Source organism: Flagellimonas lutimaris (assembly GCF_003581615.1).
Taxonomy (GTDB): domain Bacteria; phylum Bacteroidota; class Bacteroidia; order Flavobacteriales; family Flavobacteriaceae; genus Flagellimonas; species Flagellimonas lutimaris.
Genome location: NZ_QXFH01000074.1, coordinates 1256 through 115869 on the forward strand (window position 1 = coordinate 1256; position 114614 = coordinate 115869).

The 114614-nt window shown below is 39.9% G+C and carries 112 protein-coding genes, 1 other RNA gene and 1 pseudogene (1 of these 114 cut by a window edge); 43 read left to right on the forward strand and 71 right to left on the reverse strand.

The features are described 5' to 3' along the window. Positions 1-170: 170 nt before the first annotated feature. The 3 genes from D2V08_RS11995 to D2V08_RS12005 all read left to right on the forward strand — a co-directional run bounded on the left by D2V08_RS11995 (position 171) and on the right by D2V08_RS12005 (position 2404). Positions 171-1004: a tyrosine-type recombinase/integrase gene (locus D2V08_RS11995; protein ID WP_119608410.1), complete on the forward strand. Its 834-nt coding sequence runs from the start codon at positions 171-173 to the stop codon at positions 1002-1004. A gap of 118 nt (positions 1005-1122) precedes the next feature. Then, positions 1123-2055 (forward strand): peptidylprolyl isomerase, encoded by a 933-nt coding sequence (locus D2V08_RS12000; RefSeq protein ID WP_119608411.1) that lies wholly within the window; start codon positions 1123-1125, stop codon positions 2053-2055. A gap of 130 nt (positions 2056-2185) precedes the next feature. After that, complete coding sequence (locus tag D2V08_RS12005; protein ID WP_147374109.1) at positions 2186-2404, forward strand: hypothetical protein; 219 nt, start codon at positions 2186-2188, stop codon at positions 2402-2404. Positions 2405-2493: 89 nt separating this feature from the next. On the opposite strand, the gene D2V08_RS12010 is transcribed toward D2V08_RS12005, so the two are convergent. Continuing rightward, a complete protein-coding gene (locus tag D2V08_RS12010) occupies positions 2494-2688 on the reverse strand; it encodes a cold-shock protein (protein ID WP_100815987.1) in 195 nt (64 codons plus the stop codon). An 85-nt stretch (positions 2689-2773) separates the two neighbouring features. Then, entirely contained in the window at positions 2774-3412 is a 639-nt protein-coding gene (locus tag D2V08_RS12015) for a peroxiredoxin (RefSeq protein ID WP_119608413.1), read from the reverse strand. Positions 3413-3559: 147 nt separating this feature from the next. Between D2V08_RS12015 and D2V08_RS12020 the strand changes: the two genes are divergently transcribed. Continuing rightward, positions 3560-4102, forward strand: coding sequence for a YfiT family bacillithiol transferase (locus D2V08_RS12020; RefSeq protein WP_119608414.1), 543 nt, complete (start codon positions 3560-3562; stop codon positions 4100-4102). Between the two features lies 1 nt (position 4103). Here D2V08_RS12020 and D2V08_RS12025 read toward each other — a convergent pair whose 3' ends face one another. From D2V08_RS12025 to D2V08_RS12040, 4 genes are all read right to left on the reverse strand, one after another. Next, positions 4104-4673, reverse strand: a complete 570-nt coding sequence (locus D2V08_RS12025) for a GNAT family N-acetyltransferase (protein ID WP_119608415.1) — start codon at positions 4671-4673, stop codon at positions 4104-4106. Next, positions 4658-5218, reverse strand: coding sequence for a thioredoxin family protein (locus D2V08_RS12030; protein WP_119608416.1), 561 nt, complete (start codon positions 5216-5218; stop codon positions 4658-4660). The genes D2V08_RS12025 and D2V08_RS12030 overlap by 16 nt, the downstream gene beginning before the upstream one ends. Before the next feature lie 101 nt (positions 5219-5319). Beyond that, positions 5320-5694: a PUR family DNA/RNA-binding protein gene (locus D2V08_RS12035; RefSeq protein ID WP_100815983.1), complete on the reverse strand. Its 375-nt coding sequence runs from the start codon at positions 5692-5694 to the stop codon at positions 5320-5322. A 75-nt stretch (positions 5695-5769) separates the two neighbouring features. After that, positions 5770-7524, reverse strand: coding sequence for an ABC transporter ATP-binding protein (locus tag D2V08_RS12040; RefSeq protein ID WP_119608552.1), 1755 nt, complete (start codon positions 7522-7524; stop codon positions 5770-5772). Positions 7525-7703: 179 nt separating this feature from the next. On the opposite strand from D2V08_RS12040, the gene nusB reads away from it, so the two are divergent. The 4 genes from nusB to D2V08_RS12060 all read left to right on the forward strand — a co-directional run bounded on the left by nusB (position 7704) and on the right by D2V08_RS12060 (position 10910). Beyond that, positions 7704-8651 (forward strand): transcription antitermination factor NusB, encoded by a 948-nt coding sequence (gene nusB, locus D2V08_RS12045; RefSeq protein ID WP_119608417.1) that lies wholly within the window; start codon positions 7704-7706, stop codon positions 8649-8651. Positions 8652-8689: 38 nt separating this feature from the next. Continuing rightward, complete coding sequence (locus D2V08_RS12050; protein WP_119608418.1) at positions 8690-9166, forward strand: DUF1573 domain-containing protein; 477 nt, start codon at positions 8690-8692, stop codon at positions 9164-9166. Between the two features lie 13 nt (positions 9167-9179). Further along, positions 9180-9470, forward strand: coding sequence for a preprotein translocase subunit YajC (gene yajC / locus D2V08_RS12055; protein ID WP_119608419.1), 291 nt, complete (start codon positions 9180-9182; stop codon positions 9468-9470). Between the two features lie 90 nt (positions 9471-9560). After that, the gene (locus D2V08_RS12060) at positions 9561-10910 is read left to right on the forward strand and encodes a Gfo/Idh/MocA family protein (RefSeq protein WP_119608553.1); all 1350 of its coding nucleotides are present in this window, start codon (positions 9561-9563) and stop codon (positions 10908-10910) included. Between the two features lie 90 nt (positions 10911-11000). Here the strand turns inward: D2V08_RS12060 and D2V08_RS12065 are convergent, their stop codons facing one another. From D2V08_RS12065 to pepT, 4 genes are all read right to left on the reverse strand, one after another. Beyond that, positions 11001-11480 carry a hypothetical protein gene (locus D2V08_RS12065; protein WP_119608420.1) on the reverse strand — a complete coding sequence of 160 codons (480 nt, stop codon included), beginning with the start codon at positions 11478-11480 and terminating at the stop codon, positions 11001-11003. 241 nt (positions 11481-11721) lie between these two features. Beyond that, complete coding sequence (locus D2V08_RS12070) at positions 11722-13203, reverse strand: pyridoxal phosphate-dependent decarboxylase family protein (protein ID WP_119608421.1); 1482 nt, start codon at positions 13201-13203, stop codon at positions 11722-11724. Positions 13204-13353: 150 nt separating this feature from the next. Then, the gene (locus D2V08_RS12075) at positions 13354-13944 is read right to left on the reverse strand and encodes a YdeI/OmpD-associated family protein (RefSeq protein WP_119608422.1); all 591 of its coding nucleotides are present in this window, start codon (positions 13942-13944) and stop codon (positions 13354-13356) included. 2 nt (positions 13945-13946) lie between these two features. Beyond that, complete coding sequence (gene pepT / locus D2V08_RS12080; RefSeq protein WP_119608423.1) at positions 13947-15176, reverse strand: peptidase T; 1230 nt, start codon at positions 15174-15176, stop codon at positions 13947-13949. Between the two features lie 160 nt (positions 15177-15336). Here pepT and D2V08_RS12085 point away from each other — a divergent pair, with 160 nt between their 5' ends. The 4 genes from D2V08_RS12085 to D2V08_RS12100 are packed head-to-tail and all read left to right on the forward strand — an operon-like array spanning position 15337 to position 18344. Further along, the gene (locus D2V08_RS12085; protein ID WP_182835535.1) at positions 15337-15699 is read left to right on the forward strand and encodes a hypothetical protein; all 363 of its coding nucleotides are present in this window, start codon (positions 15337-15339) and stop codon (positions 15697-15699) included. Between the two features lie 56 nt (positions 15700-15755). Further along, the gene (locus D2V08_RS12090; RefSeq protein ID WP_119608425.1) at positions 15756-16796 is read left to right on the forward strand and encodes a quinone-dependent dihydroorotate dehydrogenase; all 1041 of its coding nucleotides are present in this window, start codon (positions 15756-15758) and stop codon (positions 16794-16796) included. 6 nt (positions 16797-16802) lie between these two features. Then, positions 16803-17459, forward strand: coding sequence for a LysE family translocator (locus tag D2V08_RS12095; protein ID WP_119608426.1), 657 nt, complete (start codon positions 16803-16805; stop codon positions 17457-17459). A gap of 21 nt (positions 17460-17480) precedes the next feature. Continuing rightward, positions 17481-18344, forward strand: coding sequence for a hydroxymethylglutaryl-CoA lyase (locus D2V08_RS12100; RefSeq protein ID WP_119608427.1), 864 nt, complete (start codon positions 17481-17483; stop codon positions 18342-18344). 50 nt (positions 18345-18394) lie between these two features. Here the strand turns inward: D2V08_RS12100 and D2V08_RS12105 are convergent, their stop codons facing one another. Further along, positions 18395-20617, reverse strand: a complete 2223-nt coding sequence (locus tag D2V08_RS12105) for a TonB-dependent receptor family protein (RefSeq protein ID WP_119608428.1) — start codon at positions 20615-20617, stop codon at positions 18395-18397. A gap of 243 nt (positions 20618-20860) precedes the next feature. On the opposite strand from D2V08_RS12105, the gene guaB reads away from it, so the two are divergent. Beyond that, on the forward strand, positions 20861-22333 hold the full coding sequence (gene guaB / locus D2V08_RS12110) for an IMP dehydrogenase (RefSeq protein ID WP_119608429.1): 1473 nt from the start codon (positions 20861-20863) through the stop codon (positions 22331-22333). 29 nt (positions 22334-22362) lie between these two features. On the opposite strand, the gene D2V08_RS12115 is transcribed toward guaB, so the two are convergent. Continuing rightward, positions 22363-22878, reverse strand: coding sequence for a thioredoxin family protein (locus D2V08_RS12115; RefSeq protein ID WP_119608430.1), 516 nt, complete (start codon positions 22876-22878; stop codon positions 22363-22365). Positions 22879-22976: 98 nt separating this feature from the next. Continuing rightward, entirely contained in the window at positions 22977-24215 is a 1239-nt protein-coding gene (lysA, locus tag D2V08_RS12120; protein ID WP_119608431.1) for a diaminopimelate decarboxylase, read from the reverse strand. 163 nt (positions 24216-24378) lie between these two features. On the opposite strand from lysA, the gene D2V08_RS12125 reads away from it, so the two are divergent. The 5 genes from D2V08_RS12125 to D2V08_RS12145 all read left to right on the forward strand — a co-directional run bounded on the left by D2V08_RS12125 (position 24379) and on the right by D2V08_RS12145 (position 28079). Further along, positions 24379-25017 carry an LON peptidase substrate-binding domain-containing protein gene (locus tag D2V08_RS12125; protein ID WP_119608432.1) on the forward strand — a complete coding sequence of 213 codons (639 nt, stop codon included), beginning with the start codon at positions 24379-24381 and terminating at the stop codon, positions 25015-25017. 120 nt (positions 25018-25137) lie between these two features. Further along, a complete protein-coding gene (gene sucC, locus D2V08_RS12130; protein WP_119608433.1) occupies positions 25138-26331 on the forward strand; it encodes an ADP-forming succinate--CoA ligase subunit beta in 1194 nt (397 codons plus the stop codon). Positions 26332-26683: 352 nt separating this feature from the next. Beyond that, on the forward strand, positions 26684-27019 hold the full coding sequence (locus D2V08_RS12135) for a hypothetical protein (RefSeq protein ID WP_119608434.1): 336 nt from the start codon (positions 26684-26686) through the stop codon (positions 27017-27019). 117 nt (positions 27020-27136) lie between these two features. Continuing rightward, a complete protein-coding gene (locus tag D2V08_RS12140; RefSeq protein ID WP_119608435.1) occupies positions 27137-27538 on the forward strand; it encodes a TerB family tellurite resistance protein in 402 nt (133 codons plus the stop codon). Positions 27539-27653: 115 nt separating this feature from the next. After that, positions 27654-28079: an Hsp20/alpha crystallin family protein gene (locus D2V08_RS12145; protein WP_119608436.1), complete on the forward strand. Its 426-nt coding sequence runs from the start codon at positions 27654-27656 to the stop codon at positions 28077-28079. A gap of 90 nt (positions 28080-28169) precedes the next feature. Here the strand turns inward: D2V08_RS12145 and uvrB are convergent, their stop codons facing one another. From uvrB to D2V08_RS12165, 4 genes are read right to left on the reverse strand one after another with little or no spacing between them, the layout of a single operon-like run. Beyond that, positions 28170-30158, reverse strand: a complete 1989-nt coding sequence (gene uvrB / locus D2V08_RS12150) for an excinuclease ABC subunit UvrB (protein WP_119608437.1) — start codon at positions 30156-30158, stop codon at positions 28170-28172. Between the two features lie 49 nt (positions 30159-30207). After that, positions 30208-31938, reverse strand: coding sequence for a T9SS type B sorting domain-containing protein (locus tag D2V08_RS12155; RefSeq protein WP_119608438.1), 1731 nt, complete (start codon positions 31936-31938; stop codon positions 30208-30210). Positions 31939-31967: 29 nt separating this feature from the next. Further along, positions 31968-32801 (reverse strand): ABC transporter permease, encoded by an 834-nt coding sequence (locus tag D2V08_RS12160; RefSeq protein ID WP_119608439.1) that lies wholly within the window; start codon positions 32799-32801, stop codon positions 31968-31970. Positions 32802-32812: 11 nt separating this feature from the next. Continuing rightward, on the reverse strand, positions 32813-33709 hold the full coding sequence (locus tag D2V08_RS12165; protein ID WP_119608440.1) for an ABC transporter ATP-binding protein: 897 nt from the start codon (positions 33707-33709) through the stop codon (positions 32813-32815). Between the two features lie 78 nt (positions 33710-33787). Here D2V08_RS12165 and D2V08_RS12170 point away from each other — a divergent pair, with 78 nt between their 5' ends. Next, the gene (locus D2V08_RS12170; RefSeq protein ID WP_119608441.1) at positions 33788-34864 is read left to right on the forward strand and encodes a hypothetical protein; all 1077 of its coding nucleotides are present in this window, start codon (positions 33788-33790) and stop codon (positions 34862-34864) included. Here the strand turns inward: D2V08_RS12170 and D2V08_RS12175 are convergent. Genes D2V08_RS12175 through D2V08_RS12200 form a run of 6 tightly spaced genes read right to left on the reverse strand, consistent with a single transcriptional unit; the run spans position 34861 to position 40333 of the window. Beyond that, positions 34861-35919: a nucleoid-associated protein gene (locus D2V08_RS12175; protein ID WP_119608442.1), complete on the reverse strand. Its 1059-nt coding sequence runs from the start codon at positions 35917-35919 to the stop codon at positions 34861-34863. The genes D2V08_RS12170 and D2V08_RS12175 overlap by 4 nt on opposite strands. Before the next feature lie 45 nt (positions 35920-35964). Beyond that, positions 35965-36468, reverse strand: a complete 504-nt coding sequence (locus tag D2V08_RS12180; protein WP_119608443.1) for an IS1096 element passenger TnpR family protein — start codon at positions 36466-36468, stop codon at positions 35965-35967. Between the two features lie 42 nt (positions 36469-36510). Beyond that, positions 36511-37524, reverse strand: a complete 1014-nt coding sequence (locus D2V08_RS12185) for a COX15/CtaA family protein (protein WP_119608444.1) — start codon at positions 37522-37524, stop codon at positions 36511-36513. Continuing rightward, positions 37521-38951 carry a CCA tRNA nucleotidyltransferase gene (locus D2V08_RS12190; protein WP_119608445.1) on the reverse strand — a complete coding sequence of 477 codons (1431 nt, stop codon included), beginning with the start codon at positions 38949-38951 and terminating at the stop codon, positions 37521-37523. The genes D2V08_RS12185 and D2V08_RS12190 overlap by 4 nt, the downstream gene beginning before the upstream one ends. Position 38952: 1 nt before the next feature. Then, on the reverse strand, positions 38953-39513 hold the full coding sequence (locus D2V08_RS12195; RefSeq protein WP_119608446.1) for an L-threonylcarbamoyladenylate synthase: 561 nt from the start codon (positions 39511-39513) through the stop codon (positions 38953-38955). Beyond that, entirely contained in the window at positions 39506-40333 is an 828-nt protein-coding gene (locus D2V08_RS12200; RefSeq protein ID WP_119608447.1) for a zinc-binding alcohol dehydrogenase, read from the reverse strand. The genes D2V08_RS12195 and D2V08_RS12200 overlap by 8 nt, the downstream gene beginning before the upstream one ends. Before the next feature lie 66 nt (positions 40334-40399). Between D2V08_RS12200 and D2V08_RS12205 the strand changes: the two genes are divergently transcribed. Further along, on the forward strand, positions 40400-41233 hold the full coding sequence (locus tag D2V08_RS12205) for a glycosyltransferase family 2 protein (RefSeq protein WP_119608448.1): 834 nt from the start codon (positions 40400-40402) through the stop codon (positions 41231-41233). Here D2V08_RS12205 and D2V08_RS12210 read toward each other — a convergent pair. Further along, positions 41215-42018, reverse strand: coding sequence for a glycosyltransferase family 2 protein (locus D2V08_RS12210; RefSeq protein ID WP_119608449.1), 804 nt, complete (start codon positions 42016-42018; stop codon positions 41215-41217). The two genes, D2V08_RS12205 and D2V08_RS12210, sit on opposite strands and share 19 nt — an antisense overlap. A gap of 250 nt (positions 42019-42268) precedes the next feature. Continuing rightward, a complete protein-coding gene (locus D2V08_RS12215) occupies positions 42269-43084 on the reverse strand; it encodes a 2,3,4,5-tetrahydropyridine-2,6-dicarboxylate N-succinyltransferase (RefSeq protein WP_119608450.1) in 816 nt (271 codons plus the stop codon). A gap of 100 nt (positions 43085-43184) precedes the next feature. Here D2V08_RS12215 and ruvX point away from each other — a divergent pair, with 100 nt between their 5' ends. Genes ruvX through D2V08_RS12230 form a run of 3 tightly spaced genes read left to right on the forward strand, consistent with a single transcriptional unit; the run spans position 43185 to position 44688 of the window. Continuing rightward, positions 43185-43595 carry a Holliday junction resolvase RuvX gene (gene ruvX / locus D2V08_RS12220; protein ID WP_119608451.1) on the forward strand — a complete coding sequence of 137 codons (411 nt, stop codon included), beginning with the start codon at positions 43185-43187 and terminating at the stop codon, positions 43593-43595. Between the two features lie 3 nt (positions 43596-43598). Beyond that, complete coding sequence (gene def, locus D2V08_RS12225; RefSeq protein WP_119608452.1) at positions 43599-44189, forward strand: peptide deformylase; 591 nt, start codon at positions 43599-43601, stop codon at positions 44187-44189. 55 nt (positions 44190-44244) lie between these two features. Next, positions 44245-44688, forward strand: a complete 444-nt coding sequence (locus D2V08_RS12230; protein ID WP_119608453.1) for a DUF5606 family protein — start codon at positions 44245-44247, stop codon at positions 44686-44688. Between the two features lie 3 nt (positions 44689-44691). On the opposite strand, the gene D2V08_RS12235 is transcribed toward D2V08_RS12230, so the two are convergent. The 3 genes from D2V08_RS12235 to bglX are packed head-to-tail and all read right to left on the reverse strand — an operon-like array spanning position 44692 to position 49119. Beyond that, entirely contained in the window at positions 44692-46227 is a 1536-nt protein-coding gene (locus tag D2V08_RS12235) for a beta-N-acetylhexosaminidase (RefSeq protein ID WP_182835540.1), read from the reverse strand. A 54-nt stretch (positions 46228-46281) separates the two neighbouring features. Continuing rightward, the gene (locus D2V08_RS12240; protein WP_119608455.1) at positions 46282-46920 is read right to left on the reverse strand and encodes a GDSL-type esterase/lipase family protein; all 639 of its coding nucleotides are present in this window, start codon (positions 46918-46920) and stop codon (positions 46282-46284) included. A 9-nt stretch (positions 46921-46929) separates the two neighbouring features. Next, positions 46930-49119 (reverse strand): beta-glucosidase BglX, encoded by a 2190-nt coding sequence (bglX, locus tag D2V08_RS12245; RefSeq protein WP_245980582.1) that lies wholly within the window; start codon positions 49117-49119, stop codon positions 46930-46932. Positions 49120-49291: 172 nt separating this feature from the next. Between bglX and mazG the strand changes: the two genes are divergently transcribed. The 5 genes from mazG (at position 49292) to D2V08_RS12270 (ending at position 54002) form a co-directional block, all read left to right on the forward strand. Further along, positions 49292-50065: a nucleoside triphosphate pyrophosphohydrolase gene (gene mazG, locus D2V08_RS12250; protein ID WP_119608457.1), complete on the forward strand. Its 774-nt coding sequence runs from the start codon at positions 49292-49294 to the stop codon at positions 50063-50065. An 82-nt stretch (positions 50066-50147) separates the two neighbouring features. Continuing rightward, complete coding sequence (locus D2V08_RS12255; RefSeq protein WP_119608458.1) at positions 50148-51515, forward strand: MATE family efflux transporter; 1368 nt, start codon at positions 50148-50150, stop codon at positions 51513-51515. A gap of 35 nt (positions 51516-51550) precedes the next feature. Next, positions 51551-51778, forward strand: a complete 228-nt coding sequence (locus D2V08_RS12260; RefSeq protein WP_100815942.1) for a DUF8828 family protein — start codon at positions 51551-51553, stop codon at positions 51776-51778. Further along, positions 51778-52347 (forward strand): phosphatase PAP2 family protein, encoded by a 570-nt coding sequence (locus tag D2V08_RS12265; protein WP_119608459.1) that lies wholly within the window; start codon positions 51778-51780, stop codon positions 52345-52347. Before D2V08_RS12260 ends, D2V08_RS12265 begins: the two co-directional genes overlap by 1 nt. Next, positions 52344-54002 (forward strand): ArnT family glycosyltransferase, encoded by a 1659-nt coding sequence (locus D2V08_RS12270; protein ID WP_119608460.1) that lies wholly within the window; start codon positions 52344-52346, stop codon positions 54000-54002. Before D2V08_RS12265 ends, D2V08_RS12270 begins: the two co-directional genes overlap by 4 nt. On the opposite strand, the gene D2V08_RS12275 is transcribed toward D2V08_RS12270, so the two are convergent. The 3 genes from D2V08_RS12275 to meaB are packed head-to-tail and all read right to left on the reverse strand — an operon-like array spanning position 53999 to position 56893. Next, positions 53999-54871, reverse strand: coding sequence for a lysylphosphatidylglycerol synthase transmembrane domain-containing protein (locus D2V08_RS12275; protein ID WP_119608461.1), 873 nt, complete (start codon positions 54869-54871; stop codon positions 53999-54001). The two genes, D2V08_RS12270 and D2V08_RS12275, sit on opposite strands and share 4 nt — an antisense overlap. After that, a complete protein-coding gene (locus D2V08_RS12280) occupies positions 54852-55814 on the reverse strand; it encodes a glycosyltransferase family 2 protein (protein ID WP_119608462.1) in 963 nt (320 codons plus the stop codon). Before D2V08_RS12280 ends, D2V08_RS12275 begins: the two co-directional genes overlap by 20 nt. Before the next feature lie 35 nt (positions 55815-55849). Continuing rightward, positions 55850-56893: a methylmalonyl Co-A mutase-associated GTPase MeaB gene (meaB, locus tag D2V08_RS12285; protein ID WP_119608463.1), complete on the reverse strand. Its 1044-nt coding sequence runs from the start codon at positions 56891-56893 to the stop codon at positions 55850-55852. 211 nt (positions 56894-57104) lie between these two features. Between meaB and D2V08_RS12290 the strand changes: the two genes are divergently transcribed. The 4 genes from D2V08_RS12290 to D2V08_RS12305 all read left to right on the forward strand — a co-directional run bounded on the left by D2V08_RS12290 (position 57105) and on the right by D2V08_RS12305 (position 60242). Next, positions 57105-57530, forward strand: a complete 426-nt coding sequence (locus D2V08_RS12290; protein ID WP_119608464.1) for an Ohr family peroxiredoxin — start codon at positions 57105-57107, stop codon at positions 57528-57530. A gap of 151 nt (positions 57531-57681) precedes the next feature. Further along, positions 57682-58218, forward strand: a complete 537-nt coding sequence (locus tag D2V08_RS12295) for an RNA polymerase sigma factor (protein WP_119608465.1) — start codon at positions 57682-57684, stop codon at positions 58216-58218. Then, positions 58208-58810 (forward strand): hypothetical protein, encoded by a 603-nt coding sequence (locus D2V08_RS12300; protein ID WP_119608466.1) that lies wholly within the window; start codon positions 58208-58210, stop codon positions 58808-58810. The genes D2V08_RS12295 and D2V08_RS12300 overlap by 11 nt, the downstream gene beginning before the upstream one ends. Next, a complete protein-coding gene (locus tag D2V08_RS12305; RefSeq protein WP_119608467.1) occupies positions 58782-60242 on the forward strand; it encodes a DUF4097 family beta strand repeat-containing protein in 1461 nt (486 codons plus the stop codon). The genes D2V08_RS12300 and D2V08_RS12305 overlap by 29 nt, the downstream gene beginning before the upstream one ends. 83 nt (positions 60243-60325) lie before the next feature. Here the strand turns inward: D2V08_RS12305 and msrA are convergent, their stop codons facing one another. Further along, positions 60326-61021 carry a peptide-methionine (S)-S-oxide reductase MsrA gene (msrA, locus tag D2V08_RS12310; RefSeq protein ID WP_119608468.1) on the reverse strand — a complete coding sequence of 232 codons (696 nt, stop codon included), beginning with the start codon at positions 61019-61021 and terminating at the stop codon, positions 60326-60328. A gap of 401 nt (positions 61022-61422) precedes the next feature. On the opposite strand from msrA, the gene D2V08_RS12315 reads away from it, so the two are divergent. Further along, positions 61423-61659 carry a hypothetical protein gene (locus D2V08_RS12315; RefSeq protein ID WP_119608469.1) on the forward strand — a complete coding sequence of 79 codons (237 nt, stop codon included), beginning with the start codon at positions 61423-61425 and terminating at the stop codon, positions 61657-61659. A 166-nt stretch (positions 61660-61825) separates the two neighbouring features. On the opposite strand, the gene D2V08_RS12320 is transcribed toward D2V08_RS12315, so the two are convergent. From D2V08_RS12320 to D2V08_RS12350, 8 genes are all read right to left on the reverse strand, one after another. Beyond that, a complete protein-coding gene (locus D2V08_RS12320) occupies positions 61826-63046 on the reverse strand; it encodes a sensor histidine kinase (RefSeq protein WP_119608470.1) in 1221 nt (406 codons plus the stop codon). A gap of 157 nt (positions 63047-63203) precedes the next feature. Continuing rightward, a complete protein-coding gene (gene secA / locus D2V08_RS12325) occupies positions 63204-66566 on the reverse strand; it encodes a preprotein translocase subunit SecA (protein ID WP_119608471.1) in 3363 nt (1120 codons plus the stop codon). 134 nt (positions 66567-66700) lie between these two features. Then, positions 66701-66925 carry a DUF2795 domain-containing protein gene (locus tag D2V08_RS12330; protein ID WP_013551418.1) on the reverse strand — a complete coding sequence of 75 codons (225 nt, stop codon included), beginning with the start codon at positions 66923-66925 and terminating at the stop codon, positions 66701-66703. 125 nt (positions 66926-67050) lie between these two features. Beyond that, positions 67051-67608, reverse strand: a complete 558-nt coding sequence (locus D2V08_RS12335; protein WP_119608472.1) for a cob(I)yrinic acid a,c-diamide adenosyltransferase — start codon at positions 67606-67608, stop codon at positions 67051-67053. A gap of 144 nt (positions 67609-67752) precedes the next feature. Continuing rightward, on the reverse strand, positions 67753-67914 hold the full coding sequence (locus D2V08_RS17355) for a hypothetical protein (RefSeq protein WP_182835536.1): 162 nt from the start codon (positions 67912-67914) through the stop codon (positions 67753-67755). Positions 67915-67931: 17 nt separating this feature from the next. Further along, the gene (locus tag D2V08_RS12340; RefSeq protein ID WP_119608473.1) at positions 67932-68432 is read right to left on the reverse strand and encodes a hypothetical protein; all 501 of its coding nucleotides are present in this window, start codon (positions 68430-68432) and stop codon (positions 67932-67934) included. Between the two features lie 2 nt (positions 68433-68434). Further along, positions 68435-70315 carry an ABC-F family ATP-binding cassette domain-containing protein gene (locus tag D2V08_RS12345; protein WP_119608474.1) on the reverse strand — a complete coding sequence of 627 codons (1881 nt, stop codon included), beginning with the start codon at positions 70313-70315 and terminating at the stop codon, positions 68435-68437. Positions 70316-70336: 21 nt separating this feature from the next. Beyond that, on the reverse strand, positions 70337-71503 hold the full coding sequence (locus D2V08_RS12350) for a lipoprotein N-acyltransferase Lnb domain-containing protein (protein ID WP_119608475.1): 1167 nt from the start codon (positions 71501-71503) through the stop codon (positions 70337-70339). A gap of 101 nt (positions 71504-71604) precedes the next feature. Between D2V08_RS12350 and D2V08_RS12355 the strand changes: the two genes are divergently transcribed. Continuing rightward, positions 71605-72330: a CDP-alcohol phosphatidyltransferase family protein gene (locus D2V08_RS12355; protein ID WP_119608476.1), complete on the forward strand. Its 726-nt coding sequence runs from the start codon at positions 71605-71607 to the stop codon at positions 72328-72330. A 2-nt stretch (positions 72331-72332) separates the two neighbouring features. Here D2V08_RS12355 and lptB read toward each other — a convergent pair whose 3' ends face one another. Genes lptB through D2V08_RS12375 form a run of 4 tightly spaced genes read right to left on the reverse strand, consistent with a single transcriptional unit; the run spans position 72333 to position 75278 of the window. Further along, complete coding sequence (lptB, locus tag D2V08_RS12360; RefSeq protein WP_100815923.1) at positions 72333-73073, reverse strand: LPS export ABC transporter ATP-binding protein; 741 nt, start codon at positions 73071-73073, stop codon at positions 72333-72335. A gap of 57 nt (positions 73074-73130) precedes the next feature. Beyond that, complete coding sequence (locus D2V08_RS12365; RefSeq protein WP_014031644.1) at positions 73131-73481, reverse strand: carboxymuconolactone decarboxylase family protein; 351 nt, start codon at positions 73479-73481, stop codon at positions 73131-73133. Further along, complete coding sequence (tatC, locus tag D2V08_RS12370) at positions 73471-74313, reverse strand: twin-arginine translocase subunit TatC (protein WP_119608477.1); 843 nt, start codon at positions 74311-74313, stop codon at positions 73471-73473. Before tatC ends, D2V08_RS12365 begins: the two co-directional genes overlap by 11 nt. Continuing rightward, positions 74313-75278, reverse strand: coding sequence for a KpsF/GutQ family sugar-phosphate isomerase (locus D2V08_RS12375; protein ID WP_119608478.1), 966 nt, complete (start codon positions 75276-75278; stop codon positions 74313-74315). Before D2V08_RS12375 ends, tatC begins: the two co-directional genes overlap by 1 nt. A gap of 184 nt (positions 75279-75462) precedes the next feature. Between D2V08_RS12375 and recQ the strand changes: the two genes are divergently transcribed. Further along, positions 75463-77664 carry a DNA helicase RecQ gene (recQ, locus tag D2V08_RS12380; protein ID WP_119608479.1) on the forward strand — a complete coding sequence of 734 codons (2202 nt, stop codon included), beginning with the start codon at positions 75463-75465 and terminating at the stop codon, positions 77662-77664. Here the strand turns inward: recQ and D2V08_RS12385 are convergent. Genes D2V08_RS12385 through D2V08_RS12395 form a run of 3 tightly spaced genes read right to left on the reverse strand, consistent with a single transcriptional unit; the run spans position 77661 to position 78626 of the window. Further along, positions 77661-77972 (reverse strand): CCC motif membrane protein, encoded by a 312-nt coding sequence (locus D2V08_RS12385; RefSeq protein WP_119608480.1) that lies wholly within the window; start codon positions 77970-77972, stop codon positions 77661-77663. The two genes, recQ and D2V08_RS12385, sit on opposite strands and share 4 nt — an antisense overlap. A 9-nt stretch (positions 77973-77981) precedes the next feature. Then, positions 77982-78305 carry a CCC motif membrane protein gene (locus D2V08_RS12390; RefSeq protein ID WP_119608481.1) on the reverse strand — a complete coding sequence of 108 codons (324 nt, stop codon included), beginning with the start codon at positions 78303-78305 and terminating at the stop codon, positions 77982-77984. 12 nt (positions 78306-78317) lie between these two features. Then, positions 78318-78626, reverse strand: a complete 309-nt coding sequence (locus D2V08_RS12395) for a DUF2752 domain-containing protein (protein WP_119608482.1) — start codon at positions 78624-78626, stop codon at positions 78318-78320. Between the two features lie 84 nt (positions 78627-78710). Here D2V08_RS12395 and D2V08_RS12400 point away from each other — a divergent pair, with 84 nt between their 5' ends. Next, positions 78711-79253, forward strand: a complete 543-nt coding sequence (locus D2V08_RS12400; RefSeq protein WP_119608483.1) for a DUF8465 domain-containing protein — start codon at positions 78711-78713, stop codon at positions 79251-79253. On the opposite strand, the gene D2V08_RS12405 is transcribed toward D2V08_RS12400, so the two are convergent. Further along, a complete protein-coding gene (locus D2V08_RS12405; RefSeq protein ID WP_119608484.1) occupies positions 79250-79771 on the reverse strand; it encodes a hypothetical protein in 522 nt (173 codons plus the stop codon). The genes D2V08_RS12400 and D2V08_RS12405 overlap by 4 nt on opposite strands. Positions 79772-79881: 110 nt before the next feature. Between D2V08_RS12405 and D2V08_RS12410 the strand changes: the two genes are divergently transcribed. Next, the gene (locus tag D2V08_RS12410) at positions 79882-81030 is read left to right on the forward strand and encodes a cysteine desulfurase family protein (protein WP_119608485.1); all 1149 of its coding nucleotides are present in this window, start codon (positions 79882-79884) and stop codon (positions 81028-81030) included. Between the two features lie 13 nt (positions 81031-81043). Here D2V08_RS12410 and D2V08_RS12415 read toward each other — a convergent pair whose 3' ends face one another. Together D2V08_RS12415 and D2V08_RS12420 are read right to left on the reverse strand one after the other, a co-directional pair. Beyond that, entirely contained in the window at positions 81044-81691 is a 648-nt protein-coding gene (locus tag D2V08_RS12415; RefSeq protein ID WP_119608486.1) for a hypothetical protein, read from the reverse strand. A gap of 132 nt (positions 81692-81823) precedes the next feature. Beyond that, positions 81824-83515: a M23 family metallopeptidase gene (locus tag D2V08_RS12420; protein ID WP_119608487.1), complete on the reverse strand. Its 1692-nt coding sequence runs from the start codon at positions 83513-83515 to the stop codon at positions 81824-81826. Positions 83516-83671: 156 nt separating this feature from the next. Here D2V08_RS12420 and D2V08_RS12425 point away from each other — a divergent pair, with 156 nt between their 5' ends. From D2V08_RS12425 to rny, 4 genes are all read left to right on the forward strand, one after another. Further along, positions 83672-83962, forward strand: coding sequence for a coiled-coil domain-containing protein (locus D2V08_RS12425; RefSeq protein ID WP_119608488.1), 291 nt, complete (start codon positions 83672-83674; stop codon positions 83960-83962). Between the two features lie 14 nt (positions 83963-83976). Further along, positions 83977-84270, forward strand: coding sequence for a cell division protein ZapA (locus D2V08_RS12430; RefSeq protein ID WP_014031631.1), 294 nt, complete (start codon positions 83977-83979; stop codon positions 84268-84270). A 54-nt stretch (positions 84271-84324) separates the two neighbouring features. Beyond that, a non-coding RNA gene (gene ssrS, locus D2V08_RS12435) (6S RNA) lies at positions 84325-84434 on the forward strand. Positions 84435-84486: 52 nt separating this feature from the next. Then, positions 84487-86058 carry a ribonuclease Y gene (gene rny, locus D2V08_RS12440; protein ID WP_119608489.1) on the forward strand — a complete coding sequence of 524 codons (1572 nt, stop codon included), beginning with the start codon at positions 84487-84489 and terminating at the stop codon, positions 86056-86058. Between the two features lie 12 nt (positions 86059-86070). Here rny and D2V08_RS12445 read toward each other — a convergent pair whose 3' ends face one another. Then, positions 86071-87318 (reverse strand): DUF7477 domain-containing protein, encoded by a 1248-nt coding sequence (locus D2V08_RS12445; protein ID WP_119608490.1) that lies wholly within the window; start codon positions 87316-87318, stop codon positions 86071-86073. Positions 87319-87559: 241 nt separating this feature from the next. Here D2V08_RS12445 and D2V08_RS12450 point away from each other — a divergent pair, with 241 nt between their 5' ends. Continuing rightward, positions 87560-87982 carry a CBS domain-containing protein gene (locus D2V08_RS12450; RefSeq protein WP_119608491.1) on the forward strand — a complete coding sequence of 141 codons (423 nt, stop codon included), beginning with the start codon at positions 87560-87562 and terminating at the stop codon, positions 87980-87982. Between the two features lie 45 nt (positions 87983-88027). On the opposite strand, the gene D2V08_RS12455 is transcribed toward D2V08_RS12450, so the two are convergent. From D2V08_RS12455 to D2V08_RS12520, 14 genes and pseudogenes are all read right to left on the reverse strand, one after another. Next, positions 88028-90082, reverse strand: a complete 2055-nt coding sequence (locus tag D2V08_RS12455; RefSeq protein WP_119608492.1) for a DUF349 domain-containing protein — start codon at positions 90080-90082, stop codon at positions 88028-88030. A gap of 143 nt (positions 90083-90225) precedes the next feature. Next, a complete protein-coding gene (locus D2V08_RS12460) occupies positions 90226-90978 on the reverse strand; it encodes a shikimate dehydrogenase family protein (protein ID WP_182835537.1) in 753 nt (250 codons plus the stop codon). Beyond that, on the reverse strand, positions 90932-91969 hold the full coding sequence (locus D2V08_RS12465) for a DUF368 domain-containing protein (RefSeq protein ID WP_119608493.1): 1038 nt from the start codon (positions 91967-91969) through the stop codon (positions 90932-90934). The genes D2V08_RS12460 and D2V08_RS12465 overlap by 47 nt, the downstream gene beginning before the upstream one ends. 19 nt (positions 91970-91988) lie before the next feature. After that, entirely contained in the window at positions 91989-92906 is a 918-nt protein-coding gene (locus D2V08_RS12470; RefSeq protein ID WP_119608494.1) for a polyprenyl-phosphate transporter, read from the reverse strand. A gap of 21 nt (positions 92907-92927) precedes the next feature. Further along, positions 92928-94329: pseudogene (locus D2V08_RS12475) on the reverse strand (tetratricopeptide repeat protein). Positions 94330-94415: 86 nt separating this feature from the next. Beyond that, on the reverse strand, positions 94416-95612 hold the full coding sequence (locus D2V08_RS12480) for an aspartate aminotransferase family protein (protein ID WP_119608495.1): 1197 nt from the start codon (positions 95610-95612) through the stop codon (positions 94416-94418). After that, complete coding sequence (locus D2V08_RS12485; protein WP_119608496.1) at positions 95612-97315, reverse strand: OstA-like protein; 1704 nt, start codon at positions 97313-97315, stop codon at positions 95612-95614. The genes D2V08_RS12480 and D2V08_RS12485 overlap by 1 nt, the downstream gene beginning before the upstream one ends. Before the next feature lie 92 nt (positions 97316-97407). Next, positions 97408-97887, reverse strand: coding sequence for a Dps family protein (locus D2V08_RS12490; RefSeq protein WP_119608497.1), 480 nt, complete (start codon positions 97885-97887; stop codon positions 97408-97410). A gap of 82 nt (positions 97888-97969) precedes the next feature. Next, positions 97970-100084 (reverse strand): glycoside hydrolase family 97 protein, encoded by a 2115-nt coding sequence (locus tag D2V08_RS12495; protein WP_119608498.1) that lies wholly within the window; start codon positions 100082-100084, stop codon positions 97970-97972. 99 nt (positions 100085-100183) lie between these two features. Then, entirely contained in the window at positions 100184-101452 is a 1269-nt protein-coding gene (locus D2V08_RS12500) for an adenylosuccinate synthase (RefSeq protein ID WP_119608499.1), read from the reverse strand. A 12-nt stretch (positions 101453-101464) separates the two neighbouring features. Further along, entirely contained in the window at positions 101465-101923 is a 459-nt protein-coding gene (locus tag D2V08_RS12505) for a Fur family transcriptional regulator (RefSeq protein WP_100818780.1), read from the reverse strand. A gap of 40 nt (positions 101924-101963) precedes the next feature. After that, on the reverse strand, positions 101964-104168 hold the full coding sequence (locus D2V08_RS12510; protein WP_119608500.1) for a RelA/SpoT family protein: 2205 nt from the start codon (positions 104166-104168) through the stop codon (positions 101964-101966). A gap of 44 nt (positions 104169-104212) precedes the next feature. Next, positions 104213-105445: a M48 family metallopeptidase gene (locus D2V08_RS12515; RefSeq protein WP_119608501.1), complete on the reverse strand. Its 1233-nt coding sequence runs from the start codon at positions 105443-105445 to the stop codon at positions 104213-104215. Positions 105446-105448: 3 nt separating this feature from the next. Then, a complete protein-coding gene (locus tag D2V08_RS12520) occupies positions 105449-106270 on the reverse strand; it encodes a TrmH family RNA methyltransferase (protein WP_119608555.1) in 822 nt (273 codons plus the stop codon). 49 nt (positions 106271-106319) lie between these two features. Here D2V08_RS12520 and D2V08_RS12525 point away from each other — a divergent pair, with 49 nt between their 5' ends. Further along, entirely contained in the window at positions 106320-107123 is an 804-nt protein-coding gene (locus D2V08_RS12525) for a DUF6503 family protein (protein ID WP_119608502.1), read from the forward strand. A 52-nt stretch (positions 107124-107175) separates the two neighbouring features. Here D2V08_RS12525 and D2V08_RS12530 read toward each other — a convergent pair whose 3' ends face one another. The 6 genes from D2V08_RS12530 to D2V08_RS12555 form a co-directional block, all read right to left on the reverse strand. Then, positions 107176-108474: an amidohydrolase family protein gene (locus tag D2V08_RS12530; RefSeq protein ID WP_119608503.1), complete on the reverse strand. Its 1299-nt coding sequence runs from the start codon at positions 108472-108474 to the stop codon at positions 107176-107178. Between the two features lie 10 nt (positions 108475-108484). Then, positions 108485-111430, reverse strand: a complete 2946-nt coding sequence (locus D2V08_RS12535; RefSeq protein ID WP_119608504.1) for an amidohydrolase family protein — start codon at positions 111428-111430, stop codon at positions 108485-108487. Positions 111431-111489: 59 nt separating this feature from the next. Further along, a complete protein-coding gene (locus tag D2V08_RS12540) occupies positions 111490-112563 on the reverse strand; it encodes a DUF3810 domain-containing protein (RefSeq protein WP_119608505.1) in 1074 nt (357 codons plus the stop codon). An 84-nt stretch (positions 112564-112647) separates the two neighbouring features. After that, on the reverse strand, positions 112648-113751 hold the full coding sequence (locus D2V08_RS12545; RefSeq protein WP_119608506.1) for a peptidylprolyl isomerase: 1104 nt from the start codon (positions 113749-113751) through the stop codon (positions 112648-112650). Between the two features lie 11 nt (positions 113752-113762). Continuing rightward, a complete protein-coding gene (gene gldI / locus D2V08_RS12550; protein ID WP_119608507.1) occupies positions 113763-114311 on the reverse strand; it encodes a gliding motility-associated peptidyl-prolyl isomerase GldI in 549 nt (182 codons plus the stop codon). Further along, positions 114308-114614: the end of a DHH family phosphoesterase gene (locus D2V08_RS12555; RefSeq protein WP_119608508.1), read on the reverse strand. Its footprint extends 710 nt past the window's final position; 307 of the gene's 1017 nt are visible here — the last part of the coding sequence; its start codon lies off the right edge, out of view — the gene reads right to left on this strand; its stop codon occupies positions 114308-114310. Before D2V08_RS12555 ends, gldI begins: the two co-directional genes overlap by 4 nt.

Consider the following 114614-nt stretch of genomic DNA (forward strand, 5'->3'; position numbering starts at 1 on the left):
CGCTTGCGGTACTGGCCGAGCGGCCGCAGGCATTTTTCCCAACGGTTGTTCAACTAAAATAGCGGATTTTAGTTTTTATAACCCTAAGTAACCAAAGTTATTTTCTACTTTTTATTGTAAATTGTAATAACCCAAATTTACTTAGTTATTTTCTACTTATATCTATTGTTATGGAGTATCTGAACAATTTCAAGACCATAATGGAACTCAAACGCTACAGTTCCAATACCATTGTTACTTATGTAGGGTTGCTAAAGACATTTTTTGAATCCAACCATTTAAACAGTCACAAATTAGAGGATGCATCAGAAAAGGAAATAATTCCGATTATGATCGCCCATATAAATGCTCGTAATTATGGGTATACATCACAAAAACAGTTTATTTCAGCATTGAGGCTGTTCTTCATGGAAGTCTTCAGGAAAAAGATGGACTTTCAATCTATTTATCCCACTCAAAAACCACATTCTTTGCCCAATATACTTTCACAATCCGAAATCAGGATGCTTCTCAAAAGCGTATCCAACTTAAAGCATAAGGCTATGCTTACCACTATTTATGCATTGGGACTTAGGTCGGGCGAACTTTTAAGGCTAAAAATATCACATATTGATAGCGACAGAATGTTGGTGTCCATAATAGCTTCCAAAGGAAAAAAGGACCGTATTGTTATGCTACCACCAAAATTGCTGCAACTGCTCCGTAAATATTTTAAAGAATACCGTCCAACAAATTATCTGTTCGAAGGACGACAAGGCGGAATGTATTCTAGTGCTAGTTTAAACAAAGTATTTACCATGACAAAACAGCGAGCAGGTATTATAAAACACGCAACTCTACATACTTTAAGGCATAGTTTCGCTACTCATTTATTGGAGAAGGGAACAGATGTTCGGATTATCCAAAAACTACTAGGCCACAATAATATTGGAACAACCTTGCTCTATACTAAGGTTTCCAATAATGTAATTGGTCAGGTAAGAAGTCCCTTGGAAGATTTATAGCAGAGCACACCCTGTACAGTACAGCCCCAACTTTTAACCTTGAGCATAAACCCGTATCTTTGCAGCTTTATAAAAATCCGAGAATTTAGTTTTCTAATAATCTATTAATCAACATACAATGCAAGACGGAATCTACGCAAAATTCAATACCACCAAAGGTGAGATACTGGTAAAACTTACCCACGATAAAACACCGGGAACGGTGGGCAACTTTGTTGCGCTGGCCGAAGGCGACATGGAAAATAGTGTAAAACCACAAGGAAAACCATATTACGATGGGCTAAAATTCCATAGGGTAATCCCCGATTTTATGATTCAAGGAGGGTGCCCCACAGGTACCGGAACCGGAGATCCTGGCTATAAGTTCGATGATGAGTTCCACCCCGATTTGGTACACGATGCCCCCGGAGTATTATCCATGGCCAATGCAGGACCGGGAACCAATGGGAGCCAGTTTTTTATTACACACGTAGCCACACCTTGGTTGGATAACAAACATACTGTTTTTGGTAATGTGGTAAAAGGTCAGGATGTAGTGGATGCCATTGCACAGGGTGATACCATTGAAACCCTTGAAATTGTTAGAGCAGGGGGTGAGGCCAAAAACTGGAACGCCATAGAAGCTTTCCGCACGTTCGAAGGTGCAAGGGAAAAACGCATTGCCGAACAAAAAGCACAAGCAGAAGCGGAAATGGAAAAATTGGCTGCAGGTTTTGACAAGACGGATAGTGGATTGCGTTACAAGATCATTCAAAAGGGAAGTGGCGCCAAAGCCGAAAAAGGTAAAACGGTTTCGGTACATTATGAAGGTGCATTGACCAACGGACAAGTTTTTGATTCGTCCTATAAAAGAAACCAACCTATAGATTTTGTATTGGGTGTTGGACAAGTGATCCCAGGATGGGACGAAGGGATAGCCCTATTGCAAGTGGGCGATAAGGCCCGTTTTGTAATTCCATCGCATTTGGCTTATGGAAGCACAGGGGCAGGAGGGGTTATTCCTCCTAATGCGACATTGATTTTTGATGTGGAATTGATGAACGTGAAATAATCAGATTCACGAAAAGAATATAAAAGCTTCCAGCGATGGGAGCTTTTTTTATTTGGCCCTGTTTACACTCAAAAGAAGTAAACACAGGTTAACGGCAAGCAAAACGATTAGAACGCTAAAAAAGGTGGTCATGGCTGCAAGTGTTTATTACGTAACAATCCAACGTTTTAAAACCCTACCTATTGCCCCTGCACAACTATTAATTTATTTTTTGGAACCGTTTACACTCCAAACCAACAGCAAGGCATTAACGATTAAAAGGAACGAGAGTACTCCGAAAAAGGTGTTCATTTATAGTAGTTTAATGGTTATGGGGAACGGTATTTATAATGTAGATAGTAAAAAGTAAATTGGTTGCGTATGCCTCCCCAAAAAAAATGAACAAAAAAAAAGCCCGAGCAACGCTCGGGCTTTATCTATAAAAAGGTATTCTTTAACTTAGTCTGTAACTTGTACATTAACGGCGTTTAATCCTTTTTTACCTTGTTGTAGTTCGAATTCTACAACGTCACCTTCTCTAATTTCATCGATTAAACCAGAAATGTGTACGAAGTGATCTGTGTTTGAACCATCTTCAGTGATAAATCCATAACCTTTAGAATCATTGAAGAATTTTACTGTTCCTTTACTCATAATATAAATTGAAATAATAATTAATTGAATTGCAAAGGTACGTTTAATTTATTGATAATCAGTTTTTTTATTTTAAAATATAAACTTAAGCCGATGGATCAGGGGTTAAACGCAGGTATGGCTTCACTTCTTCCACTCCTTTGGTAAAGATTCCTTTGGCCTCTTCCGTTGGTATAGATGGGCTTACCACAACTTTTTCTCCATGTTCCCAGTTGGCCGGTGTGGCCACTTTATGGTTTGCTGTTAATTGCAAAGAATCGATAACCCGCAGTAATTCGTAAAAATTACGCCCGGTTGAGGCAGGATATGTCAGCGTAAGCTTGATTTTTTTATCTGGATCAATAATAAATACAGATCGTACCGTTAGGGTATCGTCCGCATTAGGGTGAATCATGTCGTACAAATCGGAGACCTTTCTTTCCACATCGGCAATAATGGGGAAGTTTACCTCAGTGTTCTGGGTTTCGTTAATATCCTTGATCCATTCCAAATGAGATGCAGCGCCATCTACACTAAGTGCCATCATTTTTACATTTCTTTTGTCAAACTCATCCTTGAATTTGGCCGCTGTACCCAACTCAGTGGTGCAAACAGGCGTGAAATCCGCAGGGTGCGAGAATAAGATTCCCCAGCTATCGCCAAGGTATTCATAAAAATTGAGTGTTCCTTCTGAAGTAACCGCCGTAAAATCCGGGGCGGTATCTCCCAATCTTAAAGTTGCCATATATCCTTGATTTTTAGATTTAAAAAATAGTACTCTACAAAATTACTAGATTATTTGGTTGTTAGGTTTTAAATCAGTTAAAAGTGTATTAAAATATGTCGCTTTTTGATGGGGTAAGGTCTCGTGTAAAGTTGTTATTTTTAACGAATGGAAAAAGAAACTTTGGAACAACTTCGTTACCCTATTGGTAAATTTCATAGTCCTGAATCTATTACAAAAGAAGATTTACAGGAATGGATTGCTGTTTTAGAAAATTTGCCGCAACGTTTGAGTGATTTGGTAACGCCACTCACGGATGAGCAATTGGAAACCCCTTATCGCCCCGATGGGTGGACGGTTCGTCAAGTGGTGCATCATATTTCCGATAGTCACCATAACAGTTATATCCGTTTTAAATGGGCCTTGACGGAGGATACACCGACCATAAAAGCATATAATGAAAAGGCCTGGGCCGAATTGTTTGATACCCGAACAGCACCGATTCAAATGTCTTTGAACCATTTAAGTGCTATACATGCCAAGTTGGTTTATTTGTTGAAAGGGCTTTCCGAAGAAGATTTACAACGAAGCTTTATTCATCCTGATGGGAATCAGGAAACGACGTTGAAAGAAAATATTGGCCGCTATGCTTGGCACAGCAACCACCATTATGCCCATGTTGAAAATTTAATCCAACGAAAAGGCTGGTGATCTAAAGTGCTTTGGTCAAAATCCACATTGGTTTTTCAGAAGGTTTGGCATTGGGGAGCACCACTTCGCTCTCCCTTTTGATGACATAACCATTTTTTTGATAAAAATGAACGGGTTTCCCTTTTTGCATGGCATCCAACCAAACAATTTTCTTGTTTAAACTCCTTGCCGTCTCTTCAATAAATTGAAGTATTTCTTTGCCAATACCTTTACCTGAATGTTCCTTGAGCAAATAGATTTTTTCGGCTTTTAACGCATCGGCATCCGAGATTTCGTCAATACCACAGTTTTTTACCAGTTTTAGAATACCAACCGTTTCCTCGTTCAAGTTGACCAAATAGTTGATTGCATTTGGGTTCTTTAGCTCACGTTCTACAACTTCCTTGGTAAGACCATGCGAAATGTAGGGTGTGGGATCTTCATTCTCCCATAAGTGTAGATAATGTTCGCAATAGGATTTTACACCAACCGACACATACTGTTCAAGGTTTTTTTCGGTAACGGGCACCAGCATTAGGGTGTTGTTTAAAATAGCAGGGTTCATTCTTTGGTTTGCTAGTTGTTTATCCATTTAATGTTGCAGCCCAGACTTGGTTTTTGGTCAGAATCAACTTCTTTGCTATCGAGAACTGCATCCATGGCATTTTTCAAGTCAGTTCCTGTGAGTGGCAACCCATTTCCTGGTCTGGAATCATCCAGTTGTCCACGGTATACCAAGGTCATATCACTATCAAAAAGGTAGAAGTCCGGGGTGCAGGCAGCATCATAGGCTTTGGCCACTTCTTGGGTTTCGTCATACAAGTAAGGAAAGCTATAGTCTTCTTCCTTGGCCTTTTCCTTCATTAAATGCGGGGCATCTTGCGGATAGTTTTCCACATCGTTACTGGAAATAGCTACAAAGGCAATGCCTTTTTCTTGATACTCCTTCGCCAACTTTACAATTTGTGGATTTACATGGATAACAAAGGGGCAATGATTACAAATAAACATGATCACTGTGCCTTTTTCTCCTTTTATATCGTCCAATGCGACTTTTTTGTCAGAAATGGTATCCAACAGATCAAAGTCTGGTGCTTTAGTGCCTAAAGGCAGCATATTGCTAGGGGTCCTTGCCATGGCTATTTAATTTATTAGGATTACTGTTGCTAAGTAAATAACAAAAATAAAAAACGACCTGTATTTTACAGGTCGTTTAACTTTTTAAAGGGTTTAACTTTTTAGATATCGTCGAAACTTACATCGGTAAAGTTGTTGTCGGAAGTGCTTCCATTTTCGCTAAAGTCCCCTTCTTCCTTTTTAAAATCTTTTTGATGGCGTTCGGAGATAACCTCGGTGCCTTTTTCATCAATAATGTAATCCATCATTTCTTCCATAATCTCACGGAAAGCACTAAAATCTTCTTTATAAAGGTAAATTTTGTGCTTTTTGTAATGGAAAGAACCATCATCATGAGTAAACTTTTTACTTTCTGTGATGGTTAAGTAGTAATCTCCGGCCTTGGTGCTTCTTACATCAAAAAAGTAGGTTCTTCTCCCTGCTCTTAAGACTTTCGAATAAATCTCTTCCTGATCCATTGTATCTTTCTGGCCCATATGGTATAGTGTATTTAGTACTATGTTGAATTATGTTACCAAAAATGTAAAAAAAAAGCTAATTCAGCAACTTTTTTATGATTCTTTACCAGAGAGTTGGTCGATGTAGAGCTTTTTATAATACCCGTCCGTATTGTTTAATTCTTCGTGGGTGCCTTCTTGAATAATTTTTCCTTTGTCCAGGACAATGATTTTGTCCGCATTCTTGGCAGATGACACCCTATGGCTCACAATGAGGGTAGTTTTGCTCTCGGAAACCCTTTTTAAATTGTTGAGGATTTCTTCCTCAGTTTCGGTGTCCACGGCGGATAGACAATCATCAAATAGATAGATTTTCGGGTCTTTTAATAGTGCTCTGGCAATGGAGACCCGCTGTTTTTGGCCTCCACTTAGGGTAATGCCACGTTCTCCCAAAATGGTATCGTACTTTTTGGCAAAACCTTCAATATTTTTGTGTACCACTGCTTTTTTGGCAACTTCCACAATTTCTTCATGCGTAGCATTTTCGTTACCAAAGCGAATATTGTTTTCTATGGTATCCGAAAAAAGGAAGGCATCTTGCGGTACGGCACCAATAGAGCTTCTTAAACTATTAAGATTGAGTTTTTGAACGGGAACGCCATCAATTAAAACCTCTCCAGAGGTAGCATCGTATAAACGTGCCACCAAATCCAATATGGTGGATTTCCCGGAACCGGTCTTTCCTAAAATCGCAACGGTCTGTCCAGCCTTTATGGTAAAGGAAACATCTTTTAATGCGGTTATATCGGTGTCTTCATAAGTGAAGGTCACATCTTTGAACTCGATATTACCTTTAATAGGAGTAGGCGTTTCAATCTTGTTTTGAATGGACGGTTCTTCCTTCAAAAATTCATTGATACGCTTTTGCGAAGCCTCTGCTCGTTGTACAATGGATGTGAGCCAGCCCACGACCGCAACGGGCCATGTTAACATGTTTACATAAAGAATGAATTCTGCAATAATCCCAATGGTCTCAATTTCCCCATTGATGTATTGCCGTCCACCGATGTAAATCACAAAAACATTACTGATACCGATCAATAAAATCATCAATGGAAAAAACCAGGCATTCACTTTGGCCAAGGCCATGCTTGTATCTTTTCCTTCTTGGGCCAAATCACGTAACTCTGCGTTTACCCTTGGTTCGATGCTATAAGCTTTGATTACCGAAATTCCAGAAAAGGACTCTTGTGTAAATGTAGAAAGCGTGGACAAATATTCCTGCACCTTGGTGCTCCTACGGTGAATAATCTTGCTTATTTGATAAATCAAAACAGATAAAATGGGTAGAGGTAGTAAGGTATAGGCCGCGAGTGTGGGTGCTTTTATAAACATCAACGGAATCAAGCACACAAAAAGAGTCAAGGTTTGAATACCGTACATTATGGCTGGTCCACCATACAAACGTACTTGGTTTACATCCTCACTAATGCGATTCATTAAATCACCGATCCTGTTTTTCTTGTAAAAATTAAGGCTGAGAAATTGGTAATGATCGAATACCTCATTTTTTAGATCATACTCAATGTACCGAGATACATTAATGATGGTCTGACGCATCAAAAACGTAAAAAGTCCTGAAAGTATGGCCGCTCCAACAATAATTAGAATGTATTGAAGTAATAATCCTTTTGCGTCCGAAAGAGTAATCACATCCGATGCGAAATCCTCTACAGCCTGTATGGATTTGTTCACATACGAAGGCATCACTAAGGAAAAAACACGCGCAATAATGGTGATTATAATCCCCAATAGCAGTTTAAGCCAATATTTTTTAAAGTATTTATTTAGGTGTTTTAGTTCCTTCATACTGGGGAAAGGCAGTTTTTTAGCTTCGTTATCCTTGGACAATCCCGCAAATATATACCATACCGCACAAAGTAAATGTTATAAAACTGATAAGAAAGCAAGTTTGGTAGGTAAGATTCAAATATAAGATTACTTTTGCGGAGTGAAAGCCAAACAATGACTTTAAAAGTTCTTTAAACATGCTTACCCGAAGGCACATCAGAGTAAAAGTAATGCAGTGTATTTATGCATTAGTGCAATCCAAGGACGATTCTTTGCAAAAACAAGAAAAGTTCCTGCGAGTCAGTATAGAAAACATGTATGTTCTATACCTTTTGATTTTAAGCCTCTTGGCCGAACTCCATCGTTTAGCGGAAAAACATGTGAGTCACGCATCCAAAAAATATGTGGCTACCGAAGAAGACAAATATCCCAATCCTGAAAAGTTTGTAAAAAACCGATTGCTGTTGCAGCTGGTGAACAACGAGGTATTGAAAAACGAGCTCTCCAATCGAAAGCTCGACAACTGGTATATGAACGATGAGTATGTAAAGATTATTCACAAGGCGGTGATTTCCAGTGATATTTATAAAGAGTATATGTCCAATGGGGAAGACAGTTATACGAACGACCGCAATATGGTCATCCAGCTCTTCAAAGAAATTATAGCGCCCAACGAAAAAATATACGATTACTTTGAGGACGATAAACTTACCTGGGTAGATGATTTCCCTATTGTAAATACATTTTTGGTGAAGCGATTGAAGAAAGCCAAACCAGATTCTGGAGATCGTTTCTTTTTGCCATCCCTCTTAAAAGATCAGGAGGATATGGATTTTGCCAACGAACTTTTGACCAAGACCTTGCTCAATGATGCCAAATGGGAGAAAGAAATTGAGGGAAAAACGCCTAATTGGGACAACGACCGTATCGCAGAGATAGATTCCATAGTTTTAAAAATGGCCATTTGCGAGTTGCTTAATTTCCCGTCCATACCAGAAAAAGTAACCTTGAACGAATATTTGGAGATTGCCAAGGAGTATTCAACACCCAAAAGTAGCATCTTCATTAATGGGGTTTTGGACAAGTTGGCAAAGGAGTATAAATCAGAAGGAAGGCTTCAAAAAATAGGTAGAGGTTTGCAATAAACAATTATTCCTTAATTTTGGAAAAACAAATTTTAATCATGAAAAGAATAACAACAATTTTTAGTTTGATCATGGTGGTTGCCCTAACCAGCGTATCATGTAAGGACAAAGCATCAAAAAAAATAGTTGCTGACAATGTTGAAAGTGCTGTGGATAGAGATGAAGCAGACAAAATGGTTCCTGTAATGTCTTTCGAGAAAGTTGAACACGATTTCGGTACTATCCAAAGAGGAACCCCACAAGAAACTGTATTTACATTTACAAATACAGGTAATGCACCTTTGATTATTACCAACGCAAAAAGTAGCTGCGGTTGTACTGTGCCAAACCCTCCCAAAGATCCTATTGCACCAGGAGAAACTGGAGAGTTGTTGGTTAAATTCAATGGGTCTGGACAAAATCAAGTAACAAAAACGATTACTGTAAACGCAAATACTGCCAAAGGTTCCGAAATTTTGAGAATCAAAGCATTTGTTCAAGCACCAGGAGCAGTACCAGCAGGTCCTGTTAAATAATTAAAAAACCTAAATGGAAAACCTAGGACAATTTTTACCACTGATATTGATTTTTGCCGTGGCGTACTTTTTTATGATTCGCCCGCAGATGAAACGTCAGAAGGATGAGAAAAAATTCGCTTCAGAATTAAAAAAGGGTGATAAAATCATCACCAAAAGTGGGCTTCACGGAAAAATCGTGGAAATGAATGACAAGGATTTCTCTTGTGTCATTGAAACCATGGCCGGTCGTTTAAAGTTTGACCGCTCTGCCATTTCCATGGAAATGAGCAAAAAGATGAATGCTCCCGCTGAAAAGAAGTAGGCGAAAATAACATACAGTAAATCAAAATGTCCCTTGGAAGTTAAATTTCAAGGGACGTTTTTTTGTATCTTATTCAAAATTTGAATGGATATGGGAACAAGAAGACAGTTTGTAAAACGTGGAGGATTATATGTGGCCGGCTTGGGAGCATCATTTATGTTTCCTACGGAGTTGTTGGCATCGATACGGAAAACCATCAGCCCTAACGATAAAATACAAGTAGGTCTTATCGGCTGTAAGGGTATGGGGTTTACAGACCTCTTGTCCCTTTTAAAAAATAGTGAGGTAGAGGTCGTGGCACTTTGTGATGTGGACGAAAACGTACTGCAGAAACGAACCATGGACCTGGAAAAAGGAGGCATTAAAAAGCCAAAATGGTATTCGGACTACAGAAAACTCTTGGAAGACAAGGATGTGGATGTGGTTGTTATTGGAACACCGGACCATTGGCATTGCCTTCAATTAACAGATGCCTTGGATGCAGGTAAGGATGTCTACTGTGAAAAACCCATAGCCAACTCGGTCGCCGAAAGCAAAGCTATGCTTTCCAAGGTGAATGCAAGTGATAGAATGGTGCAGATTGGACAATGGCAGCGAAGCCAGCCCCATTTTGTGGATGCCATCAATTATGTCCACTCTGGAAAACTGGGGCAAATCCGATTGGCAAAGGCTTGGGCCTACCAAGGATGGATGCAACCCGTACCTGTTGTCCCCAACAGTGCTGTACCAAAGGGAGTGGATTATAATATGTGGTTGGGCCCAGCCGAAAACAGACCTTTCAATAAAAACAGATTTCATTTTAGTTTTAGATGGTTTTGGGACTACGCTGGCGGGTTAATGACGGACTGGGGGGTACACCTTATTGATTACGCGCTATATGGAATGAAAGCTTCCAAGCCCAAATCGGTGATGGCTATGGGGGGCAAGTTTGCCTATCCCGATGATGCCTCCGAAACCCCGGACACTTTGCAGACTATTTATGATTTTGGTGATTTTTCCCTATTGTGGGAACATGCCACTGGGATTGATGGCGGGAATTATGGGCGAAACCACGGGATTGCCTTTATCGGAAACAACGGAACCTTGGTATTGGATCGTGGAGGTTGGGAAGTGATCCCGGAACGCGACCGTCCCGACTGGAGCCAAGACCTTGGCCCAAAGATTGACAGAGTGCCCCTGCAACAGGTGGATGCGAATGGCCTGGATTTACATACGCTTAATTTTTTGGATGCCATTAAAAGTCGTGATAAATCAGTATTGAATGCTCCTATACAAGTTGGATACGATGCCGCTGTGGTAAGCCACTTGGGTAATATTGCCTATAAAACTGGGGAACGGTTGTTCTGGGATGCCGAGAACAGCAAATTTAACCATTCCGACGGAGATGCCTTATTGGCGAAGGAATATCACAACGGATGGGAGTTTCCGAAGATTGGCTAGAGTTTGTTTACAAAAGGCCATATCTCTTTTTAAGGATGTACCTGAAGGTTCCAATAATGCATCCTTTAGCGCAGAAAAACATTAAAACACTTACGAACGCACAAAAATGAAATGGATGGAACAGGATTCCAAGTCCCCATCATTGTCAAAATCGTACTCCCCGGAATCTGCTCCACCGTTTATGCTCAGTGTCGTTCCGTCGTAAGTGTGGCCGTAAGTATCCCAATCATTGGGCTCATCGTCCCAGGCAACTGCAAAGTAGTAGCTGCCCTGCCATTCCTCCCAGAAGATTTCTCCGGTCACCGCATAGGCGTCCCGGTCTACGGGATTTAAGGTCAGGGTAAAGCGACCGTTCGCTTGCACGGACATACTAACTGTTCCTCCATCCTCGACGATGTCGACTGATGTGGTGCTCACACTAAATTGGGCTTTGGTGGCCTCCCAGTTTCCACTCAGCTCACTGATTGGGAACGGACCATCTTTAGTTAATCCGTCTTCGTCATCATCCTTGCTGCAGGATAAATTCAAAGAAACTAACCCAATCAAAAAAATATACATCAACTTTTTCATGGCAATTAGTTTTGTAAAATAGGGTATGCCTACTTTCTATTATTACCTTAATTTATTTTGATATTATAGGGTGTACAATGATGTTGGTCATTTAGCATAGCTTTTTGGTCGAAGAGGCTTCTGAGGTTAAAAACAACTATCGGAATATCACAACGAATGGGAGTTTCCGAAGATGAGGTAGAAAAACATAGTGGATTTTTTTGGTTTGCAATTGTAGCCATTTTTGTAACACCTTATTAATTTATTTTTTTTCTAGTAATTTCAAATGAGTCTTTTTCCCCTCTCTAACTACTATATCAATAATTTCTTCAATGTCTTTTTTTGAAGTCCTGAAATTGACAACACAGGCTCGTAAACAATACTTTTCATTTACAATGGCGTTTGATAAAAATAATTCCCCGCCGGTTTGTAATTCATTCAATAGTTCTTCATTTAGTTTATTTAGGTAATCGTTACCCTCTTTGTAATTGAATGGAATATATCTAAAGGTTGTTATGCTTAAATTTTGTGAAATTGCCTCTAGTTCACGATGTTTTTTAGCTAAGTCAAATAACATTTCTGAGAGTTCGATGTCTTCACTAATAAGTTTTTCATAACCACTTCGACCTACTTGCTGTAATGATAACCAAACCTTTAAAGCCCTAAAGCCACGTGAGTTTTGAAGTCCATATTCATAAAAATTTTGAGCAAATTCGTTTTCACTTTTGCTAAAGTTATAATATTCTGGATGTGAACTATAGGTGTCTATTAGGTGTTGAGGATTTTTAACCAAAGTACAACCCGCTTCGAGTGGACTGTATAACCATTTATGTGGATCGAGCGCAATAGAGTCAGCTTCTGAAAGACCATCAAATAGGTTTTTGTATTTTGGGATTACTGCGGCTGGAACACCGTAAGCTCCATCAATGTGAAGCCATAAATCATACTTTTTACAAATGGTTGAAATCCCTTTCAAATTATCTACAACACCCGTACTAACATCTCCCGCAGTACCTATGACCATTATGGGTTGGTAACCATTTGCCATATCTTTTTTGATTGTTTCATCAAGGACTTTATTATTCATTTTATTTGTAGAATCAGTTTGAATCCAACGAACAGATTTCGTTCCTAAACCAAATAAAATTGCTGCTTTATCTATCCAAGTATGTGTGGTTTTGGAACAATAAACAGTTAGTTTTTTAGGGATATTTGAAAGTCCATCTTCTTTTATAATTATAGGTGCTTTTGCCGTTCTGGCGGCTAAAAATGCTGTAAAATTTGCCATATTTCCGCCACTAACTAATATCCCGCCATAATTTGGGGAGACACCGATAAACTCAGCTAACCATTGAATCGTTTGTTTTTCAATTTCAGTAGCCATTGGGCTTAAAATATGTGCTCCAACGTTCGGATTTATAGATGCTGCCAGTAAATCGGCTAAGGCGCCAATTGGAGAAGCAGATGAAGTTATATATCCTAAAAATTTAGGATGTCCATTTAATAATGAATGGTTTAGTATTAAATCTGTAACTCTAGTTATTAGTTCTGTTGCAGGAATACCATTTTCTGGTAAGGAAGTGTTTCCCAATATACCTTGTAATTGACTTGGACTTTCGTTAAATGTAACAGGTTTTTGATCAATACTAGAAATAAAATCAGAAATATCATCTATTAATTGATGCCCGATTTTTCGAAATTCTTTTTTGTTGATTTCAATTGAATTAACTCGATTTTCTAGCATATTATTATGGTTGTCTTAATGTGTTACTAGGGCAGAATTAGCCGAATTGACTTGAACGACCGATTACTGAACCAAGTTCAGCAGAATAAGGGAAGTTAGTATTTTTCTGATTAAAATTACATTACCATTTAAGGAATGAATTTTACCAATCTATCGATAGGCATCATTCAATCCAACACCCTTTAAAATCATAGGAAGTATTTTCTCGAGCCTACGCAATTTGGTTTTCTCCTGTTTGGCTTCGGCAATGTACTCGCTGAACTCTTTTTGTTTGTATGGGGTAAACTTTTCAAAAGCAGCTTTTAATTGGGAATCCTTTTTCAATTCAGATTTTAGAAGTTTTGGAATGGTGACTTTTTTGGTTTTCTCGGCTTTAACTTCCAATCCCTTTTTCTGATTTCCCAAGGCTTCTTTCATGTAGGCCAAAACCACTTTTTCGTCCACTTCGTCCAAACTTTGGAACTTCCAATGCCGCATCCCTTTGGTTTTGCCCTCCTGGGCATTTTCCAGCACTTTTTTCGGGTCCTTTAAAAACACACCATTAAAAAACCAAACCCCAAAATGGCTCTTGAACTTACAGATACCGAATACATTTTTGTTATTTAAAGTATATACGGGAATACTCCATTTAAAATCCTCTTCAGCTTCGGTTTTTAGGGCAATTTCTCTTAGAAAAGCTATTCCGTCCCTAAACGGATGCTCATTTTCATAATAAGCCTCTAATTTTTCAGATTTTTGCACAACTACTTGATTTGACTAGCCGTAAGTTCGCAAATTTTTACGATTACCTTCACCGCTTTCTCCATACTTTCCAAAGGAACATACTCGTATTTGCCATGGAAGTTGTGTCCACCAGCAAAAATATTTGGGCAGGGCAGGCCCATAAAACTCAATTGCGAACCGTCCGTTCCGCCTCTAATCGGTTTTATAATAGGTTCTATTTGGAGGGATTTCATGGCCTCTTCGGCAATCTCCACAATGTGGTACATGGGTTCCACCTTCTCCCGCATATTTTTGTATTGGTCCTCAATGGTCAAGCTGATGTACTCTCCATGTTTTTTGTTGAGTTTCTCTTTGATATCGTTCAATAAGTCTTTTCTGGCCTGAAAATGCACCGCATCGTGGTCACGGATAATAAGTTCTATCTCTGCTTTTTCAATTTCGCCCTTTATTTTGTGTACATGGAAAAAACCTTCCCTTCCCGTAGTGTGTTCGGGAACCTCGCTAGGGGGTAGGTGGGTCATAAAATCGTTGGCAATGCCAATGGCGTTTACCATTTTGTTTTTGGCGTAGCCCGGGTGTACACTTTTACCAGTTATGGTGATTGTAGCTTTGGCCGCGTTAAAGTTTTCATATTCCAGTTCGCCCACTTGGCTGCCGTCCATGGTGTAGGCCCATTCCGCACCAAATTTTTCCACATCAAACTTATGTGCCCCACGGCCTATTTCTTCATCTGGTGTAAAGGCAATCCGTATTTTACCATGCTTGATCTCCGGGTGGTTGATGAGGTATTCCATCGCCGTGATGATTTCCGCAATGCCCGCTTTGTCATCCGCACCCAACAATGTTGTTCCGTCCGTAGTAATCAAAGTTTGACCTTCATACGCCTTTAAATCTTCAAAATAATCGGGAGACAGGACAATGTTTTTCAGCTTGTTCAGTATAATATCTTTCCCATCGTAATTCTCAATGATTTGTGGCTTCACATTTTTACCGGAAAAATCAGGAGATGTGTCAAAATGGGAAACAAAACCAATGGTGGGCATCTTTTTATCCAAATTGCTTGGCAGGGTCGCCATAATGTAGGCATTCTCATCAATGGACACTTCTTGCATCCCAATCTGGTGGAGTTCCATCACCAATTTTTTGGCAAGATCCCATTGCTTTTCTGTACTGGGTGTAGTTTTGGAATAAGGATCGCTCTGCGTATCCGTGGTCACATATTCCAAAAATCGGGGCAGTAGTTTTTCCATGGTCGGTGTAGAGTTTTATCAAAAATAATGTATATCCGAACGTAATTTTGCAAATCATAGGCATTAATACCTATCTTTCGTAAACGATTAACATTAACCTCAATTGAAAGCGGTAGTTTTTTATCTTTTTTTGATATCCGGGTTTTATGGATTTGCCCAAATGGATTGTATTTTGGGCGTTGGGGGTAGAGACAATGAAACCATCACCAAAGTTTTTGAATTGACCGAAGAGCAGCAGGAAAACCTGAAAAGTTGGAGTGCGGAGCTAAAAGTCCGAAACGATATTTTAAAGGATAAGTCAAAATATCTAATGAAAAAGAACGAGGAAAGTTCGCCAGAGGTGTTGCTAACTGTTTCAAAAGAGTATGGTTCCATAATGGATAGTATGAAACGAAATGTGCGAATGATTGACAAACGATTGCTTACAAGTTTCAATAAAGCCCAATATGAGCGATATGTGAAATTGTGTAGTCAATTGGCCTTGCGTCCTATCCACATTAATAGGTCTGTTGACGAAAATTGAACGATTTGTTAAGAACTGTTTTAAGAGTTTTTATTTTTGTCCAAAATCCATTCTGAATGTATAAAATACTTATTCGCCCGGTACTTTTTTTGTTTGATCCAGAAGCCGTGCATCACTTTTCTTTTTGGGCCATTAAGTTTTTTTCAAGATTGGGTTTAAGCGGTCTGTTTAGGGGGGTATTCACGATGAACAATCCAAAACTGGAGCGTGAGGTTTTTGGTGTGAAGTTCAAAAACCCCGTAGGACTTGCAGCAGGTTTTGATAAAGATGCCAAGCTTTATAACGAATTTTCTGATTTTGGTTTCGGTTTTGTTGAAATAGGTACGGTAACCCCTAAACCCCAACCGGGGAATCCTAAAAAACGATTGTTCCGATTAAAACAGGACAAGGCCATTATCAACCGGATGGGTTTTAATAACAAGGGCGTTTTTGAGGCTGCGGAACAGTTAAAGAAAAAGCATCGTGTTATTGTCGGGGGGAATATTGGCAAGAACAAAGTTACTCCTAACAAAGAGGCCATCAAGGATTATCTGATTTGTTTTGAGGCACTCTTTGAGCATGTAGATTATTTTGTAGTAAATGTGAGTTCACCCAATACACCAGGACTTCGAGAGCTTCAGGATAAGGAACCTTTGACCAAGCTGTTGAAAAAATTAAAAAGTCAGAATAAAAAACTGGCCAAGAATTCAAAACAAAAGGAGAAGCCTATTTTGTTGAAAATAGCTCCTGATTTAACAGATGATCAATTGCTGGATATTATTGAGATTGTTGCAGATACGAATATTGATGGAGTAATCGCTACAAATACCACTATAGAAAGAAAAGGTTTAAAATCTCATCTGATTTTATCCGAAGAAAAAGGTGGTCTCAGTGGAAAACCCTTGACCAAAAGAAGTACCGAGGTGATTCGATTTTTAGCTGAAAATAGCAATAAGGCTTTTCCGATTATTGGTGTGGGAGGTATACATTCTCCAGAGGATGCTTTGGAGAAATTGGAGGCAGGCGCCGATTTAGTGCAGCTCTATACAGGTTTCATTTATGAAGGCCCAGCGCTCTTAAAAAAAATAAACAAGGCCATTTTGGAAACAATGGACTAAGATTATATGCACAGTTTGCTCTTATTTCTGGAAACCGTCAATTATCCCATATTGATTGGTTTTTTTATATCCTCACTTGCCTTGGCGATTTCGCCGGGTCCTGATAATATTTTTGTACTTACACAAAGTATCAGCAATGGTACGAAATATGGTTTGGCCACAGTTTTTGGTCTGGTTTCGGGCTGTTTGGTACATACCACCCTGCTCGCATTTGGGGTTTCGGAAATTATCAAACGGAGTGATACGTTGTTTTTTGCAATCAAGCTTTTTGGAGCCATGTATCTTTTATATTTGGCGTATCAGGTATATCGCAGTGATGCTTCGATACTTTTGGATAAAGATAACAAACCAGCAAAAACACCAAAGAAGCTTTTTTGGACGGGCTTTACCATGAATGTGCTCAACCCAAAGGTCACTATCTTCTTTTTGGCTTTTTTTCCCGGTTTTTTGTTCAGTATGGAACTCAATACCGTAATTCAATTCTACATATTAGGCTTACTTTTTATGCTTTCCGCTCTCATCGTTTTTGGTACGATTGCAATACTTGCAGGAAAGATTTCCAAATATCTGACCAGTCATGAAAAAGCAGGAGTTTACCTAAAATGGGTGCAAATTGTTGTTTTTGTAGGGATTGCCGTTTATCTATTTCTATCGGATAAATAAGTGCTATTTTTACGGACGCCTATGTCAAAAGTAAAACTCATAGAATGTCCTAGGGACGCCATGCAAGGGATAAAAACTTTTATCCCTACGGATGAAAAGGTAAAGTATATCCAAGCCTTGTTGGGCTGTGGTTTTGACACCATTGACTTTGGTAGTTTTGTGTCGCCCAAGGCCATTCCACAGATGCAGGATACCGCGGAGGTTTTGGCTCGGTTGGACCTATCCCGAACACAAAGTAAACTTTTGGCTATAGTTGCCAACGTTCGGGGCGCGCAAGATGCATGCAAGCATGAGGCGATTGATTATTTGGGCTTTCCTTTTTCTATTTCCGAAAACTTTCAGATGCGTAACACGCACAAGACCATTGACCAATCCGTGGAAACTCTGAAGGGTATTTTGGAATTGGCCGATGCTCATGGGAAGGAAGTGGTTACATACATTTCCATGGGGTTTGGAAACCCTTATGGAGACCCTTGGGATGTGGAAATAGTTGGGGAGTGGACCGAAAAGTTGGCCGAAATGGGAACTAGAATTTTATCGCTTTCAGATACTATTGGAAGCTCCACTCCAAAAGTGATAGAGTATCTATTTTCCAACCTAATTCCCAAATATCCTGAGATTGAGTTTGGAGCCCATTTGCATACAACTCCATCCAAATGGCATGAAAAAGTAAATGCTGCATATAAGGCAGGTTGTCGCCGTTTTGATGGTGCTGTGCAAGGTTTTGGTGGTTGCCCTATGGCCAAAGATGAACTAACTGGAAATATGCCCACGGAGAAAATGCTTTCCTATTTTACTACAGAAAAAGCGGATACCGGTGTCAATTGGATGGTTTTTGAAGCTGCTTTCAATAAGGCTACGGAACTATTCTCAGTGTATCATTAAAAAAGGCACCCCAAAAAGAGTGCCTTTATTTTTTTTATCGGAATCAAAAATTAATATCTAAGCTCAATTCCAGCGTAGATGCCAAATGGATGGCCAGGCCGTAAGCCTGCAGGCACCCTTGCAACGGCATATTGCTCATCCAATAAATTGATGGCATTGGCAGTAATGGCCACATGATCATTGAATTTATATCGCCCCCCAAGATCTAGTATAAAATTGGAGCTTACTTTTTCAGTGGCGGGGATAGACCCACTTCCTGCCATTGTTCTAAAAGCGCCATTGTACCTACCACTAAGGTTTATTTCAAAATTTTCATGCTCCAGCGATAGGGCGGCATTGAACTGATGTTTGGAGATGTAAGGCATCTCATCACCTGCAGAAACCTCTCCCCAAATATCGTTTTCGCTGCCAAAACTGTTCAAGAACTCTGTGTCGGTCAGCGTATATCCAAAAGTAAAGGGTAGTTGAAGGCTTTCGTTATTTTCCATAAAGTTATAGTTCAACAACAACTCCACTCCTTGTACACTTACTTCACCGGCATTGAATTGGTCTAGGGAGCCGGTTCCACCTGTTGCGGCAAGATCACTGCCCAGTAGGTTGCTGTAATCGTTGTAAAACCCGACTAGTTCTCCCGAAATACCTGCAAATGAGAAACGGCTACCAAGTTCATAATTCACACTTTCCTCTGGATTTTCTCCAGGTTGGTTGCTGGGAGGTGAGAAGCCTTTATGTACCCCTCCAAAAACGGACAGGTCGTTGAAATTATAGTTAAAACCAATTCCTGGGATAAACACATCTACATTGTTCTGTCTTTCGGATAGGTCAGTGCCTAAGCGTTCTACGTCGTTGGTACCATAGTCCAATCTTTCCAAGGAAATGTTTTCATAACGAAGGCCGGGAGTCAATGTTAGATCATTGATTTTAAGCTTGTACATGGCATACGAGGCAAAAGCTTTTGCACTGCTCACACGGTTGGCATTGGTGCCAGGGACTCCCGAATTGACCAATTGCATATCTCCGTTCACGATAGCATAATCATCTATCCACTGAAAACGGTCCTCTTCATCATAATGGTAACGCAGTCCAATTTCCAGATCATGATACGTGTTTTCTCCACTCCAATGGTAATCCAATTTTGTTTGAACTCCGGTAGATAGATAGTCCCTATTGTTGTTTCTGGCATTAAGGAAATCATTCGCTCCACTGTTGGCGGTGCCTTTTACTAGGTTTATGTAGGATTCATTGCCGATTGGGTCACTAAAAATAGTCCCGATGCCTTGACGTTCTCCATCAATCGTAACATAATCGACCTTGTACCAATTCCTGCTAAAATCATTGTAATAGCCAATGGTGGTAATCCTGAATTGATCGTTGAATTTTAAAGCATGGGTTCCCATCAATTGAAAGTGCTCGGCATTCATTTGATCATTTTGAGATCCAGCATAGCGTTGGAAAGGGTCTGTATCGAAATCCTCTTGGGTCAACCCTAGATAGGTTTCGTTGGACGTTTCGTCCGAATACTGCAACTTCACCTCAAACTCCTGTCCAAGTTTTGCTTCTGGATTGGTGTTGACCTTGAATTTGGCAACTAGGTCATTTTTATCAAAACCCGTGTTATCACCATTTTCCAAGTTTTTAAATCCGTTGGAATTGTAGTTGAGGTATTCCACAGCGTATCCAAAGTTTTTGTAACTATCGCCCAGTTGGGTATGGATACGACCACTTTGGAAACTACCATAGCTACTGTTTAAAAAGATTCCAAAATTATCTGGCACTTCGGTGGAAATCATGTTTATGGCACCCCCGGTTGTGTATGGTCCGAATTGTACTTGGCTACTGCCTTTCAATATTTCAACGGCCTGCATTCGCGCAATAGTGGGGAAATAATAGGCCGATGGAGCACTATAAGGAGCCGGTGCAATGAGGACACCATCTTCCATTAAGGTAATTTTGGAACTTCTTTCGGGGGAGGTTCCTCGTAAACTGATATTTGGCCTTAGGCCAAATCCATCTTCTTCATAAATATTGACCCCGGGAACTGAACGTAAAGTACGGTTGACGTCGGTGTAGTTAAATTTTTTGATTTCTTCAGGGGAAAGGTAATAAGAAGACCCCGTTCTGTTCTTCGCCACAAATTTGCTTCCAAAAATTACTTTGGCAGATAGAACGACTTCATTCAACTCAATTAGAGTGGAGTCATTCCCGATTTGTTGTTGTTGCCCAGAAAGAAAAAGAAAGCTAAAAAGCGCGATGATTGAAGTTAGTCGGTACATTGTATTAATTAAGACTTATTTTAAATAAAAAATTTAATTCGGCTGCAAATGTACATTTCCAGTGCAATAAAACAAAGCTTATTTAGAATAAATAAAGATAAAATTTCAAAATTACTTAAGAGTAATGCATCGGTCATCATATTTAGAGTAGAAAACATATTATGATAATGCAGAAAGTATTGAGTATGTCCTTTATTGATTAAAATTAGTGGTATATTTGCACGCAATTAATCCGTAATTGCAATGGAAGCTCACCAAAACAAAATTGTTGGAGAAGGACTTACATACGACGACGTTCTTCTTGTACCAGCATACTCCGAAGTACTTCCCCGAGAAGTAAACATCCAGTCAAAATTTACCAAAAACATTACTATCAATGTGCCCATTGTTTCTGCGGCCATGGATACGGTAACCGAGTCTCGCATGGCGATTGCCATGGCAAGGGAGGGAGGTATTGGTGTTCTTCATAAAAATATGACGATTGAACAGCAGGCGCTCAAGGTAAGAAAGGTAAAACGCGCAGAAAGCGGAATGATCATGGATCCTGTGACCCTTCCTTTGGAATCTGTTGTGCGTGATGCCAAGGCAAGCATGAGGGAGCATAGTATCGGAGGGATTCCCATTGTGGATGATAAAAACAAGTTGATTGGGATAGTTACCAATCGTGACCTTCGTTTTGAAAAGAATGATGATAGACCGATAGCGGATGTAATGACATCGGAAAATTTAGTGACTGTTGGAGAAGGTACTTCTTTGCAGCAGGCTGAGGTCATTCTACAAGAAAATAAGATTGAAAAACTACCAGTAATCAACGATAAGGACGAACTTGTTGGTTTGATTACGTTCAGGGATATTACTAAACTTACCCAAAAACCAATTGCCAACAAAGATCAGTACGGACGTTTGCGTGTTGCAGCTGCTATTGGTGTAACAGCCGACGCTGTTGACCGTGCAGGTGCTTTGGTAAATGCAGGTGTAGATGCCATTATAATTGATACGGCGCACGGTCATACCAAAGGTGTGGTGGGTATTTTAAAAGATGTGAAGAAATCTTTTCCAGAATTGGAAGTTGTGGTAGGTAATATTGCTACGGCCAAGGCAGCAAAATATTTGGCAGATGCCGGTGCCGATGCGGTTAAAGTGGGTATTGGACCTGGCTCCATTTGCACTACACGTGTTGTGGCCGGGGTTGGATTTCCACAGTTTTCCGCTGTTTTGGAAGTGTCTGCCGCGCTGAAAGGCACGGGAGTTCCCGTTATTGCCGATGGTGGAATCCGATATACAGGTGATATTCCCAAAGCGTTGGCTGCTGGTGCGGATACGGTGATGTTGGGCTCTTTATTGGCCGGTACCAAAGAATCGCCGGGAGAGACTATTATTTACGAAGGACGTAAGTTTAAATCGTACCGTGGAATGGGCTCTGTTGAGGCAATGAAAAAAGGCAGTAAGGATAGATACTTCCAAGATGTCGAGGACGATATCAAGAAATTGGTTCCCGAAGGTATTGTGGGCCGTGTTCCCTATAAAGGTGAATTGGTAGAGAGTATGCACCAATTTATTGGTGGGCTACGTGCTGGTATGGGATATTGTGGTGCCGGTGATATTGAAGCTTTGAAGAATAATGCTCGGTTTGTAAAAATTACATCCAGCGGTATTCACGAAAGTCACCCACACAATGTGACCATTACCAAAGAAAGTCCGAATTATAGTAGATAAAATAAAGTAAGGAAGGCGCGCTGGAGTATTTATTTCCCCGCGTAGCTTTCCCAATCTTTGTCCTTGTAGATGTTTTCACCAAAGTACTTGGCGATTTGCATAAAAGGTTCTACTTGCTGATATCCAGGGACAGGCGACAGCATATTCAATTGCTCATCTAAGAAAACTACGGTAGGGTAGCTCATACGACCTTGTAACAAAGCAGCGGCCAATTCGTGGTAGCCTCTTCTTCCAGAAGGTACAAATTTGAATGTTTTGCCTTGGTATTCAATAGGGTCTTTACCTTCTGCATCCATTTTTACCATATAGAAGTTGTCCTGCATATATTTAGATACTTCAGGATTTTGAAACGTATTTTTATCCATCTTTTTGCACCATCCGCACCAATCTGTGTAAACGTCAACAAAAATCTTTTTGGGCTGTGCATCCGTTTGGGAAAGTTGAACGGCCTCCTCCCATGATATCCAATTAATATCTTGAGCTTGGGCGTTAAAGCCCATAAATATTAGAAAAAGCAAGCTGATTTGGGTAAAAATTGTGCGCATAGTCTTTGTTTTTGACCTAATTGTCGTCATATCAATACAAAACTAACGAAAATTGTGCCAAAAAAGTATGAGCTTTAACAGTCTGATAAGGGTAGATGCTACTTTACGGGCTGTTCCTTCGGAACCTCAAAAAGCTCCTTGTTATCCACTTGATTGTGAAGGATATCATCAAAAGTCTCTCTTTTTCTGATTAAATGGGCTTTTCCTTTATACCATAACACTTCTGCCGGTCTATATCTGGAATTGTAATTGCTGGCCATAGTGAAGCAATAAGCACCGGCATTTTTAAAGCAGAGCACATCTCCTTCGGATATTTCGTTGATTCTACGGTTGCTTCCAAAAGTATCCGTTTCACAAATGTAACCGACAACCGAATAATAACGCTCTTTTCCTTTTGGGTTGGATATATTTACAATTTGATGGTTAGAACCATAGAGCATGGGTCTAATCAAATGGTTGAAACCAGAATCCACACTTGCAAAAACAGTCGATGTGGTCTGTTTTACAACGTTTACCTTGGCTAAAAAGCAACCCGCTTCACTTACCAAAAATTTTCCTGGCTCAAAGGCAAGAGTGAGTTCTCTGCCATATTCCTTGCAAAACTCGTTGAATCTTTTGGTCAGTTTTTTGCCCAATTCGTCCACGTTGGTTTGGATGTCCCCTTCCTTATAAGGAACTTTAAAACCACTTCCGAAATCAATGAACTCCAAATCCTTGAAGTTACTGGCTGTTTCAAACAAAATTTCCGATGCGTAGAGGAAAACATCAATATCCAAAATATCACTACCCGTGTGCATATGGATTCCATTGATGTTCATATTGGTCAACTCCACAATACGTAATAAATGTGGAATTTGATGAATGCTAATACCAAATTTTGAGTCGATATGCCCAACAGAGATTTTGGAATTCCCCCCAGCCATCACATGTGGGTTGATTCGAATACAAACTGGAATATCGGGATGCTTACTTCCAAATTGCTCCAAAATGGAGAGGTTGTCAATGTTTACTTGAACACCAAGAGCGGCTGCTTCTTCGATTTCTTCCAAAGAAACCCCGTTGGGAGTAAAAATAATGGACTCTGGTTTAAAACCTGCTAACAGTCCCAGTTTCACTTCTTGAATGGACACGGTATCCAAACCACTGCCCAAACTGTTCAACAATCTAAGGATGCTAATATTGGAAAGTGCTTTTGCCGCATAGTTTAGTTTAAGACTGGAAACCCCTTTAAAAGCATTGGTAAGCTTTTTGTATTGAGAGGTAATCTTGTCAGCATCATAAACATAAAGTGGTGCGCCAAATTGCTCTGTAAGTTGAAGTAAATCCTTAGAGTTCATTTTAAATATATATTTTAAACAAAACTAGGTTTTGTATACTTTAAACACAAAAAATCTGAATTTTTTTATCAAAATATAACAAGTTGTTTTATTTACAACATATAAGCCGAATCTGGTGTTGTACTTTAAGTTTTTGATGTGTATTTTTAAACAAATTGCAACAATGAAGCTACCTCTATTTCCACTACAATCAGTCTTTTACCCTGGTGAAACCGTACCCTTGCATATTTTTGAAGATCGATATAAACAATTGATCAACGATTGCAGAAAGGAGGCGCTTACCTTTGGAATTCCGGTTTATATCAACAACGCTATTTCCTACGGGACAGAGGTGCAATTGGTTGAAGTGGTAAACACTTATGAATCTGGAGAAATGGATGTGGTTTGTGTTGCACGTCAAGTTTTTAAGGTGCTAAGTTTTCAAAAACAAATAGAAGGTAAACTCTATGCTGGTGGAGAAGTCGAGTTTTTGGAGATTGAGAACGATGCCGATGAAAGTTTAAGAGAGGAAGTGCTCCAAAAAGTGGAGGAATTGTATGATATTATGGATGTCCCTTTTACCAAAACATCTCCCAAGCAATTCAATAGCTATTCTCTCGCTCATAAAATGGGACTTTCTTTTGAACAAGAATATGAGTTGTTACTTATGACGAGAGAAACAGATCGGTTAAATTTCATAAAAAATCATTTACAGACAACAACCAATATGTTGACCGAATTGAATCGAACCAAAGATGTCATCGAGATGAATGGACATTTTAAGAATTTTGACCCTTTGGATTTTCAAGATTTTAAGTTGTAAAGTCCAAGGACTCGAATAAAAGGGTTATAATTGACACCTAACCTGTAATTATTCATTTAACATCTTCAATTTGTCAGCAGTGTTTTCTATTTTTGTCAGCAAACAAAAGTAAATTCACAGATGAATCTTCACGAATATCAAGGAAAAGAGATTTTAGCCAGTTTTGGAGTAAGGATCCAACGAGGAATAGTTGCTCACAACGCAAAGGAAGCGGTAGATGCCGCAAAACAACTTACACAGGAAACCGGAACAGGATGGCATGTAATAAAAGCGCAAGTACATGCTGGTGGCCGTGGTAAAGGGGGTGGAGTAAAATTGGCCAAAAACTTGAAAGAAGTGGAAGAGTTGGCAGGTAGCATTATTGGAATGAACCTTGTTACCCCACAAACATCTGCAGAAGGTAAAAAAGTGCACCAAGTATTAGTGGCAGAGGATGTGTATTACCCAGGTGATAGTGAAACCAGCGAGTTTTATATGTCTGTTCTCTTAAATAGGGGTACTGGTAAGAATATGATTATGTACTCTACCGAAGGAGGTATGGATATTGAAGAGGTTGCCGAGAAAACACCACATTTAATTTTTACAGAGGAGGTTGATCCAGGATTGGGACTTTTGCCCTTCCAGGCCAGAAGAATTGCCTTTAACTTAGGGTTGTCCGGTACGGCGTTCAAAGAGATGGTGAAATTCGTTATGTCTTTGTACAAAGCATATGTTGAAAGTGATTCAAGTCTTTTTGAAATCAACCCAGTGTTGAAGACCTCTGATGATAAAATTATGGCCGTAGATGCCAAAGTTTCCATAGATGACAATGCTCTTTATAGAAGAAAGGCGTATGCAGAAATGCGTGACCTTAGAGAGGAAAACCCGATTGAGGTAGAAGCTCGTGAGGTTGGCTTGAACTATGTTGATTTGGATGGGAATGTTGGATGTATGGTAAATGGTGCCGGATTGGCAATGGCTACCATGGATTTGATTAAAATGGCAGGTGGTGAACCGGCAAACTTCTTGGATGTTGGTGGTACTGCAGACGCCAAAAGGGTAGAGGAAGCTTTCCGAATCATCCTAAAAGATCCAAATGTAAAAGCAATCCTTATCAATATCTTTGGTGGTATTGTTCGTTGTGATCGTGTAGCGCAAGGTGTCGTTGATGCATACAAAAACATGGGAGATGCAATTCAGGTTCCAATTATTGTAAGGTTACAAGGTACCAATGCAGAGTTGGCCAAAGAAATAATTGATAATTCTGGCTTGGCTGTGCACTCCGCAGTTCAATTTAAAGAAGCTGCTGATAAAGTAGAAGAAGTTTTGGGCTAGTCTCAAGCTTAAATATATTTCATAAGGGCAATACTTAATAAAGTATTGCCCTTTTTTATGCTTCAAATTTTAGAAAACACTGATTTTCTTCTAAGTAAATCAAGCCAATAATCTTACTGCTCTTGTTTTCAGTGTTTTCTCAGATGAACCAAATGATTAGGTAGCTTTTTCTTGTTTGAACAGGAGTATTAGCCCAAGGTTAAGGACATTAAACATTTGTTAAATGGTCCTAAAGTGTAACAATTTTGTTTTTTGATCGTCTTATTTTTGAAGCGTCGTTAAAAAAGACTCTTAATCAGGTCTATATTTTGACAAATCATTAATCATCAATTTTAATCAAAAAACAAAAATCATGAGAAAATTTAAAGCTGTTTCGGTGGCATTGGCACTATTCGCAACAATGAGTGTTTTTGCAACAAAAGGTAAGAAGGCAACAAAAGAGACTAATCTTTCTGGCCAAATTTATGAAATGTTGAAAGACAATAAATTCAACGTGGAATACAATGAATTAACTGCTGAAGTTCGTTTCATTGTAAATGAAAAAGGTGAACTAGTAGTACTTTCTGTTGAAACCAAAGATGAAATTTTGGAAGGTTTCGTAAAAAATCGTTTGAACTACCAAAAGGTACAACTAAAGAATGTTGCTCCAGGTAGAGTTTACGAAATTCCAATACGAATTACCGCTTAATAAACGGGAATTGTTTGAGTTAGTTAGAAAAAGCCCTGAAATTCAGGGCTTTTTTATGTACTAAAACGAGGTGTTTTGGAGTTATCTACCTAATAATTAGAACCAAAACCATTTGTTATGGGTACCTATCAGGAAAAATTGAGCATTCTTTCAGAGATGATTGGCTTTGCAAGGGTCGACCATTCCTTGAAACGTTCGGAATATGAATTTTTACTGAAGGTCGCCCGTAATTTAGGGGTTCCTAAGGATACCCTTGATGGATTGTTAAAGGAGAAATCCCCCAAAGTGCGTCTTAAAACTCAAGCTGAACGGATTGTTCAATTCCATAGGCTTATTTTGCTTATGAACATTGATCATGAGCAGCATAAAAAAGAGATTAATACCCTTTACAATATTGGGTTAAAAATGGGTTTGCCACCTGCCGCCATTAGTCAGGTTTTGGAAGTAATGCACCGCTATCCAGATAATATAGTCCCACCAGATGTGCTTATCAATATCTTCAAAGCATATTACAATTAACGACAAAATGTCATTTAAATTTAATTAAAACATGTCATAAAGACATAGTTTTTGTGTTGGTATAGGTTTTGACTTATACAGGGTGATTTAGATGTTTAACTAAAATTGAATCGCCATGAGTATAGTAAAAAGAAACAACCTGTTTTTTCCATCCTTGATGCATGATGTTATGGATCCTGATTGGTTCGGTGGAACAGAAAAGTGGAATACTTCTGTGCCTGCTGTCAATATAAAGGACAATACCGAAGGTTTTGAATTGGAACTAGCTGTTCCTGGAATGAAGAAAGATGATTTCACTGTTGAAATTGACAATGATGTATTAACTATTTCCAGTGAAGTCGAAACTGAAAATGAGGAAAATAAAGAAAATTATACAAGAAAAGAGTTTTCCTATACCTCATTCAAAAGGGCTTTTACATTGCCCGAGACCGTAGATGGGTCTAAAATAGATGCCAAGTACGAAGATGGAATATTGAAATTGACATTGCCCAAAAAACAAGAGGCATTGCCAAAGCCAAAACGATTGATTGAAATCGGATAAGACATTAGAACACCAACTATAGGTGTTTCATGATGGTTGGATTAGTTGGTTAGTTTGAGGCGCGCTCCCGCTTTTGCAGGAGCGCGTTTTTTATTCTTTCTCCTGAAGGATTTTTATTTCATCCCTAAGTTTAGCTGCTTCCATAAAATCAAGTTCTTTGGCCGCTTTTTCCATAGCCTTTCTTTTATCCCTGATTAATTTATCCTTTTGGTCTTGTGTTAAGTACTTTAAGTCAGGTTCCGCCGCACGAAGTTCCTCTTTTTGGAAATGATATGTAGATACCGAATTTTTAGCTAAGGCACTGTCCAGGTTTTTCTTTAAAGCAGTAGGTGTAATATTATGTTCTTTGTTATAGGACATTTGTTTATCTCTTCGATAATTGGTCTCATCAATCGTTTTTTGCATGCTATCGGTAATTTTGTCCGCATACATGATGGCCTTTCCATTGAGGTTTCTTGCCGCACGACCTACCGTTTGGGTCAAAGAGCGGTTGCTACGTAGAAAACCCTCCTTGTCTGCATCCAAAATGGCTACAAGCGAAACTTCGGGCAAATCCAATCCCTCCCGCAATAAATTGACCCCGATAAGAACATCGAACAGTCCTTTGCGCAGGTCCTGCATGATTTCTACCCGCTCCAAAGTATCCACATCACTATGGATGTAACGACAACGAACATCAATCCGGGATAGATATTTAGTGAGCTCCTCCGCCATTCGTTTGGTCAGGGTGGTCACTAAGGTGCGTTCATCCAATTCTACACGTTGTTGAATTTCTTCAACTAAGTCATCAATTTGGTTTTCACTAGGTCTTACCTCGATTACTGGATCCAATAATCCTGTTGGTCGGATGATTTGTTCCACATAAACCCCTTCACTCAATTCTAATTCGTAATCGGCAGGGGTGGCACTCACATAGAGTACTTGATTTTGAAGCGCTTCAAACTCTTCAAATTTTAATGGACGGTTATCCATTGCCGCCGGCAATCGAAAGCCATATTCTACCAAGTTTTCTTTTCTGGAACGGTCTCCCCCGTACATGGCATGAACTTGAGGGATGGTTACGTGGCTTTCATCAATCACCATGAGGTAATCATCAGGAAAATAATCCAACAAACAGAAAGGTCTGGTACCTGGTTTTCTACCATCCAAATACCTTGAATAGTTTTCGATTCCAGAACAATAGCCAAGCTCCCGAATCATTTCCAAATCAAAATTAGTACGCTCTTCCAGGCGTTTTGCTTCAAGCGGCCTACCAATTTCCTTGAAATAGTCTATTTGCTTTACTAAATCGTCCTGAATTTCCTTTATGGCATTTTGAAGCACATCTGGAGAGGTTACGAACATATTGGCCGGATATATGTTCAGAGTGTCGTAAACTTCAATTACGTTATTGTTATAGGGGTCCAATGCCTCAATTTCCTCGATTTCATCACCAAAAAAGTGAATACGGAAAGCATGGTCGGCGTATCCTGGGAAAACATCGACTACATCGCCTTTAACCCTAAAGTTTCCATTTCTGAAATCAGCTGTGGTACGAGCATACAAGCTCTGCACCAATTGCTTTAGAAACTTGGTTCTAGAAATGACCTGATCTCTGTGGATGGTGATTACGTTTTTTTGAAATTCAACAGGGTTTCCAATACCATAAAGACAGGAAACAGAGGCTACGACAAGTACATCACGTCTTCCGGATAGAAGGGAGGATGTGGCGCTTAACCTTAATTTTTCGATATCCTCGTTTATAGAGAGGTCCTTTTCAATGTAAAGTCCGCTTGTTGGAATATAGGCTTCGGGCTGATAGTAATCATAGTAGGATACAAAGTACTCTACTGCATTATTGGGGAAAAACTGCTTGAATTCAGAATACAACTGAGCTGCCAAGGTCTTATTATGGGCCAAAACAAGAGTTGGCCGTTGCACCGATTCCACTACATTGGCAACGGTAAATGTTTTGCCTGAGCCGGTTACACCAAGTAAGGTTTGGTGTGGGGTTTTAGCTTCGATACCTTCCACTAATTGTTTTATAGCTTGAGGTTGATCGCCCGTAGGTTTAAAGTCAGAAACTACCTGAAATTTCATTCGGTAAAAATACTAAAGGCCTCCCCCAAAAGGAAGTAAAACGGTAATATTATCTCTTTAAGGTAAAATGCCCCTTAATCTGGCGGTTGGAATCATCGATAGCTTGGAACCAATAGTCACCAGAAGGAAGTCGGCGTCCAGCAATATTACCATCCCAGCCCTGTGAATATTGTGAAATCTCTTTTAAGAATTTGCCGTAACGGTCGAAGATTCGAATACTTTTAAAAATAACTTCCTCAGACTCCAGAGGTTGAATGAACTGCCAGTAATCGTTTACGGTGTCTCCATTTGGGGTGAAGAATTTGGGAAAACCTTCCACCGTCAAATCTTGCGTAAATACTTTTTGTGCAATTCCGCAACCGTTCTTGTCGCGGACATAGATTGTATGAGTTCCGGGTTCAACATTGTTGAAAATAGTACTATCAGAATAAGGGCCGTCAATATTGTCAATGGCATATTCATAATTACCAATGCCTGATGCAACAACGGTTAATTGAAGCGATGAAACTGTGGGCTGCGCGATTATATTGTCTATCGTAGCGACTTCGGATGAAACCACTTCAAATATTTGTGAAGATGGACATTCTATTGTATTTCCGTTTTGGTTTATCGTATTGTAGGCTTCATATCGGTAGCGTCCGTTTTCGGTAATGGTAACCTCATTGGTTGATGATATCAAGGTTTCATCGTCAAATTGATCTATCTGATACCAGCGAAAGCCTTCTGCAATGTCGGTTGAGTTGATTACAAGAGGGCCCTCATTCTGACAAGAAGAAAAAGAAGATTGAAAATCTATTTCCGGGTTGATGATAACATATTCTCCCGTATCAAAATCCAGATAAGGACCGCATCCAAGAATAGTGGTAAAACTGGTTTGGATACATCCCTCCGCTTGGCCTGCATCATTAAATGGAATAATGGTGATAAAGAAAGTTTTGTTCGGTTCAAAATTAACAACAGGTGTAGAATTGGTGTAGAAAATGGATTCGTCCAAAATATCGGTACCGCTGGGTGTGGTGCCAATGGTTACAATGTAGCCCGTTGCATCCGGAACTGCATACCATTCAAGTAAGGGAGAGAGGGGTACATTGGTTTCTCCGTTCTGCGGGTATAAAATGGTTGTGCAATCCGGTATTTGTGATGGTGCCTTAGTATCAAATTGTTGGTAGGTGCACCCCACTGCGGAACCAATTAAATTATATGGGACAATGGTCGCATAAACAGTTGTTTCGGCAGGAAGGTCAAAAGGTGGGTTATATGTAAGTACATTTCCCGTATCGTAATCATTTAAAAGCTCTGTTCCTCCCGGAGTGGTGCCCAAACTTAATCGGTAACCCTCGGCACCGTAAATGTAGTTCCACGAGATATTCGTATTGGGATTAACATCCGTAGCCATATCCGGTGGGTTTGTTATTTGTGTACAGTTTGGAATCGATGTCAACGGTTCCGTGGTAAAACTATAACTAGGGCAAGTAACATTGGGCTGATTGAAAAAGAAAAGCGTTATGGTCACATATATGGTCGTGTTGGCAGGCAATCCAAGTGGCGGAGTGTAGGACGATCCACTTGCAAACTGTGAGGTCAATATATCATTGCCCCCTGGAGTAGTGCCCAACGTAATATTGTATGAGGGAACACCATCTACCGTTTCCCAATCTATAGTGGAATCCAAAGGAATATTGGTAGCGTCATTTGCCGGGTAAACGGGGTTGGGGCAATCCTGCGCATTGGTTGTAATACATACAAGAATGACCATTAAAATGTATAATCTGTTCAGCATTTACATGATTATGTGCACCTCACAAGATACTACAAATCACGTTTCTTCAATAATGCGTAGGATAAATAGATGAAAATGGCTGTCCAAATGATAACGATCAAAAACTCATACCAATACACATGGTAGTCGAATTTCATGTCCTCACCAATTTGTTGTCCAATGTTTTGAACAGCGGAAAGTCTTGTAAATGGTTCTTTGATCAGGTTGGACATGGATTGCAAAGGGAAGAAACGTTTTATCGCCTTTGCGGCCTCCCAGCTCATTACTTTCCAACCCAGTAGTCCAAAAACCACCTGTTCCAATATGGTCCATAAAATTAAAAACCCTAATGCAAAAGCAGAACGTTTTACCAAAATGCCCAGAAAAAGACAGAATGAGAAGAACCCGACCAGCTTAAAAAAGAAAGCAGGCAAGAATTCCATATCCGAAAATATAATGGATACCTCATTGTAGTCTGAATAAACCAATCCAAGAATCATGGATACCACAAATACAAAAATGGTGGATATCAATGCAAATGAAATTACCGTGAGTACTTTTGAAAGGATAAATTCCTTTTTGGATAAACCATCAATCAGGTTTTGTTTGATGGTCTTGTTGCTATACTCGTTGGACATCATGGAGACGATTACTATAGCCAAAAAGAGCTTGAACAGCGCCGTAACAAAGGTGTTGAAGTGCCAGATGTACGGGAAATTGAAAATTCCTTGGTCCGCCAAGTGAAATTGGACCGGGCCAATATCAAATTTTATGGCCGCAATCAATGCTATTGAGGTCAATAACACAAAATAGGAGATAATAAGCACCTTACTGGCCCTATTGTTCCAAAGTTTTATAAATTCTATTTGTAGGAGACGTAACATTCGTTTTTTGATTAGTTGTTTTTGGTCAAGGTTAAAAATTGTTCTTCAAGGCTTTCTTTCCTTTTTACAAGATGGGATAGTACAATCCCTTTTTCAAACAGCATTTTATTCAAACTTTCAGCATCCATTTCTTCTTTTAAATAGGCAGTAAGAGTTCCGTTGAATATTTCCACTTTACCAAAACTGGCATTTTTTTCCAATAGCTCTTGAAGCTGGTCCATGTTTTTAGCCCTTAATTCAAAAAAGCCATGACTGGCGAGCATACTGTCCACGGGACCGGAATATAAGTTTTCACCTTTTCTGAGAATGATAACGTGGGAACATACCTTTTCAACCTCGTCCAATAAATGGGAGGCCAACAATATTGTGGTACCCTGACTTGCAATTTTTTTGATGATTTCCCGTATTTGGTGAATTCCTTGAGGATCCAAACCATTGGTAGGTTCGTCCAAAATTAGTATTTCGGGGTCGTTGAGCAGGGCAGAAGCAATGGCCATACGTTGTTTCATACCCAACGAATAAGTTTTAAACTTGCTATTTCGGCGATCCCACAATCCTACCAACTCCAGTTTCTCTTGAATTTTGGCTTCTGGCACATCCTTAATTTTACAGACCAACTTTAAATTCTGGATGGCGTTCATGTAAGGGTAAAAGTTGGGACGCTCAATAATGGCGCCTACCTTTTTAAGGGCGTCATGGGTGGATGTGTTGCCTTCGAACCAACTGAAATCGCCAGAAGTTCGGTTAACAACGTTCAGAATAATCCCTAATGTAGTGGACTTGCCACTACCATTGGGTCCCAAGATGCCATAAACGTTTCCTTTTTCTATAGTAAAGGAAAGGTCTTTAACGGCTGTGAGGTAACCAAATTTTTTTGTGAGATGGTTTACGGTCAGTATTGTTTCCAAGAGATGCTATCGTTTTTTGAATGGTTTATATTAACTTGACGATATTATTCGCAAATTGTTACAAAATAATCAAATACAATGTCGGAAGAAAGATTAATGTCGAAAAAGAAACCTGCTTATCCAATCAGTAAGGAGTTGGACAAATATTTGGATTATTATAACCGGAAAATCGAGATTCCCATCCATTATGAAGACCTTCTGCGGTTTTCTGGAAGTGTGGCCGTTTACGATGCGAACGATGAAGATACCCTGTGGGTAAGGGTTTTTTACCCTGAGTTCGACCGTGATGAAATCGATTTAGCCTTAAAGCGGGTATATTCTAATTTTGTTTCCGATGGTAGCGATTCCATTTTTCCGTATTTGAATGTGGATTATGTGGACTATTGCACCTTTGGGAATTCAAAGCCTTTTAGAATCAAGGTTCGAAATATTTTGAATGACAATTATACCTTGTTATATGTAAAAAAAACCGATGCATCCCGAGTTTATGGTTTGGAGCTCGAACATATGCTTTCCCCTTACAATTTAAACTTTGTGATTTACGAGAATACGTTGATAGAAGAACATATTGTGGGCATTCCTGGAGATGTTTTTATGAAGAAAAATCTCCCAGAATGCACAGAATTCGAAAAAGCACAAATTGCCAAAGAGTTCGTAAAGTTTAATGAAAGATGCATGATTCGTCTATTGGGGGATATGCGTTCCTATAATTATGTAATTGTTCCTACCCACGATTTTGATAGTGTTGTTCATAAAATAAGGGCCATCGACTTTGATCAGCAATCTTATGAAGGAAAAATAAAAGTGTACCGCCCTCAATTTTTTAAGGAGAACAAGATAATGGTTGACTTGGTCCAGAGTAAATTAACCATAGATTCTGTAAACCAATACATTGTGGAGGAGCGTTCTATAATAGCGAAAAGAATACTCAGTTGGGGCCGGAGGCTAAAAAGACTTTTGGATGCATGCAAAAAGGATACCATTGCACCGCCTGAAAATATAGAGATGCTAAAAACTCAACTGCAAGAGCTCACAGGTGACATTAACTTTAGGGATAGTAATAATATGGGAGAAATATTGACCCACGCCCTTGATTTTGTAAAACGAAACTACGAAGATGTAAGTATGAAACAGATTATAGAGAAGAAATTCTAACTCTTCTGTTCTTTGTTAAAATACACTAGGTAATAATACATCTGCCGTTCCTCGTCCCAACCTTTTTCCACAAACTTTTCAGCAGATTCCGGGTTGATGAAATCCATTTTAATCTGAATATTGGTATCGAGATTGATGACATTTTTAATTTTCTTTCTTGCATCACTCACCGCTTTGTTGGCAATATCAAAATTGGAAACGTCCTCGATACTGTATTTTGGACCTTTTTCCACCTTGTAGTGCTTAAACTCAGGAATCAATTCCGGATTTTCCATGACCTCGTTTAAAAATGAGGACTCCTCAAAATTGTCGTTTTTCGCAAAGTGGTTCACTGCGCGGTTCATGAACATTACTTCTTGTTGCTTGTCCTCTGCAGGCAGAACAACATCTTTGGCGAAATTTTGACAGAATTTTAGGTAATTCTTGGTGTAAAAATTTTCGTCCGTTAATGGAGCAACACCCAAGAAGTTTTCCAACCAATATTTGGCATCGTATCGGTTGCTGTCCACAGAAAGTACTTTGTACCCCTCTTCTCTACTAGTGTTGAAAACAATACAACCTTTATCCAGTTTGTTGATATTGATTCCTTGACGAATCAAAATCTCCAAGTTGTGTTCATTTTCTTCAAATTGAAGGAAATCGTGCTTCAATTCACTTTTAAAAATACCAACGGCATCTGTTTTTTGGTTGTCGATTACCATATCCGAAAAGTGAACCACATAAACCTCACCACTTTTAATATGTGGATGGTTGGATTGTTCAAAAAGGTGTGTAGTTATCTTTTTGGAAAGTCTGTGGTTGTCGGATGGATTATCAAATATCTCTGAAACCGAGTTGCAAATCTCATTAAATTCCAAATCAACCTCGTGGCTAAACTTATAATAGTTTTCTTCTTTTTCCCTGAAAGGTTTGAAGAAATACTCTTTTAAAAGACCCGACATTTCATCGTTCAGTGAAAAAGGTTCTGCAGATAAAAAAGCGGATTCGTTTTTACTTTTATTGCCCACACGGTGAAGCGATATGCTCTCAATTTGGGCAGAATATAGGTTTAGCATTTTTAGGTAAGGGATTAATGGTTAAAACTTAGGTCAAGCGTTCTTTTAATTCCAGTTTTCGTCAAAGTCCATATCGTCGTAACGATCTAAGAGGTCGTCAAAATCTCCTTCATCATCATTGGGCTTTGCCTCAAACTTTTTTTCCGGTGGGGCATCTGGTAATTCTCCAAAAGTGAACAATAGGTTGGGGTAAACTCGGCCATCTTCCTTGTCAACAATATCTGCAAGTTCCACAAAAAAGGTCCACATGCTAAAAAAGTCGTACACGTAAATCAATTTTGGGTTGTCCTCGGTCATTACATCGTCCAAAGCGGTTTCGTTCATCAAACGGATATCGGAACCGTTCTCGCTCATATCAAAAAGTGCAATTTCCTCGTCTTGGTTCCATTCTTCATCACAAGTATAGAACGAGGCCATTTCACTCCCCTCAAAACCAAAAGCTTGGGTTATGGCATTGTGGAAATCCTCCAAATTACTTTGGTCCTCAATTTCGATATCACGAAAGATATCCTCCTCAGCATCAAGTATTATCCTGATTTTATAAATCATCCATAAAATTTTAGAGTGGGCACAAAGGTACAATATTAGACCTTATTTGGCGAACCTGTGCAGCGTAAAAGTCATAGCTGCCAAAAGGAAAAATGCGCCAATTTGATGTGCGATTCCCAACCAAAGAGGAACAGCGTAAATTAGCGTTAGAACTCCCAACAAAAATTGCACAAAAACAAGGCCCAATAGAACTTTCAATCCTTTTTCCTGCAAAGGTGTGGTCGGCATTTTTCGGGTTTTGAACCAAATCAGAGCAATAAAGCCAACTACTAAGTAAGCCAAATATCTGTGTACGAACTGTACACCGCTTTTTCCTTCAAAAAAGTTCTTGATTACGGGTTGTTGCTCAATATAAACAGTTTCATGAATCAGCTTTCCCTCACTCATTAAAGGCCAATGATTGTGTATAAAGCCTGCATCCAATCCAGCTACAAAAGCTCCCCATATAATTTGCAGTAGCAAAAGTACAAGCCCAATTCGAATAAGATTTCTGATTCCCTTGTCGATTTCTTTTTTTTCTGGGTAAATGAGGTCCAACGCCACCCATAAGCTATAGGCGAAGGTTAGAAATGCAGTTGTTAGGTGTGCCGCCAACCTAAAGTGAGATACATCGGGGCGATCTATAAGGCCACTTTTTACCATATACCATCCCAAAAACCCTTGAAACCCGCCCATAATCAACAATATTATGGCCTTTTTAATGGTAGGTTTGTCCAATTTTTTGGTAACCAAGAAGTAAAGGAATGGTACCATGAAAACAACGCCTATAAAACGCCCAATAACCCTGTGAAGCCATTCCCAGAAATAAATGTCTTTAAACTCCTCGATTCCAAAATGGTTGTTGAGTTTTTGGTATTCGGGATATTGCTTGTACAATTCAAACGCTTCTTGCCATTCTTGCTCGTTCATTGGAGGAATGGTGCCCTGTATCAATTTATAGTCGGAAATGGAAAGTCCGGAGTGGGTAAGACGCGTTATCCCCCCTACCAAGACCATAACAAAAATGAGAAAACATCCAGTTAGCAACCAATAGACTACATATTTGTTCTTTTTCATTCCAAGTGGACTTTTAGATTCATTTTTTTGCCTTTTTCCAACATAAAATTGTAGGCAGCTTCATGCTCATTTGGGATTTCTCCTTCTAAAATCGCTTCTTTGATTGCGTCTTTGATGATGCCTATTTCCTTAGAAGGTTTTAGGTTGAAGGTTTTCATAATTTCTTCACCAGAAACAGGGGGCTGAAAGTTTCGGATATGATCTCGCTCTTCGACCTCCACTATTTTTTGACGAACTATTTTGAAGTTGTTCTTGTACTTTTTCTGTTTGCGTGGATTCTTGGTGGTAATGTCGGCTTCGCAAAGCGTCATCAAATCTTCCACAAAATCCCCTGCATCAAAAACCAATCGTCTTACTGCGGAATCGGTTACATGGTCTTCGGACAAAATGATGGGGCGTGAGCTCATCAACACCATTTTTTGAACAAATTTCATTTTCTCGTTCAACGGCATCCGCAACCTTTTGAAGAGTTTATAGACCATTTTTGCTCCTACAAACTCATGCGCGTGGAAGGTCCAACCAATTTTTTTGTGGAATTTTTTGGTAGGTGCCTTTCCAATATCGTGTAGCAATGCGGCCCAGCGTAACCAAAGATTATCCGTAGTTTCCGCAATATTGTCCACCACTTCCAACGTATGCCAAAAGTTGTCCTTATGGCGCTGGCCTTCTTTTTCCTCGATGCCTTGTAAATCAGTCAACTCGGGCAAAATTAAAGGTAGGAGCCCTGTTTGGTGCATCAATTTGAAACCCACGGAAGGCTTGGAGCTCATCAAAATTTTGTGGAGTTCGTCCACGATACGCTCCTTTGAAACTATTTTGATACGGTCTTTATTCTCCGTAATGGCCTGAAGCGATTTTAGTTCAATGGTAAAATGCAGTTGTGTGGCAAACCGGATAGCACGCATCATTCGTAAGGGGTCATCCGAATAAGTGATGCCCGGCTCCAACGGAGTTCGAATGATTTGTTTGTCCAAATCGGCCAAGCCATCAAACGGATCTAAAAGTTCCCCAAATTTAGATTGGTTCAATGCCAAGGCCATGGCATTTATGGTAAAATCACGACGGTTTTGGTCGTCTTCCAAGGTTCCATCTTCCACAATGGGTTTTCTGCTATCACGATTGTAACTTTCCTTTCGGGCCCCTACAAATTCAAGCTCTAAATCCTTGTCTTTGATCATGGCCGTCCCAAAATTCTTGAATACGGAAATCTCTGGTTGGCCCTTTAGTTTGGAGGCTACTTTTTTGGCAAGTGCTATGCCGCTACCAATGGCAACAATATCAATATCCTTCGGGGTGTTTCTTTTTAAAAAGTAATCACGTACAAAACCACCGATTACGTATGCGTCAACCCCCAGTTCATCTGAAGCCTCGCCAATAAGTTTAAAAATAGGATGTTGTATTGCTCCTGTATGGAATTCCTTCGCCATTTTATTCCCGAATAACCTTCACCTGTCCGTCGCTGCTCAATTTAATGATGGAGGAGGGGGAAGGGTTTTTGTTTTCGTCTTGCAAATTTACCACATAGTCCACTCCTTTTAAAATTTCTTCATCAATATCGTTGAATTGTTTTGGGGTGGGATTTCCAGAAATATTGGCCGAAGTGGATACAATGGGTTTTCTGAATTTATTGATGAGGTACTGGCAAAATTTATCCGATGCTACGCGGATGGCCAAGGTATTGTCTTCCGCCACGAGGTTATCGGCAATGCCCATAGGTTCGTCAAACACAATGGTGGTGGGTTTTGTCGCCAAATCCATGATATCGTAAGCTACATCTGGCACTTCTTTTACATGGCGTTCCAACATGGCTTGGTTGGCCACCAAACAAATGAGTGCCTTTGTATCTTCCCGTTTTTTAAGTGCATAGACTTTTTTTACGGCCTCTGTGTTGGTGGCGTCGCAACCAATGCCCCAAACCGTGTCGGTAGGGTAGAGGATGAGCCCTCCCTCCTGCAGGATTTTATTGCAGTTGTTGATTTCTTCAATCAATGTTCTTGAATTTAAGTTGAAAATGGTCTGTCAATGCCGACCATTGGGTTCTATTTTTATCTTCTTTAATGTTTGTACTTTTTAGTGATTGCTTTTGGGAACCCCAGATAGGTATAGGTTCTTTATCACTGTTGTAGGCTTGTATCGATGTTGTGCCTTTAAGAAGCCCCATTATTTTAAACCATAGGTCGTCGGCATTGGGTGCAAGTTTTAAAAATAGGTCTCGGTCGAAAACACGTTTATCCATAGTATTTGGTGGGTAAAGTGTACCACCAGCTCCAATGGGTAATGTCATTCTTGAATTTTCACATCCTAATCGGTTCGGTTTCCATGATTTGTAAGGAAGTAATTCTCCTTTTTCATTATAAGTGATGCATCTGGTTTGATTAGCAATGATTTTATTGGGATGTTTTTGATGAACTTCGTACAGTTTGGACAGCCAATTTTTTCGGTACATCATATCATCATCACATGTGATAATAGTTTTTTCAGGATAATGATTTAGGGGTTCCACCAGTTTTCTGTGCGAACTGAAATAGTCCGTAAATTCAATCATAAAAAGTTCTCCAACTAAGTCATTCAGCTTTTTTGGGATTTTTCCCTTTAAATCCTCGTGCAACCAAAGCACAATTTTTTCGGGAAGTACATCCTGATTGAACAAGCTCCGTACAGTTAGGTGTACAATATTTAGTCTGGATGGTATAGAGGCCAACGAAACAATAACGGGAACACGTTTTTTATTGGATGTGAGTTTCTTCTTGGATTGCCAAGTCAAATTAGCTTGATGAAAAAGTGAAACAGGGATTTCCTTGACCTTCATTGTGGAAGTTTAGAATCACAAAATTAAGGATATGAGATAACATTTAATATTTCTATTTTTGTCAAGATGAACCTAGAGGAAAAGGGAATGCCAAAAATATCAGTAATTGTTAGCACTTATAATGCCGAAGAGTGGCTAAAAAAAGTGTTATGGGGGTTTAATTGCCAGATTTTTAAAGATTTTGAATTGGTGATTGCTGATGATGGTTCGGGTCCGAAAACCAAGGAATTATTGGAAGAGATGTCCAAAAAGGTCTTTTACAATATTATCCATGTTTGGCAAGAGGATGATGGTTTTCAAAAATCAAGAATCCTGAACAAAGCCGTGGAAGCTTGCAATGCCAATTACATTATTATGACCGATGGTGACTGTATTCCTCGTGAGGACTTTGTTGAGGTGCACTACATTAACAAAGAACCTGGTTTTTTTATTTCTGGTGGATATTACATGCTACCAATGAATATTTCCAAGATGATTACCTTGGAAGATATCGAAAAACAGAATTGTTTTAATATCAATTGGCTGAAGGAGAAAGGTGTTCCAAAAACTTTTAAGAATAATAAGTTGACGGCAAATGGCATAGTTTCCAAGTTGCTGAATACTTTTACCCCTACCAATGCTAGTTGGAACGGTCATAATTCTTCTGGGTGGAAAAAGGATATTTTAAACATAAACGGTTTTGATGAGCGCATGCAGTACGGTGGACAAGACCGCGAACTGGGTGAGCGTTTGTTCAATTTTGGTATAAAATCCAAACAATTGCGCTATAGCGCAGTATGTGTACACTTAGATCATAAAAGAGGGTACAAAACACCAGAATCTATCGCCAAAAATCAGGCGATACGAAAAGAGACAAGATTAAACAAACAAGTGTGGACGCATTACGGCATCACCAAGTAGTAAGCTAGCTCGTTCTTTTTTTCCAATCTTTTCAGTTCTCTAAATCTTTCTAGTACACCAAGTGCATTGAGGTAGCAAATGGTCCATCCTTTTTTGCCATCCAAAAATCCTAAACGGATAATGTAGTGATTGAAGAACTTCCAAAATGGTTTGATTGTTATTAGAAGATAATTAAAATGCTTTTCCTTATAAAAGTCTTCTTTAGCTTTTAATTGACCATATTTTAGCATTTTCCCCTTATAATCCTGATAATCTTTGTAGCAGTAATGAATTAGCTTCTCTTGAAGGATTCCTGATTTGCCATCGACAACCAAGGTTTCGTGCACAATTTTTCTATCCGTAAAATGAGCTTTACTTTTTCTAAAAAGTCTATGATTTTTATCGGTCTGCCAACCACTGAAATTCAGTGGTTCATTCTGGAACATAAACTTTCTGTAAAACCAATAAGCTTCATGGGCATTTGGATTATTTATGGTATCAATGATTTCTTTTTGAAGACTTTCAGTAACTATTTCGTCCGCATCCAAAAACAAAACCCAATCATTGGTTGCTTGTTTAAGTGTGAATGATTTTTGCGCCGTAAAGTTTTCAAAAGGGTTTTGAAACACATTGACTTTTGGGTGGTCCAAAAGATATTCGTAGGTACCATCGGTACTATAGGAATCAACAACGATAATTTCATCGGCAAAAGAAACGGAATCTATACATTTTTCAATATATCCCATTTCATTGTAGGTGATGATAAGTGCTGATAGTTTTTGCTTTGGGGTGCGAAATCCAGCCATGATTTATTGGTGTGGTGTTTGGTATTTTACAAATCTATAACAAAAAAAAAAGGTAAAAATTGTTTGCCTGTTTATTTTTCTTACAACAATCAACTATCTAATTTCCCTACCAGTTTTTTGTTAAAATCTAAATTTTCAATATTGATTGATGTATAATTAAGAGGATGAAAAATGAATAGGGTTGCTTTTTTTTATCAAAAAAGCAACCCTTATCTTAAAAAAATAGCTTTAGTTGTGGAACAATGCCTAACTACACCGCTACATTATGCTCCCGCAGCGCATTGTTCAAAGAAGTTTTCTTATCTGTACTTTCTTTTCTCTTACCAATAATCAGAGCACACGGCACTTGATAATCCCCAGCTGGGAATTTTTTGGTATAGCTTCCTGGGATTACAACGGATCTTGCAGGCACACGTCCTTTCAATTCCACAGGTTCGTCTCCAGTTACATCAATTATTTTAGTAGATGCGGTTAAAACCACATTGGCTCCCAGAACGGCTTCTTTCTCAACACGGACTCCTTCCACAACAATACACCTGGAACCGATAAAGGCATTGTCCTCAATAATAACGGGAGCAGCTTGTAAAGGTTCCAATACGCCTCCAATACCTACACCGCCACTTAAGTGGACGTTTTTACCGATTTGAGCGCAGCTTCCTACCGTGGCCCAAGTGTCCACCATGGAACCTTCATCAACATAAGCACCAATGTTCACATAACTGGGCATCAAAATAGTGCCTTTGGAAATATAGGCTCCATGTCTTGCAACAGCATGAGGTACAACGCGAACACCTTTTTCTTTGTATCCTCTTTTTAAAGGGATTTTATCGTGATATTCAAAAATGCCAGCTTCAAGCACCTCCATTTTTTGGATTGGAAAATAAAGCACAACAGCCTTTTTCACCCATTCGTTGATTTGCCAACCATCTTCCGTTGGTTCTGCACATCGCAACTCACCTATATCTATTAGATCTATTACTTCACGTATGGCAACTTGAGTCTTTTCATCTTCCAACAACTCTCTATTGTCCCAAGCTTTTTCGATTAGCGTCCTTAATCCTGTCATTTTTCTTAAAGTTTTGACAAAGATAAGCCCCATAGCAGAATTATGGTTCCCATTTTTAAGGGCATAACATTTTTAAGGTTATTTTTGCCAAAAAATTATTTTGGCTAGAATTTTAGCTTTGGATTTTGGAAAGGTAAGGACAGGAATAGCAATTACTGATGAACTTCAGTTAATTGCTTCTGGATTGACCACTATTGAAACTAAAGATTTGATTTCCTTTTTGGAACAGTACACCCAAAAAGAATCCGTGGAACGCTTTGTGGTGGGGCTACCCAAACAAATGGACAATACGGCATCCGAGTCAGAAGTTCTTATACAAGGATTTTTAAATAAGCTAAAAGCCAGGTTTCCTTCCATTCCTGTGGAACGCCAGGATGAGCGATTCACCTCTAAAATGGCATTCCAATCCATGTTGGATAGCGGAATGAAAAAGAAGAAAAGAAGGGACAAGGCCCTAGTCGATGAAATAAGTGCCACGCTGATATTGCAGGCCTACTTAAATAGATTTTGATATATGATTTTACCGATAGTAGCCTACGGAGATCCCGTTTTGCGAAAAAAGGCAAAGGATATTACATCAGAATATCCAAAACTTGACGAGTTGATAACAAACATGTGGGAGACCATGTACAATGCTCACGGTGTTGGTTTGGCTGCTCCACAGATTGGGCTTCCCATTAGAATGTTTATGGTGGATACTACACCTTTTGCAGATGACGAGGAGTTGAGCAAAGAAGAGCGAGAGCAGCTCGATGGTTTTAAAAAAGTATTCATCAATGCGAAGATTGAGGAAGAAAACGGAAAAGAGTGGGACTTTAATGAAGGTTGTTTAAGTATTCCTGATATCCGTGAAGATGTAAAACGAAAGCCCGAAATCTCCATCACTTTTTTGGATGAGGATTTCAAAGAGCATACCGAGACTTTTGACGGTCTCTTGGCCCGAGTGATTCAACACGAATATGATCACATTGAAGGAGTTTTGTTCACTGATAAGCTTTCATCCCTGAGAAAGCGACTTTTAAAAAGCCGATTAGAGAAGATTTCCAAGGGAAAAATCAGTGTGGATTACAGAATGAGATTTCCCAATATCAAAAAAGGACGTTAAAAAAATCGCTATTTGCGATAAAAACATATTTTTGCGCCCATAAATTACTATTTGAATGGCATTAGACAAGATTTTATCTATTGGAGGTAGACCAGGACTTTACAAATTATTGACCCAAACCCGAGGTGGTTTTGTTGGCGAATCCCTTTTGGATGGCAAACGTGTAACCGTTGGTTTAAGAAGCAATGTCAGCGTTTTGTCCGAAATTGCCATTTATACTTTGGAAGAAGAACTTCCTCTAAAAGAGGTTTTCCAAAAAATCAAGGAAAAAGAGGATGGAAAGAAAACATCCATCAGTCACAAGGCCGATAAAATTGAATTGGAAGAGTATTTCTTTGAAGTACTTCCCAATTATGATGAGGACCGAGTATACGCAAGTGACATCAAGAAAATTATACAATGGTACAACATCCTTCTCGACAACAACATTGTTGACTTTGTTGAAGAGGAAAAGGATGCTGAAGAACCTACTGTCTCTGCCTCCGAAGAGGAAGAATAAATACTATTCTTTTTCCCAATCCACCAACTTTGTTGGGTAATAATTAATCTGCATGGCTTCCAGATAAGGGATTTGTGCAGACAATCGTTCTTTATAGTCATCCCAATTTAGGTGCTCGCTGGGCGACCATCCCAATTCGGCATATCCAATGATACGTGGAAAGGCCAAATACTCCAGTTCTGAACCGTTGCTAATGGTCTCGGACCAAAGCGGAGCTTCAATTCCTAAAATACTTTCTTTGGAGATTCCTTCAACGTAGGTTTCGGGATCCCATTGGTACCCCACATCAACAGGGATATAGCCTGCCCAATGCAGTCCGTATTCAGAGATAGAATCATACTGCATATCTAAATATGCTTTTTTTGCAGGGGAAATAATAATCTTCGAACCATTTTCAGCCGCTTTCAAGGCATTTTCTGGTTCGTTCCAAAGTTGTGCAATGGAGTTGGAGCTAATATCAGCTTGAGCAATTTCGTTCCAACCAATCATTCTTTTACCATGTTTTTGCACAATTTTCTCCACTTTTTCCACAAAAAGGATGTAATCGCTCTTTTTGGTCACGTGGCTTTCATCACCCCCGATGTGGAAGTATGGGCCAGGGCTCATTGTGGCGATTTCGCCAATTACATCATCCAAAAAACTGTAAACTGTATCTTTTTGGGCATCAAAGGAGCTGTAACCTACTTTCATATCGGTTCGTACCCTAGGAGTCTCTGCTCCCGCGTAGTGTAAAAAAGGATAACTCAATGATGCTGCATTCGTGTGTCCCGGCATATCAATTTCAGGAACAATGGTAATATGTCTGTCTGCAGCATATGCCACAATATCCTTATACTGTTCTTGGGTATAAAAACCACCTTCGCCTCCTCCAACTTCGCTGGCACCACCAACCTCGGTGAGTTTAGGCCAAGATTTGATTTCAATTCGCCATCCTTGATCATCGGATAAATGAAGGTGAAGGGTATTGAACTTATAATAAGCTAAGGCATCAATATATTTTTTAACTTCTTCCACAGTGAAAAAGTGTCGAGCTACGTCCAACATGGAACCCCGGTATCCATATTTAGGAGCATCCATAATCTTTCCTGAGGGAATTACCCATATGGGTTGGTCAGTTAAAGTATCATTGCTGGTCTCGGGAATAAGTTGACGAAGGGTCTGCACCCCTCTGAATGCACCTGCTGCAGTTTTGGCATTCAATAAAATTGAATCTTTTTTAATGTAGAGTTGATAGGATTCCGGTGTTTCCAAGTCCACACTATCCGATTGGTTGATATAAATCAATCGTTCCAATTTTTCTTCGGTTGATGCATTTACTGCTACATCAAGACCAGTTTTGGATTTAATATTATCTGATAAAAACTTCCCCACTTTCTCAAACTCTGGGTCAGTGGTCGAGGTATAAATAGCGGTGCCCGCATCCAAACCAAAAGCACTCCCTGTGGGAATGGTTTTAATGGGTTTGGGAATCAACGGCGCATTGGCTAGGTCAGTTTTTGGAAAATTGATTTCCTCTTTTTCGGTTTGGCAAGCTGCCATGCAGATAACTGCAACGAACAGCAAAATTGATCTGTAAATCACGTTTGTTTAGTTTTAGTCTATGTAATTTTTGATAACATCGTACCAGATGTCATACCCTTTATCATTCATGTGAAGGCCATCTTCGATAAAAATGTCCTGTTTAACCTTTCTGTTGTCCAGCATGGGATACCAAACATCAACAAAATCAATTCCCTCTGTTTCGGATGCCAGACTATTCAGTTTGCGGTTTAAACGGCGGTACCTGCCTCGATATTTCCATCGGGAAATACTCGGTTTTGCAGAAATCAGAACAATCTCCATATTTGGGTTACGTTGTTGAAGGATGCCAAGAATGTATTCGGCTTTTTTCAATATTTTACGAGGTCTTTTCTTGGCAAAAATATCGTTGTCGCCCTCATAAATAAAGACTTTGGTGGGTTTGTAGTTTAGAATCAATTCATCCAGATAAAGTTCTATATCGGAAAATTGAGAGCCGCCGAATCCTGTATTCAATACTTGGTGCTCAGGAAAACGTTGCTGTACATCTTCCCAAAATCGAATGCTGGAACTTCCCGTAAAAACAATGGTAGGTTTGGATGCATCCCAAAGGGAATCGTTTCGTTGTTGTATCTCTTTGACCTCTTTTTTAAAAGGCAATTGCGCATGAGCTGTTAAACTGAGCGCAAAAAATAGTACGAATAAATATCGCATTACACCGGTTTATTTTTTAATAAAGCTACTATGGAGTCCTCCTTGTGAATTGGTGCCGACCATGACGTCAAACTCTCCAGGTTCCACTACAAACTCATAATCGTTGTTAAAAAACCCCAATTCCTTATTGGTAAGGGTAAAAATAACTTTTTTAGAATTATTCGGAGCCAAGCTGATTTTTTGAAACCCTTTTAATTCTTTTACGGGTCGTGTTACACTGGCAATCTTATCGTGGATATAAAGTTGTACAACTTCCTCGCCTTCAATTTTACCTGTATTGGTGACTGTAACAGAAACTTGAATGTTTTCTTGGTTTGAAGTGTCAATTTCCAAATCGGAATAATCAAAAGTGGTATAACTCAATCCATAACCAAAAGGAAAAAGGGGTTCATTTTTTTCATCACTGTAATGAGACCAAAATACATTAGGCTCCAGATCTGCTCGTCCGGTACTGTAATGATTATAATAAATAGGAACTTGACCTATGCTCCTGGGAAAGGTCATGGGAAGTTTGCCACTTGGGTTGTACTCCCCAAACACCACGTCCCCAATAGCATTACCAGTTTGGGAGCCCAATTGCCATGTTTCCAATATGGCAGGAATATTTTCAGCTTCCCAAGTTATGGTGAGTGGTCGTCCGTTCATCAGGATTAAAACAATATTTTGATTAACCTTATACACCTCTTTCAACAAATCCAATTGTAGTCCGGGTAATCCTAGCTGAGTGCGACTTCGAGCTTCACCGCTTTGAAAACCATGCTCGCCCAAAACCATGATTACAACATCGGACTGTTTGGCCAGGTTTACGGCTTCTTCCATTCCAGTGGTGTCGGTTTCATTTACTTGGATTTCGTTCAAAAAATTGGCATCAGGATTAAAAATTTTGGGTCCTTTGGCATAAGTGATATTGTTGGAATATTTTTTAAATCCTTCCAAGACCGAGACGGCGGTGTTGTCATCCGAACCTAATCGCCAGCTACCCAGAGGACTATTGCTGTCATTGGCCAATTCACCGATTACTGCAATTTTTGGCTGATTTTTACTGATCGGTAACAAATTGCCCTCATTTTTTAACAGTACAATGGATTTCTTGGCCATTTCCAATACTCCGGCTTTATGGTCCTTATGGTAGAGTCTTTCCTGTTCTCTTTGTTCATTACAATAACGATAGGGGTCATCAAAAAGGCCAAGCTCAAACTTAACGGTCAATATGCGCCGAACAGCTTCATTTATTTTGTCTTCGGATACTTTTCCCTCTCTTACATTTTTAACCAAATGGGTAATATATGCCCAGGATTCCATATCCATGTCCGAACCTGCATTGGCTGCCAGTTCGGAAGCGTGGTCTAAATCCTTTGCATATCCGTGGGGAACCAGTTCGCTTATAGAGGCCCAGTCAGATATAACAAACCCTTCAAATCCCCATTTGCCTTTCAAAATGTCGCGTTGAAGGAAAGAGCTCCCAGTTACTGGAACTCCATTGAGCAGATTGAATCCGTTCATTACGGTTTTTACATCTGAATTCACCGCAGCATGAAAAGGAGGAAGTACTGCATTATATAATGTTGAAGTGCCGATGTCGACCGTATTGTATTCCCGACCTGATTCAGCGAAACCGTAGGCCGCAAAATGTTTCGCACAGGCTGCAATAGTATTGGGTTGGGATAAATCGTTCCCTTGAAACCCTTTTATACGTGCCTTTGCTATTTCTGAGCCAAGATAAGTGTCTTCACCGCCGCCTTCCATGACTCTTCCCCAACGTGCATCGCGAGAAATATCTACCATTGGAGCGAACGTCCAGTTTATACCTACTGCAGAGGCTTCGTCCGCAGCAATTTTTGCCGAATTTTCTATGGCTTCCATGTCCCAACTGGCCGCCTCTGCCAAGGGAATTGGTGCGATGGTTTTATAACCATGTATTACATCAAATCCAAAAATCATGGGAATGCCCAATCGGGATTCCTCCACCGCTAATTTTTGAAGTTCCCTTACGGTCTCAACGCCTTTTACGTTCAACATGGAGCCTACCCACCCTTTTTTTAGGTGCTCATACTTTATAGCGGCATTCCCTACTTTGGGGGCTGGACCGGTTGCATCCCAAAAACCGCTATATTGATTCATTTGCCCCACTTTTTCTTCGAGGGTCATGAGTTCTAATAACGAATCCACTTTTTGTGAAATGGTTTTCCTTTGGGCCATAATGGTTGTGTTGGACAATGCAAAATAAAAAAGAAAGAGCAGTAAAAGTTTAGGTTGAGTTCTCATTTTATCGATTGGTGTTAAAAATAATATAGCCAGTCTTCTAAACTAAGATAAAATTTGATGATGCCCTAATAACAGGTCTTTGTACTTTTGAACAAATTTTAGCTAAATGAATTCAAGATCGGAACAATTAAAAGCCTTTGACCGCCTTTTGACCATAATGGACGAATTGCGCGAGCATTGTCCGTGGGACAAAAAACAAACCATGGAAACGCTTCGTCATTTGACCATCGAGGAAACCTACGAGCTCGGCGATGCCATTCTGGACAATGATCTTGAGGAAGTTAAAAAGGAACTGGGCGATATTTTGTTGCACATAGTTTTTTACGCTAAAATAGGTTCCGAAACCCAAGATTTTGATATTGCCGATGTTGCCAATGGCATCTGCGAGAAGCTGATCAACCGACATCCCCACATTTATGGCGATGTAAAAGTGGAGAACGAGGAAGAGGTAAAGCAAAATTGGGAAAACATCAAACTAAAAGAAGGCAAAAAGAGTGTGCTAGAGGGAGTGCCCAATGGCCTGCCATCCTTAGTCAAGGCCAACCGAATCCAAGATAAAGTATCTGGTGTTGGTTTTGATTGGGAAAGACCAGAGCAGGTTTTTGAAAAATTAAAAGAAGAGTTGGGCGAGCTTCAAGAAGAAGTGGAAGCCAATAACGCCGATAAAATGGAATCTGAATTTGGAGATGTCCTTTTTTCTATGGTGAACTATGCCCGTTTTTTGAAAATCAATCCAGAAAATGCGTTGGAGCGGACCAATAAAAAATTCATCAAACGCTTTCAGTATTTGGAAGCAAAGGCCAAAGAAGCCGGAAAATCTATGAAGGACATGACTTTGGCTGAAATGGGCGTGTTCTGGGAAGAGGCGAAGCAACTTTAAAATTTATTTCTAAGGTAACGTAAGGAGGGACAATAATTGTCGTCAATCTAGCTATATTTGCCATCCTTTTTAAGTATCCATTGTGTTTCAGAACTACACCAAAGAGTTTGCCTATAACCTAAAGTTATCCTATCCCGTTATTTTGGGGATGTTGGGGCATACGTTTGTGGCCTTCGCGGACAATATTATGGTGGGACAATTGGGTACGGCTGAGTTGGCCGCCGTTTCTCTGGGGAACAGTTTTGTCTTTATCGCGATGTCGCTCGGAATAGGTTTTTCCACAGCCATTACACCTTTGGTGGCCGAAGCAGATGGAGCAAAGGACCAAGCGGCTGGTAAAAGTGCCCTAAAACATGGTTTGGTACTTTGTACCATGTTGGGATTGTCACTTTTTGGACTCATTTTGGTATCAAAGCCGTTGATGCACCACATGAAACAGCCTCCAGAAGTGGTGGAACTCGCTTTGCCCTATTTGGATTTGGTCGCTTTCTCGTTGGTTCCCTTGATTATATTTCAGGCTTTTAAACAATTTTCAGAGGGTCTTTCTCAGACCAAATATCCCATGTACGCTACTATTTTGGCCAACGTGGTGAATGTGACCCTTAACTATTTATTGATTTTCGGTTCTTTTGGGTTTCCAAAAATGGGTATTGTTGGGGCAGCTGTCGGTACCTTGGCATCACGAGTAATTATGGTTGCCTTTATTTGGTATTTGCTAAAACGGAAGAAGAAGTTTGAATCCTATGTGACCAACTTCAATTTTAGAAAGATTGAGAAAAAAGTGATGAACAAAATCATCAGTTTGGGATTTCCATCGGCGCTGCAGATGTTTTTTGAAGTAGCCATTTTCACTGGGGCTATCTGGTTGAGTGGCGTGTTGGGCAAAAACGCACAAGCGGCCAATCAAATTGCTTTGAACCTGAGCAGCATGACTTTTATGGTAGGTATGGGTCTCAGTGTGGCCGCCATAGTAAGGGTTGGGAACCAGAAAGGGCTCAGAAACCACAAGGAGTTGAAGCGTATTGCAGAATCTGTTTTTTTCTTGACGCTTTTGGTGGAAATAGCCTTCGCTTTGATATTCTTGTTAGGAAGACATTGGTTCCCTACGATTTATTTGGATGTGGACGATATCGTCAACCAAGCCGATAACACCGAAGTAATTATTATTGCGGCCAAATTGTTGTTAGTGGCCGCCTTTTTTCAGATTTCTGATGGACTTCAAGTGGTGGTTTTGGGAGCTTTACGAGGTTTGCAAGACGTTAAGATACCGACGCTTATCACTTTTATAGCCTATTGGTTGATTGGTTTTCCGATAAGTTATTACTTGGGGCTGCACACAAGTTTGGAGAGCACAGGGATTTGGATAGGACTTTTATTGGGGCTTACGGCATCGGCTATAATGTTGTATCTTCGATTCAACTTTTTGACCAAGAAATTGATTACAGATTAAGACGATTTCCCTGTTTGGAATCAAAATAAGAACACATGGAACTACCTAAATTTTTATTGGCCGATAACACGGATTTCCCTGAAGCCATTTTTATCGTCCATACTGAATACCCACGTTTTATCATCAACTTGGAAAATGATGAAGTGGAATGGATGGAAGAATTCTCCAAACAAGATGAGGAAGACTTGATGGACGAAACCGAAAGCTTGATTGAAGCTGCCACGGCTTTTTATGATCGGGAAGTCTCCAGATATGACAATTAATGATCGAACAGTTGCTGGAATACGATAAAGAGCTGTTTTTGTTCCTTAACGGATTGGGAACTGAAACTTGGGACGGTTTCTGGATGTTTATGACCACCACCAGAAATTCAGCGCCACTTTATTTCTTTTTACTTTATTTATCCTACAGAACTTTTGGGTGGAAGGGAACAGGTATAATTTTAGTGGCCATTGCTTTGTTGATTACCTGTACCGACCAATTGTCCAATTTTTTCAAATATGGCATAGGCCGACTCCGACCCTGCCACGAACCTGAAATAAGTAGCGTAATGCGACTGGTGAAAAGTTATTGCGGAGGACAATTCGGATATTTTTCCGCCCACGCGGCCAATTCTTTTGGACCAGCCATTTTCTTTACCGTGATGTTCAAGAATAAAGTGAAGTACATTTCTTGGGTATTGTTGCTTTGGGCATGCATTGTCGCCTACAGTCGAATTTACATTGGAGTACACTATCCGTTGGATGTAGTAACGGGAGCCTTGGTAGGTTCTCTTTTCGGATGGTTGTGGGCCAAGTTGGCTATATTTGCTTTCCAAAAAGCAGGGGTATGATCTCGACCGCCAGATACTGGTTTTATATTGCACTAATTGTATTGGTCTATATCATTGGGATGTTCGTGACCCTGTTCGAGAACGATTCGGCCCAATTTGCCGTAATGGCCATGCGAATGGTTCAGGAAAACGATTTTTTGAGCCTCTTCAAAGGTCCCGAAGAGTACTTGGATAAGCCACATATGCACTACTGGTTGGCCGCACTTTCCTATAAGATATTTGGAATTCACGATTGGGCGTACCGAATTCCTGGCATTTTGTCCACTTTGTTGGGGGCTTATAGTTGCTTCGGTCTCGGAAAATTGCTTTACAACAAGGATGTAGGGCGGTTTGCCTCATTGATTTTTATGACGGCTCAGACCATGGTCTTGGCCAACATCGATGTCCGTACCGATGCTGTTTTAACAGGATTTACGATATTTTCCATCTGGCAATTGGCAACCTATATTGAGAAAAATACTTTAAAAAGTATCGCTTTGGGTGCCTTTGGGGCGGGAATTGCCTTTTCCACAAAGGGCCAGATTGCTTTAGTGGTGATTGGAATTTCGATTCTTTGCCATTTGGCCTATACCCAAAAGTGGCAGCAATTACTCAATTGGAAAGTGTTGGCAGCAATTTTGATATTTGGATTGACCATATCCCCCATGTTATATGCCTATTACCATCAATTTGATTTGCATCCTGAAAAAGTGATTCGCGGAAAGGATAACCGAAGCGGTATCTTTTTTATTTTTTGGGAACAGAGCTTTGAGCGAATGAGTGGCGAGGGCGTAGGAAAGAACAGTAGTGATTTTTTCTTTTTCTTCCACACCTTTCTATGGGTGTTCTTGCCGTGGACGGTGCTCGCATTAATTGGTTATTGGACCAAAATAAAAGCCTTTTGGAAAACCAAATTTGCATACAAGCCCAATTTGGAGTTTTTAACGGTGGGCGGTATTTCCATTTTGTTCCTGCTCATCAGTTTTGCGCAGTTTAAATTGCCGCATTACATGAATGTTCTTATGCCTTTGTATGCGATTTTATCAGCAGCATTCTTATTTGTCCTCCATCAAAAGGAGAAATTAAAGATGGCCAAAATAATTCTGGGTATCCAATATTTTATATTGGGTCTGGTTGTGGTCTTCACTTTATTGGTGAGTTTTTACGTCTTTAAACTGGAGCATTGGTACAGTTATTTGTTTTTATTGATGGCACTCGCATTGGTGACTTATTTCATTATAAAAAAGGAAACAGCATATACCAAAATTGTAACCGTTGCCATTTTTAGCTCTTTGCTGTTGAACGGCCTGATGAATGCCCAATTTTATCCAAAACTGCTCGAATACCAAGGTGGTTCTGCAATGGCAGAAAAGGTGATGGCGGAAAATATACCGGTGGATGAAATTTATAAGATATCCGAAAGGCATACGTGGGCTTTGGATTTCTACAATCAAAACCCCGTAAATATTGTTTTAGTATCTGAATTGAAGAAGATGAAAGATGTTTGGGTGTACGCTACAGACAAAGAATTGGAGCAATTAAAGAAAAAAGGAATTGCTTGGGATAATCAAATTACTGTGGACCAATTCCGGATTACCCGACTACAAATCAAATTCTTGAACCCCGACACGCGAGAAGAAAAATTGAACAAAATGCATTTGGTGCATTTGAACTAACCTACCGAATCCAGTTTTGGCTTTTTAAAGTGATAGATTACTCCGAAAAGCGAGGTAAGCGCTGTAATCAAAAAGAAGGTAAAGCTGATACCGATGGAAGTACTGGCATCTAATCCCAGCCATTCGGCACCGTATAAAAATGTAACTTCTCTACTTCCGATTCCTCCGATGGTCAAAGGTATTACGGAGACAATCGAAGAAACTAAGAACACGAAGAGGTATTCGATAGTATCCAAACTAACGGACAAAGAACTCAAAATACATAAAACGCTGACTAATTGTGCCAATTGTACCAAAGCCGAAAACCCTACGGATTTCCAAAATACAGGTAGGGTAGTGGTGAAAAATATTTTGTTCACAAGCCAAAAAGCGACAACACTCAAGGGAATGGCCACAATTATCAACCAATAAAAGCTTTGGAAAAACTCATTTTTGGACAGGATGGCAAGTACACAAGCATACACAAAAAGCAGTAGCATCCCACTTAATCGGTCCAAGAGTAAGCTGGAGACTACTTTCTTGGTACCTGGTTGACATGCTTTTTGGATAACGTAGCCTTTGTACGCATCACCTCCAATGCCTCCAGGTAAAAAGAGGTTGTAGAACATTCCCAATAGGTAAAGTTTTAAATTGCTCAACTGGGAAATCTTTGCTCCGATTTGATGGAAATATAAGTTCGTCCGAAACGCAGATAAAACTTTGGACAGCACAAAAAATAGCAGCGCCAAGAGTAAAAATAAAGGGTCACTTTTTTTTAGAGTCTGGAGTACATCTTTGAACTCTATTTTGGTGAAAATAAAGTAAATCAGGACTGCACTAACGATGATTTTTAGGGCAGTTATGAGCTTTTTACGCAGCTTTTCCGTCACCTATGGATATTTTTTTAATGCGATATGGTCTTTTTTGTTGCGATTCGTAGTAGGTGCGAATCAAAAGTTCCATTACAATTCCAATAGTAAATAATTGGATTCCCCCTAAAATAAACATCATCCCAAACATGAGAAGTGGTCTGGTACCAATATCTTGGTCAAACCCAAGCTTTACGATCAACAAATAGATATTGATAAAAACACCGAGGATAATTAACAATACCCCAAAAATCCCAAAGAGGTGAATGGGACGTTGGAAATATTTTCGAACGAAAAGTAACAACATCATATCGGCAATCACCTTAAAAACCCGTTCCAATCCGTATTTGGAAACACCAGAATGTCTTGCATGGTGCTTTACGGGGACTTGTTTTATCTGTGCACCTTCCAAATGAGCCAATAGGGTTATAAAACGGTGTTGTTCACCATATAGGTTAAGGCTTTTTGCAATATCCTTGGTGAAGACTTTTAATGCGCAACCATTGTCTTTAATATCCAGCTTGGTTACTCTGCGTACCAAAAAGTTAGCAATTTTAGATGGTATTTTTTTAACCAAGGAGTCTTTTCTTTTCTGACGGATACCCGTTACCAAATCATATTCTCCATTAACTGCATATTCCAACATTTGTGGTATATCGGAAGGATCGTTTTGGAGGTCACCATCCATGGTAATGATATACTCTCCCTCCGCATAATCAATCCCAGCAGCCAAGGCCAGACTCTGGCCGTAGTTCTTTTTCAATTCAATCAGGTGGACTTTTTTATCGTCCATTTCCTTGACTTTGATGCGGGTTTTGTCCGTGGAAAAATCATCCACATACACAATTTGATAGTTGTAACCCTCAAGGCTTTCATTGATTTTTTGGGTCAATAGAACCACATTGTCCTCTTCGTTGTACAAAGGAACCACTATGGATAAAAGGGAATTGGTGACGGTGCTCATTCAGTATAAAATCTTTGCAAATTTATTGCTTTTATTTAAAGTTCCTTGGTAATCTTGTCCAATAGGATTTTGGCAGCGTAGAAGGGCGAAATTTTGTGCTCCTCAATAGCTGTCAATAATGTAGCTTGTTCCTTTTTAAATGTTTCTTTTTGATGGAAAAATTGTTTGATATACTCATCTACAGTTTGAAGGAACCAGTTTTTGTTCTGTTGTTGTCGATTTTTTTCAAAAAAGCCATTGTCTTTATTGTGCTTCACAAATTGTTGCACCATGGCCCAGATTTCATCAATACCTGTGTTCTCCATAGCGGAGCACTTCATAACTTTAGGCATCCACCCATTGGCTTTTGGGGGATAAAGGTGCAAGGCCCTCGAAAATTCAGTGACGGCAAGTTTGGCGTGTTCCAAATTACTTCCATCCGCTTTGTTGATGGCTATGGCATCGGCCATTTCCATAATCCCCCTTTTTATGCCTTGAAGTTCATCGCCAGCTCCTGATAGCTTTAGCAAAAGGAAAAAATCTACCATACTGTGTACGGCAATCTCGCTTTGGCCAACGCCTACAGTTTCTACCAATATAACATTATACCCTGCTGCTTCGCAAAGAATGATGCTTTCACGGGTTTTTTGCGCCACACCGCCCAAAGAGGTTCCAGAAGGTGAGGGGCGTATAAAGGCATTGGGGTCTTTGGCCAAGGTCTCCATTCGGGTTTTATCGCCCAGAATACTTCCCTTGCTCAGCGAACTAGTAGGGTCCACGGCCAAAACAGCTACCTTGTTGCCTTGGTCAGTCAAAGTTTTGCCCAAAGTTTCAATAAAGGAGCTTTTGCCTACCCCTGGGACGCCTGTAATCCCAATACGGATACTTTTGTTAGATTTTGCCAGGCATTTTTCTATAACGGCATTGGCTTTTTCAAAATGAGCTGGTTTGGTGCTTTCCAATAAGGTAATGGCCTTGGCAAGCATAGCTTTATTGCCATCAAAAATACCTTGTGCCAAAGCATCTGCAGAAAGTTCTTGTTTTCTGAGTGCCTTGATTTTAGAAATAGTGTCCGAAGGTGTTTTGTTATCGTCTGCCAAGGATATGGTTCATCTGTTCATCACGAATTTATGAAGATTTTACGGGTTTAAGTCAACCTGAATGGGAATACAGCAAACTTTTTTCCTTACCCATTTCACAAAAATTTAATACCTGTTTAAGCGGACTTCCGCCTACAAATTGGTACCTTTTCATTAAATAACCAGCTGCCAAGCGGGTACTGGTTTTTACGAACCTATAAACATTTAAAAGATGAAGACTATTTTTGAGGCCAAAGCCACTAATACAGGAGGAAGAGCTGGACATGTGAAGAGCGAAGATGACGTTTTGGATTTTGCGATTAGTATGCCTAGTTCAAAAGGAAAGGAGGACCCAAAATCAACCAATCCAGAAGAACTTTTTGCTGCTGCATACTCTAGTTGCTACGGAGCAGGTCTACAAGCTGTTGCTAAAGAGCACGGAATAGAAGATTTAGGAGATTTTAGTGTAACGGCCACTGTAGCGCTCAATACGGAGGAAGAAGGTTTTTTCTTGGAAGCTACTCTGGATGCTTACTTGCCTACGGTCGATAAAGAAATGGGAGAGACTTTGATGAAGGATGCCCACGAAATATGCCCTTACAGTAAGGCCACAAGAGATAATATTACCGTGCATTTAAATTTGTTGTTAGACGAATAAATCACGTAACTTTTTAAGAGTGAGCCCCGTTGATTGACTTCAACGGGGTTTTTTTGTTAAAAATGATTAAAAAACAACCTAATTTGCAACGTTGCATTTTTTGCATCGTCATTAATACAGAACAACTAAAAAACCAAACATAGAACCAAGTATGCTCCATATTGAGCTAGTGGAAAGGTGCAAGGCGAACGACCGTCAGGCACAAATGAAACTGTACCGTCAGTATTGTGATGGTATGTTTTGTGTGGCGATGCGATTCCTTAAAAATTCCAATGATGCGGAGGATGTCCTGCAAGATTCATTTATCAAAGCATTCCAGCGTATTGAGCAGTTTAAGGGGGAGGTAACGTTCGGGGCTTGGTTAAAAAGAATTGTAGTGAATGGCAGTATCGACTTTTTAAAGTCAAAGCACCAAAGAACGGTGGAGCTGAACGAAAATTACTTACAGGTGGCAGAAGAGGATGATTGGTCGGTGGAAGAAGGAATTTCTATTGAACAGGTGAAGAAAACCATCGAGGAACTGCCCCCGAAATATAGATATGTAGTGCAATTGTTTTTGGTGGAAGGGTATGACCATTCGGAGATAGCTGGAATTTTAGGTGTCACGGAAACTGCGTCGCGGACCCGACTCCTGAGGGGAAAGGCACAATTAAAAGAAAAACTAAAAGATTTGGCTTATGGCACGTGATCTTAGAAAATTGTTTGAAAAGGAAAGGGAACAGAAACGCTTCAAAATGAAGGAAGGGCACGAAGACCGCTTTTTTGCCAAGTTGGATAAGGAGATGCCCAATGACCCTCCCAAGAAAAAGGTCTTTTCCCTCTGGATGCAGATTGCTGCATCTGTTGTTGTGGCTGTTGGATTGTCTTTTTATTATTTCGACAGTAATGGAGGCGGAGTCGACCCCGATGAGAAAGTAACGATTGTGGATAGGAATAATCCGAATAGTGGGGTTCAGGGTATTTCACTGGGCGATTTATCTCCAGATCTTAAAATGGTGGAGACCTATTATACCACAAATATCAACTTACAATTGTCAGAATTGGCCGATGACCCCGGAAACAAGGAGCTTGTGGACAGCTATATGGATCGATTGGCGGAACTGAACCAAGAATACCACAGGCTTAACAAAGAGTTGAATGAACTGGGCCCCAATGACCAAACCATAAATGCCTTAATCAATAATCTACAGCTAAGGTTGCAGTTGCTGCAAAAATTAAAATCAAAGTTGAATCAATTAAAATCATCAAAAAATGAACAGGAATCATCAAATATTGTTTAGCGGATTGCTTCTTGCCTTGGTTGGGTTTACCGGCCAAGCGCAGGAGAAATCCAAAACGTACAAGGAAACCTTCAATGTCAATAAAGACACGGAGTTGAACATCAACACCAGTTATGCCGATATTGAGTTTGAAACTTGGAATAAAGATCAAGTGGAGATTACAGCAGTAATCTCGCTGGAAGGCGTGGACCAAGAGGAGGCCGATTCTTATTTTGAGCGGGATTTGGTCAAAATTATGGGTAATAGCAAAGAAATTGAAGTGAGTACTGAAGGTGCTGGACCTAATTATGCTTTCGATTTTCAAGGATTTGATATCGATATTCCCGAAATGCCATCGGTAGCCGAGATTATTGCGAATGTGGAGATTCCAGAAATATCAGAGATTGTAATTCCTGAGATATCATTTATGCCAAACATGCCCCCAATGCCACCGTTACCGCCAATAGAGTTTGATTACGATGCTTATAAAAAGGATGGTGATAAGTACATGAAGGAATGGAAGAAGGAATTCGATAAAACGTTTGATGAAGAATATAAGGAACGTTTTGAGGAATGGGGCAAACGGATGGAAGAAATGGCGGATGAACGCGAGGCTCGAAGAGAGGAGATGATGGAAGAAAGAGAGCAACTTAGGGAAGAGCGCGAAAAAATGCGAGAAGAAATGCGCGAGAGGCTCAAAGTACAGCGAGAAGAACTTCGTGAACAGCGCGAAGAACTAAGGAACGAACAGGCAGAACTTAGGAAACAGGCTAGAGAAGAAGCAAGGACAATCCATGGAAGTCCCAATGTGTTTTACTTTTCTTCTGATGGAAAGCATAAAGAGTATAAGGTCAAAAAACGAATCATCATCAAAATGCCGAAGTACATTAAATTAAACCTGAATGTACGTCACGGTGAGGTAAAATTGGCGGAAAACGCCAAAAACATCAATGCAAGCTTGTCTTACGCAAGCTTGCTTGCCTCTACTATTGATGGTGCCAATACCGATATTCGCGTATCCTATTCCCCAGTAGTGGTGCAAAACTGGAACTACGGTAGCCTTAGTACGGATTACTCCGATAAAGTCAATTTAAAAGAGGTGAAGGAATTGAAACTACATTCGGTATCATCAAATGTGGTGATCGGTAGATTGGTCAGCAAGGCGATGGTCACCAATAGTTTTGGAGCATTGAGTATTGATGAAGTTTCCACTGGTTTCAATACCATCGACATTTCCATGGAGAATGGGGAACTCAATTGTAAACTGCCCGAAACACCTTATGTTATTTCGGTAAATGAGACTACTTCAGATTTTCAATACCCAAAGACATTAAAGTTGAAATCAACCAAAAAATATGGTGGAAATTTACATACAGGTTATAACATCAATAAAAATGATGGAAAAACCATCAAAATAAACTCCAAATACAGCGAGGTGGTTCTTAAGAACTAGTCTTGTTTTCAACAGTTCCAAGGAACCACCTCTATATTATTAGGCTAAAATTTCTTCAACGGCCAAAGCCTACCCTCCAACATTTAGTGAACGTCTTCTTTTAGGTAGGACCGAAAATTCTTTTTAAAACGATTTAATCTAGGAATCGAAACATTTTGAATGTAACTATTGTTTGGATTTCGTTTTTCGTAATCCTGATGGTAATCTTCAGCCATATAAAACTTTTCAAATGGTTCTACCTCTGTAACTATGGTGCGATTGCCATATACATTCTCGACTTTCAGTTTGTTTATATAACCCTGAATAATTTTCTGCTCTTTGTCGTTCTTATAAAATGCGATGGAACGGTACTGGGCGCCCCGGTCGGGTCCTTGCCTGTTTAAAGTAGTTGGGTCATGGGAACCAAAGAAAACCTGAACCAGTTGAGTGAAAGAAATAACATCGGGGTCGTAGTATACCTCTACCGCTTCTGCATGATGGGTTCTCCCATAAGATACTTGCTCGTAGGTCGGGTTTTTCTCCGAACCACCTGAATACCCAGAGTATACTTCCTTAACACCCTTTACACTTTCAAAAATGGCCTCGACGCACCAAAAGCATCCACTGGCAAAATAAGCAGTCTCATATTCTTGAAGTTGTTCTGCGCTCAGTTTAGTTGCCATATGGGTTTTTGATTCCTCTTTTTGAGCAACTTCTTGTTTATCGGATTTGTTTTTGGGTTGGCAACTTATGGATGCCAATAAGAGTAGAATTAAAAATGGAGTCTTCACGGTGTTCATTTTAGTTTCTCATTTAGTTGCAATAAGATACCAACAATTACTTTGATGGCCGTTAAAAAATGTTAACCATCCGTTTTAGGTGCTCAAAATATAATTGAAGGTTCAAATTGATATTTATCAATTTCGGTTGTTTTTTCCTACACAATATTATAAAAATATAATCCTTTTCCTACAAATAAATTATTGATATTCAGTATGTTACAAAAGTTACAAATGTGAGTTTATCGATGAAATGCACATGTGTTCGGTATGTTGTTTTTGACCTCAAAAACGTTCATCGACGATAAAAAACACTTTACCCGAAAAAAATTCATACACCTAAAAAAAGGGGTTGTTGAGCGATGGAAATCTTCACAGGGGTGCATGCGAAAGTAATTTTACAATGTAAAACAATCGGAATCATGAAAACAATTTTCACCATCATCGCAATAACTTTTTTCGGAACTATGGCTTCTGCCCAAAATATTTCAAAGGAAGCTAAAGTGGATGTTCTTACTGAAGGTGTTGAGTTGAATGTAGAATTCAACCAAACCATTAGAAAAGACAGAAAGATGGTAAGATTGTACAAGTTTAAAAACTCTCGTATTAAAAAAGAGCTTTCTTTTAAAACCAAAAAGAATAAAGCTAAATTGGCTTAATTAATAATGTTAGGGTTTATAATTCCTTTTGCGCTGTTTCTTAGTGTTTCGTTTGTTCTGGCAACCATAGCCTTTTCTTTTAGGGAAAGAAAATCTTAAAAGGTTAAGTTTTTTGGAATAATTTAGGTCGTTATAAAACGACCTCTCTTTTTTATAGAGGGTATACTTATTGGTCTACCGAGTTGAATTGCTCAACAACCTCTTCAAACTCTATCGTGTAGTGTGTGCCTTTTTTAGCGTAATCTCTAGTAATAGATCCCCGAAGTTGACGGGCCAGGTTATAAATAAGTTTTAAACCAAGGGAATTGGAGGTTTTAGGGTTTATTTCCTCTGAATATCCAATACCATTGTCTCCAAGGTACATTTTATACCTGTTATCCGCTATTTTTTCTACTGATACGTGAATTTCGCCATCACGGACCTCGGCAATACCATACTTTAAAGCATTGGTTATAGTTTCATTGATGATAAGCCCTAATGGAATTACAGTATCGATGCTGAGTTTATAATTTTTTATATCCAAGTTGACCTTCACATTATTACCACTACCCTTGACCGAACGCACTAGATAATCACAAAGCTCCTGTACATAAGGTTCAAGTTCTATTTTTGACAAATAATCATCCCTTTTGTACAACATCTCATGAACCATGGCCATGGATACCACACGGTTTTGGCTACTTTTAATGATACTACTAATTTTACTGTCATCGATTGCCCGAGATTGCAGGCTCAGGAGGCTTGAAACCGTCTGTAGGTTGTTTTTGACTCGGTGATGTACCTCTTTTAGGAGCGTTTCTTTTTCTTCGATTCGTTCCTGTATCTCATTACGGGATTTATATAGTCGATGGTGTGCACTCAGGAGGTTTTTACCAAAAACACCTCCAAGAAGATATACCGCAAATACAGCACTCAAATAGGCAAACCAGCTTTTAGACTCCAAAGGGACCATATTCTCTGAAATCCTGAAATCACCTGTATCATAAAGAAAAAGCAGGGTTAATACTGCTAAATTGATGATAAGGTATAACTGACCAAAAACCTTGGTAGTTACATATCCTGCAAAAACAATAATGGCCAACACAAAAATAAAAGGGCTTTCTATACCACCGCTGTATATGGTTATAATAATTGCACCTATCATGGATAGGATGGAGGTCAAATTGTAAGTGAGTGTTAAGTTATTGTGCTTTTGATATAGTAATGTGTTTAATAGGTTGATGAATGCATACCCTAAAAAGGTGTAGGTAATGATTCCTTTTATATCCAAAAAGAAAAAACATACTAACCCAAAAATGGCAGCAAAAAAGGATGAATTGTAATTTACCTTAAGTATCAAATCAATCTTGTCTTGAATCCTATATGTATCCTTACCAGGAACTTTCATATGCTGCGCGTGAATATTCCCCTACCACAAAAAAGTTGATAACGTGCGGTAGAGTGGCTTAATGGGGTGTTTTAAGCTGTAAATCTAACTATGTTTTTGATATAAAAAAAGTGGCAGCTTTAATAACTACCACTTTAAGAGTATTCTTTGGAGGATTTTAGTCGTTTACTAAAACCCATTCTCCTTTGTCTATCAGGGGCTCCGCTTGTTTATACTTGACAGTTTTGCTCTCTCCTGACATTACATTTTTAATGGTGACCCTTTCGTTTCTGCCAATTTTCGGTTTTTCACGAACAATGGTTTCCGTGACATGAGGTCGTTGCCCTTGAGTTTGACCCGCAGCCCTGTTTTGGGCGGCCAATTCGTCGCTGTTCGGAATTTCTTCTTTTGTGGTTTGAAGCTTTTCTTTTGGCTTGCGAACGCTTCTGGCTTCTTGGATTTGAGCGGTGTTCTCGGAAGGCAACTCTCCTTTGAAAAGGAAGGATATCACTTCTCGGTTTACTTTATCCAACATTTCTTTGAAAAGCTCAAAAGCCTCGAACTTATAAATTAACAATGGGTCTTTTTGTTCGTGAACGGCCAACTGCACGGATTGTTTCAACTCGTCCATTTTGCGCAAGTGCGTTTTCCAAGCATCATCAATGATGGCCAAGGTAATGTTCTTCTCAAAATCCGTAATCAATTGTTTTCCATTACTGTTGTAGGCCTTTTCTAAGTTGGTTACAACATTCAGTGATTTGATACCATCGGTAAAAGGTACTACAATGCGCTCAAACTTGTTGGCCTCATCCTCATACACCTTTTTGATGACCTGGAATGCAACAGTGGCACTACGTTCCATTTTCTGCTTATAGAACTCGTAGGCTTCGTCATTGATTTTAATGGCAATCTGCTGAAAGCTAAGTTTCTTAAATTCCTCTTCGCTTATTGGTGAGGTAATGGAGAAGTATTTGATGAGTTCGAACTCAAAGTTCTTGAAATCGTCCGCCATTTTATTGGACTCCGCAATGGCTTCACAAGTATCGTAAATCATGTTGGCGATGTCCACTTTTAAGCGTTCACCCTCCAATGCGTGTCTTCTTCTTTTGTAGATTACCTCCCGTTGGGCGTTCATTACATCATCATATTCCAACAAACGCTTACGGATACCAAAATTGTTTTCCTCAACCTTTTTCTGTGCACGTTCTATGGATTTGGTCATCATGGAATGTTGGATTACTTCACCATCTTCCAAGCCCATACGGTCCATCATTTTGGCTACACGGTCCGATCCGAACAAACGCATCAAGTTATCTTCCAAAGAAACATAGAACTGCGAGCTACCTGGGTCTCCCTGACGTCCAGAACGACCTCTCAACTGCCTGTCCACACGTCTGGAATCATGGCGCTCCGTACCTATAATGGCCAAACCACCAGCTTCCTTAACGTCTGGGGACAATTTAATATCGGTACCCCTACCTGCCATGTTGGTTGCAATGGTTACAACACCGCCTTTACCAGCTTCGGCAACAATGTCGGCCTCTTTTTTATGGAGTTTCGCGTTCAATACGTTGTGCGGAACTTTACGAACGCTCAATAATTTGGATAACAACTCCGAAATTTCAACGGATGTGGTACCAATCAATACGGGTCTTCCTGCTTGCGAAAGTTTGGTGACCTCATCTATGATGGCATTATATTTTTCACGCTTGGTCTTATAGATCAAGTCGTGTCTGTCATCACGGGCAATGGGCCTGTTGGTTGGGATTTCCATCACATCCAACTCATAAATTTCCCAGAATTCCCCTGCTTCCGTAACCGCTGTACCTGTCATACCGGACAGTTTGCTATACATTCTAAAGTAATTTTGTAGTGTTACGGTCGCAAAAGTCTGGGTCATCGCCTCGATTTTCACGTTCTCCTTGGCCTCAATGGCTTGGTGAAGACCGTCCGAGTACCTACGTCCGTCCATGATACGACCTGTCTGCTCATCTACAATCATTACCTTGTTGTCCATCACCACATATTCTACATCTTTTTCAAAAAGGGTGTAGGCTTTCAACAATTGGGTCATAGTATGTATACGCTCGCTCTTTACGGCAAAATCCTTGAAGAGTTCTTCTTTGAGCTCTGCTTCTTTTTCAATTTCCAGGTCTTGGTTCTCGATTTTGGCAATTTCGCTACCAATATCGGGCATCACAAAAAACTCTTTGTCCTGATCAGTTGAGATATAATCAACCCCTTGGTCGGTAAGTTCAATCTGGTTGTTCTTTTCATCAATTACAAACAATAGGTCCTCGTCCACTTTGGGCATTTCCCTATTGTTGTCCTGCATGTAGAAGTTTTCGGTTTTTTGAAGCAATTGCTTAACCCCTTCTTCACTCAAAAATTTGATAAGTGCTTTGTTTTTTGGCAGTCCGCGGTGAACTCGAAGCAACAAGAAACCACCTTCTTTGGTATTTCCTTCTTTGATAAGTTTTTTGGCCTCTGCCAATACGCCGGTCAAATGTTGACGTTGTTTCTGAACAATGTCAGATACCTGAGGTTTAAGTTCGTTGAACTCGTGGCGGTCACCTTCGGGAACGGGACCAGATATGATCAATGGTGTACGGGCATCATCAATAAGTACGGAATCCACCTCATCCACAATAGCATAGTGGTGCGGACGCTGTACCAAATCGTCGGGAGTGTGCGCCATGTTATCGCGCAGGTAATCAAAACCAAATTCGTTGTTGGTTCCGTAGGTGATATCGGCATTGTAGGCTGCCCTTCTTCCATCGGAATTGGGTCTGTGCTTATCTATACAATCCACAGTGAGACCGTGGAATTCAAATATGGGTGCCATCCATGTACTATCCCTTTTGGCCAAGTAATCGTTAACGGTTACCAAGTGCGCCCCTTTACCTACCAAAGCGTTAAGGTAGAGCGGGAGGGTGGCTACCAATGTTTTACCTTCACCTGTTTGCATCTCGGCAATTTTACCTTGATGCAGGGCAATACCACCGATAAGCTGCACATCGTAATGCACCATATCCCAGGTTACTTCTTTGCCTGCTGCATCCCATGAGTTTTGCCAAACAGCTTTGTCACCTTCCAAAGAAACGTAATCTTTATCACCAGAAAGTACCCTATCAAATTCGCTTGCTGTAACAGTAAGCGTTTCGTTGGCTGCAAATCGCTTGGCGGTTTCCTTTACCACGGCAAAGGCTTCGGGAAGGATGTCTTCTAATGTTTTTTCGGAGACCTTATAGGCCTCTTCGTTGAGCTTGTCGATTTCGGAGTAGATTTCTTCGTTACGATCAATGTCGTTGGAATTTTCTACTTCTTCTTTTAGTTCGGCAATCTTATCGTTGATTTCTTTGCAGTCTTCAGCTATTTTTGCTTTAAAGGCAGTAGTTTTTTGTCTCAGTTCATCATGCGATAATCCTTCTAATTGCTGCTCAAAGGATTTTATCTCATTCACCAAAGGTTGCAACGATTTTACATCCTTTTCCGATTTATCTCCTACAAATACCTTAAGTACGGAATTAATAAAACTCATGAAATATTTTTTGTATTGAATGTCAAAAGCCGTTCCATTGATGGGATTACCATGGAATTCTTTAGCTAGGCTGTCAAAATTACATAAAAAAAAGCCTCAAATGAGACTTTTTAATGTGGTTTGTTTTTTTGAATCTAATATTCATCCTCATTCCAGAGGTAGTCCTCTTCGGTGGGATAATCTGGCCAAATTTCTTCGATAGACTCGTATATCTCGCCTCCTTCTTCTTCCATCGATTGTAAATTTTCTACAACTTCCAACGGCGCTCCTGTACGAATCGCATAATCTATCAGTTCGTCTTTGGTTGCTGGCCAAGGCGCATCACTTAAATATGAAGCTAGTTCTAAAGTCCAGTACATAGTAACGGTTTGATTTTAAATTTTTTGCAAAAATAATTTTTAAACCCAATCTACCAAGTAAAAACATCATTATTTAAAAATTATTTTGTTGTTCTCAAAACAATTAGGATAAAAAAACGATTTTATCAGTCCAAGTTCTCAGGAATCCACTTGACCTCTTGAGCGTTTAAATCTTTGGACAACTTACGTGCCAGGACAAACAAATAATCGGAAAGGCGGTTAATGTAAGAGAGCACATTGTCCGGTACAGGTTCATTTTCATGGAGATATGAAATCATCCGTTCGCCACGACGACAAACCGTTCTGGCAATATGACAGTATGACACGGTGGTGTGACCTCCGGGAAGTATAAAATGTGTCATTTCTGGAAGATCTTCGTTCATCCTATCCATTTCTTGCTCCAAAAATTCAATGTCCTCCAAACTAATCCGTGGAATTTTGAGCCTGTTATCTTTTTTTGGCTCTGTTGCCAATATGGAGCCTACCGTAAAAAGTTTTTCTTGAATCAAGGCCAGTGTCTTTTTGGAATGCTCGTCCATTTTTTGATCCCGTAAAAGTCCTAAGTAGGAATTGAGTTCGTCAATAGTCCCATAACTTTCAATACGAACATGATGCTTAGGTACACGGGTGCCGGTAAACAATGCTGTAGTGCCTTTATCTCCCGTTTTGGTGTATATTTTCATATTTCTCAGTAGTCAGTAGTCAGTAGTCAGTAGTCAGTAGTCAGTAGTCAGTAGTCAGTAGTCAGTAGTCAGTAGTCAGTAGTCAGTAGTCAGTAGTCAGTAGTCAGTAGTCAGTATGCGTAACTATTGGCTATATTAATTTGCTCATTTCTCATTGTTCTTGTCATGTTGTCTTTTGCCCTCCATAAACTTTCGGGACTTCCTGCGTTTTGTGCCTTTTTTGTTTCTGAACAAAATAATCAAATAAATGAGCCCCAAAACGGCCAATACATACCAAATGGTGTTATCTGATGCTATATTTTCCATAAGCTAAAATTACCGTTTTAAATCCGAATCGTGAAATGTTCCTTGACCTGTTCCCTTCTGATGGAAATAAGTCCGCAATGGTACATATCTATACTTACCGTAACCTCCGGTAAGGCAATCAGTTGGTTCCATTGTTCCAAATTTTGATGATCAGTATAAATGGAATCAATTAAAACAAGACTGTCGTTATGCAATTTTCCTTCAGAAAGTATTTTTTGAAAAGAGGGAGCACTCAGCTTGTTTACAAAAAAAAGGTCAACCATATGTTTGTCAAACTGAATCTTAGGAAAATCTTGTTCAATCAATTCTTTGATTGTTGGTTGGTTATCTATTGAGATGCTTTTACAATTGAAATAAGCAATGGTCTTGAGCAGTACATCGACGCTTTTTTTCTTATGAAGCCTTTTTCCAAAATACAGACATTGCGTTACATACTGGAACACAAAAGGGGAGTGTACACCATGCTCGTTGGTGGATTTAGCTAAAAACTTCAGGTATGAAATAAATCGGAACCACATGTTTATCCCTCTATAACGGAAGAAAGTTCGAACCAGCGTTCCGTTTTTTTCTCGATAGCATCCGTTACTTCTTTGAGTTCAATGGAAAGGTTGGCAATTTCATCCCCATCCAATTCCGGGTCGGTGAACTTGTTTTGGAGCACAACCTTTTTTTCTTCTAACTTTTGAATGTCCTTTTCCAGTTGTTTGTATTCCTTTTGCTCCGAATAGGAAAGTTTACCGCCGCTGGTGTCCCTCCAATTATTTTCCGTTTTTTCTGATTTTTCTGAAGAAGAAGTCTTGTTTTCTCGCTCTTCGATTACTTTGCTACTCTCATAGATTCGGTAATCGGAATAGTTACCTGGAAAGTCTTCGATAACCCCTTCACCTCTGAAAACAAACAAATGGTCCACAATTTTGTCCATAAAATAACGGTCGTGCGAGACTACGATTAAACATCCTGGGAAATCCAACAGGAAGCTTTCTAGTACGTTCAGGGTAACGATATCCAAATCGTTAGTAGGTTCATCCAGAATAAGAAAATTCGGGTTTTGGATAAGTACGGTGCATAAATACAGACGTTTTCGTTCCCCACCACTCAATTTTTCAACAAAATCGTATTGCTTTTTACGATCAAAAAGGAAACGCTCCAATAATTGCTGCGCAGAAATTTGGCGTCCTTTTTTCAATGGAATGTAGTCCCCGTACTCGCGAATAACATCAATTACCTTTTGTCCTTCTTTAACAGGAATTCCCTTTTGGGTGTAGTATCCGAATTTTACAGTATCGCCTACAACTACCTTTCCGCCTTCAACATTCTCTTGTTGCGTGAGGATATTTAAAAAAGTCGATTTTCCGGTCCCGTTTTTTCCTATAATGCCTACGCGTTCACCTTTGGTGAAGTTGTAATCGAACTTGTCTAAAATGGTTTTGTCCCCATAGGATTTGGAAATATTATGAAGCTCCAAAATCTTGCTTCCGAGGCGCTCCATATTCAATTCCAACTGCACCTCATGCTCCTGGCGACGTTGGTGGGCACGAGCTTTTATTTCTGCAAAATCATCAATTCTTGATTTGGATTTTGTTGTACGAGCCTTGGGTTGTCTGCGCATCCAATCCAATTCTTTTTTGTACAACATTTTGGATTTTTGCTGTTCAACCGCTTCACGTTCCATTCGGGCATCCTTTTCATTCAAGTAATAGGAATAATTGCCCTTGTAGGTGTAGAGCTGGTTGTTGTCAAGCTCTAATATCTCGTTACACACCCTATCCAAAAAATAGCGGTCGTGGGTCACCATAAACAAGGTGATGTTTTCTTTAGCAAAGTAAGCTTCCAGCCATTCGATCATTTCAAGATCTAAATGGTTGGTGGGCTCATCCAGAATTAGCAAGTCTGGTTTGTTGAGCAAGGCATTGGCCAGAGCCAACCGTTTCTTTTGCCCCCCGGAAAGTGTACTTACCTTGGCATCGAGGTTGGAAAGCTGCAATTGAAAAAGAATCTGTTTGTATTGTGTTTCAAAATCCCAAGCATTAAGTCGGTCCATCGCCTCGAAGGCTTTTTGGTATTGGTCCGTATCTTCTGGGTTTTCTACAGCTTTTTCATAGGAGGCAATCACTTTTAGAATTTCATTGTCCGTAGTGAAAATGGTCTCTTCAACGGTCAAATTTGGGTTCAAGTCGGGTTCTTGCTCCAAAAATGAAATTTTGATACCTTTTCTGGTAGTCACTTGACCAGTCTCAGAGGTATCTTTCCCCGACATAATATTGAGGATTGATGTTTTTCCACTTCCGTTCTTGGCGATTAGTGCAATCTTTTGGTCCTTGTTGATTCCAAAGGAAATATCGGAGAAGAGCACCAACTCTCCATACGATTTTGATATATTTTCGACCGTTAATAAGTTCATGGGTGTTGTTTGTGGACCAGCCTATAATTTGGAATACTTGATCATGTACAAATATCGGATGGCCAGGGTCAAAAGTAGTGGAATAAGCACAGGAGAAAAAATCTGAACCTTAATTATCCAAAGCAAAAACATGATTGCAATCAACCCTAGGGCAGACCATAAATATTTTGGTGCCCATAATGGTACTCTATCTTGAAATACAAAAGCAAAGGCAGCTATCGTGTTTATAGGAAATGCCCATAAAATATTATAGTTGTATGGGGTAGAGGTGTGGTCGGCCGCTACCCAAAGTAGAAATAAAAAAGTTCCTGCCAACCCTGTTATAAACAATAGCGAAAAATCCAGCCAGCGACTACGCGCTTTGTGTTTATAGTCAAAATATGTGATAATGGCTGTAAAAGCCAAGAGCATCAAAAACCAAAACAAAGGGGATAGCGGAAAAAAACTTTTTTGAGAGTGTTCGCTGTAGTCCAAAATGGTTCTTTCCCTTTTTACCAATGGTTTTCCGTTCAAAGTTGTATATCGTAGTTGCTCCATGGTATAGTAAGGTAAAAACATATGCTCCTGTACGGTAGCCTTTCTATCCACCGGTGATCCAAAAGCTAGGTCAATCCCAAACATGGACCATGTGTTTACATCCATAAATTGACGTACCAATTGGCGGAACGTATATTGTTTTTCGATATGGGAGTCTTTAAAAACTATGGCGTCACCAAATTGTTCTAATAAAATATCACCTGTAATGCTGGAGCAATTGTTCAATAAAGGGTCGTACAGGTAATCTCGATTTTGAGGTAAATAGTTTTCCTCAAAAAATGCAAGGAGTTGGTTGCGTTGGTTAAAGCTGAGGTCTAAAATTTGTTCTTTAACCCATCTTTTTTCCAGTTCGTATTCGTACAAAAACGCCTCAAAGCTTCTACGGGAAAGGGAATAGATCATTTTTCCCTTGGTAAAATTCAAGTAGAAATTAGGTCGATTGAAATCAAATGTGCCATAATTGTAAACTACATCAATGCCCAAAGCAGAATCCTGTACCCGGAAGGCAGTATGTCCGAAGGCGGAGTATAGTTCATCACCTGTCGCGCAAGTGAGCAAGCTTACTTTTGAACTTTCTGTGAGTTGTGGAGCTTGGGAGAAAAGAAAGTTCCCGATGATGAAAAAAAATAAAAGATGGAGCTTTTGTCTCATTCTGATTTTTATCAGAGCAAATATCAGAATAAAAACGGCTCAGTCGACCAAGGGTAACCAACAGTTTATTTTTTCCCTTATTTTTACGAAAATCTTATTCCATGAAGTCCTATATTCCCAACTTTTTAACCTTGCTGAATGTATTAAGCGGCTGTATTGCTACGGTATTTGCGGTATTGAATCATTTAGAGTGGGCAGCACTTTTTGTGTTTATCGGGATTTTCTTTGATTTTTTTGATGGTTTGGCGGCACGTGTTTTAAATGTGCAAAGCGAGATTGGAATACAATTGGATTCCTTGGCCGATGTAATTACCAGTGGTCTTGTGCCGGGTGTAGTCATGTTTCAGTTATTGAGCATGGCGGAACGGGGCGGATGGAACCTTGGTTTTATTGGTCACGATGCGGAACTCACCTTGTTGCCTTTTGTTGGCTTCGCGATTACGTTGGCTTCCGCCTACCGATTGGCCAAGTTTAATGTGGACGAGGATCAGGTATCGTCTTTTGTTGGGCTGCCTACACCGGCAAATGCTCTTTTGATTCTATCGTTGCCTATGATTCTTCTGTACCATAACAACGAAGTTCTGAACAACATTATCCTAAACCCTTGGTTTTTGGTAATTCTGACCGTTTTGAGTTCGTATTTGTTGAATTCTCCCATTAAACTATTTGCTTTAAAGTTTAAAAACTGGAGTTTTAAGGATAACGGGATTCGCTACCTGTTTATCATCGGGAGTTTGGTATTGCTGTTAACGTTACGCTTTTTGGCGATACCTGTGATAATATTGTTTTATATTTTGGCTTCTTTATTAGTGCCTTCGGAAAAGTAGATTTAGAAATCCAATTTCTTTTTTCGTAGCTCAAAGTTTTGTCCCAAGTACACTTTTCTTACCATTTCATCCACGGCAAGTTCTTCGGGAACACCAGCTTTTAAGATGCCACCTTCGAACATTAAGTAAGAGCGTTCGGTAATGGCCAGAGTTTCCTGAACGTTGTGGTCGGTAATCAAAATACCGATGTTTTTGTTTTTCAACTGGGCAACAATTCTCTGAATATCCTCAACGGCAACGGGGTCTACCCCAGCAAAGGGTTCATCGAGCAAAATAAATTTAGGGTCGGTAGCCAATGCCCGTGCAATCTCGGTACGCCGACGTTCACCACCGGAGAGTAAGTCTCCTCGGTTTTTACGGATATGTCCCAAGCCAAATTCATCGATTAGGGACTCCATTTTCATATGTTGCTCTTTTTTGCTCAAGTTGGTGAGCTGCAACACGCTGAGAATATTTTTTTCAATACTAAGTTTTCGGAAAACCGAAGCTTCTTGTGCCAAATAGCCAATACCGTTTTGTGCCCTTTTGTACATGGGGAAGCTGGTGATGTTCATGTCATCCAGATAAATATTCCCGCCATTGGGTTTTATCAAACCAACAATCATGTAGAAAGATGTGGTTTTTCCAGCTCCATTGGGGCCTAACAGCCCAACAATTTCACCTTGGTTTACCTCTAGGGATATGCCTTTAACAACTTTTCGGCCACGGTAGGCCTTCATTATATTTTCTGCGCGTAGCTTCATAGGAATTTGCCAAAACTAAACATATTCTTTTTCTGAGGTATAGTCTTTTGGTTTTTTTTAAGCTTCACTTTCCTCCAAATCTTCCCAATACTCGTATGCACGTCGCAAATGAGGAATTACAATGGTTCCGCCCACTAAAGTGGCAATACCAAGTGTTTCCATAACCTCTTCTTTGTTGGCACCGGCTTCCTTCGAGCTTTCTAAATGGTATTTTACACAATCGTCGCAACGAAGTACCGCAGAGGCAACCAATCCTAAAAGTTCCTTGGTCTTCACGTCCAATGCACCTTCCATAAAGGCATTGGTGTCCAAATTAAAAATACGTTTTATGAGCTTGTTGTTTTCCGCTAGGAGCTTATCGTTCATCTTGGCACGATAGGCATTGAACTCTTCTACTTTATTTGGCATTGTTTCTTGCTTTCTCTTTTCTTTCTTCTTTTTTGACAACCATTCTGGAGATAAAAATGCTTACCTGATAAAGAATAAGCACTGGTATACATACAATAATTTGACTAGTTATATCCGGAGGTGTAATGATGGCGGATAGTATCAAAATAATTACCAAGGCTATTTTTCTGTATTTCTTCAGGATTTCGGGAGTTACCAATCCAACCTTGGTCAAGAAGAAAATAACAATGGGCAATTCAAACATAATCCCACAGGCGATAACGGATGCCCTTACGGTTCCAATATATGAACCAAGATCAATTTCGTTCAATACCTCTTTACTGACTTGGTATGACCCCAGAAAGTTGATGGATAATGGAGCCACAATGTAATACCCAAACAGTACCCCAAGAAAGAACAATCCTGAGGCCGTAATGATGAACCCCTTAGAATGTTTTCTTTCGTTCTCGTAAAGCCCGGGGCTGATGAATTTCCATAATTCATACAAAATATAAGGGAAGCCAAGAATAACTCCTGCCCAGATGGAGGTCCAGATGTGTGCGGAGAACTGTCCGGCCATCAATCTACTCTGAATGGTAAACGGAATTGTGTCACCACAGAATTCGGAGTCTATCCCGAAGAACTTGCCAATGTTACAGAAAAACTGATAGGTCGGGAAGTCCATGTTCTTTGGACCGAACAATATTGTATCAAAAATAAAGCCCCTGAATACAAAGGCCATACAGGCAATAATAACAACCGCTAAGGTGGAACGCACCAAGTGCCAACGTAATTCTTCCAAATGGTCCAAAAAGGACATTTCATCTGGGCTTTTTCTTTCTTTTTTAGCCATTATAGGATTCCCTCGTTTATAAGGTTATGGATATGGACCACTCCAGCATAGGTATCGCCATCAAATGCCAATAATTGGGATATGCTCTTTTCTTGCAATAGTTTTAAGGCCTTGATTGCCAATGTGTCCACGTCTATTGCCTTGGGGTTGGAGGTCATGATGTCCCTTGCGGTCAGTCCACTAATATTATCATATTTGCTCAACATTCTTCGAACGTCACCATCAGTAACAATTCCGACTACTTTTTCTTTATCCATTACTGCGGTAACGCCCAGCATTTTTTCGGATATTTCTATGATTACGTCTTTTACTTTGGCATTGATATCTACTTGTGGTTTTTGGTTGTTCACCACAATATCGGCAACACGCAAGTATAATTTTTTCCCCAAAGCTCCACCTGGATGGTATTTGGCAAAATCGGAACTGCTGAATCCTTTCAGTTCCAATAAGCATATGGCGAGTGCATCTCCCATAGCCATTTGGGCCGAAGTACTTGTCGTGGGTGCTAAATTGTTTGGGCAAGCCTCTTTTTCTACGTAAGTGTTAAGTGCAAAATCCGCCTGTTTTGCCAATACGGATTCCATATTGCCCGTAATACCGATAAGCTTGTGGTTCGCAATTTTAATTAGGGGAAGCAAAGCTTTGATTTCCGGGGTATTTCCGCTTTTGGACAAGCAGATGACCACATCATTCTGTTGGATGGTCCCCAAATCTCCATGAATGGCATCCGCAGCATGCATGAATATGGCCGGGGTTCCCGTAGAATTCAATGTTGCCACAATTTTAGAAGCAATTATGGCGCTTTTGCCCACGCCCGAAACAATAACCCTTCCGTCGGATTCTAAAATACACTGCACAGCGTGCGCAAATTGGTCATCTAACAGACCAATTAAATTAGCTATGGCCTTGCTTTCTATTTCAAGGGTCCTTTTTGCTATGGATAAAATTGACTTAGTGTCGTTCAAAGTAATTAACCGATTAACTGATTGTATTCCTAAAAGAATGTCTTATATTTAAGATTACAAAACTAATCAAACTATCTTTTACAGACTATTATGGAAGTGAGAATAGATTCTTCTGTAATTGAATGGTTAAAATAACAGCTTCAACTGCCTTTTAGGTTGCTTGTAATAAATTGAAAATGCGGAAATGAGCCTAACAAACACCGATTTGCATTCCTCGCTCAAAAAATATTTTGGTTTCTCAAAGTTTAAAGGATTGCAGGAAGATGTAATCCAGAATATTCTTAGTGGCAATGACACTTTTGTGATTATGCCCACGGGAGGTGGGAAATCCCTTTGCTATCAATTGCCCGCACTTATGAAAGAAGGAACAGCGATTGTTGTCTCTCCTTTGATTGCTTTGATGAAAAACCAAGTTGATGCCATACGGGGAATATCCGAGCAACACGGTATTGCTCATGTATTGAACTCTTCCTTGACCAAAACAGAGGTAAAGCAGGTTAAAGAGGATATTACCAATGGAGTAACCAAATTACTATATGTGGCACCGGAATCTTTAACAAAGGAGGAAAATGTAGATTTTCTTAGAAATGTAGAACTTTCCTTTGTTGCAGTGGATGAGGCCCATTGTATCTCGGAATGGGGGCACGATTTTAGACCGGAATACAGAAACCTTCGGGGAATTATTGATAGGTTGGGCGATAATATTCCAATTATTGGCCTTACCGCTACGGCCACACCCAAGGTTCAGGAGGATATTATCAAAAACTTGGGAATGACTGATGCCAAAGTATTCAAGGCATCGTTTAACCGACCCAATTTGTTCTACGAAGTACGTCCAAAAACCAAAAATGTGGATGCCGACATTATCCGTTTTGTAAAACAAAACCAAGGTAAATCAGGGATTATATATTGCTTAAGTAGAAAAAGAGTAGAGGAATTGGCCCAAGTGCTCCAGGTAAATGGGGTGAGTGCTGTTCCTTATCATGCAGGATTTGATGCCAAGACCCGTTCCAAATACCAAGACATGTTCTTGATGGAGGAGGTAGACGTGGTTGTGGCAACCATCGCTTTTGGAATGGGTATCGATAAACCCGATGTTCGATTCGTAATTCATCACGATATTCCAAAAAGTATTGAAAGTTACTACCAAGAAACCGGTCGTGCCGGGAGAGATGGAGGTGAGGGGCATTGTTTAGCCTATTACGCTTATAAGGATGTTGAAAAGTTAGAAAAATTCATGTCCGGTAAACCTGTTGCAGAGCAAGAAATTGGAAATGCTTTATTACAGGAAATCGTAGCCTATGCAGAAACATCCATGTCACGGAGAAAATTCATACTGCATTATTTTGGTGAGGATTTCGATGAGGTAAATGGAGAGGGGGCTGATATGGACGATAATGCCAGAAACCCCAAGCCCAAAGTAGAGGCCCAAGAAGATGTGGTAAAACTTTTGAGTGTGGTCATGGATACCAAAGAAAAATTCAAAACCAAAGAAATTGTCAAGGTTTTGGTGGGTAAGACCAATGCTATGATAACTTCCCATAAAACAGATGAAAAAAGCTTTTTTGGAATAGGGAAGGATAAAGACAAAGAATTTTGGATGGCCTTGACAAGACAGGTGTTGGTTGCTGGTCTACTTAAAAAAGAAATTGAGCGATACGGTATATTACATTTGACCGAATCAGGTAAAAAATACCTAGAAAGTCCTAAGTCTTTTATGATGACGAAGGACCATGTTTATTCTAAGGATGATACCGGTAATATTGTTACGCCTGAAAAATCAGGCGGGGCTGTTGCAGACGAACAATTGTTGAAGTTACTTCGGGATCTTCGAAAAAAAGAGGCGCAAAAAAGGGAGGTGCCTCCTTTTGTGGTCTTTCAAGACCCGTCTTTGGAAGACATGTCTCTTAAATATCCTATTACCATGCAAGAGCTTATCAACATTCAAGGTGTTGGTGAGGGTAAGGCAAAAAAGTACGGAAAACCGTTTGTGGAGCTTATTTCCAAATATGTGGAGGAAAACGATATTGTTAGACCGGATGACCTTGTGGTTAAAAGTACAGGAGCCAATTCTGGTTTAAAACTATATGTGATTCAAAGTGTGGACAGAAAATTGGCTTTGGATGATATTGCCTCTGCCAAAGGGTTGGAGTTGAACGATTTGATCAAAGAGATGGAGCAAATCGTCTTCAGTGGTACAAAGTTGAATATTGGTTATTGGATTGATGAGATATTGGATGAGGACCAACAAGAAGAAATCCACGACTACTTTTTGGAAGCGGATTCCGATTCTATTTCTGCTGCAATTGACGAGTTTGAGGGGGACTACGAGGATGAAGAACTTCGCCTGTACCGCTTAAAATTTATAAGTGAAGTGGCGAATTAAAATTCGCCACTCAATTCTCCTGTTGTAATCATAGCCACTATAAATCCAAAATAAAGGATAAATAACACCAAAAAAACTAAAGACAGGCCCAATCCTATATAGGATAATATTTTGCCGGTCTTCACATTGCTATAATCTGTATAATTTTCTGGATTTTGTTGGTACAGTTGGCTAGCTGTCTTTGCCTTCACCAATCCAATGATACTAAATATGACACCAAATGGACCACAGCAAAATAAGGTGCCGACAACGGAGAGTATCCCCATTGTCAACACGGTGCTTGCCCCAGGTAAGGGTTGTTGGCTCATAATATTTTTTTATTGATATTGTTCCATCATTTCATTGACTTTTTCCATATAGCCTTCCCAGCCTCCCATTTGATTGATGGACCAGAATGTATATAGTAAATAAAGGGCTCCAATGACCATACCTATGATGGCTAATATTCTCACAGTCTTTAATGTGCTGTAGTTTTTATACAAATCTGGATTTTCTGCATACGTTTTTTCATCTTTTTTTACCAAAAAGAAGGCGATTCCACCTAGAATAAGACCAGGTGCCCCTCCAAAACAACAGCAGAGAAATGATAAAATTGCCAGTATCATGGCGATAGTTACATTAGGAAGATTTTTTTGTTCCATGGTTAAAAATGTTTAGTGTATAAATTTGAATATATAATTTATTAAAATTAACGCTACAGAGGCTATGCCCAAACCGGTAATCAAACGGTTATCAACTTTTAAATTGAATATTTTGTTGCCAATGATCAAAGCAAAAAGCGGTAATATGGTATAAATGGCCGGATACATTTGAAACGCGGCCAAGAATTGACCATGTAACAATAAGTCAACCGAGCGTTGCATGCCACACCCTGGACAATCCACTCCAAGGAGTTGTTTGTTGAGGCAGGGTAACATGTAGCCCTCTAAACTAATCGCGTATATGGCTGGTAATAGGTTCATCTTAGTCTGTAGTAGCCGAAAAATACTATTATTTTTGTATTAAGGTTTAATTTTTCGCATCATTTTTTAGGACAGAAATTAATTATGGGCAAATTTTCGATTGGGGATAAGGCTGAGGTACTGGATGAGGCAATATCAGGAATCATACAAAAAGTGGATGGTGATTGTGTGACCTTGATGACAGATGATGGTTTTCCCATGAGTTATTCTGCCAATGATCTTGTACGGATTGAAGGAGATATTTCCGTCACCAATTTTGAGGTGGCCCAAGTAAAAAAAGAAAAGGAACTACCAAAGAAAAGAAAAGCCCCTGCCGTAAAACCAAAGGAACGTAATACACCCAAAATGGAGGTTGACCTTCATATTCATCAATTGGTGAAATCGAGTAAGGGAATGAGTAATTACGACATACTCAATATTCAATTGGAGACAGCAAAAAGGCAGTTGGATTTTGCCATAAGCAAACGTATTCAAAAAGTAGTGTTTATCCACGGAGTGGGTGAGGGCATCTTAAAAGAAGAGCTGCACTATTTGTTTAAAAGGTACGATAATGTAAAATTCTACGATGCCGATTACCAAAAATACGGTCTAGGAGCTACCGAGGTGTATATTTATCAGAACAGTTAGTTGGGCACATTTGTGGTTACTTCACCAAATTCGTTTATTGCCAGGTTCGTGATTCGTTCCCCACTTTTGGTAACAAAGGAAATGCCGCTTAAACTTATTGTGTGAACAAATTTGGTATTATCGTTTGGGTCAACAACTGTTTCAATAATTATTTGACCATCTTCTGCTTCAACCTCATCAATAACGATAGGTTCTGCAGGAGGAATGTCGTCACAAAAGTACCCATTATCCACGGTGTCTGAGAAAATACGATAAGTAACTTGAGATTGACTAGGCACATTGCTTTCGGTGGTAATGGTCTCTCCTGCAACACCATTATTTAGAACATTGCTTTGAAGTTCTAAGATTAGGGCTTCACTATCATTTATTTTGAACAATAAATTAGTGGATGTTGGATTGGGCGAACTGCAAAATTGCAAGGTGACACTATCAAAGTCGATGGTCTCAATTTCAAGGTCACCATCACTGCAAGAAAAGAGGATGCCCAAACAAAGAACTAAAAGGATAAATTTTCTCATGAGCCAAATTTAATGTAATTCCATTTTAATACCCCAATTCCAAGGTGTACTTTAAAAGAAATTAACTTTATTTCACGTACTTTTACACCTGTTTAAAAGTGAATTTAACAATGCAAAAAGTCTATCTGGACAACGCTGCTACAACGCAGGTAAGGAAAGAGGTAATCGAGCGAATGCAAGAGGCGCTTGCTCAACATTATGGCAATCCATCTTCTACCCATAGTTTTGGGAGGTCGGCGAAAACAGCTGTTGAACAAGCAAGGAAAACTATTGCCAAAACCTTAAATGCACAACCTTCTGAAATTATTTTTACTTCGGGGGGGACGGAAGCGGACAACATGATTTTAAGATGTGCTGTCAGAGATTTGGGGGTTGAGACCATCATTACATCCAAAATTGAGCACCACGCTGTTTTGCATACGGTCGAGGAGCTTGAAAGAGAGTACAACATCAATGTTTGGTATGTGGACTTGGATGAATTTGGCAATCCTAGCCTTGAACATTTGGAGAAATTGCTCAAAAAAGACGATTCCAAAAAATTGGTGAGCTTAATGCATGTGAACAACGAGATTGGCAATATTACCGATATCGCTGCTGTTGGTGAACTTTGTAAAGAAAACAACGCACTTTTTCATTCCGATACCGTGCAGTCCATAGGGCACTATCCTTGGGACGTACAAGGTATCAATATTGATTTTATGACAGCAGCAGCTCATAAATTTCATGGGCCCAAAGGAATCGGGTTTGCTTTTATCAGAAAGAACTCGGGATTGAAACCATTGATTGTTGGTGGGGCGCAAGAAAGAGGTTTTAGGGCAGGAACCGAGCCTTTCCATAATATTGTTGGTTTGGAAGAGGCTTTTGTGAAGGCATACGAACACTTGGAAGAAGAGACTCAAGCCGTAAAAGAGCTCAAAAAATATTTTTTGGAAAAAGTTGAGCAAGAACTCCCTGAAGCAGTTTGCAATGGACTTTCTGGCGATTTGGAAAAAAGTACTTATACCTTGATCAATATTCGCTTACCTTTTGATAAACAGAAAGCGTTGATGCTTTTATTTCATCTGGATATGAAAGGGATTGCCTGTTCCAAAGGAAGTGCCTGCCAGTCTGGAAGTGACCAAGGGTCTCATGTGCTCAACGAAATCTTATCGGGAGAGGAATTGGAAAAGCCTAGCTTACGTTTTTCTTTCTCCATGTACAACACTAAGGAAGAATTGGATTATACCGTGGAAGTCTTAAAGGAGTTTGCGAGCAGTTAGGAGTTGGTAGGTACTAGTTACGGTCTCTTCTTTTCTCTCTGTCGTAAGGAAATTTCCTAGATGCAGTTTTCATCATTTTATCGATGAGTTCCGTGGTGTTTTTACCCGTTTTTTTGGAAATTTCGTTTTCGTACTTCCAAAGTAGTTTTCCCGTTTCACCATCACTTACTTTAACTCCGATTCTACCGTAATTAGCGTTTCCACTAAAATAATCTAAAATGCTGAAATCTGTGGGTACACCTTCGGAAAGCAAAATATTAAGATTTAAGTTGCCACTGATGATTCCATCAACCTCCAATATTTTACACAATTCTTGGGTAGTGTAGGTATCAATATTATTGTAGTCAATATTATTTTGGGCTAGAACAGCGTTGGTATTATTGATATTCTGGAAATCTACATTGAATTTTTTCCGTTTTTTCCGTTTGGAAAAATAGGTCTCCAATGCATTTTGTACGGCGTAGCCTTCCTTTTTGGCCAAAACCTTTAACTCATCCCTGTCCACTGCCTTTTTTAATTCCAAATGCGCAATAAAGGGAACAATGGCCAAAACCTCGTGATTGTCCGTAAGCTCGTCAAACCTAATGTTTTCATAGATGTTCTTTTGCGCGGGTGCCATGGCGGTGGTCAAAAGAATAAAAACGAAGACAATTTTTTTCATTAATCTATTTTTAATTCAACACCTCTGGTTTTTGGCTTCAGGTTACAAAAAGTATTGGTTGATTTTACTTTGAGGTTTAATCTTAAAAAAATATAAATCGGTAAATGATATTTTTCGTCTGCAAAAATAAGCCTATTTCCTGAAAAAATTACCAACAAAGGTTGTGGAGTTGCCCACATTGTCAGTAACAGTGACTTTTAACTCACATTCTGTTTCGTTAGAGATGTTGTCCTCAAAATCGTAGGTTATGGTGTTTGTTTTTGGTTCATACTCCATCAAAATCCATTTTCCATTCAAGGTTGCCGAATAGGTGTCAATACCACTTAGATCGTCCGAAATGGCAAGGCTTAAATAGCTATAGTTACTCAGCCATTGTTTTTCTTTAAAATTCTTTGGTTTTATTTCCGGAGCAATACTATCCTTTACCAATGTATAGGTGCCCAATGTACGCGTTCTGGTAGTAAAGGAGCCATCCCTTTTGTATGTTTTGGAATAAGATGACCTTGATTTACTATCTAAATGGGCAATAAACATTTGCTTTCTATCTTCTGCCGAATATTTAGAGGGGTCAAAACTAATAGTGAAATTTCGGTGTGCTGCCACACTATTGTCGTGTATGGTAATGGTATCGCTTCCCTTTTCCAAATTGATAAAGAAATCCTCGTAGAATGTGCTCGCCGGGAAATATACCTTGGCCGCACCTAGGTCAAAATTGTTGGGCTTATCTGCAATTACGAAGTTTTCGGTAGTTTTATCAATTTTACTGATTTTCTCCTCTTGTTTTTTTCCGTCAATAGGGATGATGAGCTTCGTGGTGTTTCCGGCCACATCGGAAATCAATAACTCTGTATTGTAGGACACACCTTCTTCTACTTTGATTTTGCCATCGTTGTAAAGCGATTCATATATGTTTAAATGGTTGTATGGCTCCTTAAAACATTTCTGGATTTTTTGCCTGTGGTCATAAAAATGTGCGTAGTCAATAAGCGTATTGATATATCGTGTTTCCCCAAAAGAAAAGGAATCAAAATCAAATTCGGAATACACCCTGCCATTTACGGTTTGTTTTATGGCGTACACCCCATTTTTGTTGGCAGCCATGTCCAAACGGTCAAAACTGTTAATTCCAAAACCAATAGTTCCAATTGCCGTAACCTTATCTGCCAAATATGAACCATCGGATTGTCTTGTGTAATTCAATTGAATTTTGTCTGCACTTTGATTAATTAATGCGCCTTCGGACAAAGGGTACCCGTAGAGTCCCAACAAAGTTGGATCGGTGGCATCTCTTACCTCATACCCATAGAGCAGAGGGTTGGTGGGCTTTCCATTTACGCTGTTTCGTATTTCAAAATGAAGATGGGGTCCAGCAGAGCTCCCCGTATTGCCCGAGTAAGCAATCGTACCGCCTTGGGTTACTTTAAGTTCCCCATAATCCGGAAACATTTCCACTTCGTAGGATTGCTTCTCGTATTGTGCTTTTTTTACATACTCTTCTATTTCTGGCCCAAATTTTTTAAGGTGCGCATACACTGATGTGTACCCATTTGGGTGGGCTATATAAAGCGCTTTTCCGTATCCCCAATGAGATACTTTGATGCGCGTTACGGTTCCATCACCAATAGCAAAAACGGGCAACCCTTCCCTTTGTTGAGTTTTAATGTCCATTCCTGAATGAAAGTGATTGGAGCGCAGTTCACCGAAAGTTCCGGCTAAAACCAAAGGAATCTCCAAAGGAGGGCGAAATGTATCTTGGGGGTATTTTTTCTGTGCAGGTAACTGTAATGCAATCAAAAAAATGGCTAAAAAAAAGTTGCAGCGCATATAAAAAACAATATTTCTCTACGAAAGTAACCAATGTTTTGATTTGAGAAAAAGATTTAAGATGCTCCCTTGTGGCTTTAAGAATAAATCCTAAAAGTATTGCGAGGTTGCACTAGGTTGGTTAACTTTGTGTAATACGTATTGTTGTTTGCATATATGAGCGAACTTGTTGAGATTGTGGATTCTTTAGAGAACAAGGTGAGCAAGCTGCTGCACAAAATGGAGCTGTTGCACCAAGTCAATGCCAAGTTAAAACAGGAATTGGTTCTTTTAGAGGAGGAAAACCAACTTAAGCAAAATGCTCTAAACGAATGGGAGGAAAAGTATGACTCCTTGAAAATGGCGAACACAATGCTGGGTAGTAATACTAGTAAAACAGAAGCTAAGCTCAAGATAAATACATTGATTCGCGAACTTGACGTTTGCATAGCCAAATTAGCGGATTGATAGGTACCGAAATTATGGACGAGAAGCTCAAAATAAAGCTTTCCATTGCGGATAGGGTGTATCCCTTAACGATTGACCCAAAGCAAGAGGAAGGGTTGCGAAAAGCGGCCAAGAACATAGAAAATTTGGCAAAAAAGTTTGAGCAAAACTATGCCGTTCGGGACAAGCAAGATGTTTTGGCCATGTGTGCCTTACAATTTGCTTCAAAAATTGAGCAAGGCGGAATAGACCGTTCAGAAAACGCGGAGGCCGCCATGCAGCGCCTCAGAGCATTGGATGAATTGGTTCATTCCAAATTGGGGGAATAAGTTCTTTTAAATAAAATATTGTTACTGCCCACATTGGTAATTAATTTTTGACAAACTCAACACTATTATAATTAGAAAGGGTGAGTTTAGGTTGTAAAAGCAGGCCCTACCTGTATAGGGATCCTTGATCAATCTGTTAGCCCTAAACCTGTATTTAGGAGTTTGTACAAAACTTCGGCCGATGTGGGCTTTTTTTTTAACTAAACATAAGCAAACATGGATAATATCATAGTTATTGTTGTCGCAGCTGTTGTAGGGCTGGCAATAGGATTCGCAATTGCCAAGATGATGGAGAAGGGCAAAGCATCCAGGACCATTGCCAACGCAAAGAAAGATGCGGCCGATATCATAAAAGAAGCCAAGAAGGAAGGGGAGAGCGTAAAGAAGGACAAGATTTTTCAGGCCAAAGAAAAGTTTTTGGAGTTGAAGGCCGAGCATGAAAAGGTCATTATCAATAAAGACAAAAAAATTGGTGAAGCAGAGAAGAGAACCAGAGATAAGGAATCTCAAGTGAGCAGTGAGCTTGCCAAGAACAAAAAGCTTAACGATCAGCTACAAGAAAAAATTAAAGAGGTTGCGTACAAAAGTGATATTCTGGAGAAAAAGCAATCTGAAGTAGAAAAACTTCATAAGAGTCAAGTACAGCAGTTGGAGGTCATATCTGGTCTTTCTGCAGAAGATGCTAAGGCACAACTTCTGGAATCACTAAAGGAAACCGCCAAGAGCGATGCCATGGCCTATCTTCAAAATACCTTGGAGGAAGCCAAGCTTACCGCACAACAGGAGGCTCGTAAAATTGTAGTGAATACCATTCAACGTATTGGAACCGAAGAAGCTGTGGAAAACTGTGTTTCCGTGTTCAATTTGGAGTCCGATGATGTAAAAGGACGAATTATTGGCCGTGAGGGTAGAAACATTCGTGCTTTGGAATCTGCTACTGGAGTGGAGATTATTGTTGATGATACTCCAGAAGCTATTATACTGTCATGTTTTGATTCGGTTAGAAGGGAAGTGGCCCGTTTATCCTTGCACCGACTGGTAACCGATGGTAGAATTCATCCAGCCCGTATTGAAGAGGTTGTCAAAAAGACCGAAAAGCAAATCAACGAAGAAATTGCCGAGATAGGAAAACGTACCGTGATCGATTTGGGTATCCATGGATTGCACCCTGAATTGATCAAGGCGGTAGGCCGAATGAAATATCGTTCCTCCTACGGACAAAACCTATTACAGCACTCTAGGGAGGTTGCCAAACTTTGCGGTGTAATGGCTGCAGAATTGGGACTTAACCCAAAAATTGCCAAGAGAGCCGGATTGCTCCATGATATTGGAAAGGTTCCAATGGCAGAGGTGGAAGTGGAAACGCCCCATGCTATTTTAGGTATGCAATGGGCACAGAAATATGGTGAAAAAGATGAGGTCTGTAACGCAATTGGGGCTCACCACGATGAAGTTGAGATGACCACTTTGATTTCTCCCATAGTACAAGTTTGTGATGCTATTAGCGGTGCTCGCCCTGGGGCAAGACGACAGGTGTTGGATTCCTACATTCAACGTTTGAAGGATTTGGAAGATATCGCCTTTGGATTCAATGGAGTACAAAAAGCCTATGCCATTCAAGCTGGTAGGGAACTACGGGTCATTGTCGAAAGCGAAAAGGTGAACGATGACAAAGCAGCTGAACTTTCTTTCGAAATCTCACAAAAAATACAAACTGATATGACCTATCCCGGTCAGGTAAAAGTTACTGTAATTCGGGAAACACGCTCGGTGAACGTTGCCAAGTAAAGTTATACGCTGTTAGTATTGGGCGTTTTTAAGAATCCAATCGATTGGGATGTCTTGGTAACTTATACCGGATCTGTTCGTGGTATTTGTAGGATTCTTGGACATAACCACGAGCCACATGCCGTCTCCATAGGTCATAGACGTTATGGAGTAACCTTTGTCCGCCCTTTCGATAATCCAATCAGAAGGATATTCAACTTGGGTCTTCCATGTTTGTGCCCCGAGTTTGGAAGCCTTGCTCATAGATAACGCCCAAAGACCATTCCCATAGGTTGCTGAGGTGATGGCATAGTTTTCGTTCCAATTGTCAATAATCCAATCTCTGGGAATATCATAACTCGTTTTCCATCTCTGGGTCTCAAAACCTGTACTTTTGTTCATAACCACGTACCAATTGCCGCCACCATTGGTCATGGAAGTTATGGAGTAATCATCATTCCATTTTTCGGTAATCCAATCCTTAGGGAAGGTAGATGACTTTTTCCATGATTGCGGGCCAAACCCATACCCCTTGCTCATGAGCACGACAAAAGTATTTTTACTGTCATCAAAATCCATAGAGGTGATGTAAAAACCTTCACTCCATTGATTCTTGATCCAGTCACTGGGATAACTATTTGATTCTTTTATCCTTTGCTCCGAGTAGTTAAGGCTACTATTTTTATCCATTACTGCCGCCCATAAGGGTTTTTGATCAATGCCATTGGCCAACACAGTTACTGCATTGTCCTTAACTGGATACGATAATTCCCCTTTGTTCAAAAATACCAGCAATTGGAATATAGTTTCCTTCTCATCAAAATAATCATCCAAATACCCTTTTGTCAGTGCATCGGGATTCAATTTTACCCAATACAACATAGGTTTCATATATTGGGTAATGTCTCCACCGCTAAATCCATTGTCATCTACCGTATACGCCTGGTAATTACCGTTTCCAATATCTTTAAGATAAAAGTTGTCCGCCGAGTAGCTCGACTCCGATGATCCCCTTACGATAGATGCATTGGTTCCATCCAAGAACTTGTCTATGGTGCCATCAGATTTTGTGAAGTTTTTATAAGAACATCCAAAGTTTGCCAATTTGTCCGATCCGTTGTTGTAATACTTTACTCTTACCAAGGCTTCACTATCCTCATAAAAAATTACCAGTGCCGTGTATTTGATTTCGCCACTGATCCAGCTGGTTTCGTAATACGTTTGAGAGAACCCAAAGATTGATGTTAGTAATGTAAGCGACAGTGCTAAAAAAGTTTTCATTTTGTTGGATGGTATTTTTAATTCCTCTTTGAAAATTAAAAATGGCTATTTACTTAAGAATATTGCAAAAAAAAGAGACGTAATGTTAAAAAAAGCTAATGAAAGTATGTTTTATTCGTGACTACTGTTCATTTTATAACCTTGTTTCATTGGTTTGTTAAGATGATGAACTGACAATTATCATACTTTGCCAGTTAGAATCAGGGTAACTTCATTCAAGGAATTTTAAATTACTGGAACGATGAAAATTGGTGTACCTGTTTCGAAAATAATGACCAAAAACTTGGTCACATTGAGCACCAAAGATGATTTGGTGACTGCTGAACGACTTTTTAAAAAACATCACATAAGACATATCCCTGTGGTTGAAGGCAACAATATTAAAGGTATGCTGAGCCATACAGATTTAATGCGCATCAGTTTTGCAGATGCCATTGACGAACATGAGGAAGTTGTGGACACTATTGTTTATAATATGTTTACGATTCCCCAAGTAATGGTGCATGATGTGGTGAGTGTAACCTCTGATACTACAATAAAAGATGTTGCCGAAATTTTATCGAAACGGGAATTTCATGCACTACCTGTTGTGGATAATGGGAAGCTAAAAGGTATTGTAACCACAACAGATTTAATCAGGTACTTTTTAAAAAGTATACTCTAATCCTAAGTATAGGTAGGAGAAAAAAGGAGACAAATACGTTGAAACCTATTCTCCCTCATTGTTGTTTTCCTCTTCCTCGGTTTCCTTGTTGAGTTTGTGCTCTAGTATATTGAGCTTCTTCATCTTTTCCTTCCAAGTTTGAAGCGCTTCTTTTTGCTTGTCCAGTTTATTGATAACTTCCTTTACCAACGGGTTGTCCTCAGAGTTACCTGAGAAAAACTGAAGGTTGTTCTCCAATTGGCGAATATCTGATTTTACCTCATCAATTTTACGTTTTACAAAAACACGTTCATTGCCAATGGCGTAATTATCCTCTGTTTTGGCAAGTTCTTGTACTTTGTTTCCGTATTTGAGCAATTCGGATTGTTGCTTGACAATCCCCATTTTTTTGAAGAGGGCATCAACTATTTTATTGAACTTACTGTTGATGTGCTTTTTGTTATATGGGATACGCCCGTATTGCTTCCATTCGGCCAAAAATGCCTTTAGGTCTTCGAGGTCTTTTTTCTTATCACCGCTTAATTGGAATTTTTTTAGACGGTCCAGGCACTCGCTTTTCTTTTTAAAGTTCTCGAACTCCTCTTTGTGCGCCTCGTTCTTTTCAGAATGCAATCGGTCAAAATAATGGTTACAGGCATCTTTAAATTCTTTCCAGATTTTATCGGAATACTTCCTTGGAACATGGCCAATTTTTTTCCAGTCCCTTTGTATGCCTTTCATTTGTGGGGTAACCTCATCCCAGTCTTCACTATCTTTCAATGAAACAGCCAGTTCCAAAAGCTCTTTTTTCTTTTCAAGGTTTTGTTGTTGCTCTTTTTTCTGATTCTTATAAAAGGCATTCTTGGTTCTGTTGAACTTGCGAACGGTTTCTTTGAATTGACTCCAGGTATCTTCATTAACCTTTTGTGGTACCCGACCAGCCTTAAAGAATGATTCTCTCAGCGCTTCAACCTCTTTTATTTGTTGTTGGATGCCCCTATGATTATCTGCAACGCTCCCTGCTATTTTAGCAATAGCAGCAATAATCTCTTGTTTTTTCTCCAGATTTTTCTCGTAAACCTTTTCCAATTCTTGGAAATGTTCTTGTCTACGATGGTGCATTGCCTTGGTGGCTGTACTGAATTTTTCCCAGATTTCTTCCCGATGTTCCTTGGCTACAGGGCCAATGTCCTCTTTCCAAATCTTGTGGAGCGTTTGCAGTTCCCTGAATGCTTTGCCTAAGTCCGGCTCATTGGCCAAAGCTTCGGCACGTTCCACCAACTTCTGCTTTTCTTCCAGATTGTGTTTAAAATCCAGATCGCGCAACTCACGATTTAGGTGTAGAAAATCATAAAAGATTTCCATGTGGTGGTGATAGGTACGCCACACATCATTATAATTGGTACGAGGAATCGGTCCAGCATTTTTCCAGCGATTCTGAAGATCTTTAAAGTTATTATAGGTGGTATTGATGTCCTCCTCAATATCTATAAGTCCTTTGAGTTCTTCAATAATGTCCAATCGCTTTTGAAGATTAGTTTTCAAAGATTGATCTAATTGCTTATAGTACTGATCACGTTTTTCACGAAAATCGGAATAGACCTCATTGAATTGTCTTTTGGCAACCGAATTGTATCTAAAATCTATTTCATTACCACCTTTGGATACAAATTCTTCCTTTTTTTCATCTAAGAATTCTTGGAATTTTTGGTCGAACTCGTACTTAATGGCACTAACATGCTTGTTAATGGCCTGTACTTTTTCATTTTTGACCAGACGCTGTAACTCCCCTACAAGGTTTTCCATGGACATGGAGTGGTAGTCCAGCATTGGGATGGTATGGCGCTTTTCGTTTTCGACATCCTCCGCATCCTCTGCATTTGATTCGTCAATTTCGTCTAAGTGCTCATCGGAATCGTTCTTTTCGGTACTTTTTTCATCGCTCTTGGCTTCGGAAACTGTTTCCTTCTCAGGCTTTTTTTCTTCTTCATTCTCAGACGTAACCTCTTGGGACACTTTTGGTTCTGCTTGAGTGCTTTCTTCCAATTGTCCTTTTATGTTTTCTGACGTTTCTTCTATACCACCTTCAGCTTGCTGAAGTTTACCATCGTTTTCCTGCATTAGTAGCTTGTTTACCTATTTGATTGATGAAAATTATAGCCAATTTAACAACTTAATTGTCTAATAGCAAAAGTATTGATTCTTCTTTTGAAGAAGTTTGGAGATGTACGGATTGGCCCAATCCTTATATTGATTGCCTTATTTTAGGCTTGGTTCCAGATTTTCCACGCTTTTTCGGCCTGTTGTTCCAGCATTTTCAATCCGTTGCATATGGTTGCTCCATTGGCTTCGCCTAGGGCTAAAAAAGCAGTTTTTTCGGGGTTGTAGATTAGGTCGTACAATAAATGTTTGGCACCGATATACTGATATGGAATCTGAGGTTTGGCCTCAACATTGGGGAATGTTCCCAAAGGGGTACAGTTAATGATCAGAGTGTTTTTTTTTATGATGTCTTTGTCCAGCTCTTCGTAAGTATACTGCCCTTGTTTTTTGCTGCGCGAAACGTAGGTGTTAGCAATTCCCAATTCATCCAAAACAAAACGAACAGCTTTGGATGCGCCTCCGGTGCCTAAAATCAATGCATTTCTATGATGTGGTTTAAGGAAAGGTTCCAAGGATTTTTTAAACCCATAGGCATCGGTATTGAAGCCTTTTAAACCATTTTTTGTAAACTGAATGGTATTTACCGCACCGATTTTTTCGGCTTTTGCGTCCAATTCATCCAAATAGGAGATAACATCTTGCTTATAAGGAATGGTTACATTAAGCCCTTTAAGGTTGTCTTGGGCCAGCACATTTTTCAGTTCCTCCATATTTTGAATATCAAAATTCTCGTAGCTATGGTTAGTAAGCCCTAAATCCTTGAATTTTTGGGTGAAATATCCCTGCGAAAAAGAATACGAAATGTTTTTACCGAGAAGCCCGAACCTGTTCATTTTTTTGTCTGTTGTTGCCATACCAATCCAAAATCAATAATACCAAAATCCCGATTAAAATAAAAAGTATGGCCCACCATGTTTCCGCCTCTGCCATATTCGGAAAATGACGTGTATAGTTAAGAATTATTCTGTCCCCGTTAGTATCCAATAATGGGTTCCCTGCTCCATCCAGCTTAAAAACGGTTCTTTTCCAAGGCCAAAGTACACCCAAAGATCCTGTAATAAATCCTAAAAGAACTGCTGTTGTAATGGCTTTAAAGTGTTTGAGCAAATAACTGAGCAAATGCGAAAATGTGACCAATCCAGTAATGGAACCCAACGTAAACACACCTAATATTTTAAGGATTTGCATACGTTCCTCATTCTTATAGAAGCTAAAATCTCCTGAGAAAATTTCCGAGAAAGTGTCGTAAAGCGCGTTTACCGAATCTACCAGAAGTAATACATAATTCCCCAGTAAAATCAATATAAAGGAACCGGAGAGGCCAGGGAGAGTCATTCCGGAAACACTAATGATGCCACAGAAAAATATGAAGAGTAGATTGTCGTTTTCACGAGCAGGACTTAAAAAGCTGATGGAAACACCGATAATCAGTCCAATAATCCCTGCTGGAACAGTGCTTTTGTTCCAAGGGGCAAAATCCTTGCCTATGTGATAAATGGAGCCAATGACCATTCCGAAGAAGGTGGCCCAAACAAAAAGTTCGTTGTGCGCCAAGAAATAGTCCAATATTCTGGATACACTGAAATAGCTCACCAGCATTCCAAAAATTAACAGACCTAGAAATCTAGCATTGGTATACTGAAAAAAGCTTTTGAATCTCCCATTAAAGAATAATTTTACGGCTTTGGAGTTCAGTTTTTGAAGGGAATAAATGAACTCTTCGTAAAAACCGGCCACAAAAGCAACAATACCTCCCGAAACCCCGGGGACCTTGTTGGCAGCACCCATGCAAAGGCCTTTTATGACCAAGAAGAAGTTATCCAGAAATGTTCTAGGTTGATGCATGTACCTAAATGGGTTATCCTTATTTTTTGGAAGCTAGTCTTTCCAGGATAAAAATAAGTGAAAAACCTAGGATGGCTAGAATAATAGCAAGCATTAATTTGCTATCGCCCTCAAATGTGCCAGGAAGCACGTTCATATCATCAACAACAATGGTCTTTTCGCCAAAAGTTTTGGTCTCCAAGACTTTTTTCCAAGGCCAAATTTTATTCAAAGACCCTAAAATGAACCCTGTTAAAAGTGCCAAGGTGATGTTTTTATAGTGATTGAACATCCATTTGAGCAATCGGGCAAAACTTAATAGCCCAAAAATGGCGCCTACGCCCACGGTTAGAATTATTTTAATTTCCCTTTCGTGAACTGCATCCAAAATGGTTTTGTATGAACCTAGTAACACCAAAATAAATGCTCCCGAAATTCCTGGAAGAATCATAGCGCAAATTGCTAGTGCGCCAGATAAAAACAAATAGGGCAGACTGTCAGTGTTATCGCTCACGGGCAGCTCGGTAATAAAGAATGCCAAAGCAGCTCCCACAATCAATATGAACACTGTTCCCAACGTCCATTTGGAAATCTCTTTTCCTACAAAAAAGATGGAAGCAACCACAAGTCCAAAGAAAAAGGACCATAATAGGATTGGTTCGTTTTCCAAAAGCCAGCTAAGGAACCTTGCCAAGGAGAGGACGCTAATAAATATCCCCAAAAAAAGGGCCAACAGAAAATTGCCGTTTACTTTTTGCCATACGGCTTTGATGCCACCTTTCTTTAAAATTGAAATAAGAGAAAAATCAATGTTATTGATGGAGGTAATAAGTTCCTCATAAATGCCAGAGATAAAGGCGATGGTTCCTCCTGATACTCCTGGGACTACATCTGCGGCGCCCATGGCCATTCCTTTAAGGGTGACAAATACATAGTCCAGTATACGACGTGCTTGCATGGATTTGGGAATAATGTAGGGTTATTTCGCTGTTTTCCTAATTTTTAAAACCAGTGCTTTTACCCAATCAATTTCTATAAATTCTGGGAATTCTTTTTCAAACTGCTGCAATTTACCAATATCCAATTTCATAGCCTTGGATAAGATGGTTTTTGCTTCAGCCAAGTCATCATTTTTTAAATGAATGCCTGCCAATGTATAGGTGAGGTCCGAATTATCAGGATAAAACTCCAGTCCTTGGATCAATACTTGTATGGCAGAATTGTAATCTCCTATTTTATTGAGGACTTCTGCCCAGTTTTTCCAAGTTTCCAACTCATAATTGCCAAGATCAACAGTTTGCTTATAAGCAAAATCAGCTTCGTCCAGATTGTTCATGGCAAAATAAATCCTTCCGGCTTTTTTCCAGTATTTTGGATTTTCCCCATCAATATTTATGGCCTTATTGATGTAGTATAGGGCTTTTTCGTAGTTTTTTTGTCCAAAATGGAAATCTGTGATGGCCAACCAGCCTTTGTCCAATAAAGGATCTTCGTGAACAGTGTGGTAGTAATAGTATTTTGCCAAATCGAAAGTTGCCCAATTTTTCATGGCATTTCCCAAGTCGAAGAAAAGCGTAGGAAGTCGGGTCTTCCATCGATATGGTGGATTCATAATTTTCAATGGCTTCGTTATACCGACCCAATTTTTCCAAAACCTTGCCTTTTTCAAAATATGCACCGATAAAGGAATCATCTGAAATAACGGCAAAATCAAAAGCGGTCAGGGCCTCGATATATAATTTTTTGGACAAATACATTTTTCCCAATTGGTGCCACGCTACCTCGCAATAGGGGTTTCGGTCCAAATAGTCGTTCAAGTAATAGATGCCACCGTCAAAATCTTCCAAAAATTCAAAGCAGTATACTACATTGTATAGTGATGAATAGTCTCTGTCGTCAATTTCCACACATCGCATAAAACTGAGCTTTGCTTGCTCATAATTGTCCATAAACAGGTATTCCATCCCTAAAAGGGAATGGATATCGAAAGAATGATCTGTAATGTCCAGCGCCTCCAGCAATAAGTTTACGGCTTCTTGGTGTTTGTCCTGCTTGGAACGGATATTGGCTCTTTGGATATAGATTTCCTCGTTGGTCACATTGATGTTCTGTATTTCATCCAGAAGTGTTTCAGCAGCATCAAATTTGTCCTCGAAAGCCAACACTTCCACTTGTAATAACTTTAATTCTAGTGAGTTTGGGTGTTGTTGCAAACCAATTTGAATGGCTTTTTTCCCCAAGGAGATTTTACCGTTGTTCAGGTAGTAGTGGATAATTTCCTCAAAGTCCTCCGCATCAAAGAAGTAGACGTCATCCGTCTTGAGCATGGACTCAAATTTGTTTATGGATTTGTCTGGATATTCGTTAGATTCTAACGCCATAGGAACGTTTTTGGTTGAACTATGGACTTAAAATTAACCCTTTGTGGTTCTGTTTAAGTCTAAATTCGGGGTATGTTATCAACAAATTAGTTAACAGTATCGGGTTGGTAGCTATTTAAAATACTGAGGATTTGGTCGCAACCGGCTTCAATTTCTTTCATCGAAATAGTTAATGGTGGTGATATTCTCACGGCCTTGGACTCAAATAAAAGCCAAAAAAGTATCAACCCTTTCTTAGCGGCTTCAAGAATCAAATAATCGGCTATCTTCTTGTTTTCCATAATGGGAGCAAGCATTAATCCTTTGCCCCTTATTTCCTTAATTAAAGGATGTTGCAATAGTTTTCTGAACAGTTTTTCTTTTTTGAGAGTTTGTGGGATAATGTCCGTTTCCGTGATTTCTTTTAAGGTAGCCAAACTTGCCGCTGCAATTACGGGATTTCCACCAAAAGTAGTAATATGGCCGAATTTTGGGTTGTCTTTTAAATCGCTCATTAATTCCTTGGATGCAACAAAGGCACCTACAGGTAACCCCGATGCCATTCCTTTTCCAATCACCAAGATGTCGGGTGGACAGTTATAGTGCTCAAAAGCGAATAATTTACCTGTTCTACCAAAACCAGGCTGTATTTCGTCCAATATCAATAGGGCACCGACTTCGTCGCAACGCTTTCTGACTTTTTCCAGATAATTGTTTTCTGGTACAATAAATCCAGCACCGCCCTGAATTGTTTCCAAAACCACACAGGCTGTACGCTCGTTGATTTTTTCCAGTTCTTCCCCAGCATTAAAATTCATGAAACGGACATCTGGTATCAATGGACGGAAAGCACTTTTACGCTCTTCCAATCCCATAAGACTCAAACTACCCATGGTATTTCCATGGTAGGCATTTTTTGCTGCTACGATTTGAGACCTTCCCGTGTGTCTTCTGGCTAATTTTATGGCACCTTCCATGGCTTCCGTCCCTGAATTGACCAAATACGTAGTGTTCAGATTTTCGGGAAGGAGGGATGCCAATAGTTTTGAGAACTCAACTGCTGGCTTTTGAACATACTCTCCATAGACCATTACGTGCATGTATTGGTCCACCTGTGTTTTTATAGCGTCCACCACTTTGGGGTGGCAGTGTCCCAAGCTACATGCGGACACTCCAGCCACAAAATCCAAATGCGCATTGCCATCTTGGTCATAGATGTAGCACCCTTTGGCATGCGAAACATCCAAGGCCAATGGATGAGGGGAAGTTTGGGCTTGGTATGTGAAAAAATCGTTTTTGGACATTACGGGCTTTGTGCTTTCTTTTTAAGAACGGGCTTTTTGGGTTTTACAGCCTTGGTGTTTGGCGCATTAATAGGGTCATTCTGGTTTTTTTGCCGTTCGTTTTCCTCTGCATCAATATCTATAGGATTGTCTATGCCCCTAATTTTTACTAGTTCAATATTATTGTCATCTTCATCAAAAATTTCTTCCTTGGACCTGATTCGTTCGTCACCACGCCAAATAAAGCCTTTTAATTTTCGGCTCTCAACAGGCAGGTCGGTTTCGGGAAATATATCACCATCAGGATTTACAAAAAAGGTTATGTCCTCAATATCGTTATCGGCCATGAGCAGTCTTATCTTACTACAGATGGTTTTATCGATGCCAACAAGCTCCTCATCATCATTGTAGACATAGTAAATAACTTCGGTGTTTTGGACCAAGTCGATGATCTTCAATTCGTTTTCTATGAATTTGCCAAAGAGGTTTTTGCCCTTCGCTTGATTGTATCCCGTTCCGCTAATGGTGTCCAATGAAATAATGAAGGCATTTTCTATCACTTTTAGGGAATCCAATTTATCGGTCTCCAAGTCCGATATTAAATGGATGCTATCCCCTGTGATTTGATTGTCCACATTCCATAAAATAGGGTCGGTAATCAGTTGGGTGATTCCCGTTTTTTCATCAAAATGGATGGAATCACATTTACCACTTAAGTCGGTTTTATAAAATTTGGCGTTACGAAATGCCCGAAGAATGCGTTCTTCCTCTTTTCCTGTTACCATTAAGGTGTCACCGTGCATATAGAGCGAATCTTTTTGCACCAGGCTGATGGAAACCGCCCTTTTTGTGGCAAAAACGGAATCTTTTGCCTTGTGAACTTCGGCATAATGTGCTCTAATTACCCCATTGTTGATGGTGTCTGTAATCTTGATGTTGTTGGTGGCCGAAGCAAACTCCGTAGCCTTGTCAAAATAGAGGCTATCTCCTTCGATGATTTTGTTATCGTAATCTATTCGGGTGTTTTTAATGCCATAGCCCTGTTCTATCTTGGTGTCGTAAAATCCACGCTCGCAATAAATCTTGTACTCCTCCCCGGTAATGGTGGAGGGACCGTACATGTAGGCGTTTTTGGAAGTGGTATAGTAATCTAACTGTTCCGAATCTATAATGTAATCGGGATTGTCTATGTGCACATTTCGCTGGAACTGATACTTTTTTGGCGTCATAAAATAAGTCCCCACTTTGCTGGTGAGCACATTGGCGGAATCTACTACTTTACCACCAGCATTATAATAAGCTTGTTGATTTTCTCGATCAAAATAAAGGGTGTCGGTAGTCAATGTCATTTGGCCATTGGTCAAATCAACCTTTTCCCAAGCTTTGGCCAGCTTTGTATTGCCATCGTAATCCATTTTACCGCTATTCATCTCTATGGAATCTCCTTGTTGAAGACGGATGTTACCAATAGCTTTGAGTCGGTTTTCTTCTGTATAAAAAATAGCGATATCACACCAAAGGTCTGCACCTTGGTGTTCAAACTGCACTTGGCGCTCATCGTCCTTACTAAAAATAGAGGCGCCAGGAAACTCGGCTTCGTTCTTGGTAAAGTTGGCCCCATATACAATGTTGATTTGTCGGCCACCTTCGGTTTGCTGCTCTTGGGCAAAAACGCTAAAAACGAAAAGCGATAGAATGAAAAATGAAATGCTTTTCAAATTCATGAAATTTTGCCCAAAAGTAGGATTTTTAGCGGACGTGGCATATACCCTTTAGAAAGCTTTGGGAATTGATGTGCGTCTCACATAATACTCTTTTATTCATTTAGATAGGCCGAGTACATCCAAATGAGTTTTTCCTGTTCTCGAATGTAATCACTCATCAGGGCATTGGTACCTTCGTCATTGGATTCACCTGACATCTCCAAAAGTTCTCTTTCCAAGGGTAAAAGTACTTCGTATCCGTCCAGAATTTTCCGAATGGCCTCGTTGCCGCCCGATACGTTTTTTGCCGCTTTTATTTTGGATAATGCCGTGTAATCTTCGTAGGTGTGAAGCGGAGTAAAGCCCAAAGTCAAAATCCTTTCCGCGATTTCATCTATTTTTACCAATGAATCGTTGTACAGTTCCTCGAACTTAATATGAAGCTCAAAAAACTTTTCGCCCTTGATGTTCCAGTGGAACCCGCGCGCATTCATATAAAAGAATTGATAGTTCGCCAAAAGCTCGTTTAGCTTGTGGGCCAAATTGCTCGAATCATTTTTATCAAGCCCTATTTGGTTGAGTTTATCTGTCATAACTTTTTATTTTGATATAACCCAAAAATAGTTTTAGTCCATAAGTCCCACAGTGATATAAGTCACATACACTTGCCTCTAATCAATCATGTTTCTTCATCAAACTAATGGCAAATCCACCTCCTTCGGCCAATGGAATGGTCAATGAAGAGCCCGGGCTGATGTCGATTTCCTCAATGTTGATTGCGGTAGGATTGTTTTTGTAATGTGAATCCTCTGCATCTTTATAAACAATGGCTTCATAATCGACTCCATCATCCAGAAAATCAAAATCAATAGTAATTTCCCTGGCATTTTCATCAGTGATTCCACCAACGAACCAATTGCCTGTTTCTCGTTCTTTACGGGCTATGGTCACGTAGTCGCCTACTTCTCCGTTCAGTACATTGGTCTCTTCCCAGTCCACACCGACATCCCTAATAAATTGTAAGGCTGGTTGGCCTTCATAATTTTCGGGTAGATCGCAAGCCATTTGAACAGGACTGTAAATAACGACATATAGTGCCAGTTGCTGCGCTAGTGTAGTGTTTACACTGTTGTTTTCCTTGCCGGGAATATCAATGTCAAAAACTCCGGGGGTAAAGTCTATAGGGCCTGCCAACATCCTCGTAAAGGCCACAATAGGTAAGTGTTCTGGAGGGTTTCCACCATCGGCCGACCAGGCATTGAATTCCTGTCCACGGAGCCCTTCGCGTGCAATAGCATTGGGGTATGTCCTGCGAATTCCTGTCGCTTTTATGGGTTCATGTGCATTGATGGCAACATTGTATTTGGCAGCAGTTTCCAATACTTTTCTGTAATGATTTACCATCCACTGACCGTGATGGTATTCTCCTTTTGGGATGATTTTACCAACATAGCCCGTTTTAACGGAATGAATTCCCAATTGGTTCATCAATTGATAGGCCGTATCCAATTGTTGCTCGTAGGTGCGAGGTGCTGCCGAGGTTTCGTGGTGCATAATAATTTCCACACCTTTTTCCTTGGCATACCTATTCAATTCTTCTAGATTATAATCGGGGTAGGGGGTCACAAAATCGAAGACTCCTTCGCGGTCCTCAAAACCTATCCAATGTTCCCAACCCGTGTTCCAGCCTTCGACCAAAACACCTTTGATGTTGTTTTTAGCGGCAAAATCAATATAGCGCTTGGTATTTTCTGTGGTCGCCCCATGCTTGCCGGTAGGTTTTAAATCATTGGTGAAGGTATTCATGTCTTGTGAGCCTGCGTAATCCCAAGTAGACTTGCCCACGTGCATTTCCCACCAAATGCCTACATATTTTTTTGGTTCGAACCAGCTAATATCCCCTAGTTTGTTGGGCTCATTGAGGTTTACAATCAAGTTTGATTCAATAAGGTCGCTGGCGTTGTCGGCAATTTGAATGCTACGCCATGGTGTTTTAAATGGCAGTTCCTTTTTTACTTTGTACCCAGTTCTATCGGAACCTACCAATTCACTAGTCAATAACAGGGATTCATTGTCAACTTTTAAGGTCATTCCAGCATAATCGGTAAGATTGGCCTCATGAAAACTCAGATGCAGCCCATCTGCACCACGCATTGTCACTGGAGTATTTACGGCATTTTCGGGAATATAGGTCGCAGCAAGGTCAGCATTGTCTCTTTTGGATATGGCATCGATTTCTGAAACTTTGGTGGTGTTGTAAAGATGTTCATAGATATCCCAGTCGCCGGGAATCCAAAATGTGGTATAATCTTCGGTCAACTGAAACTCGGTGTTTTCATCCATGATAGTGATACTGTCAATCCCTTGTTGGGGCAGAAACTCGTAGCGGAAGCCAACACCATCATCATACGCCCTAAAATAAATATTGAACTTGCGGTTGGGAGCTTCTGTTTCTTCTAGCTCAACTTTGAGCTCATTGTAATGATTCATAACTTCCCTTTGCTCGCCCCAAGGCATCTCCCAAGTTTCATCAATGGTATTTGTAGTTGAATTTATGATGCTCAGATTTCCGTTTAAGGACTTTTGGTTCTTAAAATCAAAATTCATGGAAGAGGAATCGATAACAATTTTATTGTTATTATTCACAAAATAATAGGGTGTACCATCTTCCGAAACGTAAAAATCTATAGAATTGGTCCCGTTGGGAGATGTTACCAATAATTGTGCAGGTTCTTTAGTGCAGGAAATAAGGATTCCCACCAAAAATAGTAGGGTCAGTGTTTTGTTCATGTTATTGATATTTAGTCAATTATATGTGAAGTAAAATAATATCCTAGATTTGAAAAACAGGACATTGAAGTTACTGAAAAATGAACAAAAAACCGAAGTTTACCTATGAATAGTCTGAGTCCTGTCAGGACCTACGGATACTATTTTAATGGGTACATTTAATTCCTCCTCCAAAAACGCAATATAGTCGTTTAAGGTAGCTGGCAACTCTTCTGCTTTGGAAAGTTTTGTGAGGTCCTTGGACCATCCTTTCATTTCGGTATATAAAGGAGTTACATACTCTTCTTCAATGTTGTAGGGCAAATGTTGAATTTCTTCGCCTTTGTATTTGTATGCCGTACATACTTTAATGTTGTCAAAGCCACTTAGAACATCAGCTTTCATCATCATCAATTCGGTTACTCCGTTAATTTGAACGGCATATTTCAAAGCAACCAGATCCAACCAGCCGCAACGTCTTGGTCTTCCTGTCGTGGCACCAAACTCGTTGCCAATTTTTGCCATTCTTGCACCATCCTCATCAAAAAGTTCGGTCGGGAATGGGCCACTGCCAACTCGCGTTGTGTAGGCCTTAAATATTCCCAAAACCCTTTCAATTTTATTGGGAGCAACACCGAGTCCGGTACATGCGCCGGCCGCTGTAGTGTTGGAGGAGGTTACAAAGGGATAGGTTCCGAAATCAATATCCAATAGGGAACCTTGCGCACCTTCGGCCAAAATCTTTTTGCCTTCGGCCTGAGCTTTAAAAATGTATTCCTCGCTATCAATAAAGGTCAATTTTTTAAGGGTTTCCACGCCTTCGTAAAATTCAGCCTCCAATTCATCGAGGTTATACTGAATATCCACATCGTAAAAATCGATCATGGCCTCGTGCTTATCGGCGAGGGCGCGGTATTTTGTTTTCCAGTCCTCGAACTCCAAATCCCCGACACGCATACCATTACGGCCAGTCTTGTCCATATAAGTTGGTCCGATACCTTTTAGGGTAGAACCAATTTTTGCTTTTCCTTTGGAAGCCTCGGAAGCGGCATCCAATAAGCGGTGGGTTGGCAGGATCAAATGGGCTTTTCGAGATATAAAAAGCTTGGACTCAATATCAATATTGAATTGCTCCAAGTTATCCAGTTCTTTTTTGAAGATTACAGGGTCTATTACCACTCCATTCCCAACAACGTTGATGGCGTTTTTGTGAAAAATTCCTGAGGGAATAGTGTGTAATACATGTTTAATGCCATCAAATTCTAAAGTGTGTCCTGCGTTTGGACCTCCTTGAAATCGGGCGATAATATCGTATTCCTTGGTAAGTACATCAACAATTTTTCCTTTTCCTTCGTCTCCCCATTGGAGTCCAAGCAATAAATCTACCATGTAATGTGTGGGTTATTCGGTTAGGTTTTCTTCTTCTTTGTTTCGAGTTCCGTAGAAATATAGTGAGTGGTTGCTGATCTTAATATCAAAAACCTCTTCAATTGTCTTTTTTATGGATTGGATGCGCGGGTCACAAAATTCTACAACTTCGCCGGTATCCGTTAAAATAACATGATCATGCTGGCGGTCAAAATATGATTTCTCATACTGTGCCTGATTTTTGCCGAATTGATGCTTGCGAACCAATTTGCTCTCCAACAAAAGTTCAATGGTATTGTAGAGTGTAGCTCTGCTTACCCTATAGTTTTTTGTTTTCATTTTAATGTAGAGGGATTCCACATCAAAATGATCGTCACTATTATAAATTTCCTGTAAAATGGCGTAGCGTTCAGGGGTTTTACGATGCCCTTTTTCCTCAAGGAACGAGGTGAACACGTTTTTTACAATTTCCTGATTTTTATTGTTTCCCATGTCTTTCTGCATAGCTAATGCACAAAGGTACAGTTAAAAATTAAATTCTTGTCACTTTATCTATCCCTTCGACCTGCTTTAAACTGTTCATTAATTTTTTAAGGATATTGTTGTTTTTTACAACCAAAGTGATTTTCCCCTTGAAGGTACCTCCATCTGCACTAAAGTTTAGATTCCGCATATTAACGTGCATATTTTCGGAGATAATTTTGGTGATGTCCTTTACCAATCCCATGTTATCGATTCCAGTGATTTGAATATCCACAGAAAACTCCTCCTGTGACGAATCTATCCATTTAGCACTGATGATTCTGTAGGCGTAGTTTGATTGTAGTGAAATAGCATTGGGGCAGTTCTTTTTGTGTACTTTGATGCCATCGTTTACGCTAACAAAACCAAAAACTTCATCACCAGGTATGGGATTGCAGCATTGAGATAATTTATAATTGAGTCTTTCTTCTTCCTTGCCAAAAACAAGTAGATCGTATTTGGTGGTAATTTCATTTTTGTCGACATCTTTAGGAGCAGGGGTCTTGCGGATCCGGTTCTTAAAGAAATTGATAAAGGCATTATGATATGAAGAGGCGAAATCTTTGAGTTTATCATTGTCAATAACTCCGATACCCACTCGATAGAAAAGATCCAAACTGGTCTTCAACTTGAAGAAAGTCACCAGCTTGTTTACGGTATCCTCGTTTAGATTGATTTTTTGCGCTTTCAGTTTTCGGCGCAATACTTCCTTACCTTCTGCAGCGACCTCTTTTTTCTCTTCACCGAGCGATGATTTAATCTTGGAACGTGCCCGTGCCGTTTGCGCGTAATCCAACCAGCTTTGGGTGGGTTTGGCGCTTTCGGAAGTTATAATTTCAACCTGGTCACCACTGCGGAGTACGGTTCCCAAGGGTACGAGTTTTCCGTTTACTTTGGCGCCACGGGTCTTCATGCCCACTTCGGTATGAATATTAAAGGCGAAATCCAAGGCGGTTGCGCCTTTGGGCATCGATTTTAAATCCCCTTTAGGGGTAAAGACAAATATTTCCTTGGAATATAGGTTTAGTTTGAATTCCTCGACAAAATCAACGGCATTTCCATTGGCGCCTTCCAAGGCTTCTTGTAGCTTGTTAAGCCATTCTTCTATACCCTGTTCTTTTTGGGTTCCATGCTTGTATTTAAAGTGTGCGGCATAGCCTTTTTCGGCAATTTCGTGCATGCGTTCACTTCGTATCTGAACTTCAACCCATTTGCCCTTTGGTCCCATTACTGTAATGTGGAGTGCTTCATAACCTGTAGATTTAGGCGATGTAATCCAATCACGCAATCGAATAGGGTTGGGGGTGAAGTGATCGGTAACGATGGAATATATTTTCCAAGCGAGGAATTTCTCGTTCTTACGGTCCGATTTGTATATAATCCGAATAGCAAATTTATCATAGACCTCATCGAAGGTGACATTCTGGGTCTTCATCTTTTTACGGATGGAGAAAATGGATTTCATCCTCCCTTTGATATAGTAATTCAAACCTTCTTTATCCAAAGAAGTTCTAATGACATTGGCAAAATCCTCGATATAGGCCGAACTCTCTTCTTCGGTATCCTCTATTTTAGCCTGAATATCATGATAGACTTCAGGTTCTGTGTATTTTAAAGAAAGGTCTTCGAGGTGGGTCTTAATATTGTATAGCCCAATTCTATGCGCTAGAGGCGCATATATATATAAGGTTTCCGATGCTATCTTTACCTGCTTGTGCTCTGGCATGGAATCCATGGTGAGCATATTATGGTACCGGTCCGCTATCTTAATAATGATTACCCGAACATCATCGTGTAGGGTCAGCAGCATTTTTCTAAAGTTCTCTGCTTGCTGACTAATGTCCTTATCCTTTTTTAAGTGGGCAATTTTAGTTAGGCCATCCACAATCCGAGCGACCGTCTCCCCGAACATTCGCTCAATATCATCTAGGGTGTAGGGGGTATCCTCAACCACATCGTGAAGTAGGGCAGAGGCAATGGAAACAGCATCAAGACCTATTTCCGAAGCTACAATCTTGGCTACGGCGATTGGGTGAAAAATATAAGCTTCCCCAGATTTACGTCGCTGGTCTTTGTGGGCGTCCACGGCCACATCAAAGGCAGAACGAATCAACTTCTTGTCATCATCCGTCAGGGTTTGGTAGCTTATGCGAAGTAATTCCTTGTACTGCTTCGCAATCTCCTTGTTCTCTTTTTCAATAGCAGCCTCTGTCATAGTATATTAAATTTACTACAATCTTATAATCTAACCAACAAAATCTATGCCTTTAGGTTCCGGATACGTTCCACCAGTGGTGGGTGGGAGTAGTGAACAAAAACATAAGCGGGATGCGGCGTTAAGTTGCTCAAGCTTTTTTTGGACAACTTTTTTAAGGATGATACCAATGGTGATGCGGCAAATGTGGTCTTAGCAAAATCATCGGCCTGAAACTCGAATTTTCTCGATAAATAGTTCATGATCAAACCAGTTATTTCCGAGATTGGACTGTATAACAAAGCAAATCCGACCAATGCGGCATGGAAACTTGGTGTGGACACGCCAATGGCCAATGAAATCTCAGGATGGTTGATGAATAATGAAAGTATGAACAATGTCAGGCCTGTAGTCGAGAGGGAAACAATAAGGTTGACAATAATGTGTTTGCGTTTGTAATGACCTACTTCGTGTGCCAATACAGCTACAATTTCATCTTCGCTCAAATCATTGATCAACGTATCGAACAAAGTGATTCTTTTCTCTTTTCCAAAGCCCGAAAAATAAGCATTTGCCTTTGTGGACCGCTTGGAACCATCAATTACAAATATGTTTTGAAGCTCAAACCCCACTTTTTGGGCATAATTTTCAATGGCACTTTTTAAACTTCCCTCTTGCAGCGGTGTTTGCTTATTGAAAAGCGGAACAATCAAACGGCTGTAAAACAAATTGATGAATAAAATGACCACACCGACCATGATCCATGCATAAATCCAAAAATTGGGACCTGTGGATTGGTAGAACAGCATAAACAGTGTCAAAATACCTCCTCCCAAAATGATGGTGAGGATACCACCTTTCAGTTTGTCCGATAAAAAAATGGACTTCGTAGTCTTGTTGAATCCGTATTTCTCCTCAATCACAAAGGTTCGATAATAGGAGAATGGTAATCCCAAAATGGAACTTCCCAACATAATGATTCCAAAGAAAATCAAAGCCATTGGAATAGGTTTGTCGGTAATAGAGCGAGTGAGTTGGTCAACCCATTCAAAACCTCCGAAAGACAAAAAACATATTGTCAGTACCAGAGAGAATCCATCGGAAATAACCCCAAATTTATAATTGGTTTGTTTGTATTGTTGTGATTTTTGATACTCGTTTTCGTCAAAAACATCAGCGAGTTCTGGCGGGAGCGTAGATTTGAAACGCTTGGCATTCAGGTACTCCAAATACTGGTGAACCAGATATTGGACCACAAGGATTCCCAAGATAACATAAAAAAGTGAATTTTTTTCCATAGCTTAAAATCCGCGCTGGCGCTTCGCTTCAAATATAAGTATTGCAGCGGATACCGAAACATTCATGGAGTCTATTTCTCCTTGCATCGGTATAATTATGTTTTGGTCGGAATTTTGAAGCCAAGTATCGGTCAATCCAGTAGCCTCCGTACCCATCACTAGGGCCGAAGCGGCTTTAAAATCACAATCTACATAATTTTTGGAAGCAGTCAGGGCAGCACAGTAAATTTTGATTTGGTTGGTTTGTAAAAAGTCAATGATTTCGTCCGTGGTTCCTACGCCTATCTGGTTGGTAAAAAGACAACCTACGCTGGAACGGATAATGTTTGGACTATATAGGTCAGATTTGGGATTTGCTATTAAAACAGCGTCAACGGCAGCGGCATCCGCAGTTCGCAAAAGCGCACCGATATTTCCAGGTTTTTCGGGAGCTTCGGCAACCAACACCAAAGGTGTTTTGTTCTTAAAATTGATGTTTTTTAATGCATGGTCCTTGGACTGTATTAGTCCGAGAACACCTTCTGTGGTACCACGATGTGCAATTTTGCTATAAACGCTTTCAGAAACTTGGATGATTTCAGGACTTGAAGCCTTAGTGAACGATGCAATGGAAATAGATCCCATGATTTCTGGACAAAAAAGCAAGGTTTGCAAAGTATATCCTCCTTTTTGGGCCAATTCAATTTCCCGTTGTCCCTCTACAACAAAAAGCCCGGTCTTTCTTCTTTCACGGGATTTTTCTTTGAGGAGCAGGATTTTTTTTGCCAAAGGATTTTGGGTACTACTGATCAATTTAGTTTCCATACGCATGGTAAAAATAGCCATTCCTGTAATTAAAAAAAGGGCTTTTCGACCAACTGGTAAAATACATACCATGAACAAATTAACCATCCTATTACTTTTTTTGGTCATTTCTGCCTGTAAACAAAATTCAAAACCTGTAAAGACTGAAGAACCTGTCCAGGAAGAAATGTCCGAATCCAAACCTCAATATCCAGATGCCATGGTCAAGGTTTTTGACGCCCATGGAGGATTAAATCAATGGAAAAAACAACGAACATTGTCTTACGTGCTGCCTAAACCTAAGCTACCTGAAACCCATACTATAGACTTATGGTCTAGAAAAGATAGAATTGATACGGAACAATTTTCAATGGGTTTTGACGGCAAAGAAGCCTGGCTTTTGGATACCGACAAAACCTATAAAGGCGATGTTGGTTTTTATCATAATTTGATGTTTTACTTCTATGCCATGCCTTTTGTATTGGCTGACGATGGAATTATGTATTCTGAAGCCGAAGCCATAGCATACGGTGGGAAAAGCTATCCAGGGATACAAATAGCCTATGAGTCGGGAGTTGGTGCCTCATCTAAAGATGAGTACTATATGTATTTCGACCCAGAGACCCATCAAATGGCGTGGTTGGGCTATACCGTCACGTATCGTTCCGGGGAAAGCTCGGACAATGTTAGATGGATAAATTATAATGATTGGCAAGAAATTAATGGGGTAGTACTTCCAAAATCCATTACTTGGCACAATTATGAGGGAAGAAAGATAATGGAACCTGTAAGCACAGTCAATTTTGAAGAAGTTGGGTTAAGCGAAAATTCCAAACCAGAAGCATTTTATGCAAAACCAGAGAATGGGGAGTATGTTCCTATTAAAATGAATTAATCACACAAAACAAAAACGGCGCTCCAATGAGCGCCGTTTTTTATTTTGGAATCTATTGTCCTTCTTTTTCTCTTTCGTACTTGCCCATGTATCGTTTCCAAAGTTCGGTTTGATGGGTTTCCAACGAAATGTCCCGACCATCAATATAGGCTTTGGTAAGTTTATTGGTACGCATATCTAATGCATCCCCTTCAGAAATAAAGAGCGTAGCACTTTTGCCTTCTTCTAAAGTTCCGTACATGTCATCAATACCTAGAATTTTAGCTGTATTACCGGTAAGTAACTGTAAGGCGGTTTCCTTGTCAAGTCCTTGAGCTACCGTTTGTCCTGCATAAAAAGCAAGGTTCCTAGCTTGGAAATTGGCAGCATCCTCGTTTTGAAGACCCACCAAAAGGCCTGCATCCAATAATAATTTTGGCAATTTATACGTGATGTCATAATCATCATCCTCAAAACTTGGCAGGGAATGTGTGCGTTCAACTAATACAGCAACATTGTGTTGTTTTAGGAAATCTGCAATTTTGTTTGCTCTATATCCTCCAACGATTACCACATTTTTAACACCCATTTCTTTGGCCATGGTCACGCCATCGGTCATTTCCTTTTCGCCATCGGCATGGATGTACAAACGCTGAGATCCATCAAAAAGGCCTTGCATGGCAGCAAATGGAAGGTTTTTCTCCTTATCACCTGCTTTTCCGTAGGCTTTGGAATTTTGAAAGAACATTTTAATGTCATCCATTTCTTTTCCATAATCTTTGTTGGGGATATATCCTCTTTCTTCTCCCATCCACCAACGGCCTCTTCTAAAGAGGTTGGGCCAGTTCATGTGGATACCATCATCGGTTTTTAAGGCAGCGTCTTCCCAGTTCCAAGCATCAAACTGAACAATACTGGACGTTCCTGAGATGGTGCCTCCCACAGGAGTAACTTGTCCAATAAGAACCCCATTCGGGCGCATACTTTCCACAACTTTTGATTCTGCGTTGTAGGCAATCAAACTGCGAACATGAGGAATCATTTCACCGATTTCATCTTGGTCATCACTTGCTCTTACAGCATCAACTTCGACCAAACCAAGTGATTTGGATGGTGCGATAAAGCCTGGGTATACATGTTGGCCTTCGGCATTGATCATGGTTCCCATGGTTGGAGCCGCAATATCGGCACCAATGGCCGTAATCTTACCATCATTAAAAACAATGGTACAGTTCTCTATCACCTCTCCATTACCAATATGGGCCGTGGCACCGATTATGGCAACTTGTTCGGATTGAGGTGGGGCAGGAGTTTGCTGTGCATTCAATGAAACCCCAAAAACAATTGCTATGATTAAAAATATTTTTTTCATGATTTATTTTTTAAAGGGTGTCACAATTAAACTCTTGTTTCTTGCTCTGAACGGGAGTACGTGTTTTCTCTCCTTTTTTCTTTTCGTTCAACATCATTCCAATCAGTTGGTTTCTTTCCTTTTTGATGGATTCTCTGAGCTTTTTGTCCTTTTCCAAGTCAAAATAGACTTTTCCTTCAATCAAAGTTTTTTCTGCTTTAGCGTAAACGGATAATGGATGGTCACTCCATAGCACCACATCAGCATCTTTACCTTCCTCGATACTTCCTACGCGGTCGTCCAAGTGAAGCAATTTGGCAGGATTCAAGGTTACCGTTTTCCAAGCTTCAATTTCTGACATACCGCCATATTTCACTGTTTTACCAGCTTCTTGGTTCAATCTTCTGGACATTTCAGCATCATCACTATTGATGGCCACGGTTACACCTTGACTTGTCATAATAGCTGCGTTGTAAGGTATGGCATCGTTTACCTCGTATTTGTACGCCCACCAGTCGCTAAATGTACCTCCGCCAACGCCGTGCTCGGCCATTTTATCGGCTACTTTGTAACCTTCCAAAATATGGGTAAAGGTGTTCACGCGGAAATCAAATTTCTCGGCAACTTTCATCATCATATTGATTTCGCTCTGTACATAAGAGTGGCAAGAAATAAAGCGTTCTCCATTCAAGATTTCGGCCAATGTTTCCATTTCCTCATCATAACGGTAAGGCTCACCGCTTTTTTTCTTGGTGTCATATTCCTTGGCGCGCTGGAAGTAATCGGTATATACTTGTTCCACACCCATTCTTGTTTGTGGGAAACGGGAATAGCTGCCCCAGTTGGACTGCTTTACGTTTTCCCCCAAAGCAAACTTGATGAATTTAGGGGAGTTATCAAATATCATGTCCTCGGCACTTTCTCCCCATTTTAATCTTAAAATGGCAGATTGTCCACCAATTGGGTTGGCAGAACCGTGAAGCAATTGAGCTGTTGTTACACCACCAGCTAAATCTCTATATATGGCAACATCTTTGGGGTCGACAACATCTTCCATGCGTACTTCGGCAGAAGAATTGTGTCCTCCTTCGTTTATGGCCAATGCGGCAATATGGGTGTGCTCATCGATTATTCCTGCAGTAAGGTGCTTACCTGTGGCGTCCACCACGGTAGCTTCACCAGCACGAAGGTCTTTACCAACTTTAGAGATTTTACCGTTTTTGATAAGTACATCGGTATTTTCTAAAATGCTTTGGCCCGTCCAAACGGTTGCATTTTTAAATAGGATGTTTTCTTGCTCTGGTTTTTTCTTGAAACCATAACCAACATTGGGATAGGTCAAGGCCATTAACTGAGGTTTTTCAGTGGCTTCTTTATCTTTTGATTTTTCCTCAAAAGATGAAGTCTTGGTCATTGTGGCCGAAGTTTCGTCACCATTTGGAAGAACCACATTTCCTTTGATAGTTTCAACACCTGGCAAAACATGGGCAACCATTCGGTAAGAACCAACATTGTCTTCACTAAAAGAAATATTCAACCAATCTGCTGAATAATCAATTTTGGAATCTACCTTTTCGTCACCTTTTTTGATTTCTGCTTTTGGTTTATCGGCATCTCCTGTCAGTGAAACTGTGTAAGTACTTCCGTTAACGGCTAGATTGTAATCGCCGCGAATATCGATGACATCCATACTCTCGATTACGTTCTTGGTTCCTTGAACCCAGTTTTCGTAAAGCGTGGTTCCTTTGTCAAAAATATCTCCGGACGTAATCAAGAAGTTGGCTTGGCTTCCAGCTTGCAATGAACCAATTTCGTTGGATTTGCCTAAAATTTCAGCAGGAACAGTAGTCAAAGCTTCCAATGCTATAGTTTTCGAAAGTCCATAAGTAATGGCCTTCATGATTTTTCCTTTCAATTCTTTTGGGGACTTAAGTCCGTGCAAAGTGATGGAGAAATCCACACCGTTATCGGCCAAAACCTTTGGATTGGACGGGGCCAAGTTCCAATGTCTCATATCTTTCAAAGCAATGTATTTTGCTTCATAAGGGTTAGAAACGTCGAATGCATCTGGAAAATCCAGCGGTAGAATCAACTTGGCATTGGAGGCCTTAATATCATCAATACGCTCGTACTCATCCCCTCCAGCTAAAATAGTGTACTGAATTCCGAACAAGTCTCCGATTTTATCGGCACGTAAAACGTTGCCATTGTCGCCAGCTGCATAAATCTGGGTTAATCCTTTGTTGGCAATAAGAGCTTCCAAAGAACGGTCTTTGGTATCCACATTGCCTTTGCTGTACCAATCCATGTCATAATACACCTGACGCATCAAAGCCATGGCTCCCATCAATGAGCCAGGGTAGGATTGCCTGGATGCAACACTTTTTTTAAACGAAAAGTATTGTGCAGATTTATCCGATAGAATTCGCTGTGCTTCAGATGCTTCGTCGTTCAAGGCAACCAAAACTCCAGTTCCTCTCGCGATACCGTCCTCAATATGTGCGTTGATAGTTCCAAAACCAGCATTTCTAAGCTCCTTGGCTTCTTTGGCATCATACGTAAAACTGTTGATGGCGTCTTTCTCTGGCATTATGTGATCGTTCCAGTAAAAACCTTCTCTCGATGGGCCATATTGTGCGGACCTTCCGCCGCCGCTGGCTTTCTTGGGAAGTTCTACGCCAAATCCTGAGAAAACATCTATAAAAGATGGGTAGATGGATTTTCCATCCAGATTTTCTACCACTGCATTTTTGGGTATGCTTACGGATTTCCCCACTTGTACGACTTTGCCATTTTGGATGAGCAAAGTACCATTGTTGATGACTTGTGTGGGGGTTACATAAATCTTGGCATTGGTAAATGCCATGTAATTGTTGTTCTTCTTTGCCTTTACACCGTCATTTTTTGGAAAATAATCCTGTGCAAACAAAGAAACACTGCCCATAAAGAGAAACAGCGCTAAAAGTTTAAGTTTCATAAGGTTTGAATTGAATTAGTCGGTTTAAAGATAACCTTTGTAAAAGGACTCCGCAAGTTTCAATTCTGGGGAAATTGCTGTTTCCTGTAGTTGATGATAAGCCCTACCACTGCATTATAACTTTTTATGCCTTCCTTTTGGTTGTTCACCTTTAAAAAAGTGTTGAACACGGATTTGAAGATGGGTTCCAAGGGGTTCTCATATTTTTCCCAAAAATCCCGCAATTCATTAAAATTTTCCTTCACTCCGGGATTGATAGTACTCACGATTTCATTGTATGCTTCCTCATCTTTATAAAAAAGGTCGGTAAGGCAATACCCAAGGGCATGATTGTAAGCCGAATATTTAAAATAGGGGTCTTCACTTTGTGAAGTGACCAAAAAGCCTATAAAATTGGTAGCTCCCTCGGCGGAATATCCTAATTGATGCCCAACTTCGTGTCCGCTTACGGTGGGCAGCCTAAATTTTGGAGTAATACCATTTACTTGAGCCTCGTTGGTAAATGGGTTGAGGTAGCCACCATACCCCATAAAAGTTAGAGGTACGCTGTATATGGACGATTTAAGGCTCCGATGTTGGTATTTAAAATCGGGGAATTGCTTTGCAAAGTTTGCGTAGGCCTTCTCCGTTTTTGTAAAGATTTCTTTTTTGGAATAGGGGATGTGCACGGGTGAAACAGTATCTCTAGTTAATTCAAACTGATATTGGTTGGTCCTATCAACAATATATTGTGTCAATTCCATCAGTTCTTCAACGGTATAATCACGTTCAATGCCCAGTTTCCAGTTAATGGGTTGGCGGTAGTAGTTCATGCCCCAAAGCAGATGAAAGGCAAAATAAACGATGGATAGTACGACGATGATATCCTTTAAAAATAACAGTGGTTTCCGTTTGATGCTTTTCCAATGTTTGTAAATGTACCTAATGGCTAAAATTACCAGCACAGTGTACACCAAATCCCCAAAGGAAAAAGGAATCCAACCTAAAAGGATTCTTGAAAATTGAGAAATGTATGAGTAAATACCATTGCTATAGTAATCTTCCACAAAGTTTGGGTAGCTACTTAGCCACTTTACCAATAGAATTTGTATTGGCAGCGCAATGGCAATGATTGTCTTGGTTTTTTGTCCCATCAAAAATGAAAGCAATGCATTTCGGTCAACTAAAAAAGCCGTACGGAAAAGTACGGCTTTTTTGTGTTATGACTTTATATTTTGTTACTGTATTCCAACGATTTCCACATCAAAAACCAAAGTGGAACCACCAGGGATAGGGCCGTAGTCGTTATCTCCGTAACCCAAGTGCGGAGGGATGAACAAACGTACTTTGTCACCAACTTTCATCGTCAACAAACCTTCACGGAAACCTGCTGCCAACTGGGCATCTGGACTATAATCCATTGGGAACGGCCGGTATCCGCCCTGATCTCTTCTGCCTGGGTTCAATTGGTTGAATTTGGTGGCGACTTCCTCGATATTGCTATCAAATAAATCACCGTTGAACAACCATCCGGCATAGTTTACCAATACCTTTTGACCAATCTTTGGCTGCTCTCCATCACCTTCTTTCAATTTTAAAATACGCAGACCGCTATTGGTTTCCTCCGCTTCGTTGATTTGTTCGGTAAATTGGGCAGTTAAATCTTCTTTCATTTTGATGAATGCCTCTTCGGCTGCTTTAGCTTCTTCAAAATAATCGCTCATGATCTGAACGGCATCAAACTGACGTGCTTCCTTGCCATTGCGAACAATTTCCACATGATCCATGGCAATTTCAGAAATTGGTCTATCACCAGCACCAGTTTTAACATTGGCAATCGTGTCCACTACATCCATTCCTGCGACTACTTCACCAAAAACGGTGTGTTTGTCATCTAACCATGGAGTGGCCTTATGGGTAATGAAAAATTGGCTGCTGTTGGTCTTGGGCCCTCTGTTGGCCATGGAAAGGATTCCTTTTTTTGAGTGTCTCAACGAATCGTTGAACTCATCTTTGAAAGTATATCCGATATTTCCACTTCCAGAACCCGTTGGATCCCCACCCTGAATCATAAAATCCTTAATGACCCTGTGGAATACAATCCCATCGTAGAATTTTTTGTCCTTGTACTCATCGTTCACAAATGGGTTTTTGCCTTCGGCCAAGGATACAAAGTTGGCCACGGTAACCGGGGTCTTTTTGTATTCTAATTGGATGATAATATCTCCCTTCGTGGTCTGGATATCGGCAAAAATACCATCTCCCAAATCAGCATATTTGCTCGACTTGCATCCTATAATCACTAGGAGAAATAATGGTATGATGTAAAATAATTTCTTCATTGCTTATGAATTTAGTTTAAACTGTCGTTATCTATTATGATTGTATGTAATTCTACTGATGATTTAAGTGGTGTTTTGGGACCAATGGCCTTATTGTCTCCTTGATAGCCGTAGGCTAGGGGGGATGGGAACAAAAATGTAACTTTCTCGTTTATTTTTAAGAGTTTCACTGCATTTTGAAGCCCGGGGAACAATTGTTGTTTGTCAATTACATGCGATTGAGGCCCAATTTCTTGCGCAGTGTAAATGGTATCGTTGTTAAGGTTCATTAAATTATAGGAAAACAAAATTTGGTCTCCTGTTTTTGGTTGATAGATGGCTGTATCATTTTTGGTTTCATAGTAGTACCAGAATCCATCTGGACTTGAGAGGTATTCGTGAACCGTATCCTTGGAAATGATTTCCTGAATGGCTTCTTCTTCTGCAGCCAATAATTTTTTGGTGCGCTCTATGGATTCCTTGTAAAAACTACCCGATTTAACCTCCACGGGTTTTCTCGGCTCTGGACCTCCGCAACTCACAACGATTGCAATCAAAAGTACAGCTAGAAAAAATCTCATGGGTTCAGTTTACTTTTATAGGTTTTCAAAATCTCATTGAATTTGGATATGGTCTCGTCCATACTTACTTCGCTTCTTCCCCCAGCGGCATTGGTATGTCCACCTCCACTAAAATGTTCCCTTGCAAATTCGTTCACTGAAAAGTCTCCAACGGAACGAAGCGAAATCTTAATAATTCCCTCTTCACGATTTTCAATAAAAATGAGCGCGAAAATAATACCTTCCAAAGTTAGCCCATAATTCACAAAGCCTTCGGTATCACCTTTTTTAAAATCGTATTGGTCCAACTCATCTTGGCTTAGG

What these genes read in the sequence shown, in the direction of transcription:
- D2V08_RS11995 (WP_119608410.1), top strand. Translation starts at nt 171, where the DNA reads ATGGAGTATCTGAACAATTTCAAGACCATAATGGAACTCAAACGCTAC.
- D2V08_RS12000 (WP_119608411.1), top strand. Translation starts at nt 1,123, where the DNA reads ATGCAAGACGGAATCTACGCAAAATTCAATACCACCAAAGGTGAGATA.
- D2V08_RS12005 (WP_147374109.1), top strand. Translation starts at nt 2,186, where the DNA reads ATGGCTGCAAGTGTTTATTACGTAACAATCCAACGTTTTAAAACCCTA.
- D2V08_RS12010 (WP_100815987.1), bottom strand. Translation starts at nt 2,688, where the DNA reads ATGAGTAAAGGAACAGTAAAATTCTTCAATGATTCTAAAGGTTATGGA.
- D2V08_RS12015 (WP_119608413.1), bottom strand. Translation starts at nt 3,412, where the DNA reads ATGGCAACTTTAAGATTGGGAGATACCGCCCCGGATTTTACGGCGGTT.
- D2V08_RS12020 (WP_119608414.1), top strand. Translation starts at nt 3,560, where the DNA reads ATGGAAAAAGAAACTTTGGAACAACTTCGTTACCCTATTGGTAAATTT.
- D2V08_RS12025 (WP_119608415.1), bottom strand. Translation starts at nt 4,673, where the DNA reads ATGGATAAACAACTAGCAAACCAAAGAATGAACCCTGCTATTTTAAAC.
- D2V08_RS12030 (WP_119608416.1), bottom strand. Translation starts at nt 5,218, where the DNA reads ATGGCAAGGACCCCTAGCAATATGCTGCCTTTAGGCACTAAAGCACCA.
- D2V08_RS12035 (WP_100815983.1), bottom strand. Translation starts at nt 5,694, where the DNA reads ATGGGCCAGAAAGATACAATGGATCAGGAAGAGATTTATTCGAAAGTC.
- D2V08_RS12040 (WP_119608552.1), bottom strand. Translation starts at nt 7,524, where the DNA reads ATGAAGGAACTAAAACACCTAAATAAATACTTTAAAAAATATTGGCTT.
- nusB (WP_119608417.1), top strand. Translation starts at nt 7,704, where the DNA reads ATGCTTACCCGAAGGCACATCAGAGTAAAAGTAATGCAGTGTATTTAT.
- D2V08_RS12050 (WP_119608418.1), top strand. Translation starts at nt 8,690, where the DNA reads ATGAAAAGAATAACAACAATTTTTAGTTTGATCATGGTGGTTGCCCTA.
- yajC (WP_119608419.1), top strand. Translation starts at nt 9,180, where the DNA reads ATGGAAAACCTAGGACAATTTTTACCACTGATATTGATTTTTGCCGTG.
- D2V08_RS12060 (WP_119608553.1), top strand. Translation starts at nt 9,561, where the DNA reads ATGGGAACAAGAAGACAGTTTGTAAAACGTGGAGGATTATATGTGGCC.
- D2V08_RS12065 (WP_119608420.1), bottom strand. Translation starts at nt 11,480, where the DNA reads ATGAAAAAGTTGATGTATATTTTTTTGATTGGGTTAGTTTCTTTGAAT.
- D2V08_RS12070 (WP_119608421.1), bottom strand. Translation starts at nt 13,203, where the DNA reads ATGCTAGAAAATCGAGTTAATTCAATTGAAATCAACAAAAAAGAATTT.
- pepT (WP_119608423.1), bottom strand. Translation starts at nt 15,176, where the DNA reads ATGGAAAAACTACTGCCCCGATTTTTGGAATATGTGACCACGGATACG.
- D2V08_RS12085 (WP_182835535.1), top strand. Translation starts at nt 15,337, where the DNA reads ATGGATTGTATTTTGGGCGTTGGGGGTAGAGACAATGAAACCATCACC.
- D2V08_RS12090 (WP_119608425.1), top strand. Translation starts at nt 15,756, where the DNA reads ATGTATAAAATACTTATTCGCCCGGTACTTTTTTTGTTTGATCCAGAA.
- D2V08_RS12095 (WP_119608426.1), top strand. Translation starts at nt 16,803, where the DNA reads ATGCACAGTTTGCTCTTATTTCTGGAAACCGTCAATTATCCCATATTG.
- D2V08_RS12100 (WP_119608427.1), top strand. Translation starts at nt 17,481, where the DNA reads ATGTCAAAAGTAAAACTCATAGAATGTCCTAGGGACGCCATGCAAGGG.
- D2V08_RS12105 (WP_119608428.1), bottom strand. Translation starts at nt 20,617, where the DNA reads ATGTACCGACTAACTTCAATCATCGCGCTTTTTAGCTTTCTTTTTCTT.
- guaB (WP_119608429.1), top strand. Translation starts at nt 20,861, where the DNA reads ATGGAAGCTCACCAAAACAAAATTGTTGGAGAAGGACTTACATACGAC.
- D2V08_RS12115 (WP_119608430.1), bottom strand. Translation starts at nt 22,878, where the DNA reads ATGCGCACAATTTTTACCCAAATCAGCTTGCTTTTTCTAATATTTATG.
- lysA (WP_119608431.1), bottom strand. Translation starts at nt 24,215, where the DNA reads ATGAACTCTAAGGATTTACTTCAACTTACAGAGCAATTTGGCGCACCA.
- D2V08_RS12125 (WP_119608432.1), top strand. Translation starts at nt 24,379, where the DNA reads ATGAAGCTACCTCTATTTCCACTACAATCAGTCTTTTACCCTGGTGAA.
- sucC (WP_119608433.1), top strand. Translation starts at nt 25,138, where the DNA reads ATGAATCTTCACGAATATCAAGGAAAAGAGATTTTAGCCAGTTTTGGA.
- D2V08_RS12135 (WP_119608434.1), top strand. Translation starts at nt 26,684, where the DNA reads ATGAGAAAATTTAAAGCTGTTTCGGTGGCATTGGCACTATTCGCAACA.
- D2V08_RS12140 (WP_119608435.1), top strand. Translation starts at nt 27,137, where the DNA reads ATGGGTACCTATCAGGAAAAATTGAGCATTCTTTCAGAGATGATTGGC.
- D2V08_RS12145 (WP_119608436.1), top strand. Translation starts at nt 27,654, where the DNA reads ATGAGTATAGTAAAAAGAAACAACCTGTTTTTTCCATCCTTGATGCAT.
- uvrB (WP_119608437.1), bottom strand. Translation starts at nt 30,158, where the DNA reads ATGAAATTTCAGGTAGTTTCTGACTTTAAACCTACGGGCGATCAACCT.
- D2V08_RS12155 (WP_119608438.1), bottom strand. Translation starts at nt 31,938, where the DNA reads ATGCTGAACAGATTATACATTTTAATGGTCATTCTTGTATGTATTACA.
- D2V08_RS12160 (WP_119608439.1), bottom strand. Translation starts at nt 32,801, where the DNA reads ATGTTACGTCTCCTACAAATAGAATTTATAAAACTTTGGAACAATAGG.
- D2V08_RS12170 (WP_119608441.1), top strand. Translation starts at nt 33,788, where the DNA reads ATGTCGGAAGAAAGATTAATGTCGAAAAAGAAACCTGCTTATCCAATC.
- D2V08_RS12175 (WP_119608442.1), bottom strand. Translation starts at nt 35,919, where the DNA reads ATGCTAAACCTATATTCTGCCCAAATTGAGAGCATATCGCTTCACCGT.
- D2V08_RS12180 (WP_119608443.1), bottom strand. Translation starts at nt 36,468, where the DNA reads ATGATTTATAAAATCAGGATAATACTTGATGCTGAGGAGGATATCTTT.
- D2V08_RS12185 (WP_119608444.1), bottom strand. Translation starts at nt 37,524, where the DNA reads ATGAAAAAGAACAAATATGTAGTCTATTGGTTGCTAACTGGATGTTTT.
- D2V08_RS12190 (WP_119608445.1), bottom strand. Translation starts at nt 38,951, where the DNA reads ATGGCGAAGGAATTCCATACAGGAGCAATACAACATCCTATTTTTAAA.
- D2V08_RS12200 (WP_119608447.1), bottom strand. Translation starts at nt 40,333, where the DNA reads ATGAAGGTCAAGGAAATCCCTGTTTCACTTTTTCATCAAGCTAATTTG.
- D2V08_RS12205 (WP_119608448.1), top strand. Translation starts at nt 40,400, where the DNA reads ATGAACCTAGAGGAAAAGGGAATGCCAAAAATATCAGTAATTGTTAGC.
- D2V08_RS12210 (WP_119608449.1), bottom strand. Translation starts at nt 42,018, where the DNA reads ATGGCTGGATTTCGCACCCCAAAGCAAAAACTATCAGCACTTATCATC.
- D2V08_RS12215 (WP_119608450.1), bottom strand. Translation starts at nt 43,084, where the DNA reads ATGACAGGATTAAGGACGCTAATCGAAAAAGCTTGGGACAATAGAGAG.
- def (WP_119608452.1), top strand. Translation starts at nt 43,599, where the DNA reads ATGATTTTACCGATAGTAGCCTACGGAGATCCCGTTTTGCGAAAAAAG.
- D2V08_RS12230 (WP_119608453.1), top strand. Translation starts at nt 44,245, where the DNA reads ATGGCATTAGACAAGATTTTATCTATTGGAGGTAGACCAGGACTTTAC.
- D2V08_RS12235 (WP_182835540.1), bottom strand. Translation starts at nt 46,227, where the DNA reads ATGGCAGCTTGCCAAACCGAAAAAGAGGAAATCAATTTTCCAAAAACT.
- D2V08_RS12240 (WP_119608455.1), bottom strand. Translation starts at nt 46,920, where the DNA reads ATGCGATATTTATTCGTACTATTTTTTGCGCTCAGTTTAACAGCTCAT.
- bglX (WP_245980582.1), bottom strand. Translation starts at nt 49,119, where the DNA reads ATGGCCCAAAGGAAAACCATTTCACAAAAAGTGGATTCGTTATTAGAA.
- mazG (WP_119608457.1), top strand. Translation starts at nt 49,292, where the DNA reads ATGAATTCAAGATCGGAACAATTAAAAGCCTTTGACCGCCTTTTGACC.
- D2V08_RS12260 (WP_100815942.1), top strand. Translation starts at nt 51,551, where the DNA reads ATGGAACTACCTAAATTTTTATTGGCCGATAACACGGATTTCCCTGAA.
- D2V08_RS12265 (WP_119608459.1), top strand. Translation starts at nt 51,778, where the DNA reads ATGATCGAACAGTTGCTGGAATACGATAAAGAGCTGTTTTTGTTCCTT.
- D2V08_RS12270 (WP_119608460.1), top strand. Translation starts at nt 52,344, where the DNA reads ATGATCTCGACCGCCAGATACTGGTTTTATATTGCACTAATTGTATTG.
- D2V08_RS12280 (WP_119608462.1), bottom strand. Translation starts at nt 55,814, where the DNA reads ATGAGCACCGTCACCAATTCCCTTTTATCCATAGTGGTTCCTTTGTAC.
- D2V08_RS12290 (WP_119608464.1), top strand. Translation starts at nt 57,105, where the DNA reads ATGAAGACTATTTTTGAGGCCAAAGCCACTAATACAGGAGGAAGAGCT.
- D2V08_RS12295 (WP_119608465.1), top strand. Translation starts at nt 57,682, where the DNA reads ATGCTCCATATTGAGCTAGTGGAAAGGTGCAAGGCGAACGACCGTCAG.
- D2V08_RS12300 (WP_119608466.1), top strand. Translation starts at nt 58,208, where the DNA reads ATGGCACGTGATCTTAGAAAATTGTTTGAAAAGGAAAGGGAACAGAAA.
- D2V08_RS12305 (WP_119608467.1), top strand. Translation starts at nt 58,782, where the DNA reads ATGAACAGGAATCATCAAATATTGTTTAGCGGATTGCTTCTTGCCTTG.
- msrA (WP_119608468.1), bottom strand. Translation starts at nt 61,021, where the DNA reads ATGAACACCGTGAAGACTCCATTTTTAATTCTACTCTTATTGGCATCC.
- D2V08_RS12315 (WP_119608469.1), top strand. Translation starts at nt 61,423, where the DNA reads ATGAAAACAATTTTCACCATCATCGCAATAACTTTTTTCGGAACTATG.
- D2V08_RS12320 (WP_119608470.1), bottom strand. Translation starts at nt 63,046, where the DNA reads ATGAAAGTTCCTGGTAAGGATACATATAGGATTCAAGACAAGATTGAT.
- secA (WP_119608471.1), bottom strand. Translation starts at nt 66,566, where the DNA reads ATGAGTTTTATTAATTCCGTACTTAAGGTATTTGTAGGAGATAAATCG.
- D2V08_RS12330 (WP_013551418.1), bottom strand. Translation starts at nt 66,925, where the DNA reads ATGTACTGGACTTTAGAACTAGCTTCATATTTAAGTGATGCGCCTTGG.
- D2V08_RS12335 (WP_119608472.1), bottom strand. Translation starts at nt 67,608, where the DNA reads ATGAAAATATACACCAAAACGGGAGATAAAGGCACTACAGCATTGTTT.
- D2V08_RS17355 (WP_182835536.1), bottom strand. Translation starts at nt 67,914, where the DNA reads ATGGAAAATATAGCATCAGATAACACCATTTGGTATGTATTGGCCGTT.
- D2V08_RS12340 (WP_119608473.1), bottom strand. Translation starts at nt 68,432, where the DNA reads ATGTGGTTCCGATTTATTTCATACCTGAAGTTTTTAGCTAAATCCACC.
- D2V08_RS12345 (WP_119608474.1), bottom strand. Translation starts at nt 70,315, where the DNA reads ATGAACTTATTAACGGTCGAAAATATATCAAAATCGTATGGAGAGTTG.
- D2V08_RS12350 (WP_119608475.1), bottom strand. Translation starts at nt 71,503, where the DNA reads ATGAGACAAAAGCTCCATCTTTTATTTTTTTTCATCATCGGGAACTTT.
- D2V08_RS12355 (WP_119608476.1), top strand. Translation starts at nt 71,605, where the DNA reads ATGAAGTCCTATATTCCCAACTTTTTAACCTTGCTGAATGTATTAAGC.
- lptB (WP_100815923.1), bottom strand. Translation starts at nt 73,073, where the DNA reads ATGAAGCTACGCGCAGAAAATATAATGAAGGCCTACCGTGGCCGAAAA.
- D2V08_RS12365 (WP_014031644.1), bottom strand. Translation starts at nt 73,481, where the DNA reads ATGCCAAATAAAGTAGAAGAGTTCAATGCCTATCGTGCCAAGATGAAC.
- tatC (WP_119608477.1), bottom strand. Translation starts at nt 74,313, where the DNA reads ATGGCTAAAAAAGAAAGAAAAAGCCCAGATGAAATGTCCTTTTTGGAC.
- recQ (WP_119608479.1), top strand. Translation starts at nt 75,463, where the DNA reads ATGAGCCTAACAAACACCGATTTGCATTCCTCGCTCAAAAAATATTTT.
- D2V08_RS12385 (WP_119608480.1), bottom strand. Translation starts at nt 77,972, where the DNA reads ATGAGCCAACAACCCTTACCTGGGGCAAGCACCGTGTTGACAATGGGG.
- D2V08_RS12390 (WP_119608481.1), bottom strand. Translation starts at nt 78,305, where the DNA reads ATGGAACAAAAAAATCTTCCTAATGTAACTATCGCCATGATACTGGCA.
- D2V08_RS12395 (WP_119608482.1), bottom strand. Translation starts at nt 78,626, where the DNA reads ATGAACCTATTACCAGCCATATACGCGATTAGTTTAGAGGGCTACATG.
- D2V08_RS12400 (WP_119608483.1), top strand. Translation starts at nt 78,711, where the DNA reads ATGGGCAAATTTTCGATTGGGGATAAGGCTGAGGTACTGGATGAGGCA.
- D2V08_RS12405 (WP_119608484.1), bottom strand. Translation starts at nt 79,771, where the DNA reads ATGAGAAAATTTATCCTTTTAGTTCTTTGTTTGGGCATCCTCTTTTCT.
- D2V08_RS12410 (WP_119608485.1), top strand. Translation starts at nt 79,882, where the DNA reads ATGCAAAAAGTCTATCTGGACAACGCTGCTACAACGCAGGTAAGGAAA.
- D2V08_RS12415 (WP_119608486.1), bottom strand. Translation starts at nt 81,691, where the DNA reads ATGAAAAAAATTGTCTTCGTTTTTATTCTTTTGACCACCGCCATGGCA.
- D2V08_RS12420 (WP_119608487.1), bottom strand. Translation starts at nt 83,515, where the DNA reads ATGCGCTGCAACTTTTTTTTAGCCATTTTTTTGATTGCATTACAGTTA.
- D2V08_RS12425 (WP_119608488.1), top strand. Translation starts at nt 83,672, where the DNA reads ATGAGCGAACTTGTTGAGATTGTGGATTCTTTAGAGAACAAGGTGAGC.
- D2V08_RS12430 (WP_014031631.1), top strand. Translation starts at nt 83,977, where the DNA reads ATGGACGAGAAGCTCAAAATAAAGCTTTCCATTGCGGATAGGGTGTAT.
- rny (WP_119608489.1), top strand. Translation starts at nt 84,487, where the DNA reads ATGGATAATATCATAGTTATTGTTGTCGCAGCTGTTGTAGGGCTGGCA.
- D2V08_RS12445 (WP_119608490.1), bottom strand. Translation starts at nt 87,318, where the DNA reads ATGAAAACTTTTTTAGCACTGTCGCTTACATTACTAACATCAATCTTT.
- D2V08_RS12450 (WP_119608491.1), top strand. Translation starts at nt 87,560, where the DNA reads ATGAAAATTGGTGTACCTGTTTCGAAAATAATGACCAAAAACTTGGTC.
- D2V08_RS12455 (WP_119608492.1), bottom strand. Translation starts at nt 90,082, where the DNA reads ATGCAGGAAAACGATGGTAAACTTCAGCAAGCTGAAGGTGGTATAGAA.
- D2V08_RS12460 (WP_182835537.1), bottom strand. Translation starts at nt 90,978, where the DNA reads ATGGCAACAACAGACAAAAAAATGAACAGGTTCGGGCTTCTCGGTAAA.
- D2V08_RS12465 (WP_119608493.1), bottom strand. Translation starts at nt 91,969, where the DNA reads ATGCATCAACCTAGAACATTTCTGGATAACTTCTTCTTGGTCATAAAA.
- D2V08_RS12470 (WP_119608494.1), bottom strand. Translation starts at nt 92,906, where the DNA reads ATGCAAGCACGTCGTATACTGGACTATGTATTTGTCACCCTTAAAGGA.
- D2V08_RS12480 (WP_119608495.1), bottom strand. Translation starts at nt 95,612, where the DNA reads ATGTCCAAAAACGATTTTTTCACATACCAAGCCCAAACTTCCCCTCAT.
- D2V08_RS12485 (WP_119608496.1), bottom strand. Translation starts at nt 97,315, where the DNA reads ATGAATTTGAAAAGCATTTCATTTTTCATTCTATCGCTTTTCGTTTTT.
- D2V08_RS12490 (WP_119608497.1), bottom strand. Translation starts at nt 97,887, where the DNA reads ATGACAGATAAACTCAACCAAATAGGGCTTGATAAAAATGATTCGAGC.
- D2V08_RS12495 (WP_119608498.1), bottom strand. Translation starts at nt 100,084, where the DNA reads ATGAACAAAACACTGACCCTACTATTTTTGGTGGGAATCCTTATTTCC.
- D2V08_RS12500 (WP_119608499.1), bottom strand. Translation starts at nt 101,452, where the DNA reads ATGGTAGATTTATTGCTTGGACTCCAATGGGGAGACGAAGGAAAAGGA.
- D2V08_RS12505 (WP_100818780.1), bottom strand. Translation starts at nt 101,923, where the DNA reads ATGGGAAACAATAAAAATCAGGAAATTGTAAAAAACGTGTTCACCTCG.
- D2V08_RS12510 (WP_119608500.1), bottom strand. Translation starts at nt 104,168, where the DNA reads ATGACAGAGGCTGCTATTGAAAAAGAGAACAAGGAGATTGCGAAGCAG.
- D2V08_RS12515 (WP_119608501.1), bottom strand. Translation starts at nt 105,445, where the DNA reads ATGGAAAAAAATTCACTTTTTTATGTTATCTTGGGAATCCTTGTGGTC.
- D2V08_RS12520 (WP_119608555.1), bottom strand. Translation starts at nt 106,270, where the DNA reads ATGGCTATTTTTACCATGCGTATGGAAACTAAATTGATCAGTAGTACC.
- D2V08_RS12525 (WP_119608502.1), top strand. Translation starts at nt 106,320, where the DNA reads ATGAACAAATTAACCATCCTATTACTTTTTTTGGTCATTTCTGCCTGT.
- D2V08_RS12530 (WP_119608503.1), bottom strand. Translation starts at nt 108,474, where the DNA reads ATGAAAAAAATATTTTTAATCATAGCAATTGTTTTTGGGGTTTCATTG.
- D2V08_RS12535 (WP_119608504.1), bottom strand. Translation starts at nt 111,430, where the DNA reads ATGAAACTTAAACTTTTAGCGCTGTTTCTCTTTATGGGCAGTGTTTCT.
- D2V08_RS12540 (WP_119608505.1), bottom strand. Translation starts at nt 112,563, where the DNA reads ATGGGACAAAAAACCAAGACAATCATTGCCATTGCGCTGCCAATACAA.
- D2V08_RS12545 (WP_119608506.1), bottom strand. Translation starts at nt 113,751, where the DNA reads ATGAAGAAATTATTTTACATCATACCATTATTTCTCCTAGTGATTATA.
- gldI (WP_119608507.1), bottom strand. Translation starts at nt 114,311, where the DNA reads ATGAGATTTTTTCTAGCTGTACTTTTGATTGCAATCGTTGTGAGTTGC.